Source organism: Glutamicibacter sp. MOO4, from assembly GCF_056934395.1.
Genome location: NZ_CM167800.1, coordinates 1,435,896 through 1,551,238 on the forward strand (window position 1 = coordinate 1,435,896; position 115,343 = coordinate 1,551,238).

Below are 115,343 nucleotides of genomic sequence, written 5' to 3' on the forward strand. Positions count from 1 at the left end.
CCTTGGCACCTTCCTGAACCTGAACCAGACCACGGTAAGCCGAGCGTCCACCGTTACGAGCAACCGACTTGGCAACAATGGCCGAGGAGGTGTTCGGAGCGATGTGAACCATCTTGGAACCGGTGTCCTGGTGCTGGCCTTCGCCTGCGAAAGCGATGGACAGGGTCTCGCCCTTGGCGTGCTCGCCAACAAGGTAGACCGCAGGGTACTTCATGGTGACCTTGGAACCGATGTTGCCATCGACCCACTCCATGGTTGCGCCTTCTTCACAGATAGCGCGCTTGGTCACCAGGTTGTACACGTTGTTCGACCAGTTCTGGATCGTCGTGTAGCGAACGCGAGCGTTCTTCTTCACGATGATTTCCACAACTGCCGAGTGCAGCGAATCAGACTGGTAGATCGGGGCGGTGCAACCCTCGATGTAGTGAACGTAAGATCCTTCATCAGCGATGATCAAGGTGCGCTCGAACTGACCCATGTTCTCCGTGTTAATACGGAAGTAGGCCTGCAGTGGGATTTCTACGTGTACGCCCTTAGGAACGTAAACGAAAGAGCCACCGGACCATACTGCGGTGTTCAACGAAGCGAACTTGTTATCGCCTGCTGGGATTACCGAGCCGAAGTACTCCTGGAAGATCTCTGGGTGTTCCTTCAGACCGGTATCGGTATCAAGGAAGATGACGCCCTGAGCTTCAAGGTCCTCACGCAGCTGGTGGTAAACAACCTCAGACTCGTACTGAGCGGCAACACCGGAAACTAGGCGCTGCTTTTCAGCCTCAGGAATACCCAACTTGTCGTAGGTGTTCTTGATGTCTTCAGGAAGCTCATCCCAAGTGGTTGCTTGCTTCTCGGTGGAACGCACGAAGTACTTGATGTTGTCGAAGTCAATGCCCGAGAGGTCTGGACCCCAGGTTGGCATTGGCTTGCGGTCGAAGTACTTCAGCGCCTTCTGGCGGCGGTCCAGCATCCATTCTGGCTCGGACTTGAGGGCGGAAATGTTCGCCACAACGTCCTTGTCAACGCCGCGGCGAGCGTTAGCACCCGCGTCGTTCTTATCTGACCAGCCATATTCGTAATTGCCGATTCCTTGGAGTTCGGGGTTCTTCTCCAGAATTTCGGAAATTACACCTGGGTCTGCTGACTCCTGTGCAATCTGATCCGTCATCGCGGCCTCTCCTGCTTCGTGAACTGAATTCGAGTTCTCTTCTCGGCGCGCATTGGCGCCTTTTCACGCCCCACAGGGATGTGGGTCGTGCACACGTGTCCGCCGCCAGCCAAGGTCGACAATCGTCGAACGTCGACTCCAAGCAATCTGGCGAACATTTCAGTTTCCATGTCGCAAAACACCGGAAACTCTCGTGCCAAGTCTTGTATTGGGCAGTGGCCCTGACACAGCTGAACGCTATGCATCAAAGCGGTTGCCACTTTTGTATCAACTTTTCGGCTGTACCCCACAAACCCGTCCGCGCTAAGCAAATTGCTTAGAACTTCGGCTCGTGCTTCCAGTCCTTCAACACCGATCAACGCTTTCGCGTATCGGGTCTCCATTTGTGCGAAACGATTACGCGCGAAGGTGCGAATCGCATCGTCTCCTGCCGCATCGCCGAGCATCTTTAGTGCGTCGGTAGCGATTTCCAAGTAGTCGTTGCCGAGCTTCGTCTGGCCGCGGTGCGAAAGCACGTAGCGACGTGACGGGCGTCCGGCGCCCGACTTCTGGTTTGCTACCAGTTTCACTTCAACAAGTCCCGACTTCGAGAGAGCGTCAAGGTGACGGCGTACTGCTGCCGGAGTGAAGCCAAGCTTGTTGCCCAGCTCCGCTGCACTCACAGGTCCGTCCTCTAGTACTGCGTAGAGAACACGATCGCGCGTGCGTTCTTCGGTATCCCCAACTGCACCAACTGTTTCGGCAGTGGAGCCACTAGCTGAGTCTAAATTTGATGAATACACAACACAATCATGCGTAAATTTTTGCTCTAGGTCTAGTAAGGAAGGGCTTACTAAGTGAGAGCTTGCCCACCTCGTCATCCGATACCTCTTAAGTAAGAACTTCTCTTTCCATTCTCTCGCCCCTAGTCGGTGACCGCGAGTCTTGGTGACACAGTCCTCAAAATTCCAACTTCGACATGTCGTAGAATGTTTTGGTGTCTTCCCAAACCCCCCGTCTGATCATCAATGAACTGGCCAAAGATTTAGGGCCAGTCCCAGCCTTGGACAACCGCATGCTGCGCGTCCTAGAGTCAGTGACCCTGAAGGCTTACCCCGGCCAGATCACCACGCTGCTCGGGGCAAATGGCGCCGGCAAATCCACCACCCTGGCCTGCGCCCAAGGCTTACTGCAACCCAACGGTGGCACGGTCGAGCTACTGGGTCAGGATCCCTTCGGCGACAACCCCGACCTTCGATCGCGGGTGGGCGTTATGCTTCAAGACGGCGGACTTCCCCCCTCGATGCGGCCAGTGCCGTTGCTGCGACACGTCGCATCCTTGTATAAGAACCCCATCGACATTGATGCGTTGATCACACGACTAGATCTCGAGTCTTTTGGGACCAGAACTATTCGCCGACTCTCCGGCGGCCAAAAGCAGCGTGTAGCCATGGCTATTGCGCTAGCTGGCGATCCAGAAGTTCTTTTCCTTGATGAGCCCAGCGCCGGGTTGGACCCACAGTCGCGTCAAGTCGTTTTTGATTTGATCTCTGAGCTGCGTGATGCCGGCAAGGCAATTATTCTCACCACTCACCTCATGGATGACGCCCAGCGCCTAAGCGACTACGTCTACATCATCGATAAGGGCTGCACCGTCGCCCAAGGCACCGTTGCCGAACTGATCGAGCGAGCTGCCGAAGATCAAGACACCCGGCCAATTGCCTTTGCGGCACCGGCTGGCCTAGTCCTTCCAGAACCGCCTGCTGGTTTACACCTTTCAGAAACCTCTCTCGGCGAATACCGCTTGGACGGTGTCAGCTCCCCCGAACACCTGAACTGGTTAACCACCTGGTGGGTCCAAGAAGGTATTCTGCCCACGCAGCTCAACCTTCAATCACGCAGCCTCGAAGATGTGTTCCTCGAATTCGCACAAAAGGAGGAACGCGCATGAGCCAGCCAGTAGCAACGTCAAACGCCACATCGCCGCTCAAACGTATTCTCGCTCAGGGTAAGTACGAGTCCATTCAGATGCTCAGCAATGGTGAGCAGCTCATCCTTGCCGTGGTTATGCCGCTGATTGCATTGGTCGTTCTGAACGTCACCGATCTGATCGAGGGTGTAGCGGAACGAAATATCGACGCCGCAGTCCCCGGCGTGTTGGCACTGTGCGTTATTTCAACAGCCTTCACTGGTCAGGGCATCGGTACCGGCTTTGATCGCCGTTACGGTGTGTTGACGATGTTCTCCACTACTCCCCTGGGTAAGGCTGGTCTGATTTTCGGCAAGGTTATTGCCGTGCTGACCGTCTTGGTTATTCAGGTTGTGCTGATCACCGCTGTGGGCCTGTTCATGGGCTGGCATCCAAACCTTGCGGGTATCGCCCCAGGAATCCTGTTCTTGCTCCTAGGCGCGGCCGCATTCACCTCTCTGGGTCTGCTGATTGCCGGAACCGTTAGGCCAGAAGCAACCTTGGCGATCACCAACCTCGCTTGGATCCTGCTAGCTGGCGCTGGTGGCGTCTTGTATCCACTGAGCATGGCGCCGGCGTGGATTCAGCCCACCTTGAACGCCTTGCCCTCTGCGGCCTTGGGCGATGCAATGCGCGACGCATTAATTTCAGGACACTTCAGCATTGCTGGACTGATTTTCCTTCTCTTGTGGTCCGCAGCTGCATCCTTCGCCGCCATCAAGCTGTTCAAGTGGAACTAAGCTACCGAATTAGTCTCTAAGGGAGATTCCCATGTCTTCAGACCTATCCGCACAAAGCTGGGCCAGCAGGTTGCCAACAAAAATCACGCCTTTGGTGCACGGCCTAGCTATCGCTTCTCTGGTTTCGCAAGTTGGCATCATCGTCACCGGTGGGGCTGTCCGCCTGACCAAGTCTGGTTTAGGTTGTTCACGTTGGCCGAATTGTGTTCCAGGATCCATGACGCCCGTTCCTGAAATGGGAATTCACGGCATCATCGAGTTCGGAAACCGCACGCTGACTTTCGTTTTGCTGTTCATTGCCATCGCGTTCCTGATTTCGGTTTGGTCGATGCGTCGCAGCCACTCAACCATTTTTAAGTTGGGCCTGATTCTGCTTCTGGGTATCCCTGCTCAGGGCGTCATTGGTGGCATTACGGTGCTGACCGGGCTGAATCCATGGATAGTTTCCTTGCACTTCCTGCTTTCCGGAACGTTGGTCATGCTGGCCACGCTCCTGGTGAACCGCACTCGTACCGAGCTCAAGAAGCAAGTAAGTCCCCCGGCTACCAAGAGCCTTCGACAGGTTTCGACTGCTGCCTGGATCTTCTCAATCGTTTCAGTCATTCTTGGCACCATCGTCACCGGCACCGGGCCGCACGCAGGTGACGCAACTGCGCCAAGGCACATGTTTGATCCATCGTTGGTGACGCGGATGCACACTGCCCCGGTCTACCTGCTGGTTATCGCGACAATCGCCCTGATCATCATGACTCGCAAGTCGGATGTGAACCGGCGCCTGCGCACTTCCGTCTGGTGGCTGGTGGTAGTCATCCTTATCCAAGCCGCTATCGGATATACCCAACACTTCACCGGGCTACCAATCGGTTTGGTTCTCCTGCATATGCTTGGGGCCAGCCTGTTGCTGGTATCCAGTACAGATACCTGGGATCGAACTTCGCTTCTTCCGAAGTATCAGCGAGTCGACAACTAGTCTCGGCGTAACGCTCGGGTGGCCATGCAACTAAAATGCATGGCCACCCGAACTGTTTAAAATGTGTTGACAACCGCCAGGGGCCTAACTTGCCAGCTTACGTTTCTCAAACCACAGCAGGCCATATAAGCCAAAGTAGAAGTACGCAATACCCGCTAGCCATAACGCTGCCATCAACATCCCTTGATCAAGGATGGAACCGATGGACACCCCTGCTCCAATGACGCAAGTTGCCCAGAGCGCCAGCCTGAATTTGAGAACGAACCCTACGCCGCAAAGGAGTCCGAGCGCTGCATAGACGTAGGCGCCTGCTCCCTGAACGCCACCGGTGGCCAGCCCAGCTAAGGAAAGCAACACCGGGATCAACAACACGACGCCACCGATAGCTTGAACGGTGCGCGACCGCTTGGATCTACCAACATGGCTGAGTTTTAGATTATTTGCACCGGCGAGCATCCAGGCGGTGACCATCGAAGGCACGAAAAACATTCCCAGCCCGGTCCCGCAGATAATCACGACAACCGTCATGACAATGGCGGCCGCAATGCTGTATTTTCGCGCAGTAGTCGGCTTCATGACGGCTGACGCTGCAACCATCAAGGCAAGTGCCAAGAAAATTAGAAGCTGTATTGCCGCAAAGACATCGGAGTAGTCGTAATTGATGCTCAGTCCTTGAAGCTCTACAGGGCCAAAAGCCATGTTCACAATGGTTGAATCCGAGGATCGCGAAATAATCGCGGAAAACAGACCCGTCACCAACGCGACGATGCCCAGTACCCGGCGGATGCGACGCAGTCGAGGCGAGTTTCCGTCACGCAGCACGTCTTCTAGGTACGGTGCCGCTACTGCTTGCGGAGTTCCGAGGGCGGCAATGATCTCGCTTTCGCTACGCCCCCTTTCGCGACCTTCATCGATGTGCTCCGCGATATCTTCAACGAGCTCTCGTCGAGCCTCTATCGGCACATTTCGTAATTGATGATCCAACGACCGCAGATAGGCCTCCACGCTTTGGTTCTCAGCTGCCTTCGCCATCTTGCCCTCCAAGCAATTGTTCAACCTGTTCCGTAATGTCGGCCCACACGGCGCGGAACTCCTTGAGCATGATCTGCCCGTGGCCGGTGATTGAGTAGTATTTTCGCTTTCGGCCTGCCCCGCCTTCTTCCCAACGAGTCTCGACCAACCCTGCAGTTTTCATTCGGGCAAGTAGCGGATACAGGCTGCCTTCCCCTGCCGTCAAATGACGTTTCGTCAGTTCCTCAGCAAGTTCTAGCCCATACTTGTCGTCGTTAGCCAGTGATCCTAGGACGCAATATTCGAGAACACCCTTGCGTATATTGGTTGCTATCTTTTCGCGCTGTTCGAGCATGGATTGAGCATACCTTGCATAACAAGACTTGCATAGCAAGATCAACTTGCATGATGCAGACCGACATTAGGTGGACTATAGAGCGGGCACTAACTACGTCCTGGCACCGGGCATGCAAAAGCCCCTCCGCCAATCCAAAGATTGTTTGCGAAGGGGCTAGCGGATCATGAACTCCAAAACGGCTTTTAGCCGAACAGTGGACTTCCGACAAACGGATCAAAAGCCAATGCTAGGAAGACAATCGTCAAGTAGGTGATCGAGATATGGAAGACCTTCATAGCCTTGCGGTTGACTACTGCTGGTTTGTGATCGCCCTGAGCTTCGCGATACAGAACGTGCGACTCTATGACGAACCAGATGCCAGCACCACCGGCAATGGCCGTGTAGAGAATGCCAGCGTGGCCCAAAGGAACTAGCAGCATTGAGCATACGACGGTTGCCCATGCGTAGAGAACAACTTGAACGGATACCCGGCGTGCGTTGGCAATTGCGCCAAGCATAGGAACCGAGGCTGCGTTGTAGTCATCCGCGTACTTCATGGACAGTGGCCAGTAGTGAGGCGGAGTCCAAAGGAAGATGACCAAGAAGAGAATGACAGCTGGCCACTCAATCTTTTCGGTAACGGCCGCCCAAGCAATCAGAACTGGCATACAGCCGGCGATGCCACCCCAAACAATGTTCTGAGCAGTGCGTCGCTTCAGAATCATCGTGTAGAAGACAACGTAGAGAAGAATCGCAGCGAGACCCAAGGCAGTGGTCAGCGGGTTGGTGCCGAACCAGAGAACAACAAGCGACGCAATGGCCAAGACCCACGAGAAGATCAACGCTTCTTTTGGCGTCAGGTCTCCAGTTACCAGAGGGCGTCCCTTGGTACGCTTCATCAACTTGTCCATATCGCGATCGATATAGCAGTTGAATGCACCCGAAGCACCGGCTGCCATTGCGCCACCAACGAGGGTGGAGATCATGAGCCAGAGCGGAGGGAATCCTCGCTGGGCGAAGATCATGGTCGGAAGGGTGCTTACCAGCAGCAACTCGATAACGCGAGGCTTGGTCAGCGAGAAATAGGCGCTGGCCTTACGCTTCACAAAATCTGAGGTGCTCTCACCAGGCTGACGCGACGCGCGCGGCACTGATGCTCCGGCGACACTTTGAGTCTTCAATTAAACGCACTCAGTTCTTCACGGGTACAAGATAGACAAAATCATTCTACGCCCGATAGAAATTCTTTGAAACTCCTTAGCAGGCTCTTCCACGGCAAATCTTGGTGATCTCGGTCAACCTGCTCCACAAAAGTTTGATCCGGCTTACCGCGCTTGCTCAATGGCTCGCTTGGTCACCTCACCTCTTAGCGAACAGCGTCACGAAGTCTCAATATCTGGACAAGGCCTCCTGGAGCTCGGTTCGCGCGCCGACTGGGACCGCCGCAAAATGTTAGTTTTTTGAAACTTTCAGGGTCTTTGACTTCATTGAGTCTACTCATGATCCATTCAACAGATAATAAGTCCTGTATTAAGCAAATGCACAAGCACCTACCCTTGTTCATTTCATTTGCGGTGATACCCGGCCGAATGTTTCGTTCAGCTCTGCCCCACCTCGCTTCGTGCCCCTGTGACAAACGAAACATCGCTCCAATCCAAAGGGATCCGGGCATTTGTTTTTATCTGTGGTGAATCAAGCGTTACGTTGCGGAAATAAAGTTGCGCGTCATCTTGCTATAACCAACACGCGAAGCTTTATTTTCGCGATAGAGTTGAGCGAGATTGCGCCGTCGCAACCTAGATCTTCCTGAGCTAAGAAATGTCAGGAACTTGTGGGAGGCGACGGCGTATTGCGTGTCAGCGGGAGATAGCTCCCGTCCGAGCCTGAATGGAAGGAACGCCGCTGTGGCGACTGAAGCCTTAGTAGAAGAGTTTTCACTAACTGAGTTGGATCGTAAGGCCATCGACACCACCCGTGTCCTGGCAGCCGACGCTGTTGAAAAAGTTGGCAATGGCCATCCCGGTACCGCAATGAGCTTGGCACCGGCCGCCTACCTGATTTTCCAGAAGCACTTGCGCCACGACCCTAAGGATCCTAACTGGATCGGCCGCGACCGCTTCGTGCTCTCCCCTGGTCACACTTCTTTGACCTTGTACCTGCAGCTTTTCCTCTCCGGCTATGGCCTAGAGATGGAAGACATCGAAGCACTGCGCACCTGGGGCGCAAAGACCCCGGGTCACCCAGAAGTTGGCCACACCGCCGGCGTCGAGATCACCACCGGCCCATTGGGTCAGGGACTGGCCTCCGCCGTTGGTTTCGCCTACTCGCAGCGCCGCATGCGTGGCCTGCTGGACCCAGCTGCTGAAGCTGGAACCAGCCCGTTTGACCACACCGTGTACGTCATCGCTTCCGATGGTGACCTGCAGGAGGGTGTTACCTCCGAGGCTTCATCGCTGGCTGGTCATCAGGAACTTGGCAACCTCGTCGTAATTTACGATGACAACAAGATTTCCATCGAGAACGACACCGACATCGCCTTCACCGAAGACGTACTGGGTCGCTACGACGCTTACGGCTGGCACACCCAGCGCGTTGACTGGACCGTCACCGGCGCATACGTCGAAGACCTCAAGGCACTGGATGAGGCCATCCGCGCTGCCAAGGCTGAGACTTCCCGTCCATCGATCATTGCCCTGCGCACAGTGATCGGCTGGCCAGCACCAACCAAGCAGAACACCGGCGGCATCCACGGTTCCAAGCTGGGAACCGACGAAGTTGCAGGCCTGAAGGAAGTTCTGGGCTTCGACCCAGCAAAGAACTTCCACATCGACCAGGAAGTACTGGATCACGCACGCGAAGTTGTCACCCGTGGCGCCGACCTGCACGAGTCCTGGAACGAAACCTTCAACTCGTGGAAGAGCGCTAACCCAGAAGAGGCTGCTCTGCTTGAGCGCCTGCAGGCTGGCAAGCTTCCAGAAGGCTGGATCGAAAAGCTTCCCGTCTTCGAGCCAGGTTCCACCATGGCCACCCGTTCGGCTTCGGGCAAGGTCATCAACGCGATCGCTGATGAGTTGCCAGAACTGTGGGGCGGCTCCGCTGACCTCGCCGGTTCCAACAACACCACCATCGATACCGCGAAGTCCTTCGCTCCCGAGCGTCGCTCCACCGCTTCGTGGGATGCAAGCCCATACGGTCGTGTACTGCACTTCGGCATCCGCGAGCACGCAGCTGCCTCGATCGTGAACGGTATTGTGCTTTCGAGCCCAACCCGCGCGTTCTCTGGCACCTTCCTGATCTTCTCGGATTACCAGCGCCCAGCGATCCGCTTGGCTGCCCTGATGGGTGTGCCTTCGATCTTCGTATGGACCCACGACTCCATCGGTCTGGGCGAAGACGGCCCAACCCACCAGCCAGTGGAGCAGCTTGCTTCGCTACGCGTGATCCCTAACTTCGACGTCGTTCGCCCAGCGGACGCCAACGAAGTTGCTTACGCATGGCGTGGCATGTTGGAGCTGACCGATACCCCTTCGGGCATCGTGCTCTCCCGTCAGAACCTGCCAATCTACGACCGTGCAGCCACCGGCTTCCGCGGCGCAGAGGGCACCTTGAAGGGTGGCTACATCCTGGCTGAAGCCGTTCGTGACGGCGCAGAGGTCACCCCAGATGTCATCTTGCTGGCTACCGGTTCCGAGGTGGAACTGGCAGTTGAGGCTCGTGAAGAGCTGGCCGCCAAGAACATCGCAGCTCGCGTAGTTTCGCTGCCTTCCTTCGAATGGTTCGCCAAGCAGGATGCGGCTTACCGCGAAGAGGTGCTCCCGGCAGCAATCACCGCCCGCGTATCGGTTGAAGCCGGTGTAGCACAGGGCTGGCGCGAGCTGGTCGGCGCTAACGGCGAGATCATCTCCCTGGACCACTTCGGCGCCTCCGCCGATTACAAGAAGCTGTACTCAGAGTTCGGTATCACCACCGCGGCCGTAGTTGCCGCAGCCGAAACCTCCGTTCAGAACGCCGCAAAGTAAGGATTCGAAGTACATTATGAGCAACCCAAATACCCAGGCCCTCTCCGACGCCGGCGTTTCCATCTGGCTTGATGACCTTTCCCGTGAACGACTGACCAGCGGCTCCTTGGCCAAGCTGATCGAAGAGAAGAACGTTGTTGGCGTAACCACCAACCCAGCAATCTTCGCCGCTTCACTGTCCAAGGCTGAAGTGTACGGCGAAGCTATCGCCGAACAGCGTGAAAAGTCCGTAGAGGACGCCATCACCGAGATCACCAGCGACGACGTTGCTGCAGCCTGCGATCTGTTCAAGGGTGTTTACGAGTCCTCCAAGGGCTTCGACGGTCGTGTGTCCATCGAGGTTGACCCTCGCTTGGCTCACGAAACCGCACCAACCATCGCTCAGGCCAAGGCACTGTACGAGCGCGTAAACCGCGAAAACGTACTGATCAAGATCCCAGCAACCCTTGAGGGCTTGGAAGCAATCACCGAGACCATTGCCGAAGGCATCTCCGTGAACGTCACCTTGATCTTCTCGCTTGAGCGCTACCGCGAAGTGATCAACGCGTACCTGATCGGTCTGGAGAAGGCGCACGCCAAGGGCTTGGACCTGTCCAAGATCCACTCGGTCGCTTCCTTCTTCGTCTCCCGCGTTGACAGCGAAATCGACAATCGTCTTGCCGCTATTGGCACCGATGCTGCTACCGCTCTGCGCGGCCAGGCCGGCGTTGCTAACGCTCGCCTTGCCTACCAGGTCTTCGAAGAGACCTTTGCTTCGGCACGCTTCGAGGTGCTGGCTGCCGCTGGCGCCAACGTTCAGCGTCCGCTGTGGGCTTCGACCGGTGTGAAGGATCCTGCCTACCCATCGACCCTGTACGTCACCGAGTTGGTCGCTGCCAACACCGTGAACACCATGCCAGAAAAGACCTTGGACGCTACCGCAGCTGAGGCTGAGGTTCGTGGCGACACCATCACCGGTAGCTACGATGCAGCCAACCACGTGTTGGACAAGCTGGCAGCTGTGGGCATCGATTACAACGAGGTTGTCAACCTGCTTGAGGTTGAAGGCGTTGAGAAGTTCGATGTTGCTTGGAACGAACTGCTCGAAGATATGTCGGTGGCTCTCAAGGGAGCTAAGTAAATGGAACTCGGACTAGTAACCACCGGAGCTGCTCTTGCCTCCGTTGATCAGCTACTTCCGAAGCTGATCGAAGAAAAGATCGCCAGCCGCATCACCGCTAAGGATTCCACCGTATGGGGTCCAGATGCTGAAGCTGAGTCTTCCATCCGTCTCGGTTGGGTGAACCCTTTTGATGCTGCGGCAAAGCTGATTCCAGAAATCTTGGCCCTGCGCGAAGAACTAGTCAAGGAAAACCTGACCCGCATCGTGCTTTGTGGCATGGGTGGATCCTCGCTGGCCCCCGAGGTCATCGCGGCCAACGATGAGATCGAACTGGTCATCTGCGATACCACCGATCCATCGATGGTCAGGGACATCGTTGGAACCGACTTGGAGCGCACCGTTGTGGTCGTTTCTTCCAAATCCGGCTCCACCGTTGAAACCGACTCGCAGCGTCGTGCCTTCACCGCAGCGTTCGCCGCCGCCGGTATTGATCCAGCAACCCGCCTGGTGCTTGTCACCGATCCGGGTTCGCCAATGGACAAGGCTGAAGGTGTGCGTGCAGTATTCAACGCCGACCCCAACGTGGGTGGACGTTACTCGGCACTGACCGCATTCGGACTGGTACCTTCTGGTCTGGCCGGCGCGGACATCGAGGCACTGGTTGAAGAAGCAGGGCTAATCAACGACATCCTGGCCGCCGACGACGAGGACAACATTGCGTTGCACCTAGGTGCTGCCATGGCTACCGCAGGTCGCGACAAGCTGCTGATCTCCTGTGTTGGCGACGCACTGCCAGGCTTTGGTGACTGGGCTGAACAGCTCATCGCTGAATCCACCGGCAAGCTGGGCAAAGGCATTTTGCCAGTGGCCGCGCACGTTGACGCTCCAGAGCTGAAAAACCTCGCAGCCGACGTACTGCCACTGTTTGTCTACGACGAACTCGCTGAAGAACTAGACGAAGACGCTACCGCTGTGCACTTCAGTGCACCACTGGGCACCGCCTTCATGATCTTCGAGTACGCCACCGCAATCGCCGGCTACCTGTTGGGTATCAACCCATTTGATCAGCCAGACGTTGAGGCCGCGAAGGTCGCAGCACGCTCCATGCTTGATGCTCCAGCACAGAGTGCTCCAGATGCTACCGATGGCTCCGTACAGCTGTACGGCAGCACCGCCAGCACCCTGGCTGAGGCACTGGATCAGCTCACCGCACAGCTGCCAGAAGACGGTTACTTCGCCATCCAGGCGTACCTGAACCGCACTTCGGATGTTGCGTTGGAAGAACTGCGCGATGTGTTCGCACAAAAGACCGGTCGCCCGGTCACCTTCGGCTGGGGTCCACGCTTCTTGCACTCCACCGGCCAGTACCACAAGGGTGGCCCGGCACAGGGTGTCTTCCTGCAGATCACCGCGGACCACAATGATGACCTGGAGATCCCAGATCGTCCATACTCCTTCGGTTCTTTGATCACTGCCCAGGCCATTGGCGACGGTGCAGTACTCTCGGATGCCGAACACAACCGCCCTGTGCTGCGCGTAAACCTCACGGATCGCGCAGCCGGCATCGCCGCCCTACTAGAGGCTGCGAAGTAAGGCACTAATGAACAACCCACTACGCGACGCTCGCGACCGGCGGCTTAACCGCATCGCCGGTCCGGGCGCGCTGGTGTTCTTCGGAATCACCGGCGACCTTGCCCGCAAAAAGCTGATGCCAGCGGTCTATGACCTGGCCAACCGCGGACTTTTGCCCCCAAACTTTGCCATCGTCGGCTTCGGCCGTCGCGACTGGAGCGCTGAAGAATTCACCGCTCAGGCTCGCGAATGGATCCTGGCCAGCTCACGAACCCCGTTTAATGAGACGGTCTTCGCCCAGTTGGCCTCCGGAATGCGCTTTATTTCCGGTGCCTTTGACGACGATGACGCGTACCAGAAGCTCGCCGCAACCTTGGACGAGCTCGCTGAGACGCGTTCCACCGGACGCAACCACGCCTTCTACCTCTCGATCCCACCAAGCTGGTTCGAAATTGTTTGCCAGAAGCTCTCCGAGCACCACCTGGCCAACGACTCGAACCCAGGCTGGGAACGAGTAGTCATCGAGAAGCCGTTTGGCCACAACCTGCAAAGCGCCCGCGAACTGAACGAAATCGTGGAGTCCGTTTTCCCAGCAGATCAAGTCTTCCGCATCGACCACTACCTGGGCAAAGAGACCGTACAGAACCTGTTGGCTCTGCGCTTTGGTAACCAGATGTTCGAGCCACTGTGGAACAACAAGTACGTGGATCACGTGCAGATCACCATGGCCGAGGACATCGGCATTGGTGGACGTGCCAGCTACTACGACGGAGTGGGCGCTGCCCGCGACGTCATCCAGAACCACCTGCTTCAGCTGCTCGCGCTGACCGCCATGGAGGAGCCAATCTCCTTCAACGCCGATCACCTGCGCAGCGAGAAGGAGAAGGTGCTCACCGCAGTTGAACTGCCTGAGGATCTGGGAGCAGCCAGCGCACGCGGTCAGTACACCTCCGGTTGGCAGGGTGCTGAAGAAGTTGTTGGGTTCCTCGATGAGGAAGGCTTCAACCCGAAGTCCAAAACCGAAACCTACGCTGCGGTTCGCTTGAACATCAAGACCCGCCGCTGGGACGGAGTACCGTTCTACCTGCGTGCAGGCAAGCGCTTGGGCCGTCGCGTCACCGAGATCGCGGTCGTGTTCAAGAAGGCTCCTAACCTGCTCTTTGGTGATCACGATACCGACGAGTTCGGTCAGAACGCCTTTGTGATCCGTGTGCAGCCTGATGAAGGTGCAACCATCCGTTTGGCCTCCAAGGTGCCTGGCACCCAGATGGAGATTCGCGATGTCACCATGGACTTCGGCTACGGCAACGCGTTCACCGAGTCATCCCCAGAAGCTTACGAGCGACTGATATTGGATGTGCTCTTGGGTGAGCCACCGCTGTTCCCACGTCACGAAGAGGTCGAGCAGTCCTGGCGGATCCTGGATCCGTTTGAGGAATACTGGGCTTCGCAGCCAACCCAGCCTGATCCATACGCACCGGGTTCTTGGGGACCAGCCAGCAGCGATGAGCTGATGGCCAAAGATGGAAGGACATGGCGCCGCCCATGATGATTGATCTTCCCGACACCACCACCTCGAAGGTGGCCAAGAAGCTGATTTCCTCACGTCGAACCCACGGCGTTGTTGCGCTTTCTCGTGTGCTGACCCTTGTGGTCATTACCCGTGAAGGTTTCGCCGAGAACGCAATCGAGGCAGCCAACCTGGCAAGTCGCGAGCACCCTTGTCGCATCATCGTGGTGGTGCGCGGCAATACCAGTGCCAAGAACCGTCTTGACGTGCAGATCCGTGTTGGCGGCGATGCCGGCGCATCCGAGGTCATCGTCATGCGCACCTTCGGTCCAGATGTTGTGGCTGACGAAGCACTGATCTCGGCCCTGTTGTTGCCAGATGCACCGATCGTGGCTTGGTGGCCACATGGTGTGCCAAAGGATCCATACGCTACGGCCCTGGGCAAGCTTGCGCACCGTCGAATTACCGACTCTGCGGAAGAAGCCGATCCGGTGGCTTCGCTCTACAGTCGTACCGACAGCTACCATGCTGGCGATACCGACCTGGCGTGGACCCGTTTGACCTACTGGCGCGGACAGCTGGCCAGCATCATTGATCTGGTTGGCACCGAAGATCTGACCAGCATCACGGTTAAGGGCTCGGAGAACTCTCCGTCCACCGCTTTGCTGGCCGCCTGGTTGACCATGACCTTGGATGTTCCGGTCACCATTGCTGCGGATAATACGACCGGTGGACTCTCCAGCGTGCGTTTGTCCCGCGAGGCAGGAGATGTGGAACTCTCCCGTCCCTCCGGCGCAGTGGCTCACCTGTACCAGCCTGGATCTGCCCCACAGCGCATCTCCCTTCCACGTCGCTCAGTCGCTGACTGCTTGGCTGAAGAAATGCGCCGCCTGGACGCCGATGAGGTCTTCGGCGACGTCATCACCAAGGGTTTGAAGATGACTGAGCTCAGGAGCGTTGTTCCCAGTGATCGCTAGGCAAATCACCATCCATGATGATGTTTCTGCTACGGCGCAGGCCATCGCCGCACGGTTGATCACTTCGATCACCGATGCGGTGACGGCCCGCGGGGTCGCTCACATTGTTGTCACCGGTGGTACCTTGGGCATCGCCGCGTTGGCTGCAGTGGCACAGAACCCAGCAAAGGCTTCGGTCAACTGGTCTCAGGTGCACTTCTGGTGGGGAGATGAGCGTTTTGTTGCCGCTGATTCACCGGATCGCAACGTTTTGCAGGCGGAGGAACTCTTCGCAGCTCTAGATCAGCTGGGCTTGGATCGTGCCACGGTGCACGCTATGGGATCAACTGATGAGTTTGAGACTGCTGAAGAAGCAGCCGTGGCCTACACGGCGTTGCTCGCCGCCGAAGCCAGTGAAGGCGCAGCCTCCCCGGTCTTTGACGTATTGATGCTGGGTATGGGTCCCGACTCTCATGTCGCTTCCTTGTTCCCGAATCACACGCGTTCTGAGGAGTTGGGTGCCATTGCGGTGCACAACTCCCCCAAGCCGCCACCACATCGAGTGAGCCTGACCATGGGGACCATCAACACCGCCCGTGAAGTGTGGTTGATTGTTGCCGGTGCGGACAAGGCTCCGGCTTTGGCTGCAGCCTCCCATGAAATCAATGAAGTGGCAGTTCCGGCCAGCGCTGTGCATGGCACAGAAGCAACCCGCTGGATTGTGGATCGCGCCGCCTCAACCCTGCTCTAAATAGCACCGCAAGGTCGGCCCCTTGAACCTCTTGGTTCGCGGGGCCGGCCTTTGCGCTAACCACCAAACTCCTTGAAGGAAATACATGCCGCAACTGTTATCCTCACAAAAAGTCACCGTCATTGGCGCCGGCGTCATTGGGCTGTCCACCGCTCACGAACTGGCCTCCCATGGCTACCAAGTGACTGTGGTCAGCGATCAAGACACCTTGCAGACTGTCTCTTCGGTATCGGCGGCCATTTGGTTCCCTTACCACTCAGAGAACTCTCCGGCAGCCGACCTGCTACTCTCGCGCACATTGTCCCGCTTCCAAGCCTTGTCGCTGATTCCAGAGACCGGCGTTGATCTACGTTTTGGTATGGACATTGAACGCCGGGCCGATGCTGACCGTTCCTGGACAAATTTTGTAGCCGACTCGGCTCCAGCTGAGCCGGAAATATTGCCCGAAGGCGCTTTGGCTGCCATGGCAGGTACAGTTCCGGTGATCACCATGCCGACATATCTTTCTTGGCTGCGTGGCCAATGCACAAATCTTTCGGTACGGTTCATCGAGCGAACAGTTAAGTCGCTCTCTGAATTCACCGATGAAGCTGATGTGGTCGTTCTAGCAGCAGGTTTACGTGGCGGCGAGTTATTGGGTGATGACGACAGCGTTTACCCCATTCGCGGCCAAGTAGTGCGACTAGCCAATACCGTTGGACTCACCGAGTGGATCAGCGACGATGACCATCCAGACGGTGTTATCTACGTTATTCCACGCCGCGATGACATTATCGTCGGCGGTATCGATGTAGACCATGATTCTAATCCTGAAGTAGATCCACAGACATCCATCGATATTCTCAAACGAGCGACCACGTTAGTCTCTGCCCTCGCAGACTGCGAGGTATTGGAGCACAAGGTTGGCTTACGACCTGCCCGTGAAACAATCCGGCTCGAACGCCTGGATGTTCAAGGGGTTTCGGTGATTGCTGCCTACGGACATGGTGGCGGTGGCGTGACCATGTCATGGGGCACCGCGCAGCGCGTACATGAGTTGATGGGCTCCTAAGCGACGCAAGCGACCATCGAGTTGCAAGTGTAAAAATCGACGCAAATGGGAGTTTCAATGGCACCGTGTTGGCGTCCTCAAACCAACAGTTCACAGTGCCTCAGATCACTTTGGCTTGGGTCAGCCGAGGCTAAGTATTTCATCCGTGCTTCTGGTCGAGCGTCGATGCGCGACCTCGCTTCTTCCATTGCGATGGATATGCACTCTACCCTTGCTTGGCGCATCGACCCGCTGGGTCGCAGCGCCTCGGCTAGACCCGAACGCCTTGTGGCCATAATGTTCGCCTCCGCGATGCTCTTCGGCTGACTCCTCCTCTCAAAACCATGGGCCACTACATCGGGGCAGTTCACATCACTGATGGATGGGAATTTCACCGCAACCTCCGCGGTGTGCGTTGCAGGTTTAACAGTCGTGGATACGGCTACTGCCTACACCTTATTCGGCAAGATCGTGATCCTGATATTGATTCAGGTTGGCGGACTTGGATTAATGCTGGTCGACTCGGTGCTCAGCATGTTGGTGATGGGTCGAATAGGTTATCTCACCCGGCTCTCAACACAGCGAGAAAGTAGCGCGGTCAGCTGGTCAGATGTGCGCACCGCAGCAATCATGATTATCAAGTTGTCCCTGACAATTGAACTGGCGGTTGCTGTGCTACTCGCAGGGCGTTTTCCATGCCGTTTCTGCGTTTAATAAAGCCGGTTTCGCCCTGCACACCAATAACTTGATGGATTTTGTCGCTGACCCCTAGCTCTGCCTTCCCATCAGTGTGGCCATAATCCTCGGTGGCCTCGGCTTCCCAGTTTTAGTACAGCTCAAGCACCACTGGAGAAACGCGCTGAAGTGGGCCATGAATACCAGTTTAGTCGTGTTGATGACGGTGCTGTTATTGGTCGTTGGTACGGTATTCATCACCGTCATGGAGTGGAACAACCCAGAAACTCTTGGCCAACTCAATCCAGAATCACGGATTTTGGCCGGCTTCTTTCAGTCCGTTCAAACACGTACCGCAGGCTTCAATTCAATAGATATTGGTGCCATGCATTCCGCTACATGGCATGGCATGGATGTGTTGTTTGTTGGTGGCAGACCGGCCGGTACGGCTGATGCTAACAAAATCACTACTGCGGCAATCCTACTGTTCATCATCATCACCGAGCTTCGTGGCGAAACAGCCGTGAATGCCATGGGTAAGCGTCTGTCCCGCGCGGTACACCGCCAAGCAATCACCGTGGCCCTTTTGGGTGTAGCGACAGTCTTCGCAGGAACGATGGCCCTGAACTTGCTCACAGAATACTCACTTCATCGGTGCCTCCTCGAAGCAACTTCTGCATTTGGAACCGTGGGACTATCAACCGGTATCACCCCGGAACTATCGTCCCCCACAAAGATGGTGCTGGTTGTGCTCATGCATCTGGGCCGAGTGGGCGTACTCTCACTAGTCTCAGCCCTAGCCATGCGCGATCGTAAAGCTCTTTACGAACTACCTAAAGAAAGACCAGCCATCGGCTAAGCTATTGAACGTCCACAACACGAACAATCAACTGGCTAATGCCGATTCTGTAGCAGTTATTGGATTGGGTCGTTTCGGCGAATCCTTGGCCCTAGAACTGATGAAGTCGGGCACGCATGTGTTAGGCATTGATCAACCGGAGCATACCGTTCAGGCCCTAAACGGCGAACTGACTCAGGTAGTACGTGCAGATGATTCCAACCGAGAGACCCTGGAACAATTATCGATTCATGAATTTGATCGAGTTGTTGTTGCCGTCGGCAGCCACTGGCAATCATTAATTTTGTGTTGTTCCCTGCTGGTCAGCATGGGAATCCCGCAGATCTGGGCTAAAGCGCAAGATGACCGACATGGTCTAGTCCTTGAACAATTAGGTATCCACCACATCGTGTACCCAGAGAAGGACATGGGCAAGCTTGTTGCGCACCTTGTACGCGGATCGCTGATCGATTTCCTTGAAATCGATCCCGGCTACGCAATGGTCAAAATGGACGCACCTTCAATTCTGCAGGGTACTAAGCTCAGCGATGCCGGCGTGCGCAACAAGTACCGCGTCACCATCGCTGCAACGACAAACGCAGACGGTGAATGGAAAATACCGAGGGCGATACGGTATTACACACTGGTGATCAGCTCTTGGTACTCGGTTCAGTTGCCGATAACGAAGCCTTTGGGCAACTTGCCTAACCGTTGCTCCCGTAAGAACCTTGCCTAACCGTTGCTCCCGTAAGAACCCAGCTGCGGCCGAGGCGTTATTGGTGCCGTCGCCCAATTTTCATAGCTCCCAAAACTCAATGGGCGCCTTCAACTCATCATGGAAGGCGCCCATTGGCGGCTTTTGACCTTAGGTTTTAGCTAGCTTTCAGCACTCAGTTTCGGTACGAAGGCCACACCTGTAAGCACGGCAGGCTGACGTGACCATGAATACTGGTGATACGTAGACCCCTAGAATCCGCTCGGTACTACTTGTTCTTCCTCCGCAGCGAGCCAAACATGATTAGCCAAAGGACAAAACCCGAGAGACCAGCCAACCAATTTCGCGAAAACGCACCTATGGATTCGGGAAGGTTTACCAAAGCAAGCGACAGTATCAGAAGAAGAGCCAACACGATTAGAGAATGAGGCCTAGTCACGAATTCCACGGACCAATCAGTAATCCGGCAATGAAAAAGAATCCTCCAGTCGCGACTGCACAGTCGAAAGGTCTCTTGCCACACCATTCGTTGAGACTCTTATAGGTACGTGTATCTACTACTCTGTTCATTTTTCCGTCGTTACGGCGTAGTACCAGATACGCTCCTTTGCACGGATTCGTGCCTGATTTGAAGTTCACCCAGATATTTCTGGAATATACTTTTCCCGTCGCGGAACATGTTCTCTGCCAACCTGCAACCGCAGCGCATGCTGGGTTCGCGACAACTGGCCCCGAATCAACGGCAGCGGTCGAACTTTCCGCTAAGTCAACCGCAGTAGTTTCAGGAGTGAACGAACAAGGCGTCGTCGCAGCAGGTAACCCAACACTCTTAACAGATTCGACCGCTTGCACTGGTACCGCTACTAACGAGAACAAAACCGCATACGTCGCGATAATTGCCGTCAAGCGCACTGTTATTTTCTTCAAAAAATCTCCATCGACATTGCGAGTGTCGAATATTACACACCAGATGTTATCGCATCTATTAGTTTCCGACAAGGACATTTTTCAACCTAGCGAAAGAGCAATCGCCGCTAGGACTGCCGCTTGATACCTCCCTAGAGAGCCTTCGATGCCCTTTCAGAGTCAACAAACCACCACAATCTGGCGAAATTGCGGCAACGATAGATGCAACTTTCTAAATTGCGCGAGTTGCTTGGACGGATTTCGCCGCCGTGGCTGAGCCAAGCAGCCAGCAATGCAGGAGAAGGAAGAAGATTACCGACCACGAACCGGTAGGCGGACTTTTTGGACTTGGATGACCGGATACGCAAAGCTGCGCGGTTTATCTCTGGCGAGGTAGGCCAGCGCACGAGGCGCACCTCTTGTACCGCGATTGTCTTCAGCGAACTATTTGGCTGAACGTTCTCAGCGAACTTCCATTCCCCTAGTGCCAGTCCGAAAATGCTGGCGTGTATTTCGTCCGGAACGACGATGAAGAATATGACGTCCGACACGTTTTTTGACTCATTGAAGTAACCACCGCAGACAGATTGCGCGCCCTATAGTAATGTCACATTTCAGGCGCCACAATTCGAAACTCACGTTCCACTTAAGCCAACGGGAGCAGTACATGTCGCAACCAATTGATGCCCGAGATCTCCGCGATACCAATGCCGCAAATCCGGTGACGACACCCGCACAGTTCCGCCAAGAACTGTTACGTCACCTGCAGTACACAGTCGGTAAGAGTCCGCAACAAGCTTCACTCTTCGACTGGCGGATGGCCCTGTCCCACACGGTCCGTGACTACGCGGTGGATCCTTGGTTTGGTGCGACCCGCCGCACCTGGGACGAAGACCGCAAACGGGTCTACTACCTGTCGATGGAATTTCTGATCGGCCGACTGCTTGAAGACCAAGCAATCAACCTGGGACTACGCGATGTCATGGTTCAGACACTTGCGGAATTCGGTTTGAGCTTTGATGAAGTGGCCGCGGGCGAACCTGATGCGGCATTGGGCAATGGTGGGTTGGGTCGTTTGGCTGCCTGCTATCTGGAATCCATGGCCACCATGGGCTGTCCGGCGTACGGCTACGGCCTGCGCTACGAACATGGACTGTTCCGCCAGCACTTTGAAAACGGGCGGCAAATCGAAACCCCAGAAAACTGGCTGGCTACCGACAACCCGTGGGACTTCACACGCCCTGAAGCCGCCTACCCAGTGGGCTTTGGCGGCGAACTCTCCGAACACGACGGCGCCTCAATCTGGTCACCAAACTCCAAGGTGCTCGCCTCCGCCCACGACACACCAGTGGTTGGTTACGGCGGACAGTGGGCCAATACCCTGCGCCTCTGGGCGGCCATGCCAAGCGCCGACCTCTTTGACCTGAACCGCTTTAACGCCGGCGACTTTGCTGCTGCATCCGAGCCCGAGGCATTGGCGCGAAGCTTGAGCCGAGTGCTCTACCCGAACGACACCACCGAAGGCGGCAAGGAGCTACGGCTCTCCCAGGAATACTTCCTGACCTCCGCCTCCGTGCAGGACATCCTGCGCCGCCACCTCGCCACGCATCAGGATTTGCTCAAGCTCCCGGAGTTTGTTGCCATCCAGATGAACGACACCCACCCAGCGATAGCCGGCCCGGAACTGATCCGCCTGCTGGTGGACGAGCACGGCGTGAACTTCGATTCGGCAGTGAAGACTGCCACCGAAGTTTTGGGCTACACCAACCACACGTTGCTGCCCGAGGCCCTGGAGCGCTGGAGTGTGGGCTTGATGCGCAAGGTGCTTCCACGCCACTTGCAGATCATCGAAACGTTGGACACCCAGTTTGTTGAACTGCAGGGATCATCCCCGGACCCAGTGCGCCTGATCAGCCACGACCAGGTCAGCATGGGCGACCTGGCCTTCGCCACCAGCCACAAGGTGAACGGCGTTTCGGCGCTGCATACCGAACTGGTCAGCAAGGACCTGTTCCCGGTACACAACGCCCTGCACCCCGGGCGCATCGTGAACATCACCAACGGCATCACTCCGCGTCGCTGGCTTAAGCTAGCCAACCCATCATTGGCTGCGTTGATTACCGATACTATTGGCGCCGGTTGGGAAACCGACCTGGAACGACTTCGTGATCTGGAGCCTTACGTCGAGGATCCAGCCTTCCGCGCCGCCTTCGGCCGTAGCAAGCTTCAAGCCAAGGAACATTTCACCGGCTGGCTCGCCAAGGAACACGGCATCGAATTGCCTGCCGATGCCTTGTACGACGCCCAGGTGAAGCGACTGCACGAGTACAAGCGTCAGCTGCTGAACATCTTGTGGACCATTGCGCACTGGCAGCGGATCAAGCGCGACCCGCAGGCCAATTGGGTCCCGCGTGTCAAGATCTTCGGCGGCAAGGCAGCCCCGAGCTACCACATGGCCAAATTGATCATTCAGCTGATCAACGACGTTGCCGAGGTTATTAACAACGACCCTGAGACCTCGCACCTGTTACGCGTGGTGTACCCAGCAAACTACGGCGTCTCGATGGCTGAGAAACTGATCCCGGCCGCGGATCTGTCCGAACAGATTTCCACGGCCGGCATGGAAGCCTCTGGCACCGGCAACATGAAGTTTGCGCTTAACGGTGCGCTGACCATCGGTACCCTGGACGGGGCGAACGTTGAGATCCGTGAGCACGTGGGAGAAGAAAACTTCTTCCTCTTTGGGCTCACTACCGAACAGGTCGCCGAACGCCGGGCTCAACCCGATCACTCACGCACCGCTCTGGAAGCCAGCCAAACCCTGCGCGATGTGCTTCAGGCTATTGCCGAGGGCACCTTCAGCCCCGAGGATCACCATCGTTATGACGGGCTGCTCGACTCGATGTGGAACAGTGACTGGTTCTTGGTGGCCTCAGACTTTGAGGACTACGACCGGGCGCAGGGTGAGGTGGCCACTTGCTACGCCGATCCTGAACGCTGGCAGCGCATGGCGATCCTGAACATCGCCCGTATGGGGTATTTCAGCTCTGACCGCTCAATTCGCGAATATATGACGCAAATTTGGGACGTGGAATCCGCACTTTAGGCCGCGCCTCCACGACACGATGAGTAATACTGTCGTGACCTGCGTCATCTTGAATTGAGCGTGCTCTCAGTGTGTTTGGATGAGAGCAATTGAATCGACTAGGAGTCCCAGTGACTAACGAAGGCAAGAGTCTTTCGGTGCTCGACGTGCAACAGGTTCACCTGTTGGCGCAGGGTCGGCACCCGGACCCGTTTGCGATGCTCGGTCCCACCGAAGATGGCAAGCAGGTTCGGGTGCGCATTCCCGGGGCTGAGCAACTGTGGTTGTTTAACGCCACCGACGAAGTGCAGCTGAAGGCACACCCTAGCGATCCGGCGCTGTTCACCGGGCCAGCCTTGCCGTACTACCGTTTGCGCATCCATTGGCCCTCGGGCTACGTGGAGGAACGCGAGGACGCTTACCGCTTTGGCCCGGTGTTAGGCCAATTTGATGAACATCTAATTGGGCAAGGTGAGCACCATGGCCTGTGGAAGACGCTCGGCGCGCACCTGATCACCCACGAGCAAGTGCCCGGTGTGCACTTTGCCCTTTGGGCACCCAACGCAACCCGAGTCTCCGTGGTCGGAGACTTCAACTCCTGGAACGGCACCGTCCACCCGATGCGCTTGCGTGGAGCCACCGGCGTCTGGGAACTCTTCCTACCCGGGCATAATGAGGGCACGGTCTACAAGTACGAGCTACTTGGCCAGGACGGGCAAGTGCTGCCGTTAAAGGCCGATCCGGTCGGCTTCGGCTCCGAGCATCCGCCTGCCACCGGTTCAGTGGTTCGCACCCTTGGCGCCCATGATTGGAACGATGAACAATGGGTCGCCCGGCGCGAGTCGATCAACGCGGTTGATGCCCCGATCAGCATCTATGAGGTGCATTTAGGTTCGTGGCGTCGCGATGGCAACACCAATAAGTCACTAAGCTACTTGCAGCTGGCAACACAACTTGTGGACTATGTGGCGGACCTGGGCTTCACCCACATCGAGGTGCTGCCGGTAAGCGAACATCCCTTTGACGGGTCCTGGGGCTACCAGCCGGTCGGGTTATTCGCCCCCACCGTCCGTTACGGCACGCCGCAGGAGTTCGCGGCATTTGTTGATGCCGCCCACGCCCGCGGGCTCGGGGTCATTGCCGACTGGGTACCCGGGCACTTCCCCACCGACCAGCACGGACTGGGCCGATTTGATGGCACCGCACTGTACGAACACCTCGATCCGCGTGAAGGGTTCCATCCGGACTGGAACACGCTGATCTATAACTACGGCCGCCCAGAAGTGCGCAATTTCCTGGTGGCCAACGCGCTGTACTGGCTTGATGAGTACCACCTCGACGGGTTACGCGTAGACGCGGTCGCATCGATGATCAACCGCGACTACTCGCGTAAGGACGGCGAGTGGATTGCCAATAAGGACGGCGGCAACGAAAACTATGAGGCGCTCGAATTCCTGAAGCAGACCAATGTGGCCAGCTACGGACAACATCCAGGCATCACGATGATCGCTGAAGACTCCACCTCCTACCCCGGAGTCACCCGCCCGGTGGATGCCGGCGGCCTGGGCTTTGGTTACAAGTGGAATCTGGGCTGGATGAACGATTCGCTGGAGTACTTCGGCAAGGATCCGGTCTATCGCAAACATCATCACAACCAGCTGACCTTTGGCATCACCTACGCCTTCAGCGAGAACTTCCTGCTGCCCATCAGCCATGATGAGGTGGTGCACGGCAAGGGTTCGATGTACTCGCGGATGCCCGGAAACCACGCCGACAAACTTGGCAATCTCAAGGCCTTCTACGGCTACATGTGGGGCTACCCGGGCAAAAAGCTCTTGTTCATGGGCCAAGAGTTCGGGCAGCGCAGCGAATGGAACTTCCAGGGGCAACTCGAGTGGGATGCGCTTGACGATCCCGGTCATGCTGGGGTGCTCTCCCTAGTACGCGATTTGAATAAGCTCTACCGCGAGCAACCCGCCCTGCATCGGCGCGATACAAGTGCCGAAGGGTTCCAATGGCTGCTGGTCGACGACGTTGAACACCAGGTGTTCGCATGGCTGCGCCGCGGCGAGCCAGGCGACGCGCACGTAGTTGTCGTCGTGAACCTCACCCCGGTTGATCGCACCGGTTTCCGTATCGGATTCCCGGTGGCCGGACGCTGGGTTGAGGCCCTCAATACCGATTCCGAGAGCTACCACGGGGCCAACCGCGGCCACGGCGGGGCGATCGAAACCGAAGCCGTCCCCGCGGGCGGCGAAGCACAATCCGCACTACTCACACTCCCACCTTTATCGGCAATCTATTTTGTGGAGGAACGCTCATGAATTCAGCACCTGATACTCGTCACCTGACCGGTGCACCACCGCGCCTTTCCAGCCAGGCGATGGCCTTCGTTCTTGCCGGTGGCCGTGGAAGCCGGCTCGAAGAGCTCACCGACCGCCGGGCCAAACCGGCGGTCCACTTTGGTGGCAACTCGCGGATTATCGACTTCCCGCTGTCCAACGCCCTAAATTCTGGGGTACGTAAAATGGCGGTGGCCACCCAGTACAAGGCACACTCGCTGATCCGCCACATGCAGCGTGGCTGGGGCTTTTTCCGTTCCGAACGCAACGAGTACCTGGATATCCTGCCAGCCAGCCAGCGCGTGCAGGAAAACAAGTGGTACCTGGGCACCGCGGATGCGGTCACCCAGAATATCGATATTGTTGATGACTACGACGTCGAGTACGTGATCATCTTGGCCGGTGACCACGTATACAAGATGGACTACGAGGTCATGCTGCACCAGCATGTGAATACCAAAGCCGACGTGACAGTCGGCTGCCTAACGGTGCCACGCGAGGAGGCTACCGGCTTTGGCGTGATGCATGTTAATCGCAATGGGCGCATCGTGGACTTCCTCGAAAAGCCGGCTAATCCTCCGGGCATGCCGGAGAATCCAGATATGGCACTGGCTTCCATGGGCATCTACGTGTTCAACTGGAAATTCCTGCGCGAATTGTTGCTCAACGACGCCGAAGATCCAAGCTCAAGCCACGATTTTGGCCACGATTTGATTCCCTCTGTGGTGCGCAACGGCAGTGCGTACGCCCACAAGTTCACCGATTCTTGCGTCATGGGCGGACTGGAAACCGAGCCGTACTGGCGCGACGTCGGTACTATCGATTCCTTCTGGCAGGCGAATCTGGATCTCACCAAGGTCGTCCCTTCGCTGGATCTTTACGACAACACCTGGCCCATCTGGACCTACGCCGAGTTGACCCCGCCTGCAAAATTCATCCACGACGATGAAGCCCGACGTGGGCAAGCCATCGAGTCGCTCATCTCTGGAAATTGCATCCTTTCCGGGGCCGATGTTCACCGTTCGCTGTTGTTCACCGGAAACCGAGCGCACTCCTTCTCGAAAATGGATCAGGTAGTCTCCCTGCCAAACGTCGATGTGGGCCGCAACGCCGATCTGACCAAATGTGTGATCGACAGCCGGGTGCACATTCCTGAGGGTCTGGTCGTTGGCCAGGATCCGGTCGAGGATTCAAAATGGTTCCGTCGCACCGATTCCGGGGTTGTGCTGATCACCCAGCCGATGCTCGACCGCCGTGCCGCAGTGCTCGACGGGGCCTTGAAATTGAGCCCAGAGCTGCTGAAGGGAGAATAAGAACCGATGGCCCAACGACAACGCCGTGTGCTGTCTGTTGCTTCCGAATGTGCACCGCTGGTCAAAACCGGCGGTCTGGCCGATGTAGTTGGCGCCCTGCCCGCTGCCCTACTACCGCTGGGATGGCGCACCCGCATCTTGATGCCCGCTTATCCTGGCGTGCTGGAGCAGGTAGGGCGTACCCGACGAATTTGGCGAGAAGAGAACCTTTTTGGCGGCCCAGCCTCAGTCCGGACCGGTCGCTACGAAGGCCTAGACCTGCTGTTGCTGGATGCGCCGCATCTCTTTGACCGGCCCGGCGGCCCGTACGTGGTTGATGGGCACGACCATCACGATAACCATGTACGTTTTGCCGCACTGTCTTGGGTGGCTGCGCGGATTGCAATCGAGGGAACGAGTGATCGTTGGCGCCCCGATGTGGTGCACGCCCACGATTGGCAGGCCGGGCTGGTGCCTTCCTACCTGAAGTATGCCGGCTCCTCGATCCCAAGCCTGCTGACCATCCACAACATTGCCTTCCAAGGCGTTTTTGGTCCCGATCAACTCGATGCACTGCACCTTCCCACCTGGGACTTCCATTCGGAGGCCTTGGAGTACCACGGGCTGGTCAGCACGCTGAAGGCGGGACTGGTTCATGCCTCACAGGTGAGCACCGTGAGCCCGAGTTATGCTCAGGAGCTGACCCGCGCGGAGTTCGGCTTTGGGCTTGAGGGTGTAGTGTCCATGCGGAGCGAGCGCGGCGAGCTCAAGGGCATCCTCAATGGCATTGATACCGAAGTCTGGAACCCTGCCACGGATCCGATGGTTACCAACTACAGCGCGGTGGATTCAACGGCCAAGGCAGAAAACCGTCAAGCGCTGCTCGACGAGTTCTCTCTCGAAAATCCTTCTGGTCCGTTGGCTGTGGTGGTCACCAGACTCACCCATCAAAAGGGTGTAGACCTGTTGCTGGAGAAGCTACCGACCTTCATCGAATCCGGTGGTGCAGTCATCGTACTGGGTTCCGGCGACCCAGGCTACGAATATGCCCTGGGCGAGCTAGCGGCCCGCTATCCAGGCTCGGTGGGATTGCACATCGGTTATGACGAACGGCTGAGCCACCGGTTATATGCCGGAGCAGATTTAGTGTTGGTTCCTTCACGCTTTGAACCGTGCGGGCTGACCCAGCTAATCGGGCTGCGCTACGGCGCTATTCCGTTGGTGGCCGCGACCGGTGGTCTGTGTGACACCGTCGTGGATGCCACGCCAGAGAATCTGGCAAATGGGACTGCCACCGGTTTCACCTTCAGTGACATCGATGCCGGAGGCTTGGGCTTTGCCCTAGGCCGAGCAGTGGACTTGTATGCCGATACTCAAGCCTGGGAGCGCCTGCGCGATCAGGGGTTGAACACCCCGGTGGACTGGGGCACATCGGCGGCCGTCTATGCTCAGCTATTTACGGAACTCATCTCATGACCAGAACCCCGGCGGGCACGGCGTCCCCCGGCCGCTCCTGGCCGCTAGGTGTCACCGTGGATTCTTCCGGGATTAACGTTGCCGTCTACGCGCCTTTGGCCACCGCGCTTTACTTTTGTCTGTTCTCCGATAATGATCAGGAGCCCGAGCAGCGCCTTGCTCTCCCCTACCGTCAAGATGGCATTTGGCATGCCCATTTTGCCGGCCTAGGGGCGGGCGCGCGCTATGGGCTGCGCGCCGACGGTGAGTTCCGGCCGAACGAGGGCTTGCGCTTTAACGTCAACAAATTGCTCATCGACCCTTATGCTCGGTCGTTGGACCGTCCGGTGCGCTATCACGAACTGATGGAAGGCACCGAGCCGGCAGAAAACGAAGAGCTCGAACTTGTGCTGGATCAGCGCGACAGTGCCACGGTGGTACCTCACGGCATCATTACCGCGACGCCCACGGGACCGGAGCCTGCCAGCAACCGCCCAGGCCACGACCTGGCTGATCTGGTGATTTACGAGACTCATCTGAAAGGCATCTCGGCTGCGCATCCAAGCGTTCCCGAGCAGTTACGTGGAACCTATGCCGGCATGGGCCATCCAGCGGTGATTGAACACCTCGTTTCCTTGGGTGTTAATGCCGTGGAACTTCTGCCGGTGCAGACCTTCCTCGACGATGCACACATCGTTGAGAAAGAGCTGCGCAACTATTGGGGTTATCAGCCGGTGGCGTGGTTCGCTCCGGAACCGCGCTATGCCCAAAATAATGCGATCGCTGAGCTTCGCCAACTGGTTTATACCCTGCATGAAGCTGGCATCGAAGTCATTCTTGACGTGGTGTACAACCACAGCGGCGAAGGCGGAGATCAAGGTCCAACGCTGAATCTTCGTGGTCTGGATAATGCTGGCTACTTTCGGTTAGCCGAAGATCAGCGCCACTACATTAACGACGCCGGAACCGGCAATACGCTGGCGGTTGATACCCCGATAGTGCTGCGCATGGTGATGGACAGCCTGCGCTACTGGGCACAAACTTTCGGCGTTGACGGTTTCCGCTTCGACCTGGCCACCGCGGTAGCGAGAGGCCCCGAAGGCTTTAACCCGGAAGGCAGCTTCCTGCAGGCCATCGCCCAAGATCCGGTGCTCGCCGAGCTGAAGCTCATTGCCGAACCGTGGGATCTTGGTCCGGGCGGTTACCAGTTGGGCAACTTCCCTGCCCCCTTCGCTCAGTGGAACGATCGCTTCCGCGATGGGGTACGTCGGGCTTGGCGTGGCGAAGTGCTCGGTGAAGCCAACTTCGGTTCCTTACTATTGGGTTCCGCGGACCTCTTTGATGACTCCGGTCGCACTACCCTCGCGGGAGTGAACTTCATCAGCGCCCATGACGGGTTCACCTTGCGTGATACCGTCTCGTATGCGCAGAAGCATAACGAGGCCAATGGAGAGGAGAATCGGGATGGCCACGGTGAGAACTACTCCGATAACCATGGAGTAGAAGGACCGACCGACGACCCGGAGATCGTTGCGGCGCGCAGCTTGCGTGTGCGCGCGATGCTCGCCACCCTGCTTTTGGCACAGGGTGTGCCTATGCTTCTGGCGGGCGATGAACTGGGCAATAGCCAGTCGGGCAATAACAACGCCTACGCTCAGGACAATGAGTTGGGGTGGATCGACTGGTCTGAACCAGACTGGGAGCTGATCAGCTATGTACGTCAGCTCATTGATGTACGCCGGCGACTCCCGTTGCTGCGCCAGCGTGGCTTCTTGCACGGAAAGGTGCGCGCCGACGGGTTTAAGGACGTGCGTTGGTTATGCCCGGATGGATCTGCTCCCACCGCCGAGCACTGGAAAGATCCGGCCTTCCGTTCGTTGGCTCTCCAGCTTCGCGGTTGCGCCCAGGATCCACGCGGTGAAGAACTCACCGGTAGTGTGCTGATCATTTTCAACTTTGGCGACCACTGCGACTTTGCGCTTCCTGCGGAGGGCGAAGCTCAATGGAAGATCGAGTTGGACAGCGCCGAGCCTGAACACTCGGCGGACGCGGTGGACGCAGTGACAGAGAGTTACGCTGCCAAGGCTCATAGCGTTGTGGTGCTCAGTACCGGTCTTTAGCGCGCACGTTGTTAAACTCAATGGGCGCCTTCCACATGATGTGGAAGGCGCCCATTGGCAGCTGATGATCTAAGGTTTGCTTAGGCCTCGGCGCTGAACCTCAGGACTAGGGCTAGGCCGATAATCACGGCGCCCCAGACAAGACCAAGAATAATGGTGATGCGATTCAGGTTGCGCTCGGCAACGCCTGAAGAGCCCATAGAGCTGGTCATGCCGCCGCCGAACATGTCCGACATACCGCCACCACGACCCTTATGAAGCAGGATCAGGAGGGTTAGCAGGACACTTGTGATGCCCAGCAGTACCTGCAGGATGATCTTGATAATATCCAAGTCGACGGTTCCTTAGCTAGATTCAGTCGGTTACGAGGTGTTGCTCGAACCTGACAATATTAGCAAACTCTTCAGCGTCGAGGCTGGCTCCGCCAACCAACACGCCGTCAACGTCACGCTCGCGCATGATCGCTGCCGTGTTCGCAGCCTTAACACTACCGCCATAGAGCAGCTGAGTCTTCTCAGCGATTTCTTGGCCGTAACGCTGGGCAAGTGCACCGCGAATTGCTGCACACATTTCCTGAGCATCTGCAGGACCTGCAACTTCACCGGTACCGATGGCCCACACTGGCTCGTAAGCGATGACCAGGTTTTCTGCCTGTTCAGCGCTCACGCCTTCCAGCGATTCAGCCAACTGGTTCAAGGTGAACTCTACGTGCTCCGCAGCCTTACGAACTTCCAAGCCTTCTCCAACGCAAAGCATTGGGGTCAGCTCGTGACGGTAAGCAGCCGCCAACTTGGTAGCAATTACGTCGTTCGTTTCGTTGTGGTATTCACGACGCTCGGAGTGACCTACCAAAACGTAGGTGCAACCGAGCTTCTTCAGGAACTGGCCCGAAATTTCGCCGGTGTACGCACCCGAATCCTGTGCAGACAAATCCTGAGCGCCGTAAACGACGTCCAGCTTGTCGCCCAGAACCAAGGTCTGAACACCACGGATGTCCGTGAATGGCGGGAATACTGCAACTTGCGCACGATCGTAGTTGTGCTCGTGGTCCTTGAGGGTCCACGCAAGCTTCTGGACTAGGGTGATGCCCTGGACGTGGTCCATGTTCATCTTCCAGTTGCCAGCGATCAGCGGCTGGCGCACAAAGGCGCCGTTCTGCGAAATGGTCATTTCTTAACCTTCCAATGCGGCAACGCCCGGCAGGGTCTTGCCTTCGAGGTACTCCAAGGATGCTCCGCCACCGGTGGAGATATGACCGAAGTCGTCCTCCGAGAAGCCCAGGGCACGTACGGCTGCGGCTGAATCGCCACCGCCGACAACGCTGAACGCTTCCGAGTTGGCCAGTGCCTGAGCAACAGTGCGGGTACCTTCAGCGAATGCCGGGATCTCGAATACGCCCATTGGGCCATTCCAGAACACGGTATTTGCGCTGGTGATGTAGCTTGCAAACTGCTCTGCCGACTTAGGTCCGATATCCAGGCCCAATCCGTTGGAACCGAAGCTCGCTTCTTCGATCTTGTCAGCTGGCAAGATTTCGTGTGCGGCGTCGGCACCAAACTTCTCGGCGACTACAACGTCAACAGGAACGATGATCTCGCAACCGAGCTGCTCAGCGCGCTTGAGGTAATCTTCGCAGACGGAAATCTGGTCTTCTTCAAGCAACGAGCCGCCAATGGCGTAGCCCTGAGCCTTGAGGAAGGTGAAAGCCATGCCGCCACCGATCAGCAACTGATCGGCCTTACCCAGCAGGTTGTCAATAACTGCAAGCTTGTCCGAAACCTTAGAACCACCCAGAACCACCACATAGGGGCGCTTAGGAGATTCAGTCAAGGTCTTGAGAACCTTGACTTCGGTTGCAACGAGGTCACCCTGGTAGCTAGGGAGCAAGCTTGCGATGTCATAAACCGAAGCGTGCTTGCGGTGTACGGCGCCAAAAGCGTCGTTCACGTAAGCGCCGTTTTCGCCGGTCAGAGCAGCCAATTCCTTGGCGAACTCTTCGCGTTCTGCGTCAACCTTAGAGGTTTCGCGAGCATCGAAGCGAACATTTTCAAGAACCAGTACAGAACCTTCAGCAAGGTCTGCCGCGGCCTTGCGAGCGGATTCGCCCACAACATCCTCGGCAACCGTTACATCAAAGTCGGCAAGTTCGTTCAAGCGCTGTGCTGCAGGTGCGATCGAGTACTTCGCATCGAACTGCCCCTTAGGGCGGCCCAGGTGCGCCATAACAATGACCTTTGCACCTGCTTCAACTAGCTTGGTGATGACCGGCAAAGATGCGCGTACGCGGCCGTCATCGGTCACAGTTGCACCGTCGAGCGGCACATTCAGGTCACTGCGGACCAGAACGTGCCGTCCGCGGACACCGTTGTCAGCGATCAATTCGTCAATAGTGTGAGAAGACATATCTCTAGGTTATCGACTAGAGGCTTGATCCCACGAATCCGACAAGGTCAACAAGTCGTGAGGAGTAGCCCCACTCGTTGTCGTACCACGAAACAACCTTCACGCTGTTGCCCATAACGATGGTCAGACCGGAGTCGAAGATCGAGGAGTGTGGGTTGGTGACGATGTCAGTGGAAACCAGTGGATCAGTCGAGTACTCCAGAACGTCCTTCAAAGCACCTTCAGAAGCAGCCTTCTCGAATGCAGCATTGATTTCTTCAACGGTTGCGGTGCGAGCAAGGTTGACGGTGAGGTCAGTTGCCGAGCCGGTTGGAACTGGAACGCGCATTGCGTAACCGTGCAGCTTGCCCTTGAGCTCTGGCATTACTACGCCGATAGCCTTAGCAGCACCGGTCGAAGTAGGGATCAGGTTCAATGCAGCAGCACGTGCACGACGCGGGTCGCTGTGAGGTGCATCCTGCAGGCGCTGGTCAGCGGTGTATGCGTGGATGGTGGTCATCAGGCCATCAACAATGCCGAACTCATCGTTCAGAACCTTGGCCAGTGGGGCCAAGCAGTTGGTGGTGCATGATGCGTTCGAGATGATGTTGTGGTTTGCAGGATCGTACTTGTCCTGGTTAACACCCATCACGATGGTGATGTCTTCATCGGAGGCCGGAGCCGAGATGATAACCTTCTTTGCACCGGCGGTGATGTGCTTGCCGGCGTCTGCACCCTTGGTGAAGAAACCAGTCGACTCGATGACGACGTCGACGTTCAATTCACCCCATGGAAGGTTTGCTGGATCGCGCTCGGAAAGTACCTTGATGCGACGTTCTCCGACAACGATGGTGTCACCATCTACGGATACTGCCTCGCCCACTGGGCCGAGTACAGAGTCAAACTTCACCAGGTGAGCAAGCGAATCGATTGAACCAAGGTCGTTGACGGCGACAATTTCGATGTCTGCCTTGTGTGCCAATACTGCACGCAGGAAGTTGCGTCCGATACGGCCAAAACCATTGATACCAACACGAGTTGTCACGTGACTATCTCCTCTAAACGGGATGATTGTGCCACGACCGTCCGCAAACGGAAGTGGCCTTCTTTGAAGGACACTCCGTTGTGCCGTGCTTTGCGGATCCCAGTGGATCACCGGGATCCGCAACACACTTGAAACATACTACGCTATTTAAGCGCAGAATGTGAGCTAACTTACCAGATTACTTATTTACCTGGAACGATTAGCGAAGCTGCACCCTTACGAGCTGCTTCAAAACGTGCCTGAACGTCTGCCCAGTTCACGATGTTCCAGAAAGCCTTAACGTAGTCAGCCTTCACGTTGACGTAGTCCAGGTAGAAGGCATGCTCCCACATGTCCAGCATCAGCAGTGGGGTGGTTGCCACTGGAATGTTGCCCTGCTGATCGTAGAGCTGCTCGATAACCAGCTGGCCACCAAGTGCGTCGTACGCCAGTACAGCCCAGCCCGAGCCCTGCAGGCTCATTGCTGCTGCGGTGAAGTGAGCGCGGAAGTTATCGAAGGAGCCGAAGAACTCATCGATTGCTGCGGACAGCTCGCCCTCTGGCTTGTCGCCACCCTCTGGGGACAGGTTGTTCCAGAAGATCGAGTGGTTGGTGTGTCCACCCAAGTGGAATGCCAGGTCCTTGGACAACTTCGGGATGTTACCGAATTCGCCCTTTTCGCGGGCTTCAGCCAGCTGTTCCAGTGCCGAGTTAGCGCCAGCAACGTAAGTTGCGTGGTGCTTGGAGTGGTGCAGCTCCATGATGCGAGCCGAGATGTTTGGCTCGAGTGCAGCGTAGTCGTACTGCAGTTCTGGCAGTGAATATACAGCCATGATTCTCCTCAATTTTCTCTTTCGGATGAATCTCCGTAGGAGGGCTCCCACGGGGACATTTTTAATGTTCCAGTTCGTCTACTGGAACGCTGGACTCCGTGCCTGGTATTCCCAGATCACTGGCCTTCTTGTCAGCCATGGCCAACAAGCGACGAATTCGGCCAGCTATGGCGTCCTTAGTCATTGGGGGCTCAGCCATACGACCGAGCTCGTCGAGGGAAGCTTGTTTGTGCTCCAAGCGAAGCAGCCCAGCGTAGCGAAGGTGCTCAGGAACTTCCTCGCCAAGAATGCTCAGTGCGCGTTCTACGCGAGCGCCAGCAGCAACTGCTGCCTGGGCACTGCGACGCAGGTTGGCATCATCAAAGTTTGCCAGCCGGTTGGCCGTGGCACGAACTTCCTTACGCATGCGGCGTTCTTCCCACACCATCAACGCATCGTGGGCACCCATGCGGGTCAAAAGCTGCGCAATTGCGTCGCCGTCGCGGATCACCACACGGTCAACGCCGCGCACCTCGCGGGCCTTGACCGTCAGACCCAAACGTCGAGCCGCGCCAACAAGCGCCAAAGCTGCCTCTGGGCCGGGGCAAGTAATTTCCAATGCAGAACTGCGCCCGGGTTCGGTCAAGGAACCGTGCGATAAGAAGGCGCCGCGCCAGACTGCTTCAGCATCGGCCGTGGAACCGTTAACGATCACCGAAGGCAAACCTCGAACAGGTCGACCTCGCTGATCTAGTAGTCCAGTCTGCCGAGCGAGCACTTCTCCGTCTTTGGCGACGCGGACGATGTAACGACTACCCTTACGGATGCCGGAACCTGAGACCATAACGATCTCTGCCTCGTGGCCGTACAACTCGCCGATGGCCATCTTAAGCCGACGGGCAGTTGCAGCGAGATCCACCTCAGCTTCAATGACAATTCGCCCGGAGACAATATGAAGTCCCCCGCTGAAGCGCAGCATCGTCGAAACCTCGGCCTTACGTACCGAAGGTTTGCGAATCTCTACTCGCGACAGCTCGTCTTTGACGGAAGCCGTCAATGCCATGAATCAAACTCCCTTACTAGGATCTTCCTAAGATCCGATCGCGGTAAACACCTCGTGATAGGCCGCCGCTAGTCGCAACGGGTCGTGCACTGCACGACCGTCAGATACTCCTACTGTACTAAAAAAGACGCGTGCACCCAGTTTTTGCGCTGCCAGCTCAAATCTCTGACGATTTACAATCTTGGATTCATCAGCAATAATCGCATCGAATTTTACTTCTGGCGCATAGCGGCTGAGCACTTCAAGATGCGCTGCAGCATCCATCCCGTTGGTCTCATCGGTATCCATCGACAAGTTCATCGTCAGCAGCTTTTTTGCTGTAGTTGACGCGATTGCCTGACGCATATCGGGCAACAGTAAATGTGGCAGCACCGAGGTGTACCAAGATCCCGGACCTAGGATGACCCAGTCGGCCAGCTCAATGGATTCCAAAGCCTCGGAGCATGCCGGCGCATCGGCTGGTTCCAAACGAACATTGGTGACCAAACCACCGGCTCCGGCGCGTGCCAGTTTCGCTTGACCTTCAATTCTTCGACGAACCAACGAGTCATTCTCATCGGATTCGAGCACATCCCCATGGATGGACAACGGCATGGTACTCATCGGCAGAACCTGACCGCGTGCGCCAAGCAACGCTCCAGCCCAACGTAGTCCTGCCACTGGATTATCCAAAAGTTCCCACAGGGCCAAAATCAGTAGGTTTCCTACCGCATGACCGTTCAGTGGCTCTTCAAGGTTCGCGTCTGATGCAAAGCGGTGTTGCATGACATCGCGCCAGGTTCGGCCCCAATCGGTGTCGTCACATAACGCAGCCAAAGCCATCCGCAAGTCCCCCGGTGGCAACACGTCAAAGGAGCCACGTAGGCGCCCTGAACTTCCACCGTCATCGGCCACGGTTACAACGGCGGTGAGCTCGGTAGTCAGTCGGCGTAGTGCCGACAGTGAGGAGGACAGACCGTGCCCTCCGCCCAATGCGACAACTGAAGGGTTGCGCTGATCGTCGCCTCGGGTTAGTCCCTGAATCGAAATGGGACCGGTTGCAAAGGCCATGTTTTTACTCGCGTCCTAGATCGCGGTGGCTGATGCTCACGCGAACGTTAGGGAACTGTGCCAATCGTCGGCCAAGTTCAATGGTGGTGGCAACCGAGCGGTGCTTTCCTCCGGTGCAGCCTACCGCAATGGTGGCATAGTGCTTATTTTCGCGGCGGTAGCCCTCAAATACAGGCTCAAGAGCTTTGAGGTAGTTCTCAATGAAGTCGCTAGTGCCTTCTTGGTTCAAGACGTAGTCAGAAACTTCTTTGTCCTGTCCGGTCTGGGGGCGCAACTCTGGAACCCAGTGTGGGTTAGGGATGAAGCGCACGTCGGCCACGTAGTTGGCATCGGTTGGAAGACCGTATTTGAAGCCAAAGCTCATGACATTGATGCGTAGGATGATCGGACCGGACTCACTAAAGAGCTCGGTCACCGAACGCGCCAGATCGTGCACCGACATCGTTGAAGAATCCAAGACGATTTCCGCGGCTTCGCGCAGCTGATCGGTGATACCGCGTTCCTTGGTAATCCCGTCAACAATTCGACCGTCACCCTGTAGCGGATGCGGGCGGCGACCCTGTTCAAATCGTCGGATCAGAACTTCATCGCTGGCGTTGAGATAGACCAGTCGGAATTTCACTCCGCTAGCTGTCAGGTTGGCTAGCGCGTCGCGAATCTCCGGGAACATTTCTTTGGAACGCACGTCCATGACTACGGCCATCTTGGGGATGGATCCCTGCGAACGGCTCATCATTTCAGTCAGCGGGCCAAGCATGGCCGGTGGCAGGTTCTCCACCACATACCAGCCCTGGTCTTCCAAGGCGTGGGCAACGGTGGTTCGACCGGCACCTGACATGCCAGTTACGATCACCAGTTCAGACTCAGGCGGTTTTACGGCTTCATACTCAGCGGTCATATTCCAAGGCTAGTCGACAATTTCGCCTGTCGTCATATTCACACCAGTAAGTGAAGCATCTTCGAGGGAGTCTTTGATGATTGTCGCAAGTTTCTCTCCCACCCCTGGGACTTCAACCAGTTCAGCAATACTTGCTGCACGGATCTTCTTCATGGAGCCAAAGTGCTTACGCAGCGCTGCTTGCTTAGCTTTGCCAAGACCTGGGACAGCGTCCAGATCAGAGGCAATCATGGACTTGGCACGCTTCTCACGGTGGAAGGTGATGGCGAATCGGTGCGCCTCATCGCGCAATCGTTGGACCAGGTACAGCGCATCAGAAGCGCGCGGAAGAATCACCGGGAACGGATCATCCGGTAGCCACAGTTCTTCCAAGCGCTTAGCTAGACCAACTACAGGTATATCGTCGATCCCCAGATCGTCCATGGCTTTTTGCGCGGCAGCAACCTGAGGCGGGCCACCATCCACGATCACCAATGACGGCGGGTAAGAGAACTTCTTTTTGGTGCTCTCCCCTATCTCATCCTCGGTCACCGCACCAGTTGCAAAGGAGGCAGGGTCAACCTTCTCTTTGAGGTAGCGGCTGAAGCGTCGGTAAATGACGTCGTACATGCTCGCGGTATCGTCGCGTGCGGCATCCCCAGTGATCGAGAACTTACGATATTCGCTCTTTTTCGGAAGCCCATCTTCAAAGACCACCATGGAGGCAACCACGTTGGTTCCCTGAGTATGCGACGCGTCGTAGCACTCAATACGCAGTAGTGCTTGTTGGGCACCCAGTGCTTCCTGGAGTTCCTGCATGGCCAAGGAACGGGTTGTGATGTCCCCTGCACGCTTGGACTTGTGAAGTCGAAGTGCCTGTTCCGCATTCTCTTTCACAGTCCCGGCCAACGCAGCCTTGTCGCCGCGTTGGGCAACGCGCAAAGAAACCTTGGAACCGCGTAGCTCTGAAAGCCACTGCGTCACGTCGTTAATGTCATCGGGTAGGGATGGCACAAGAATTTCACGAGGAATGCGGTCCGCGTGGTCAGCATAAATTTGGGTGAGCAATTGCTCAACAAATTCGGCGTCGGTTACGTCCGCGACCTTCTCAACAACCCAACCGCGCTGTGACCGGATTCGACCGTCTCGAACATGGAACACCTGAACGGATGCTTCCAATTCATCGCCGTGCACACCGAAAATATCGGCTTCAGTACGGTCGTCCAAAACCACTGCGTTTCGTTCAAAGACTCGCTTCAATGCGGCGATATCATCACGGTAGCGGGCGGCTTTTTCGTATTCCAATTCCGCTACAGCATCCTGCATTTTCACCGTTAGTGCCCTGGTGAACTTGGTTGCTTCGCCACCCATGAAGGTGCATAAATCATCGGCGAGCTGGCGGTGGTCTTCCTGGGAGATCCGGCCAACACAGGGTGCGGAACACTTGTCGATATATCCGAGCAGACACGGGCGCCCCGAGGCTTCTGCTCGTTTAAAGACACCAGGGGCGCAACTGCGCACAGGGAAGACACGTAGCAGGGTATCTAGAGTTTCGCGGATTGCTTTGGCGGGGTAAAAGGGGCCAAAGTATTTAACGCCCTTGCGCTTATCTCCACGCATGACCAACGCACGAGGGTATTTCTCGTTGAGCGTGATCGCAAGATAGGGATAAGACTTGTCGTCTCTGAAGACGATATTAAACCGCGGGTTGTATTCCTTGATCCAGACGTACTCCAGCTGCAGAGCTTCAAGCTCTGAACCAACAACGGTCCATTCCACGCTGCCTGCGGTGTAGACCATGGTCCGTGTTTTGGGCGTGAGCCGATCTGGATTGGCGAAGTAAGACGTCAGTCGATTGCGGAGAACTTTGGCTTTGCCAACATAAATCACCCGGCCGTGTTCGTCACGGAAACGATACACACCGGGGTTAGTTGGAATGTCCGAAGTTTTCGGACGGTAACTTGCTGGATCAGCCATGGGTCATTTCGCGTCTGGAGGTAACTGGTTGTATGAATCCACGCGTTCTTGACCGGACAGAGCGGCAATCGCATCCACGATCTGGTCAGTTGCCTGACGACGTTGCGGCAGCGGATGTTTGCGCCCCAGCTGGTCAAACTGCAGTGGTTCACCAAAACGAATCTGGAATTTTGCGGGCCTAAATCCTTTAGAACCTGCAGGCTGTAACTTTTCAGTACCAATCAGTCCGACAGGAACCACAGGAACACCAGTGGTTAGCGCAAGCCAACCCACACCGGTTCGACCGCGGTAGAGCTTACCGTCGCGCGAGCGGGTGCCCTCGGGATAGATTCCGATGCCCCCGCCTTCTTCGATGATCTCCACTAGTGAATCCAGGGCAGCCACCGAGGCAGCCTGCTCACCACGCTGTACTGGAATTGAGCCTACGGATTCGAAGAAAGTCTTCATCAACTTTCCTTTGACTCCGGGAGTTGTGAAATATTCTGCCTTCGCAAAAAATGCCACGTCGCGGGGCGTCAAGGCTTGGATAATGAGCGAGTCAAAGAAGGAGAGGTGGTTGGAGGCGACAATAAATCCGCCTTCCTTGGGGACGTTTTCAAGTCCGGTAACCTCGGCACGGCACACGCCATGGATGACGCCGCGAATCGAAGAACGGGTCATGGTGTAGATGCTCATTTATTTTGCACCTTCCTGCATGACGTTTGGTTCAAGTTCTAATGATTTAGCTGCCTGTTCCCCTAGCAGAGCTACGGCCAATTGCTGCGTGGTGTCTACTAGTAGGTCAGCATGGGAAAGTTCGTCCCCTTGAGCGAAGCCCCAAGCTACGCCGATGGATGAGACCGAATTTTCTCGTGCCGCATCCACATCGTAGTATCGATCGCCGATCACTACGCTGGACGACGCGTCCAACTCGGCGTCTTTCAATGCGGCAGCCACAATATGTGTCTTGCTTGAACCCATGGCGCCGTGTTCACCGTCGTTACCGTGGATTGCATCAAGGTGTTCGGTCAATCCCTTGCGGTCCAATAACAACCGGGCAATATTCACCGGTTTTGCCGTCGTGACCGCAACGTAGATATTCGCGCGACGCAGTGCCTGCAACAGCTCGATGATCCCGGGATACACCTTCGACTCATCCATGCCGACTTCTTCGTAGCGCGTACGGTAAGTGGCGATGATTTGATCGATGTTTGTGTCGGTGACGCCTTCAATGGTTCGAAGTCCCACTTGCAACGGTGGACCGACCAAAGCTTCAACTCGTGACTCCCCCGGATCGGCTAATCCGTGAGCCACAAGGGCATGGCGAATTCCCGAAGTAATGGCACCTGCGGGGTCCACGAGAGTCCCGTCAAGATCGAAGAGCGCACTTGTTACCGACATATTCACTTAGCTATCTTCCCACGAAGCGGGCGCGGGTCAGGAATCCATGACTGAAAGGGCATATTTCCCTGATCCGCGCCCCGGGTTCTACAGGATTTCCGCGAGGAACTTTCCGGTATGCGACTCGCTGACCTTGGCTACCTTTTCCGGGGTTCCGGTGGCCAAGATAGTTCCACCACCGGATCCGCCTTCAGGACCTAGATCAATCACCCAGTCGGCGGACTTGATGACGTCCAAGTTGTGCTCAATGGTCAAAACGGTGTTGCCCTTGTCGACCAGGCTTTGCAAGACCAGCAGCAGCTTTCGAATATCTTCGAAGTGCAGACCAGTGGTGGGCTCATCCAGAACGTAGATGGACCGACCGTTGGAACGCTTCTGCAATTCGGCGGCGAGCTTCACGCGCTGAGCCTCACCACCGGACAGAGTGGTGGCAGGCTGTCCAAGGCGGACGTAGCCCAAGCCCACATCAACCAGTGTGCGAAGGTGGCGCGCAATCGGGGTGAAGGCACTGAAGAATTCTGCACCCTCGGCGATTGGCATATTCAGAACGTCAGCGATGTTCTTGCCCTTGTAGAGCACCTGCAAGGTCTCGCGGTTGTAGCGTGCCCCATGGCACACTTCGCACGGAACGTAGACGTCAGGCAGGAAGTTCATCTCGATCTTGAGCGTTCCGTCGCCGGAGCAAGATTCGCAACGTCCGCCCTTCACGTTGAACGAGAAGCGACCTGGCTGGTAACCGCGTAGCTTCGCTTCATTGGTCTCCGCGAAAAGCTTACGGACATGATCAAAGACGCCGGTGTAGGTGGCAGGGTTTGACCGTGGGGTACGACCGATTGGCGACTGGTCAACATGCACGACCTTGTCCAAGTGTTCCAAACCCAACACTCGGGTGTGGCGACCTGGCACCTGCTTGGCACCGTTAAGTTTGTTGGCCAGCACCTTGTACAGGATGTCGTTCACCAGGGTCGATTTACCTGAACCAGATACACCGGTCACTGCCGTAAGCAGACCCAGCGGGAATTCAACCGATACGTCCTGCAGGTTGTTCTCGTTGGCGCCAACGACCTTGAGCTTGCGATCCTTATCAACCTTGCGTCGCTTGGTTGGGATGTCGATCTGCTTGCGACCGGACAGGTAGTCACCGGTCAAAGAGCGTGTATTGGCTTTGAGTCCTTCGACTGATCCGGAGTGGACAACTTCGCCACCGTTCTCTCCCGCACCTGGACCGATGTCAACAATCCAATCGGCCTCAGCGATGGTGTCTTCATCGTGCTCCACGACGATCAAAGTATTTCCCAATGAGCGCAGGCGCAGAAGGGTATCGATCAGGCGTCGGTTATCTCGCTGGTGCAAACCGATCGAAGGTTCATCGAGAACATACAGCACGCCCACCAGGCCTGAACCAATTTGGGTGGCAAGTCGAATACGCTGCGCTTCGCCGCCTGAAAGTGTTCCGGCGGCACGCTCTAGAGTCAGGTATTCCAGTCCAACGTCCAGCAAGAACTTCATGCGGGCGTCGATTTCCTTAACCACCTGAGCTGCAATCTTCGCTTCACGCGCTGAGAGGTCAATGTTAGATAGGAAGTTTGCTGCACTGCGCAGGTCCATGGCAGAAACCTCTGCAATGGAACGGCCGCCGACGAGCACCGAAAGGGAAGCTGGGTTCAGTCGCGCGCCACCACAGGTAGGGCATGGGATCTGACGCATGTACTGCTCGTAACGATCGCGAGCGTGATCCGACTCGGTCTCTTCATGCTTGCGGTGCACGTAGGAGATGACGCCTTCAAAACCAGTTGAGTACTTGCGTTCGCGGCCAAAACGGTTCTTGTACTGAACAACAACCTTGTGGTCTTTACCGCTGAGGATCGCTTCGCGAGCCGTGGCTGGCAGATCTTTCCACCGGGTGCTCATGCTGAAGCCAAGTTCTTGGCCGAGCCCCTCAATAAGACGGTTCCAGTACTCGGTGGTTGCCTTACCCAGTGACCACGGAGCGATAGCACCCTCAGCCAAGGTGACCTCCGGATCGGGAACGATCAGGTGTTCGTCAACTTCGAGCTTGGTACCGATACCGGAGCAGGCAGCACAAGCACCGAATGGGTTGTTGAAGGAGAAAGTGCGAGGCTCAATCTCATCAATGGCTAGCGGGTGCTCATTAGGGCACGCAAGATTTTCGGAGAACGAGCGGACACGTTTGGGATCATCGGCATCCAGGTCAACAAAGTCGGCCAATACTCGACCATCGGCGATGCCCAGAGCCGTCTCGATGGAATCCGTCAAACGCTGTCGGGCATCTTCCTTGATTGCTAGACGGTCAACCACTACCTCAATGGTGTGCTTAACCTGCTTGGCCAGCTTCGGAGGATCATTAAGTTGGATCGTTTCGCCGTCAACTCGGGCACGCGAGAAGCCCTTTGAGGAAAGCTCCGCAAAGAGGTCAACAAACTCACCCTTGCGTGAACGAACAACCGGAGCGAGGATCTGGAAACGAGTTTTTTCAGGTAGCTCCATCAACTGATCCACGATTTGCTGAGGAGTCTGCTTGGAGATCGGCTCATGACAAATCGGGCAATGTGGGTGACCAACACGGGCCCAGAGCAGGCGCATGTAGTCGTAGACCTCGGTAATCGTACCGACGGTTGAACGAGGGTTTTTGCTGGTCGACTTCTGATCGATCGACACCGCTGGAGAAAGTCCCTCAATGAAGTCCACGTCCGGCTTGTCTACCTGCCCGAGGAACATGCGGGCGTACGCAGAAAGTGACTCGACATAACGACGCTGACCTTCGGCAAAGATCGTGTCGAAAGCGAGCGAGGATTTGCCGGAACCGGAAAGCCCGGTGAAGACAATCATCGCGTCACGCGGTAGATCAATGTCTACGTTCTTAAGGTTGTGCTCACGCGCGCCCTTGACGATCAGGCGCGTAAGATCTGTTTTATTGCTGTCTGCAGTAGTAGCCACGAGCCCATACTAATCGAAAACTACTTCGAATAAGTGTACGAGTGGTTCTATCTCACAGAAATTTTTTCACAGCCTCACCAACGCATTCGGCGAGCGCCAATCTGCGCCTTACTGCCCGTCCGTAGCCGTCATTCGGTAAGCCATCATGCCTTCTAAGCCGTTGAGTACAACAACTTCTTTCTCGTCGTACCCTGCCCATCGAAATTCTTGTACCGTCGGTATGCCCTTATTCGCTTTCCATGTCCCGCGCTTACACACTATTTCGGCCTCATCGAAGCTGGTGTCCCCCGATGCTTTGTGTTCCGTTGGTACTTCAGTACCTAAGGTCGCGGAGTAAATAAAGTATGGCTCGCGATCCTCCGAACAAATTGCGTTTTCTCCCACAACATCCGCCAATGGGACAACGGTGCCATCGGCGTTACTAACCGCTTTGTCGCCACCCCTGAGTGGAAGTATCGAGGTATTATCGTCGACGCGCGGTATTCCAGCCGTTTCTACCCTGGCATCGTAGTCGTAAGGATCGCTAAGTTTGTATTGCTACTTTTTTGCCGCCGGTCTTCACATCCAATGCAACCGCGCTCCACGCAGCATCGTCTATTTCCACCGAGTAGTAGTCATCTTTTCTCGCCGTCAGTGTTTGATTGCCCCGTCGTAGTAGCAAATAACGATTGTGTCGTCATTGGCTTCGTTTATTTGGGGCGAGTCGAATCCGCACCGTGGCGAGATACCCGCTTGGGACCACAAGGTTTTTCCGGTCTTCGCATCAAGCGCAACAAGTTTCGACAGATCGGCAAGCCGGTATTCAGCTCTCTTTTTATCGGTTTCAAAGAAATCGCCCTGGCTGTGTGAGCCAGAGCCGAGCAGAATTTCTTTGTTTTTTCTACGCTTGTCCAGTTCCAGCCGCCGGATGTTGAATACCCTTTAGCGAAGACTTCTTCGTAGGGCCGTTCCCACAACGTCTTGGTTCCTTTGGAGAAATTGCGCATCTGTTTGTCGTTCTTGTCCCAGTAGGAGAAGATGCCTTCGCCCAGATGGCGCCCACCTTGCTGGTACCCGAATTCGAGCTTGTTCTCAGGTACCGTGAACCATTGCTTGCTGGACCAATCAAATTTCATGTGCTGATGGTCAAGATACTGCTCATTACGCACCTTTGAACCTTCAGTGCAGAAAGTCTTGCCGCAGACATTTGGCCGGTTTCCCCAAAGTTCAAAATTGTTGTTGATCTTCACTGGTTTACCAGTGGCAACATCGACGATCTAGAGTGTCCCCACGGCGTCCGTTCTTGTTCCGGTATAGGCCACGTAGTTCTTGCCATCATGTTCTACGGTTTCGATACTTGGACTGATGCCCCGCGCATCGGCTGCACCGAGTGCCTCGTCCTTCCACACTTGCTTACCGTTTTTCAGATTCCGCGCGATCACTTCCAGCTGCGGGCCAACACGTCGATAGGCAATGGCCACATCGTCAATTACGGTTGGATCCGATACGAGAACTTCTTCGGTTTTCCACGCAAAGCTCGCGGGAACGGGAACTTGTTCCTCGGCTTTCTCGGCTTGCTCGGCAGGCGCGGGACTGGATTCAGTCTTGTTGGCAGTACAACCGGCCAAGGCACCGTTGAGGATCAGTGCGCTGATGGTAATTGCGGTGATGCTTTTCGAAGTTACGTGGCGATGTGCAGTCGAATTCATGGTGTTTTCCTGCCCCGGGAACATTGATTTAGTTCCAGAGTCTAAACCCAGATTTCAAAGGCCCAAGAGGGTTATCCACAAACTTTTAGAACCGTTCCTTGATACGGAACATCACAGCGCTATGGCGCCCAGTGGCGCACTACTAGGTAGCTCGCGCTACATCAAGCTCGTCATTTCTCAGCGTGGCAAAGAGCTAAAAGCGGCACGCAGGTATTTCACGGCGGTCGCTTCATCCACTGACCATAGCTGCGCAATCCGAGCCAGGTCTGCTGCGGCATCGCTGACTTCCTGCTCACCGCGATCGTCGGCCGCCTGTACCACGGTGCCGTGACGACCACGGGTGACGACGGCCCCCTGCAGTTCTAGCTCCTTGTATACCTTGGCTACTGTATTAACCGCCAGATTCAGCGTCCCGGACAACGCCCGAACTGAAGGCAGCTTTGTACCTGGTGCAAGCTTTCCCTTAGCAATGGCGGAGAGTATTTGTTCCCGGACCTGCTGGTACGGCGCCACGGTGGAGTTGGGGTCAATCTTGATGAATGCTAGTTCGCTCATGCTGTGCTCCATTCGTTGGAACTGTATCTTCTGTTGTCCCGAGCCTATCTTTAATGGTCGCGTTGACCATATATTCCGTCGTAGTGTGAGTGGTATGAACGAACTATTGCTAGATGACGTGACCATCCGCTGGACCTCCGTTTCCGACATGGAAAACAATGTTTACCTCATTACTCACCGAGGGACCGGCGAGCAGCTGCTTGTTGATGCTGCCGACGACGTCCCTGCAATTGCAGAACTCATTCAGGCCTCGCAAGGTGATGCGCAAGATCCCCAAATTGTTGGTATTGCCACCACACACCAGCATTGGGACCACATTCGTGCGTTGGCCGACATCGTCGAAAAATACCCTGTTACTACCTATGCCGGCGCCGAGGACATGACCGGCATCGCTGAAGAATCTGGTGTTCAAATCACCAACGGGTTGAACCATGGTGATCAGTTAAAGCTCGGCGACGTAATTATTGAAGCCATCCACCTGCGCGGACACACGCCAGGTTCCATTGGCTATGCGCTAGTTGATTCCTCCGGACAGCCGGTCGTACTCAGCGGTGACAGCCTCTTCCCCGGCGGCGTTGGCAACACGTGGAAAGACCCACAGCGCTTCCTCTCACTGATTACCGACGTCTCCGAACGAATCTTCGATCGCTTCCCAGACGAAACCAAAGTATTGCCCGGGCATGGAGACACAACGACCCTAGGTGAACAACGCCCGCATCTTGATCAGTGGCGCGAACGCGGCTGGTAAACAGTGTCGCCGGATGCCCCAAGGTTTACTTGTGGGCATCTCGCACTGGCAGTTCGGTGATAGCTCACTGAATTTGGCGCACAGCCCGGATCCGTATAATCGCCACTCGTGAGTCTTTCCCCCACCGCGAAATATAAGATCCGACCGACTCGACCAGCAATGGTAGTTGTCGCACTGGTCCTCATCGCCGCGCTATCTTTCCCGCTACGTGATGTCCTGTACTCGGGCATCAGTGGCGTCGTCGTTTCCTCATCTTTGCTGTCGGCTATCGTGATTTTTTGCTCCGACGCCCTGCTCAAGCTGTTAGTGCTAGGCGCCGTTGCGCTCACCATCACTTGCTGGTTTCGGGATCGTCCACTTTTTTGTCTCTAGCCTCCGGTGGCATTGGCGCTGGAATTGGCTATGTGCTCAGTGAACTCATCAAAGCAATTTTCCGCGAGAAACGACCGTGCAATTCTCTTGATGTGCTCACCGCGATGGCTTGCCCGGCCTCGGGAGACTGGTCTTGGCCGTCCAATCATTCTGTAGTCGCGGCCGCTATCGCCACGGTGTGCACTCTGGTGGTCCCGAAGCTGGCCAAATATGCGATCCCACTAGCTATAGTTATCGGTCTGTCTAGGGTCGGCGTCGGGGCACACTACTTCCACGATGTAGTTTCGGGGCTGGCGTTAGGCACCTTGAGCGTGATCATCGCAGTGAAAGTTCTGCCTGATTTGCTGCAGAAACTAGTGCCTGCCCGCTACTGGGTCAGTTTGTGACCGATCACGAATATTCGACGGAATGGGAAGTTCGTTAGCTTCGTACCGTCCGGGGTCTGCACCGATGGGTAGTGAATGCTGACTACCGCTCGATAGTCATCCTCAAATTCTAGATAGTCCTCTGCGTCCAATACCGCTTTCACCGGCAATAGTGCCGTACCGCGAACCCAATCCACAATGGGGTCATCGCCGGGCAACAATTGCTGGAATGTTGTCTCCCAGACATTTGCTTGGAATCCTTGCTGCAGCAATAGCCGCTGATACTCCTCTGGTTCTCCCACAACGTGGCCGTCGCGTAGTACTCCCCCGAGCTTCTGAATCCACTTTGGACTTTCGGCCACTTCGCGCATCAGCGCATGAGAAGGTGAACGGAAGTTCCCTGGCATCTGGATCGCTACATAGGCTCCGGGTTTCATAGTGCCCAACCATGAGGACAGTAGCTCGCGGTGATTCGGAAGCCATTGCAACATCGCATTGGAGAACAACAGATCTAGGTTTTCGGCGGGTCGCCATGTGGTGGCATCAGCTAAGGCAAAATCTAGGTTCGGTTCATGTTCCGAAGACTTAGCCTTCGCGATCATTTCCGCAGAAGAGTCCAGACCGGTCACCTGAGCATCGGGCCATCGTTGCGCCAACAGCCGAGTCATATTCCCCGGTCCGCAGCCCAAATCGACAATATTTTTCGGCTCAATTTCGGTTAGCTGCCCGAGCAAGTCTTTATATGGACGTCCGCGGTAATCGGAGAATTCTGTGTACTTAGCTGGATCCCATTTCATGCCCTCAGCCTAATCCTTTGTTCTACGGGCTACTAGGCACCGAGACATGGCGTTGAACCGATAGGCTAGTAACATCATGTTGCTCACCGATTATTTGCCAGCAGACAGCAAAAACGTTTCCGACGACGAAATCTACGAGGCTTTCGGCCAATGGGTCACCACCCGTGGTATCAACCTCTACCCTGCCCAGGATGAAGCGTCGATGGCGCTGGCCGGCGGCAACAACGTCATCCTTGCCACCCCGACCGGCTCCGGCAAATCTTTGGTCGCCATCGCAGCGCATTTTTATGCCATGTCCCGCGATCAGATCAGCTTCTACACTGCGCCGATCAAGGCACTAGTCTCCGAGAAGTTTTTTGACCTCTGCAAAATCTTTGGTGCAGAAAACGTCGGTATGGTCACCGGAGATTCCTCCGTCAACGCCGACGCTCCGATCATTTGCTGCACGGCCGAGATCTTAGCCAACATTGCCTTGCGCGAAGGTTCCCGCGCAGATGTCGGATGCGTGATCATGGACGAATTCCACTTCTACGCTGACCCACAGCGCGGCTGGGCCTGGCAAGTTCCCCTGATCGAACTTCCACAGGCTCAGTTCCTGCTCATGAGCGCCACCTTGGGCGATGTGACCCGCTTTGAGAAAGAACTCGAGGAGCGCACCGGAACGCCGACCGTCACGGTCGCACACACCGAACGCCCGATCCCCTTGCACTTCTACTACTCGATGGAGCCTGTGCAGGAAGCCGTCGAGGAACTGATCAAGACCAAGCAGGTCCCGATCTACATCGTGCACTTCTCCCAACTCGACGCCATTGATCGCGCCACCGGGTTGATGAGCGTTAATGTAGCCACGCGTGAGGAGAAGGAAAAGATCTCCGAGATGATCGGTGGCTTCCGCTTCGCCGCTGGTTTTGGCAAGACGCTGAACCGTTTGGTCCGCCACGGCATCGGCATCCACCACGCCGGCATGCTCCCTAAGTACCGTCGCCTGGTGGAACAGCTCGCGCAGGCAGGTCTACTCAAGGTCATTTGCGGTACCGACACCTTGGGCGTGGGCATCAACGTGCCTATCCGCACGGTGGTCATCACCGCGCTGTCCAAATTCGACGGCACCCGTACACGCATCGTTAATGCCCGCGAGTTCCATCAGATTGCTGGTCGAGCCGGACGTGCTGGTTTTGATACCGCTGGTACCGTACTGGTTCAGGCCCCTGAGCATGCCATCGAAAATCACAAGGCCATGGAAAAGGCGCTGAAGAAGCACGGCGAAGGTTCCTCGAAGCTCAAACAGATCCCTAAGAAGAAGCCACCACAGAACTTTGTCACCTGGGGCGAAAAGACCTACGACAAGATTGTTGCTGCTGCCCCAGAAACGCTGAAGTCCTCGTTCCAGGTTTCGCACTCGATGCTGCTGAACCTTTTGGAACGTGAAGACAACGCCTTCGAGGCCGCGGTCCGTTTGCTCAGCGAAAACCATGAGACACCTGCCGCCCAGCGAAAGTTGAAACTGCGTGCACTGGGCATCTTACGTGAGCTGATCGCCACCGAAGTTGTTGTCCGCCGAGACGAACCAGATCAGTACGGTAACTACTACGAGTTGACCGTGCACCTGCAGCAGAACTTTGCGCTGAACCAACCGCTCTCGCCTTTTGCACTCGCTGCCTTGGATCTGTTGGATCCAGATTCTGCCAGTTACGCCCTCGACGTCGTCTCGGTGATCGAAGCGACACTCGAAAAGCCGCGCCAGATACTTTCCGGGCAGGAGAAAAAGGCTCGGGGCGAAGCCATTGCCGCGATGAAGGCCGAAGGCATGGACTACAACGACCGCATGAACGCGCTGGATGAGATTACTTATCCGATGCCTTTGGCGGAAAAGCTTGAGGCCGCGTTTGAACAATATCGTTCGGGTGCTCCGTGGCTGGCCGACTTTGAGGTGCAGCCCAAGTCGATCGTTCGTGACATGTACGAACGTGCCATGGGCTTCTCCGATTTTGTCCAGTACTACCAGCTGGCGCGCTCCGAGGGTGTGTTGTTGCGCTACCTCACCGATGCGTATAAGGCCCTGCGCCAAACAGTTCCCCAAGATTCACTGCGCGAAGACCTTGAAGATCTGATCGAGTGGCTCGGAGAGATGATCCGCCAGATTGACTCCTCGTTGCTTGACGAATGGGAAGAGTTGTCGCGTGGCGAGCTGAGCGAGGAAACCGAAACTGCCCCACCTCCAGCTCCGGAAAAGCTGACCAGCAATAAGCGTGCCTTCCGCGTGATGGTCCGCAACGAAATGTTCCGCAGGGTTAAGCTCTTCGCCGACGAGCAAGACCAAGCCCTCGGTGAGCTTGATGGCCACAACGGGTTTGATTCCGACGCTTGGGCCGATGCCTTGGACGGATACTTTGACGAGCACGAGGACATCGACGACGGTCCCACCGGTCGCAGCAGCGCCTTGTTCATCGTCAACGAGTTGCCCAATCGTGTCTGGGAAGTTCGTCAGATCTTTGCGGACCCAGCCGAACATCATGACTGGGGTATTAGCGCCACGATCTCCTTGGATGATTCCGATGAGGTCGGAGCGCCGGTCGTGACCGTAACCTCCGTTGGCCGGCTGGACTAATCTCGGGTGAAAGCGATCGCTTACGCGTTGATGGTTCGTGATGACCAGGTCTTGCTGCAACTGCGGCAAGGCACTGGTTTCATGGACGGATATTGGAGCGCAGCCGCCGCTGGGCATGTAGAACCGGGTGAATCTGCGGCAGCTGCAGCAGTTCGAGAGGCTAGTGAGGAACTCGGAGTGCTCATTGAGCCTACGGATCTGCGTCTGTTGCCCGTTTCGTCGCGTCACCAGAACCATCACGGCTCGGCCAAGACTTACGAAGACCACTTTTTCGTCGCCCGAAATTGGTCGGGAACGCCTTTGATCCAGGAACCGCACAGGGCCGCAGAGCTGCGCTGGTTTGGGACAGGGAAGCTACCTTCAATGACAGTCCCCCACGAATTGCTGGCACTGGGTCGGCTCGTAGGCAGTGAGTAGCCAAGTTAGTGACGTTGTCGTAGGGTATGGCCATGAATGGATTCAGACTCCGTGTCACGGGAGCGTGCCTCGTGCTGCTAACCGTAGTTGGTCTACTCAGTGGCTGGTCGGCACTTTTCAGCCCTGACGCGTTGGTGTCTACCACGGTGCAGATTGGCTCGTTGATCCTAGGAACCGCGCTTGTTTACTGCGGCGAGAACCTTGCACCGCTGGGTGAAGCTAGCTAGGCAACGATGAGCGCAATTCCAACATAGGTCGTCAGAAGCGTGGCCAGTAACCATTCCGCGGTCGATCCGGTCTCCGCCAGCACGGGGACTGCAAGTCGCCCGTTGGACTTCCAGCAGCCGCCAATTACCGGGATCCTACGGAACCATCGTGGGGACCCGATCTTGATCGGCCAGATCAAATTGCATCCGCCGACCGTGAGCATATCCCCCACAACATGGACGATGACGCCCACTGCCACGGCCAATAGGAACCACTGATTCGCTTCAGGTGCGTTCACCCCAACAAAGGCACCCGTGGCCAGGGCGATGATCCAGCAGAGCATGGGCGGCATGAATTTAACCGACTTCACTGCGAATGATATAAGCAGAATCGCGAATAATGCTGCTCCAGGATAGATCGTGCCGAGGGCCGCGGTGGCCACGTCCCAACCGTTGGCCAGCCATGCCAAGAAGATGAAAAACGCCATTCCAATAATCGAGTGGGTACCGTTTCGGTGGCCGCCGGAGGCTTCGCCGATAACCCGAGCAAAAATGGATGAAAACGGCGGAAGTGAACGTGCGATCGTGGCGCCGTGATGATCAGCATCAGGTAACAACGCGGCTCCGGCACACACAATTGCTCCGGCGAGCGTCTCCCAACGGTCCATCTGGAATGTTCCCAGCCCGAGGTTTACAGTCCCAACGGTCACTGGAGTTGTAATTGCCAACCATGCGGCTGCGCCGCTCACCGCGTGGTGTCCACCCATCATGAGTTCAACCTTAGGACTGGTCACCGACGTTTTAGCTGTATGACAGCGGTAAGCTAGAACACATGAGTATTGTGCGCGAAGCAGTCATCAACGACTGCCCGATGATTCTGGAACTAATCAAAGAACTTGCTGTGTATGAGAAGGAACCGGATGCGGTGCGCAACACCGTGAAGGATCTGGAAGAGCACTTGTTCGGCCCTAACCCACAGGCTTTCGCCCATGTGGCTCAGGATGATCAGGGTTCGGTCGTTGGCATTGCCATCTGGTACTTGACCTACTCCACCTGGGAGGGCCGGCATGGGATCCACTTGGAAGATCTCTACGTTCGCTCCAGCCAGCGCGGGCTTGGCACCGGCACCGCGCTCTTACGTCAGCTCGCAGAAATTTGTGTTCAGCGAGGATACAAGCGTTTAGAGTGGGACGTCCTAGATTGGAATGAACCTGCGATCAAGTTTTACGACTCGATTGGCGCAGGTTCACAGAACGGTTGGACAACTCGACGGCTAGATGGCGCCGCACTTGAAGAACTCGGATCGCAAGGAGCATAAAAATGGCACATTACCGCGGCATGGACGTCACCGATCATCGCATCGATGTTCCGCTGGACTACTCGCGCCCAGAAGGTGAAAAGATCTCGGTTTTTGCCAGAGAAGTCAGCACCGACTCAACTAAGCCGTGGTTGCTGTTCTTACAGGGCGGCCCGGGTGGCAAGTCGCCACGGCCAGCTTCCCTTTCGGGTTGGCTCGCCGAAGCCACCAAGCACTTCCGAGTGCTCTTGCTCGATCAGCGTGGCACCGGGCTTTCCACGCCGGCCAACCGCAAGACCCTGGCACTGCGCGGAGACTCAGCAGCACAAGCACGGTACTTGGAGTATTTCCGCGCCGACTCCATTGTCAAAGATGCTGAAGCGCTTCGTGAGCATCTGGGCGTGGAAAAGTGGAGCACCTTTGGCCAGAGCTACGGCGGGTTCTGCACGCTGACCTATCTTTCGCTCTTCCCCGCGTCACTATCGCGTTGCCTTGTTACCGGCGGGCTAGCGTCGTTGGATCAGGATGCACGGACCGTGTACCGGGCAACCTATGCACGCATGGCCGAACGTAATCGTGAATTTTTCTCCTGGTATCCAGAAGACTTCGACAAGTTGCACCAGATTTACCAGCACGTGCGTGAAAACCATGACGAGTTTTTGCCCAACGGACAGCAAGTTACTGTGCCACTGGTGCAGATGTTGGGCATGTACCTGGGTGGAAATACCCGCGTGCACCTGCTTCACCATATCTTCGAAGAAGCCTTTAGCCCGACTCCTGGTGGCCTACGACTTTCCGATACGTTCCTTGACGCTTTATATGCGCAGTCATCGTTTGCGTCGAACCCGCTCTATGCGTTGATGCACGAGAGTATCTATGCCCAAGGCGAGGCGACGAACTTTGCCGCCGAAGACGTGCTCAGTGAATTTGAGGAGTTCACCGAGCACGCGAAAACTCCATTGTTGACCGGCGAGATGATCTTCCGTTGGCACTTTGCCCAAGATCCAGCACTGCGCCCGCTGGAAGATGTTGCGCGGATCTTGGCCGAACACGAGCATTTTGCGCCACTCTACGATCTGGATGTACTAGCCGAGAACACCGTCCCGGTGGCCGCTGCCGTGTACCACGACGACGTCTACGTCGACCGCGAGTTCTCCTTGCGTACGGCCTCGCAGGTTGCGGGTCTACAGACGTGGGTCACTGATGAGTACCACCACGATGGCATCGGCGATGACGGTCCAGCAATTTTCCGCCGCCTGTTGGCCATGACCAACGGTGAAGATCCTGAAGCGGCCGCAAAGGGCGATTGATTTCTAGAAACACACAGGCGCGCCGTTTCCAAACATGTTTGGAAACGGCGCGCCTCTTTGTTTAATACTGTGTGTTTAATGCATGTCTCGGGCCAGCACGATCACTAGGACGAGCGGCCAGAGAGCCTGATCTAGCTATCTAAACCTGCAGCAATCTGATTGTTCAGCTGCTGCAACAACGCTACAGAGCGGGCCAGAACTCGCTGGTCTTCTTCGCTAAAGCCTTCGATCCCACCCAAAAGAACGTTCATTGCGCGTTCACGATAGCCTTCGATTTCCCTGCGTCCAGCTTTGGTGAGGTTCACTAGGCTGGCCCTGCGATCCTTCGGATCATCTTGACGCTTGACCATACGATCCTTTTCAAGCCGTATGACCAGCCCGGTCATCGTTGGCTGGGCAACTCGTTGTTCAATGGCCAAGTCGCCCACTCGCTGAGCGCCCAATCGGTCCAAGGAAGAGAGCACCCGCCAAGCGGTCACAGAGCGGCCTTGGCCTGCGCTCTGACCCAGGAGGCGAGACATTGTTCCTGAAGCGTGCGCAACGTCAGCAGCTACAGATTTGGAATCAGTTGGTGCATCGCTCATGAAATTTACCTCCAAGATAAGTTCGCTAGCTTGCATCGAGCCAGAGAAAACCCGCCGATCAACCTTGGAAGGCGAACCGGCGGGCTCATTCTGCTTATTAGATGTCGTCGCGCAAAGCCCTGTCAGAGGACGACGTCATCAAGTCGCCTTCAGCAGCTTCGGCGGCATGTCGACCCCATGGAGTCCACAAGGACATTACGGTCGCAACGATAATCGCGCCTAGGATCACCAGCAAGGACAGACCGGTCGAGATATCCAACCATGGGTAATCCAGGTGCTTGCCACCGTTGATGAATGGCAGGTTGTTCTCGTGCAGAGCGTGGAAGACCAGCTTCACGCCGATGAACGCCAGGATGAAGCTCAGTGCGTGCTTCAGGAAGACCAAACGGTTCATCAATCCACCCAGCAGGAAGTACAGCTGGCGCAGACCCATCAGGGCGAAGATGTTCGCGGTGAACACGATAAACGCAGACTTTGTCAGACCGAAGATGGCAGGAATCGAGTCAAAGGCGAACAGCAAGTCGGTCATACCGATGGTCACGAAGACCAGCACCATCGGGGTGAACAGCTTCTTTCCGTCGATCACGGTGCGCAGTTTTGCGCCGTCGAACTCATTGGAAATCGGCATACGGCTGGTCAGCTTCTTAACTAGACCGCTCTCTTCGTCCTCATCTTCGTCCTTGAGCTGGTTCCATGCGGTCCACAGCAGGAAGGCACCGAAGATATAGAAGACCCACGACCACTGCTCAATAATGGCAGCACCGAGAACTATGAAGATTGCACGCAGGATCAGCGCGATAATAATGCCGAACATCAGCACTTCCTGCTGGTACTTACGAGGTACCGAGAAGCGCGCCATGATGATGATGAAGACGAACAAGTTGTCTACCGACAACGCATATTCGGTGATCCAGCCGGCGTAGAACTCCTGGCCGATCTGCGGTCCGGCTTGCCACCAGAGGATTCCGCCGAAGATCAAAGCTAAGGTGATGTAGATGCCGACAAAGATGCCAGCTTCCTTCATGGAGGGAATGTGAGGTCGCTTGGTGACGTACAGCAAGTCTGCGATTAGCACCGCACACAGCACGACCAGCGCGATGATCTCGAATTGAATGGTTAACCCATGAGTGCCCACAGACGAGCGACCTTTCGTTGGAGGGTATGGAAAATCGCCGCAAGTCTCTCCGCCGTCATCCAGGCAAACAAGTTAATTGAATGCTTGTCTATTGATCGGCTGCTGCGCCCGGCGAAGCATCATTGGTTCGCGTGTTGACGTTCACAGCATTGGGATACTCCCCTACGTCCAAAAAACCATTGTAGCGCACAGCATCTGCACAGACTTTTTGATCACACCAACCTGTCACAAACTGGTCGAGGATTAAGCGTGACCGGCGGCCTTCATCTGGCGCAGCTCCTTCTTCAATTCGGAGACCTCATCACGAATCCGCGCTGCCAGCTCAAACTGCAGCTCTGCGGCCGCAGCATGCATCTGTTCGGTCATATCGCCGATCTGAGTCAACAAATCTTCGGCCGGCGCAGCCGCCAACCCATCCTTACGCACACTCGCTGAGGCCTTGGACCGCTTAGCGTCCTTGGCCAACCGGTTATTGTTCAGTAGCTCCTGCGTGTCGGCGTCTTCACGAGCCAACTGATCGGTGATGTCGGCGATCTTCTTGCGCAGCGGCATCGGATCGATCCCGTGCTCCTTGTTATGCGCTTCCTGAATGGCCCGGCGACGATTGGTCTCGTCGATCGCTTTGTCCATGGCATCGGTAATCTTATCCGCGTACATGATCACCTGGCCGGAGACGTTACGTGCGGCGCGACCAATGGTCTGAATCAGCGAGGTCGCCGAACGCAAGAAGCCCTGCTTGTCAGCATCGAGGATTGCCACTAGGGAGACTTCAGGCAGGTCCAAACCCTCACGGAGCAGGTTAATTCCCACCAGCACGTCGAAGGCACCCATACGCAATTCACGCAACAGCTCCACACGACGAATGGTGTCCACATCCGAGTGCAGGTACTGCACTCGGACCTGGTGCTCGGTCAGGTAGTCGGTCAGGTCCTCGGACATGCGCTTGGTCAAGGTAGTGACCAAGACGCGCTCATCACGCTGAACGCGCAGACGGATTTCATCGAGTAGATCATCGATCTGTCCCTTGGTGGGCTTCACGATAATCTCCGGGTCGATCAGGCCGGTGGGGCGAATGATCTGTTCCACATAACCATCGGACTTGCCCAGCTCGTACTTACCCGGGGTCGCCGAAAGATAGACGGTCTGCCCGATGCGCTGCAAAAACTCATCCCACTTCAGCGGACGGTTATCCATCGCGCTGGGAAGGCGGAAACCGTGCTCAACCAGCGTGCGCTTACGTGACATATCGCCTTCATACATGGCGCCGATCTGCGGCACGGTCACGTGCGACTCGTCGATCACCAGCAAGAAGTCGTCTGGGAAATAGTCGATCAAACAGTGTGGAGCGCTGCCGGCTTCGCGGCCATCAATGTGCCGCGAGTAGTTTTCGATGCCGTTGCAGAAGCCCATCTGCTCCATCATTTCCAGGTCATAGGTGGTGCGCATGCGCAACCGCTGGGCTTCAACGAGCTTGTTCTGCGATTCCAGCTCTTTGAGCCGTCCGGCCAGCTCGTCTTCAATCCGCTTGATGGCTTTGCCCATGCGCTCGGCGCCAGCAACATAGTGGCTGGCCGGGAAGATGTACATCTCGGTTTCTTCACGAATCACTTCACCGGTGACCGGGTGCAGGGTGTAGATCGCTTCAACTTCGTCGCCGAAGAACTCGATGCGCACGGCCTGCTCTTCGTACATTGGAATAATCTCGACCGTATCGCCACGCACACGGAAGGTGCCACGGTGGAAGTCCATGTCGTTTCGGGTGTACTGCATGGCGACAAACTGGCGCAACATCGCATCGCGGTTCAGCTCTTCACCGGTTCGCACGGTGACCATTCCGGCCACGTACTCTTCTGGCGTGCCCAAGCCGTAGATGCACGAAACGGTGGCAACAACAATGGTGTCGCGCCGGGTCAGCAAGGAATTGGTGGCCGAGTGGCGTAAACGCTCAACTTCCTCGTTGACCGAGGAGTCCTTCTCGATAAAGGTATCGGTCTGCGGGACGTAGGCCTCGGGCTGGTAGTAGTCGTAGTAGGAAACGAAATACTCCACCGCGTTATTGGGCATCAGCTCGCGGAATTCGTTGGCCAGCTGAGCGGCCAGGGTCTTATTTTGCACCAGCACCAAGGTAGGGCGTTGTACCTGCTCCACCAGCCAGGCGGTGGTGGCAGATTTACCGGTACCCGTGGCGCCGAGCAGAACAATGTCCTTCTCGCCGTTGTTTAGCCGCTCGGTCAGCTGTTTGATGGCCTCCGGCTGGTCACCGGCTGGCTCATATTCGCTGATCACTTCGAAGGGAGCGACGACCCGCTTAATCGGCTGTGCAAGACTCATAGTTCCAGCATATCCACTTGCCCCCACCGTTTGAGCCTTGCCCTAGCCAGCTTTCAGCTTAAAGGGATAACTCACTACTTGCGCATACCGTAGCGGATGGCATTACGACGCACGGTGCGGCCGATGGCGTTGCTGAAAAAGCCACAGGTTAACACGGTCGCTGCAACAACGCCCAGCAGTGCTAGCCAGCCGGAAATGTAGACCACGGGCGAATATGGGCCTTGCTCCTGGCCGACAAACTCGGCACGACCGCCAAAGCCTAGCCACAGCACCAGAGCCACCGCGAAACTCGCGAGCATCGTCCATTTGGAAATCTTGAGCATTATTTCTCCTACTACCTACGTCAACTGCGCGAAGAGAACACTGACCTGTGCCTCAAGTTCTTCTAAACTGCCGGAATTGTCCAGCACAAAATCTGCGACCGCGGCACGCTGTTCGTCACTGGCCTGCGCAGCCATCCGTGCCTTTGCTTCCTCAACGCTCCACCCGCGGTCTTGGACCATGCGACGGATCCGCTCATCATGTGGGGCTTGGATAACGATCACCGCGTCAAACCGGTCAGCTTGCCCAGATTCAACCAACAGCGGGATGTCTTCTACCACCAGCGCGTCTTCAGGCGCCTTTGCACGAAGCGCGCCAGCGGCCTCGCGCACTAGAGGATGCACAATGTTGTTCAACGTCTGCCGTTGCTGTTCATCGGCGAAGACGATCGCACCCAACGCCTTGCGATCCAGAGCGCCATCGGGCAACAAAACCTCGGACCCAAATGCGTCTTTAATCGCAGCTAAGCCGGGTGTGCCAGAGGCAACCACATCGCGCGCCAAAGCGTCGGCATCGATCACCACCGCCCCGAGTTCGGCCAATTTAGCCGCTACGGCAGATTTTCCGGAGGCTACTCCCCCGGTCAGTCCAACATGCTTCATGCTCCCAGCCTATAAACTATTAGCGATGAACACCAACGAATCGGTCGCGACCAGCTACACCACGCTCAGCGGGGACAGCGTGCACGAGCTGGAAATCAAGCGCTCGCGCTTCATCACCTACCTGTACCGCGTTGATTCGGAGGCCGCCGCGCGCGAACACATCGCGACCTTGCGCAAAACCCATTTTGACGCCCGGCACCACTGCACCGCCTTCATCCTTGGCCCTGACCGGATGACCCAGCGTTCCAATGACGATGGCGAACCCTCGGGTACCGCGGGGGTTCCGATGCTCGACGCGCTAGCTAAGCGCGATACAGAACAGGGCGGTGGCCTCTCCGACGTGCTCGCCGTGGTCGTGCGCTATTTTGGTGGCATTAAACTTGGCGCTGGCGGCCTGGTCCGCGCCTATTCCGAAGCGGTTTCCAGCGCGTTGGATCACACCACGTTAATAGGCCGCCAACGCCTACGCATCTTCACCTTGCCCGCGGCTCACGCAACGGCCGCGCGCTACGAAAACGAGCTACGGGCCGCCGGTTACCAGATCGAGCCCACACAGTGGCAGTCAACGGCCGCGCTGATCCAGATCGGCATCCCCGATACTCCCGAAGCCGCCGAAGAATTGCACACCCACATCGCTACACTCACCTCCGGCGCTGGGCAACTGGCCGCCGCCAACACCCAATGGGTTGATCTGATTTGAATCCCGCTTCGTTTTCCGACGCCGAGCTTGAGGCCCTGCTGGCTGACCTGCAGCGCTGGCCCGATGTGCAGACACCGAACCTTTTTGCCGCCGACGCTGCCGATCGGCTGATTCTGGACACCTGCGCGACGTGGCACCGCGAGGCGGGCACCTCGTGGCCCGATTCCATCACGATCATCGGCGATCACTACGGTGCGTTGAGCCTGGGCGCACTGGCCTTGGGTAGCACGCAGGTACGCGTCCACTGCGATTCGCTCACCGCACGCCAAGCCATCGAAGCCAATGTGCAGCGTTTGCTGCCCGAGCTGGCCGCGCGACTGACCTTTTACCCGCTGGCTCAAGCAGCAACGTCGGCTACCCACATTTTGCTGGCACTACCCCGCGGTCTGGATGTTTTGGACGAGCAGGTTGCCGCCATCACCGCCGTGGCGTCTGCGCAGGCCCGACTCTTTGCCGGCGGGCGCATCAAACATATGAGCCGCTCGATGAACGAGGTACTCTCCTTGCGTTTCGCCCAACTCGACGTCTCGTTGGCACGCCAAAAATCACGTGTCCTCACCGCAGCCCTCCCCTTGGAATCCCAACCCGCCAGCAAATTCCCGGCCACCGCGACCCATGAGGTGAACGACACCAGCTTTAGCCTGCACGCCGGAGCTGGCACTTTTGGTGCGGCACGATTGGATCCGGGCACCCGGCTGCTGCTGGAGAACCTGCCGGACTTAACCGAACACCACAGGTTGGTGGATTTGGCCTGTGGCAACGGGTCCATCGGCGTCTTTGCTGCGCTCACCCACCGACACCTGACGGTTGATGCGTCCGATCATTCGGCCTCCGCGGTGGCATCCACCCTGGCCGCGGCCGAGGCTAATGGCCTGTCCGCCCGCCTCACCGCCGTGCAAGACGACGCGTTGTCCCGGCTTCCGGATCACTCGGCCAGCCTGATCACGTTGAACCCGCCATTCCACATCGGCAATACCGTCACCGCTGACATCGCGTTTAAACTGATCGACGATGCCGCCCGCGTGTTGGCCCCCGGCGGTCAGCTCTTGTGCGTCTTCAACTCCCACCTGCGCTACCGCAAGGAATTGCTCCGACGTGTCGGTCCCACCACCCAGCTAGCACGCGACAAAACCTTCACGGTCACCTCTTCCATCGCAGCGCACTAAAACTTTTCCACACTTCGCACGATGCGCTCTTGCCCGCGCATCGGCACAGAGCATTCTGTGCTCATGAGCCAAACCATCAGCCAGGCGCTAGCCGAGCTATCCGAAGCGTTGCAACAGACCTCGCGACTAACCGTCGACGAGGCGCTGGCACTGGCCGAGCTCATTCCCGTTTTGCATCAGGCGGTCGGCGCCCCGGCCGGTCCCACGCCGGAAACGACTGAACCCACCGCTGAACCTTCCGTGCTCACCGCTGAACCGGCCGAGTCCTTCCGCGAGGATCCGCGTTTTGCTCTGGCTTTGGCATCAATCGCCGAGTCCGCCGCCCATCACGCGCTACGCACCCAGATCTACGCCGCCCACCTTCTCGAAGCCACCAGCGCGCATACTCTCACTGTGGACGAGCTTAATGCCCAACAAGCGGGCCCCATTGATTTCACCCGGCCTGCCGAGCGCACCGGCCAGCGTGCCACCTTCACCAGCACGTCTGCCTTGCTGTCCTCTTGGTTACACATTGAGCATCACGAGGCACTGCGGCGCGTGGCCAGCGCCAACCATGTTTTTGCCCAGTTTGATTACCAGCATCAGCAGTATCCGGCGCAGTTTCCCTTGCTGACCCAGCGGTTCCACGATTCGGCCCTGCCGCCTGCCGAAGCGCTTTCGGTGGCACGCCGGCTGGGTGCACTGGAACCGGTACGTGAAGAGTTCGACGCCCCCTCCACCTCTACGGTGCGCGGTGCCGACGGTCAGCTGCTTGAAGCCATACTCGATCACGAATTAGAAGAAGCAGACCCGGCCACCCGGCGCAAAGGCATCAACACCGTTATTAAGGCCGCCAAGGAACAGCAATCTGAAGAACAGCCCGAGGCTCAAGAAGGAATTTTCCGGCGCGGTCTGCGTCATGGGTTGGTGCGTTACGAACTTGCCCTGCGCCCCACCCGAGCCGAACTTTTCGAGTCTGGCATCGCCCAAAGTGACAATCCGCGCTCCGACGCTGGCCAGGCTGCACGTGAGGCGTTCACCGATAACAACTCCGATCCGGCCGACGCAGCCAACCCAACCAACGCGTCCGACGCGACCACGGAGCATCCCGACTTTGTCACCGATGAAGAAGCAGCCGCGAGCGAGGCCACGGACACTGCTCCCATCACCCCTGCCGCTCGACGCCTGAATGGGTTGATGTCATTGCTCGAGCTCAACTCAAAACTCCTCCAGCGACTACTTGATGCAACTCTTCACGGAGCGCAAGTTGACGCCCAGGCCACCGCCGGCTCGCAAGAGCTGAAGGTGCCAGTCATCAAACCCCAGGTCGTCGTCACGATTTCCTTGGCGGAACTTGAAGGTCGAGCAGATACATTCGGTATTACCTCCCACGGATTTAAGCTCAGCGCCACCGATCTGCGGCAAACCCTAGCCAAAGCCCGAATCATTCCCATAGTTTTGGGTGGCAAAGGCGAAATCCTAGATATTGGTCGAGCCCAACGAAAGCATCCGAATTACATGCGCCTAGGGGTCGCAGTGCGTGATCGCGGCTGCCTCGTGCCTGGTTGCACGATGGATCCGGAACGCTGCAATATCCACCACGTCTGGTTCTGGTCCGAAGGTGGAGTCACGGCAGTGTATTGGAGCGCGATGCTCTGCGATACGCACCATCACGATGTTCACGCCGGGTTGATCAAGGTCATCCCCAATGATGGTGTGCCTCAGGTGATCCTGCCGGCCTTTATGGATCCAACCCAAACGCCGGTCCGCAACCAGTACCATTTTGCGGCCACCACCTAAGCCACTGGATCTGCACACCGGAGCGTAGAAATGTGCACAGCTAAATCGCCAAGCTCCCCTCGGGCCCAGGTCTTTGAACTTGAGACCCTCAAGTAATCCATCTGTCGTCTCTAGTGTGCGTCCGAACATTCGCATCTGCTCCGCCCTTGCCCCAACGACGCTTACTGTTCGCCAATTTGAGTACCGTCAGGGTCACTGCCGCTCGTGCAGGACTCGACGTGGGCACCAATACCCGCTTAAATGCACGAAGGCCCACCCCTTTCGGGTTGGGCCTTCGTAGCTCAGCTAAAGCTAATCACGATTCCTGCACGAGGCAGAAAGCGAAATTAGTTGCCGGTCAGCTTCTCGCGCAGTGCAGCAAGAGCTTCGTCAGAAGCCAAGGTGCCTGCATCGGTGGCTGGAGCCTCCGAGGAGTACGAAGCTGGAGCTGGCTCGGAGCTACCTGCAGCAGCAGGCTCTGCTTCTGCGTCAGCTACGATTGCGGCAGCAACCTGCTTCTTGTGTGCTTCCCAACGCTCCTGAGCAGCAGCGTACTGTGCTTCCCATGCAGCGCGCTGGGTGTCGAAGCCCTCGAGCCATTCGTTCGACTCTGGGTCGAAGCCCTCTGGGTACTTGTAGTTGCCGGCCTCGTCGTACTCTGCAGCCATGCCGTAGAGTGCTGGGTCAAACTCGGTACCCTCTGGGTCAACACCTTCGTTAGCCTGCTTGAGCGACAGCGAGATGCGGCGGCGTTCCAGGTCGATGTCGATGACCTTGACGAACAGCTCGTCGCCCACGGAGACAACCTGCTCGGCCAGTTCAACGTGGCGCACTGCAAGCTCGGAGATGTGGACAAGGCCTTCGATGCCGTCTTCGACGCGTACGAACGCACCGAATGGAACCAGCTTGGTAACCTTGCCCGGTACAACCTGACCCAGTGCGTGGGTGCGGGCGAAGGTCTGCCAAGGATCTTCCTGGGTAGCCTTCAACGACAGCGAAACGCGCTCGCGGTCTAGATCGACTTCGAGAACCTCTACGGTTACTTCCTGGCCAACCTCGACAACCTCGGATGGGTGGTCGATGTGCTTCCAAGACAGCTCGGAAACGTGTACCAAGCCGTCTACGCCGCCAAGGTCCACGAATGCACCGAAGTTGACGATGGAGGAAACAACGCCCGGACGAACCTGGCCCTTTTCCAGCTTGTTAAGGAAGGTCGAGCGAACCTCAGACTGGGTCTGCTCAAGCCATGCACGGCGGGAAAGAACAACGTTGTTGCGGTTCTTGTCCAGCTCGATGATCTTGGCTTCGATTTCCTGACCGATGTATGGAGCCAGGTCGCGCACACGGCGCATCTCGACGAGCGATGCTGGCAAGAAGCCACGCAGGCCGATGTCCAGGATGAGGCCACCCTTGACAACCTCGATAACGGTACCGGTAACGACGCCGTCCTCTTCCTTGATCTTTTCGATGTCGCCCCAAGCACGCTCGTACTGAGCACGCTTCTTGGACAGGATCAGGCGGCCTTCTTTGTCTTCCTTGGTCAGAACCAAGGCTTCAACGCTGTCACCAACGGCGACAACATCGCCTGGGTCAACGTCGTGCTTGATGGAAAGCTCGCGGGAAGGGATGACACCTTCGGTCTTGTAACCGATGTCGAGCAGAACTTCGTCGTGGTCAACCTTGACGACGGTGCCTTCGACGAGGTCACCATCGTTGAAGTACTTGATGGTGGCATCGACTGCGGCCAAGAAGTCCTCAGCAGATCCAATGTCGTTAATTGCGACAACTGGTGCGCTGTTGTTCTCGTTCGAGGTGATGGTCATGTAGTAGGGACTCCGATGTGGATAGATTTGGTCAGTCGAAACCCCGGAAGTCCCGGAATTTCGAACGGGTAAAACTTGATTGCGGCCATAACTAGTGCCATGGCACTACTTGACAAGTCTACGCGTATACCAGAGTGCGGGTCAAAGCGTAACCCACTAACATCCACGTCAGCATTTTGTGAACTTCGTCATAAACCTGTGTTCAGCAGCCACTTGATCAGAACGTGTGAGGGGTGAAGGGTGCGCGATCAACTTCAAAAAGTCGCAGGCTCGCGCTCACATCCGACTCCGACTTCGTCGATGCCCGACCCGCTGCCAGCAGCTGCGAGAGCTGCACCGTACCCAAGTACAACCCCGCCAGCTCTCGTTCGCCCAGAACCACTTGGGCTACACCGGTCAGTTCTTCCGCATCAATTGCCACACGCTTTACAGTTGCCGAACCATCGGCGACCTCAAAAAGGTACGTGCCGTCGATCAGCGACAAGCGATCTGTCACGCTGATGACCAGTTGGCCCGATCGCTGGTAACCGCGAGCTTCAAAGGCGGCGATGACATCCAGTACACGCAACCACAGGACGTCGTCGGTGGAGCGCACCTGGTAGTCCCGAACGTTGTGCAATACCAAACGCATCGGATCATCCAATGCTCCTTGCCCATGGACCTGCTGCACCAAATCATGATTGGCCACGTATTCCAGCAGCTTCAACCTCGCCACGTCGCTGAGGGCAACGAGTTTGTGTACGACCATCTTTGGTTGCGCATCATCCCAACCACCGAACTTATAGGTAATGGATCCGCCGAGTTCGCCAGCTTCATCGTAGTAGGCAGCATGGCGCATGTTCTTGGCCTTCGCCAGAGAATCCCACCCTTCCCAACGGCCCAGTGCATAGCCCACATCAAATTCCGTACCATCAACCGAACCGAAAGCCTGCGCCAAGGCGTTGCGCATCAATGCTTCAAGCTGCGTTGCGAACGGCTCGGGATCGACGTCGATCACAGTGCCGGGAAGCGCAACCAGCAATTTTAGACCGCCCTCACATTTGAGCGTGAAGCGAGTCTGATAGGTGGCCGGTTCAAATCCGTAGCGACCGTAGATGCTCGCCTCGGAAGCGGTCAGTACTGCCAGCGCGAACCCACCTCTGCGCGCATAATTCAGGTCCTCCGTGATTTGCCGAGTCAAAATACCCTGCCGACGATGGGTGGGCGAAACGGTCACCGCAGTAATTTTATGCACCGCCACCGGTCGCGCTCCCCCAGCGTTGAGCAACCCCGGGAAACTCGCATAGGTGTGCACCGGCTGGCTGGCATGTCGAGATTCGGCCGGCGCCTGTTGATCGAACACCATCGTAAAGCGCAGTTTTTGCGCTGCTGCCAGCCGAGCGTAGGTGGACTCGCCCGCTTCATCGGGCAGCTCTTCATAAAACCCGAGCGCGGTGGCCCGTTGAAAAATGCTCAGGGCGCGCTGTCCATCGTCGTCCAATTGCGCAGCGTCATAACTAACGCACTTGAGTTGGCTAGGGATTGCTTTTGCCACTGTTTTGCACCCTTCATCGTTGAAGCTCAACAGGCACGCCCCATGCTGCTCGGCGGTAGGTAGTGCGGTAGATAGTACTGTGATGCCGGGCGTGAAGTTCAGTGTACTTCGCGCCCGGCAGCATCAGGGTAGAGATTTGCGCCCGTTAGTGAGCCGCCTCGTGCCAGGTCCGGCCAATGCCCGGCTGAACATCCAGCGGCACCAACAGGTCAGCGGCCTGGCCCATTTCGTGGGTCACCAACTCCTGCACTGCTTCCAGTTCCCCTTCGGCGATCTCCAAAATGAGTTCGTCATGGACCTGGAGCAGCATGCGGGAGGTAAAGTTCCCGGATTCGAGCCCCGCAGAGATCTTGAGCATCGCCACCTTAACCAGATCGGCGGCCGATCCCTGAATAGGTGCATTCAGTGCCGCGCGTTCGGCAATATCGCGTAGACGCCGATCCGAGCTGTTCAGCTCTGGCAGGTAACGACGACGGCCAAAGATGGTTTCGGTGTAGCCGTCCTTGCGGGCTTGGTCCACGACCGAACGCAAGTAGGTGCGCACCGCTCCGAAACGATCGAAGTAGTCCTTCATCAATTTGCGCGCTTCGTCCACGCCGATCTTCAGCTGCTTGGACAGCCCGAAACTGCTCAAACCGTAGGCCAAGCCGTAGCTCATCGCCTTCACCTTGGAGCGCATTTCAGAGCTGACCTCTTCTGGCTCGACGTTGAACACGCGCGAACCGACAAACCGGTGCAGGTCTTCGCCGTTTTGATAAGCCTCGATCAACCCGGCATCCTCGGACAGGTGCGCCATAATGCGCATTTCGATCTGCGAGTAGTCCACGGTCAGCAGGGTTTGGTACCCGGTGCCCACCATGAACACGTCGCGAATGCGTCGGCCCTCTTCTGAACGGACCGGGATGTTCTGCAGGTTCGGGTTGAGACTAGAAAGTCGACCGGTGGCTGCCACGGTCTGCGCGTAGGTGGTGTGGATCCGTCCATCGTCGTGCGTAGCTTTCAGCAGACCGTCGACGGTCTGGCGTAGTTTGATGGCATCGCGGTAAGCCATCAGCGCCACCAGGAACGGGTGCCCGGTTTTGACCAGCAGGTCTTGAAGTGATTCAGCGTCCGTAGTGAAACCGGTCTTGATTTTTTTGGTACGCGGCAAATCCAGCTCTTCAAACAGCACTACCTGCAGCTGCTTCGGGCTAGAAAGGTTTACCTCGTGGCCGATCGCAGCAAATGCATCGTTGGTGGCTTGATCAACCTGCGTGGTGAAGTGCGCACGCAGTTCGTTCAGTCGATCCACGTCCACTGCCACGCCGGCGCGTTCCATCTCAAAGAGGACCGGGATCAGCGGCAGTTCCATCTCTGCAGCCAGCACATCGGCGTGCTTCTCGGCCAGCTTGGTGGCAAGGAACGCGGACAGGTCGTGGATTGCCTGAGCTTGGGCCAGGGTGGGTTCGGCCAAATCAGCGGTCAGCCCCAGATCCAATTCGCCTTTCTTCGCCTGATGCACCGGCACCGCATATTTCAGGTGGTACTGCACCACGTCCTCTAGGTCGTGGCTACGCCGATCTGGCTGAATCAGGTACGCACTAATCAACGTGTCGTCCTTGATGCCCGCGATCTTCAGCCCACGTTCGATCAGCAGGTGCATGGTGGCTTTAGCGTCGTGGAAAATTTTGGGCGCGTTGGCGTCAGCAAGGAATGCTGCCAGTTCGTTCTCGGTGCCTTCCTGAAGATCTGCAAGATCAAGCCAAACGGCCTGTGCCCCACGGAACAGTGCAAGGCCCACAGCTTCATCGCCAACCACGGCAGGTTGAACGGCGATCGGCGCGGACTTACCGGCATCGATAAAGTCGCGTAATGCTTGGGCGTTGTCGGTCACCACACGGGTGAAGGCAGCTATCTCGGGGGCAACTTCCTCCTCCTGCGCTGCAAAGAGGTCAAAGAGGCGTTTACGCAGGGTGTTAAACTCCAGCGCGTCAAACAGGTTCTCGATCTCTTCGCGGTTTGGTGCCTCAAGCTCCATCTGCTCCAAGGTCACCGGCAGCTCTAGGTCGTGCTTCAGTTGGTTGAGCCGGCGGTTGCGGGTCACGTTGTCCACGTGCTCACGCAACGACTCGCCCACTTTGCCCTTGATCGAGTCAATGTTTTCCAGCACACCGGCCAGGTCCCCGTAGAGGTTGATCCACTTTGCGGCGGTCTTCGGGCCGACGCCCGGTACTCCTGGCAGGTTATCGGCGGTTTCGCCGACCAGTGCAGCAAGATCCGAGTAACGCTGTGGTGGAACAAAGTATTTGGCTTCCACCGCGGCAGCGTCCATCGGCGGAATGTCGCTAATGCCCTTTTTCGGGTACAAAACCAGGGTCTTGTCGGTGATCAGCTGGAAGGCATCACGGTCACCGGAAACCACCAGCACGTTAAAGCCTGCGTCCTCGCCCATGGTGGCCAGCGTGGCCAGGATGTCGTCGGCCTCAAAGCTTTCCAGGGTGATGGACGGGATGTTCATCGCCTTCATCACCTCTTGGATGAGGTCGATCTGCCCGTAGAACTCTTCGGGCGTCTTGTTGCGCCCGCCCTTGTACTCGGTGTACTCCAGCGACCGGAAGGTTGGAGTATCCAGGTCGAATGCGACAGCGACGTGGGTGGGCTTCTGCTGACGGATCATCGTCAGCAGCATGGATACAAAGCCGTGCACCGCGTTGGTGTGCTGTCCCGTGCTCGTCGCAAAGTTCTCCGCTGGCAGCGCGTAAAACGCGCGGAACGCCATCGAATGTCCGTCAATAATCAGCAGTCTCTTGTCCGACGCGGGTGTCGGCTTGGTAGTTTCGCTCACACCTGAAAGCCTAGTTCCCATGAACGACAATTTCACTACTCAACCCACGCAAGATTCGGCACATCCGTTCGCGCAGCAGCTCACGCGCCACGGCCTACCTCACAGTGCGTGGTCTTTTTTGCGCTCCAATGGCGTAGGTGAACTAGTGGAAAAGCTAGAGATCGTCTTCGCCGAGTTCACCGTCGATCGGATCACGGCCACCATGCCGGTCGCCGGAAACACTCAGGTCTACGGGATTTTGCACGGCGGCGCGTCGGCAGCCCTGGCCGAAACCCTAGGTTCGATGGCTGCAGCGTTGCACGGCGCCGGGAAGACTCAACCCGTGGGGGTCGATCTGAACATCACACATCACAAGGCTGGCCGCTCCGGTTTGGTCACCGCAGTATGCACCCCGGTGCACCTAGGACGCAGAAGCACCAGCCACGAGATCGTGATCAGCAACGAGGACGGGCACGCATTGCCACCGCGCGCATCACCAACATGATGCTCCCGGTAGAAAACTAGCCCACCGCGTAGCGCGTCAGCGTGATGTCGTTGCCCAAGTCTTCAACGCTCATCGCTGAGAGTTGGGCGCGCACCGAACGCCCAAAAATGCTGGTGCCCTCGCCGAAGACCACCGGCACGGTCACTAACAACAGCTCGTCCAACACGTTCGCTTGAACAAATCCGCCTGCTAGATCCGCGCCGCCGGCAACCCACACGTCACCGGCCCCCGCGCTTCGCGCAATGTCTTGGCTCCAGAAACCGATTTCTCCGCGGATGAACGTCAGGTCGGTATCGGGCAGGGTCGGTAATTCGTGGTGGGTTAAAACCCAGACTGGGAGGTGCGCAAACATCCAGCTCATGTTCCCGTCGGCGACTTCCTTGGCGATACCCTCATAGGTTTTCCCGCCGATCACCACTGCACCAATGGTTTCAAAGAACTGATCAAAGTGCTTTTTCACGCCAGGCTGTTTGGCGAAGGTGGTGAACCAATGCGCATCGGCGCTACCGTCGGCAATAAAACCATCAACGGAGGCACCCACGTAGTACTTGAAGCTAGTCATGGCTCCAGTCTAGGGGTGCCTCCGTCGAAGGCAATATGCAGTTTTACTTCCCAGCCGATGTTGAGCGTGCTGAGCACTATCAGCGATAGTGAGCGTTTAGTGGCTTGAGGACATGCCCAAAATCGCTTCGCTAAGTTGCGGAACGATCAGCACCACGCCAAAGGCCACAATTAAGCCGGCCACGGTGAAGCAGGCATACGCGCCAGTCTTGCTAAGGCCCGTACTTTTTCCTTCGTCCCTAGCTACAGCCAGCAGGCGAACTCCGAAAGAGTAAGCGGTAACAATGAGCATCGCGGCAATCCACGTGACGATCGCAACGATCGCAAAGGCAACCCAGTCAATCATGAGTTATCAGCATCCTTCTGCGTGGCGACGAGCTTAGCTTGCGCGGCTTCAGCCTTGGCCTTGGCGCGGCGTTGCTTCTTGGTCAAAATGTTGACCGCAGCTCCGGAGTTATCGATGTCGGACATAGTCCCGTCAGAGCCGTGCGACTGCTTTCGGGAAGCGAACCAGATGGTCAGCATCGCGCCAACTCCAAGGATAGTGACGATAACCAGACCTGGGGTGCCAAAGTGTACGATCCAGGCTGCCAGACCGCCGACGATCGCGGCTGCCGGCAAGGTGAAGAGCCAGCCCAAGGCAATACGGCCGGCGGTGCCCCAACGGACCTCGCCGCCCTTGCGGCCCAAACCGGAACCGATAACCGACCCGGAAGCGACCTGAGTGGTCGACAGGGCAAAGCCCAAGTGCGAGGAAGCCAGGATGGCTGAAGCAGTGGAGACCTCTGCGGCGAAGCCCTGTGCAGGCTTCACGTCGGTCAGTCCCGAACCCATGGTCTGGATAATGCGCCAGCCACCGGTGTACGTTCCCAACGCGATCGCCAGAGCACAAGCGGTAACCACCCAAAGGTGTACGCCTGATCCTGAATCCTGCAAGCCGGAGGCCACCAGGGTCAGGGTGATGATGCCCATGGTCTTCTGCGCATCGTTGGTACCGTGCGACAGCGCGACCAACGAGGAGGAGAAAATCTGCCCATAGCGGAAGCCGCCACGTTTAGGCGAGGCACCGTTTTGGCGCTTGGTGATGGCGTAAGCCAGCTTCGTGCACAGGTACGCGGAGACACCGGCAATCACTGGGGCGCAGAGCGCAGGCAGCAAAACCTTGGAGAGCAGCACGCCGTAGTTCACCGAAGCCACGCCAGCACCGACAATAGCGGCACCAACCAGTCCGCCGAACAACGCGTGCGACGAGCTCGATGGCAGACCCAGCAGCCAAGTGAGCAGGTTCCAAATCACCGCACCCATCAGTCCAGCAAAAATCATTGCTGGCCCGATGGCTACACCTGTGGAGGGGTCTTCGTTAATGATGCCGCCAGAAATTGTCTTAGCTACCTCGGTGGAGAGGAAAGCACCGACAAGGTTCAAAATTGCGGCGAGGGCAACGGCCTTCTTAGGGGAAATTGCACCGGTTGCGATCGGGGTGGCCATCGCATTGGCCGTGTCATGAAATCCATTGGTGAAGTCAAAAAACAACGCCAAGGCAATGACTAGGACGACGATCAGCGTCAAATCCATTTAGTACCAGCCTGAGAGGTCGAACGGCAAGGGAAAGTGTACGGGCTTCGAACAAGCTAATCTGCGAAATATTTTTAGGCATGCAGGACTTGGTTCTTGGCGCAGTTTCAATCTTAGGCGTACTGAGCGGTTCGTCAATCTAGGAAGTCAACTAACGGGCGGCTAATTTTTTAATAACTTGCCGTGCTCAGTAAGCACTATTGCTCGTTGGATAGGCACAACAGCTAGCCGTCGCATGAAAATGTGCACCAAAACACACGGCGTTTTGGTGCACATCCACAGATTCTACCAACGAGCAGTTCGTACTTACTTGACCTGATCGACGACGGTTTCGGCAACCTGGCGCATGCTCAGGCGGCGATCCATCGAAGTCTTCTGGATCCAGCGGAATGCTTCTGGCTCGGTCAGACCCATCTTGGTGATCAGCAAGCTCTTAGCGCGATCTACCAGCTTGCGAGTCTCAAACTGCTCAGCGAGGTTGCTGACTTCCTCTTCCAAGGCGCGCAGCTCGTCATTACGAGAAATAGCGATCTCGATGGCCGGAGTCAGATCGGCAGGGGTAAATGGCTTAACCACATACGCCATGGCACCGGCTTCACGCGCGCGCTCCACCAATTCCTTTTGGCTGAACGCGGTGAGCAGTACTACCGGGGCGATGCGTTCCTTCACGATCGCCTCAGCGGCGGTGATGCCGTCCATGACTGGCATCTTCACGTCCATCAGAACCAGATCGGGCTTCAATTCACGAGCCTTCTCCAATGCGGTCTGTCCGTTATCTGCCTCAGCAACAACGTCATAACCCTCGGAGCGTAGGATCTCGACGATATCGAGGCGGATGAGGGTTTCGTCCTCGGCTACAACCACACGACGCGGGGTGGATTGCACCTCGGATGGAATTCGGGTGACTTCGGGTAGTTCGCTCATTGGCGCCTTCCTCCATGATCAAAAAATCCTGCCCGTGCGGTGGAGGGCAGTTAGATGGTTTCCGTCAGCGAAGCTACGTTGCCTCGGTTTCACATATAAGCCTACTTGCATGTACTGTAGTTCACGCGATGACGCGAGGTTCCCGATTAGGAAATCTGGAAAACCTCTAGTAAACTAGTCAAAGTGCCAGCCCAAGTGGCGGAATCGGTAGACGCGCCGCACTCAAAATGCGGTATCGAAAGATGTGTGGGTTCGAGTCCCACCTTGGGCACCAAAGATAGGCCGCTGGTCCGGAATAATATTCCGGACCAGCGGTTTTTTTCTGCCCAAAATTAGGGTAGGTGTGAGCGACTGCACAAAGTTGAATTTTGCACCGCCAACACAAAAAAGTTCCGCCCCTGCCCACCCGAAGGTGAACAGAAGCGGAACTTTTAAGGCATCAGCGTAAAAGCTAGATGCTAGAGGGACTCAGGAGTTGAAACATTCTCCGGTGCCCATGGTCCAACCTTTTCGCGGGCAGGCATTGGCTTGCCGTCGACCAGCTGTCCAGCGTCTGCCAGATCGCCGATCTTGTGTACGCGAATCGAGTTGGTCGAGCCGGCCTGTCCCGGAGGGGAACCGGCAGCAATGCAGACAACGTCGTTGACCTCGGCCAAACCTTCGCTAAGCAGCGCTTCGTCCACCTGAGCAGTCATCTTGTCCGTGTGGTCAGCGTAGGCAACCAAACGTGCCTGAACGCCCCACATCAGGGTCATGATGTTGTAGGTCTGCTGCAACGGGGTGAAAGCCAAAACCGGCTTCTTTGGGCGCAGTCGCGAAAGACGACGTGCCGAGTCACCGGACTGGGTGAACGCAACGATGTACTTTGCGTCAACCTGATCGGCGATCTCCACAGCAGCACGGGTAATAGCGCCACCGGTGGTCTTAGGCTGAGAACCCAAGCGTGGGATACGATCCAGACCATGCTCTTCGGTGGAAGAGATGATGCGCGACATGGTTTCCACGGTTTCGACCGGGTAAGCACCAACCGAGGTCTCCCCCGAAAGCATGACAGCGTCGGCACCGTCAAGCACGGCGTTAGCGCAGTCAGATGCTTCAGCGCGGGTAGGAGTTGGCGACTCAATCATCGACTCAAGCACCTGGGTAGCAACGATCACTGGCTTAGCCCAGCGACGAGCCAATTCAACGGCGCGCTTCTGCACCAGTGGAACTTCTTCCAGTGGCAGTTCTACACCCAAGTCTCCGCGGGCGACCATGATGGAGTCAAAAGCGTCGACGATTTCTTCAAGGGCAGCCACAGCCTGTGGCTTCTCGATCTTCGCGATCACTGGGACGCGACGACCTTCTTCGTCCATAATTTCATGCACGCGCGAAATGTCTTCGGCGTTGCGCACGAAGGACAGTGCAACCATGTCGATGCCGGCACGCAGTGCCCAGCGCAGGTCGTCCTCATCCTTTTCACTCAGTGCAGGAACGTTCACTGCAACGCCTGGCAGGTTGATGCCCTTGTTATTGGACACTTCGCCGCCGACGACTACCTCGGAATGCACGGAGGTTGCATCGACCGAGATGGCCTTGAGCTTTACCTTGCCATCGTTGATGAGCAGGAAGTCCCCTGCCTTCACGTCGTTTGGCAGACCTTTGAAGGTGGTCGAGCACAGGTTACGGGTGCCTTCCACGTCATCAATGGTGATGGTGAATTCTTCGCCCGCCTCCAGGATGTACTTCGCGTCACCCTTAAAGCGCCCCAAGCGGATCTTAGGACCCTGCAGGTCGGCAAAAACACCGACCGCGCGGCCGATCTCAGCCGCTGCGTTACGCACGTTCGCCAACGATTGTGCGTGCATGGAGTGATCTCCATGGCTCATGTTTAAGCGCGCGACGTCTACGCCCGCATTTAGTACCGCTACAGTGTTTTCGTAGCTTGCTAGGGCTGGACCCCAGGTTGCTACAATCTTTGCGCGTCTCATTCCGTCAGCCAAATGCCTTTCTTGTCCACACAGGCAAAATGCGGCCCATCCACAATCGGATGCGCCGCATTTAAGCCTACGTCACTCAAATGATGCTGATGGCCCTATCGGTTGGAGCTACCGGTGCTGGAAGAATTGTCGAGCCCATGAGGAATTTATCGACCGAGGCGGCGCAAGCGCGACCTTCAGCGATAGCCCACACGATCAGCGACTGTCCCCGACCGGCATCTCCGGCGACGAACACCGATTCGGTATTCGTCATGTAGTAGCCATCTCGGGCGACGTTGCCCCGGTTGTCGAATTCGATACTGACCTGTTCGTCCAGTCCGGAAGCTTCCGGACCGGTGAACCCGAGGGCAAGCAGAACCAAATCAGCTTTGATTACGCGTTCGGTTCCAGACTTCGGGAGGCGCTTGCCAGCAACAAATTCTGTCTCTGCAACTGTAACACCGATCACCTTATTCTGCTTAGTTCCCTCACCGGCGACAAAGTTCACAGTGGAAGCCAAATAGGTGCGCTCGCCACCTTCTTCGTGCGATGACTGCACTTCAAAGAGCACCGGCATGGTCGGCCAAGGGTGCAGTTCGCTACGCTCGGTGCCCGGCTGCTTGCCGATCGCCAAGGTCGTCACGCTGGCAGCGCCCTGACGCAGAGCGGTACCGATACAGTCCGAACCTGTGTCACCACCACCAAGGACAACAACATGCTTGCCCTTGGCGTCGATGGTGCGCACGCTGGAGGTACCAGCAACCACACGGTTGTTCTCGGTGAGGAACTCCATGGCGTGGTGCACGCCGTCGAGCTGGTTTCCTTCGATGGGCAGTTCACGCGGAACGGTCGCACCGGTGGCGACAATCACCGCGTCGTAGTCACGACGCAGCTGCTCCCAGGTGATGTCCTTACCGATTTCGATGCCGGTGCGGAAGATCGTACCTTCATCACGCATCTGATCCAGGCGCAGGTCGATCACCTGCTTTTCCAGCTTGAAGTCTGGGATACCAAAGCGCAGCAGACCGCCGATGGCTTCGTCGCGCTCGTACACGGCAACCGTGTGACCTGCGCGGGTCAGCTGCTGGGCAGCGGCCAGACCGGCTGGGCCCGAACCAACAATGGCGACACGGTGTTCGGTGTGGCGAGCTGGTGGCTGCGGTACAAAGTCGCCCTGGTCCATCAGGTGACCTGCAAGTTCAGCCTCAACCTGCTTGATTGTCACCGCTGGCTGGTTGATTCCCAGCACGCAGGATGACTCACAAGGGGCCGGGCACAGCTTACCGGTGAGTTCCGGGAAGTTGTTGGTGGAAAGCAGTCGAGCTGCCGCCTCATCCTTACGACCACGGTAGGTCAGATCGTTGAACTCTGGAATCAGGTTGCCCAGTGGGCAGCCCTGATGGCAGAACGGGATGCCGCAGTCCATGCAACGGGAAGCCTGCTGCTGCAGGGTCCCGTCTTTCTGGCGTTCAACAACCTCTTTGTAGTCCATCAATCGCACCGGTACCGGGCGCTTGGGTTGGGTGACACGCTCGGTCACCTTCAGGAATCCGCGTGGATCAGCCACGGGTCACCTCCAAAATCTTGTTCCATACCTGTGGCGAATCTGGGTTCTGCCCGTTGGCTTCCGCGTCACTACGCACCTGCTGTACCGCAGCAAAGTCGCGCGGGGTGATGCTGGTGATGCGGGTACGGGTGTCTTCCCAATTCAGCACCAGGCGCTGCGCCAGTGGCGAAGCAGTGTGTGCGATGTGCTCGGTGAGCAATTGGTGAATGCGCTGTGCTTCGGCATCGGAAATCGGGTTGATCAACAGATCCCCCTGGCTTGCGGCCAATGGGTTGATCTTGTCCGTATCAAAGTCCACAACCCATGCCACACCGCCGGAGAAGCCAGCACCAAAGTTACGTCCGGTGTCCCCCAAGATCAGCACTTCACCGCCGGTCATGTACTCACAACCGTGTTCGCCAATGCCTTCGGTGACGATGCTCGCCCCGGAGTTACGCACCGCGAAGCGTTCGCCGACCATACCGTTGATGAACATCGAACCACTGGTGGCGCCGTAACCAACCACGTTACCGGCGATCACCTGCTGCTCAGGAGCCGAAATGGTGCTCGTTGGTGGGTGGATGACGATCTTGCCGCCCGACAGGCCCTTGCCAACGTAGTCGTTCGCGTCGCCATCCAGGCTCAGCGTAATACCCGCTGGCAGGAAGGCGCCGAGTGACTGACCGGCTCGTCCTGCGAGGTTCACCGTGATGGTGTCCTCGTCCAAGATCTCCAGTGCGAAGGTCTTGGTGACATGGTGGCCAAGCAGGGTTCCCACCGAACGGTCGGTGTTTACGATGTCCGCATCGATGGTTACCGGAATGCGATCGGCTAGTGCCGGAGCGGCAGCAGCCAACAAACGCTGATCCAGGTGCTTATCCAAACCGTGGTCCTGGCTGATGCGGCGACGACGCGCAGCAACTTCTACCGCTGGTTCGTGGGTGATGGCATCCAGCGCCAACCCGGTCACCTTGCGGTGCGCACCAACCTGGGCAGCGTCAGTTTCGAGCAGTTCAACGCGACCGATCACTTCGTCCAGGGTGCGTGCACCCAAGGAAGCGAGCAGTTCGCGGACCTCTTGAGCGATGAACTCGAAGAAGTTCACCACAAATTCGGCCTTGCCACTGAAGCGTTCACGCAGCACAGGGTTCTGCGTGGCCACGCCCACAGGGCAGGTGTCCAAGTGGCAGACGCGCATCATGATGCAGCCCGAAACCACCAGCGGTGCGGTCGCAAAGCCGAACTCCTCGGCACCCAATAGGGCGCCGATCAGTACGTCGCGGCCGGTCTTCAGCTGGCCGTCAACCTGCACGGTGACGCGGTCACGCAAACCGTTGAGGATCAGCGTCTGCTGAGCTTCAGCCAGGCCGAGCTCCCACGGGGTGCCCGCGTGCTTCAGTGAGTTCATCGGTGAGGCACCGGTGCCGCCGTCGTGCCCGGAAATCAGCACTACGTCGGCCTTGGCCTTGGCTACACCGGCAGCCACGGTACCGATACCGGACTCGGAGACCAGCTTCACGTGCACACGCGCGCTCGGATTGGAGCACTTTGCATCGTGGATCAGCTGCGCCAAGTCCTCAATCGAGTAGATGTCGTGGTGCGGAGGCGGGGAAATCAGCCCAACACCCGGGGTGGAGTGACGAGTCTTAGCCACCCAAGGGTACAGCTTCTGGCTCATCAGCTGGCCACCCTCGCCTGGCTTGGCGCCCTGAGCCATCTTGATCTGGATGTCATCGGCGTTGGTCAGGTACAAGCTGGTGACGCCGAAGCGGCCCGAGGCGATCTGCTTGACCGCACTGCGACGCTCAGGATCAAGCAGACGCTCCGGATCCTCGCCGCCTTCACCGGTGTTGGACTTGCCGCCCAGCCGGTTCATGGCGATCGCCAGCGTCTCGTGTGCCTCGGCGGAGATCGAGCCGTAGCTCATCGCACCGGTGGCAAAACGCTTAACAATTTCGGAGACCGGCTCCACCTGATCGATGTCGATCGGGGTGATGCCTTCGGTCTTCAGCTTCATCAGACCGCGCAGGGTCTTGAGCTGTGCGGCCTGATCGTCCACAGCCTTGGTGTACTCCTTGAACACGTCGTAGCGACGGGTGCGGGTGGAGTGCTGCAGGCGGAAGACGGTCTGTGGGTCAAAGAGGTGTGGCGGGCCGGAGCGGCGCCACTGGTACTCGCCACCGGTTTCCAACTCATTGGCCTGCGAGCTGCCGTCGAGTTCTGGGTAGGCACGAGCGTGGCGTTCAGCAGCCTCGGCGGCCACCACATCCAGTTCGATGCCAGAAAGCTTGGTGGTGGTACCGGTGAAGTACTGGTCAACCACGCGCTGGGAGAGGCCGACCGCCTCGAAGGTCTGGGCGCCGCAGTAGCTGGAGACCGTGGAAATGCCCATTTTGGACATGATCTTTAGTACGCCCTTGCCCAGGGCCTTCATCAAGTTGGAGCTGGCGGTAGCGCCGTCAATGCCGGGCAGTTCGCCTTCTTCAGCCATCTGCTCGACCGATTCCAAAGCCAGGTATGGGTTGATCGCGGCGGCGCCGTAACCGATCAATACCGCAATATGGTGCACTTCGCGGGCGTCGCCGGATTCGATGATCAGCGACGCACGGGTGCGGTTGGAGCTCTTGAGCAGGTGGTGGTGGACGGCGCTGGTCAGCAACAGCGATGGGATCGGCGCCCAGGCAGCCGACGAATCACGGTCCGAGAGCACGATGTAGCGCACTCCACGGTTGACCGCAGCGGAGACCTTTTCGCAGATTTCCTGCAGGCGCGCGCGCAGTTCAGACTCGCCACCGGCCGGGCGGTACAGGCCACGGACCTTCAGCGACAGCTTGGAACCCTTGGCATCGCGCAAGTTTACGATCTTGGCCAACTGGTCGTTGGTCAATACCGGGTAGTCCAGTGCGATCTGCGACTGCGGCACCTTATCCAGGCTCAGCAGGTTGCCATCTGGGCCGATGGTGGTGTGCATGGAGGTGACCAACTCTTCGCGGATGGCATCCAGCGGTGGATTGGTGACCTGTGCGAAGGACTGGGTGAAGTAGTCAAAGAGCAGGCGCGCGCGATCGGCCAGTGCAGCAATGGGCGTATCAGTTCCCATGGCGGCCAGCGGCTCAGCGCCGGTGGTGGCCATCGGCGCCAAAAGCACGCGTAGCTCTTCGGTGGTGTAACCGAAGGTGAGCTGGCGCAGCAGCACCGAGGCCGAGTTGTGGCGTACGTGTTCCAGATCCGGGAAGTCCGCAAGGGTCTTCAGGTTTTGCGAAACCCATTCACGCCATGGCTTGGAGGCGGCAACCTCGGCCTTGATTTCGGAGTCTTCAACGATGCGGCCGGCATTCAAATCCACGGCGAACATCTTGCCCGGAGCCACACGGCCCTTGGACACAATGTGCTCTTCGGCAACGTCGATCACGCCGACCTCACTGGCAAGCACTACCAAATCATCGTCGGTAACCCACCAGCGAGCCGGGCGCAGACCGTTACGGTCCAGCACCGCTCCGGCCATCTGGCCGTCGGTGAAGCAAACGGCTGCCGGACCATCCCAAGGCTCGATGAGCATCGAGTGGTACTGGTAGAAGGCGCGCAGATCGGCGTCCATCTGGGTGTCGTTTTCCCACGGCTGCGGGATCATCATCATGATCGCTTCGGTGACGTTGCGTCCCGAAAGCATCAGCATTTCAGCGACCTCGTCGAAGGAAGCGGAGTCCGATGCACCTGGGGTGCAGATCGGGAACAGCTCTTCGGGGACCTCGCCGAGCAATTCGGATTCCAGTGTTGACTGGCGGGCGCGCATCCAGTTGCGGTTGCCCTTAACCGTGTTGATCTCGCCATTGTGCGCGATGGTGCGGAAGGGCTGAGCCAGCGGCCACGATGGGAAGGTGTTGGTCGAGAAGCGTGAGTGCACGATCGCGCAACGGCTGGCGAAGTCGGTGTTCGACAGATCCGGGTAAAACGGTTCAAGCTGCGCGGTAGAAACCATGCCCTTGTACACGATGGACTGCGCGGAGAACGAAGCGAAGTAGATGCCCATCTTGTTGTGCGCACGACGACGGATGCGCCAGGCGGCGGCGTCTAGTTCGCGGCTGCTCAGCGCTGGTGCACCGGTCGGACCGGCGACAAAGAACTGAGTGATGTATGGCATGACCTTGCGTGCTGAGGCGCCGAGCACGGAGGAGTCAACTGGCACTTCGCGCCAGCCGAGCACCGAAAGGTTTTCTTCAGCGGCCAGCGTTTCCAGCTCGGACTGAGCAAATTCGCGCTCTTTGGTCTCGGCAGGAAGGAAGCCCATACCTACGGCGTAGGCGCCGGCAGATGGGAGCGCGAAGTTGGTGGCGCTGCGCAAAAATGCGTCGGGCATATGTAGCAGGATGCCTGCACCGTCGCCGGTGCCTTCGTCGGCGCCGATAGCGCCACGGTGTTCCAAGCGGCGCAGTGCCGTGAGTGCGTGGGCGACGATCTCGTGGCTGGATTCGTTCTTCAGCGACGCGATCATTGCCAAACCGCAAGCGTCTTTTTCGGCGGCAGGATCGTATAGACCCTGTGCGCTAGGCATTGCAGAGAAGCGTGTATATGGCGAGAGGACGTTCTCGCCGGAGCCTGGCGAGGCGTTCAGTGGGACTCCGGTCATGCTCATGAGCGTGCCTTTCTGTGGTTCATGCAGGATGGGCGCGCCGAACCCTTTGCTCATGAGGATAATTCCTTAAAAGGGCGACCGGCCGCCTTGATGTTTCATCGAACTGGAACTCGTCGACAACGCGCAGCGGGGTATGCTGGCACATCGAGATTCCAGAGAGGAACATATCCCACCTCATTGTGGTGCTGCATCGCAGGTCCGCTCCAGGGGGTTGAGGGCCCACTACGATGCCAACATCACACGTTACGCAATTTTTGTTTCTCAAGTGCGACCGTTTGTGTTTCGAAAATGTTAAAAACTAGGGTGTACGCCACACTTTTCGGCCCGGTTGCAAAGCCGATCGGGAGCCGAAAACCCGTTGTTGTCTACCGTTTTTCGGGTATCGGCAATGTTTCGAACATGTTGCCGAGCCTTATCGCGGGCCCGGGCAAATTTGGCTCTAACTTTTTTGCTAGATTTCGCCATACTTCACGCTTCGCGCGTCATGAAACCATTGGTCGAAGTTCAGTGGCGCCAAACGGTATGGCAATGGCCGGCAAGAGTATGTGCTTGCCGGCCACTCAATGGCACCTATTGATGCCCGACGAACCAAATGCCCTAGGCAGTGCGACTACTGCGGGTCCTTGCCCAGGTGCTTCGGCTCTTGAGCTACTTCGGTTGTTGCTGCCGGTGGTTCTTCGCCGGCTACATCTTGGTCTTGCGCCACTTCTGCCTTCGGTTCGCGGCCTGGCAGGAAGAACGGGTTAACGTTTTGTCCACGCAGCTTGGCCAGCACAAGGCTGAGCGCGATGGCACCGGCGATCACCAAAGCGATCGCCAACCACTGATGAACACGAAGTCCCAAAGGCCCAATGTGAATAATTTCGGCCGGATCCAACCGCAGGGATTCGGTGAAGGTGCGTCCGATGCCGTACCAAATCATGTAGCAGCAGAACAATGCGCCACGACGCAGCTTAAACTTTCGATCCAGCGCGATGAGCACCAACGCGCCGGCCACGTTCCACAGCGACTCGTACAAAAAAGTCGGGTGGAACAGTGTGTCCGCGGGCAGTCCTGCAGGGAAGTTGTAGCTGTTCGGGTCGATCTGTAGTCCCCATGGAAGGGTGGTTGGTGAACCAAAAAGTTCTTGGTTAAACCAGTTGCCCCAGCGTCCGATTCCTTGGGCGATGAGCAGGCCCGGAGCTGCCGCGTCGGCAAAAGCGGAAAGGCGCACACCGGTTCGTCGACAGCCGATCCACGCACCGAGGGCGCCGAGTGATACCGCACCCATAATGCCTAGTCCGCCGAGCCAGAGCTGCGGGATTTCGGCCAAGTGCGCTTGTTGCTCGCCCAACCCGAAGTAGTACATCGGGTCGGTGATCAGCACGTGGTACAGCCGGCCGCCCACGATGCCGAAGGGGATCGCCCAGATGGCAATGTCCCAGAGCATATCGGAGTTGCCACCACGGGCCTGCATGCGCTTATTGGTCAGCCACAGGGCGACAAGAATGCCCAGCAAAATGCATAGCGCGTAGGCGTGAATGGTCAGCGGCCCGATGCTGAACTTAGAAAACTCCGCCGGTGGCGAGGGGATGGAAGCTGGCACCGCTAGTGCCAGCTGTGCAGCGAAGGACATTAGGCTCGACCACTTAACTGTGCAGCGAGTTCTCCTACCGCAGCTACTCCCCCGTCGCGCAGAGCGGCAACCAAGGCGGTACCGACAATCACGCCGTCCGCGTAGGCGCCGATCTGTTCAACGTGCTCGCGGCGCGAAACGCCCAAGCCAACACAGGCGTTTTCTGCGCCGGCCTTGTGCGCTGCCTCGACTACCGCTTGGGCGGCCGAAGAGACCGAGGAGCGAGCGCCGGTGACGCCCATCAGCGATACGCAGTAAACAAAGCCGCTGGACGCGTCAACGGTGCGCTGCACGCGGGCTTCGGTGGACGACGGTGCGATCAAGAAGACGCGCTCCAGATCGTACTTGGTGCTCGCTTCAATCCATTCAGTGGCCTCGTCGGGAACCAGATCCGGGGTAATGAGTCCCGCGCCGCCAGCTTCGGCAAAACGACGGGAAAATTCGTCCACGCCCAAACGCAATACCGGATTCCAGTAGGTCATGACCATCACTGCGACGTCGGTACGTTCGGTAATGCCACGCACGATGTCAAAAATCTGCGACACCTTAAAACCATTGGCCAAAGCATGCACGGTCGCTTCCTGAATGACCTGGCCATCCATCACCGGATCGGAGTAGGGAATGCCGATCTCGATAATATCCACGCCATTTTCGGCCAGTGCGACGGCAGCATCAATGCTGGTCTGCACATCGGGGAAGCCAGCTGGCAGGTAACCGATCAGGGCTGGTCGGCCCTCGGCACGGGCAGCGGCGATCTTCGCGGCACTCATCACGCGGGTCATTTACTTCTCCTCAGAGTTCTGCGAGCCGGAGTTCTGTGCGCCGGAGTTCTGCGAATTGGCAGCGTTGATTTCAGCTTCAGCGTCTTTTTCGTCGATCATGTTGAACCACGCTGCAGCGGTGCCCACGTCCTTATCGCCGCGACCAGAGAGGTTCGCGATGATGATGGTTTCTTCGGGGACCACACCTTCAGCCACCTTGCGCTGCGCCAGGCGGATGGTTCCGGCCAGTGCGTGGGCGGATTCGATCGCCGGCAAAATGCCTTCGGCGCGGCATAGCGCCTTAAACGCGTCCATCGCTTCGGTGTCGGTGACCGGCTCGTAGCTCACCCGTCCGATGTCAGAGAGATAGGCGTGTTCGGGGCCAACACCTGGGTAGTCCAGACCGGCCGAGATGGAGTGGGACTCAACGGTCTGCCCATCTTCGTCCTGCATCAAATACGACTTGGCGCCGTGCAGCACGCCGGGACGACCCAGGGTGATGGTGGCAGCGTGGCGATCGGTATCCACCCCGTCGCCGCCGGCTTCAAAACCGTAGATTTCGACGCTCGGGTCATCAAGGAACCCGTGGAAGATGCCGATCGCATTGGAGCCGCCACCGATACATGCGGTGACCGCGTCCGGCAGGCGCCCGGTCTGAGCCAGGATCTGCTCACGTGCCTCGTCGCCGATGACCTCGTGGAAGTAGCGAACCATCGCCGGGAAGGGCGCTCCACCAGCGGCCGTACCCAACAGGTAGTGGGTGTTCTCCACGTTAGCTACCCAGTCGCGCAATGCTTCATTGATCGCGTCTTTCAGCGTCTGGCTGCCCACGGTCACCGGGATAACGGTGGCACCCAGTAGGCGCATGCGGGCGACATTTAGTGCCTGACGACGGGTGTCCTCAGCGCCCATGTAGACCACACATTCGAGTCCCATCAGCGCTGCCGCGGTGGCCGAGGCGACACCGTGCTGACCCGCACCGGTTTCAGCGATGATGCGGGTCTTGCCCATGCGCTTGGCTAGCAGTGCCTGGCCGAGCACGTTGTTAATTTTGTGGCTACCGGTGTGGTTCAGGTCCTCACGCTTGAGGAAGATCCGCACGCCGCCGCAGTACTGCTCGGAGAAGCGCTTGGCTTCGGTGAGCAGGGAAGGTCGACCGGAGTAGTTCTTGTTGAGGTCTTTGACCTCCGCGATGAACTCAGGGTCCTTTTTGGCGGCTTCAAAAGTCTCGTTCAGTTCGTCCATGGCGGCCATCAAGGACTCGGGCATCCATCGGCCACCATAGGCTCCAAAATAAGGGCCACTGGCGTGCCTGAGCGACTGTGCATCGATTGACTGGCCTTGCGCGGAATTCTCCGGGGTGCTCATCGATTCCCTCTTTTCTTGAACGAAACTTGATTCGTGGTATGTCTCGTGCCCCGTCGGAAGATCCAACGGGGCACGAAAAAAGTTTGTGCTGGTTGCCCCCGCGGCTTTTAGCGTTGCGGTTTGGCCTGGGTCCCAGCGGTGATGAATTCGGCGACCGTGGCACGCGGTTCGGCGTGTTTCACCAGTGCCTCGCCCACCAGGATCGCGTCGGCTCCAGCGCTGGCGTACTGCGTGACCTGCTCGGTGGATTCAACCCCCGATTCGGCGACGATCACCGCGTCAGCGGGAATCAGCGGAGCCAATTGTGCAAAGTTTGCCGGATCAACGTCGAGCGTCTTCAAATTGCGCACGTTAACACCGATGATTTTGGCACCGAGTTTGATCGCACGCGCAATCTCTTCTTCGGTGTGCGTCTCCACCAGCGCGTTCATGCCCAACTGATGTGTCAGCTCAAGGAACGTGGCCAACTGTTGATCGTCCAGGGCGGCAACGATCAGCAAGATCAGGTCGGCCCCGTGGGCGCGAGCTTCATAAATCTGGTACTCGTCGACCGTGAAGTCCTTGCGCAGCACCGGGATCTGCACCGCGGCGCGGACCGCGTCCAAATCCTCTAGCGAACCGCCAAAGCGCCGGGCTTCGGTGAGTACCGAAATTACCGTTGCGCCGCCGGCTTCATATTCGACCGCGAGGACCGCAGGCTGGGCGATGTCCGCCAGCGCGCCCTTGGATGGAGACTTTCGCTTAACCTCGGAGATCACCCGCAGTGTGGTGTCTCGCGCGCCCGACGGGGCACCGCCCAAAGCCGCAAAGGCGTCGAGGGCAGGGGCAGCCTGTGCGGCAGCGGCCTTGATCGAGGCTAGGTCGTTGATTGCGCGACGGGCGCCCAGGTCTTCCCGGACGCCCGCGATGATGTCATCAAGAACGCTCAATTTAGTGTGCTGCTCCGCTACGGGCGCCACCCACACCAAAACCGGCTGCCTTCAAGATAGCGCCGACGATCAGGCCCAAAACTACGATGCCGCAGCCGACCCAAACAATTGGCCAAGCTAGGAGCGCAAAAGCAATGCCGCCAACGACAAAACCTAGGGTCATGATCAGCACGCAGCTCCACGCTGCAATGGAGTTACCGTGGCCAATCTCTTCGGCGTAGACCGGATCGATCTCGGTGTTCTGCGACATTCTCGCGCTCTCCTCATGTTTGTTACTGCGCCGCGGCCTTTGGATGCTGGCCGGCGGCGATGGTCTTCAAGAACTATTCTGCCATCAGTGCCCGGTCACATCCTATTTGCGCGGGCTTTCGTTTCAAATCGGTGGCGCGAATCACCACCGAAGATTACGAGCGTGGTTCAGATGTCGGGTCCTCACCGGCCGAAAGCTGTTCCCAGCTGGCGATGTTGCGGGAGGAATCATCGTCGGTGATGTCGGCCTTTTTAGCGACTTGGCGATCGTACTTGCTGGCTTTGGCAGGCCAACGAGCGGCGAAGACAAAAATCAGCACCGCTTGCAAGGCCATTACCGCACCAGCCAAGATCGCGACCGCTGGCCACGGAGTAAGTGCATAATCTCCGGCATTTTGGGCCAGGCCGGTGGCTTCAGAAACCGCTGTGGCGGCCACGGACTGTGGATCAGTCAAAGCACCGATACCGGCGGTAATCGCCACCACACCAGCCAACAGGCTCAGCGCGGCAATGATGTAACGCGAAATTTTGCCGGCAATCAGCAGCGCGAGCGAACCAGCCAAAACCACCACAGCAACGGCGGTCACCGACGCCGCAGCGTCAGCACCATCAATCACCACCTGCGGGATCTGCACCGAGGTTGCCTTCACGTCCACCGTGATCCAGGTGCGGGTCGCGGACCAAAAGCCCAGCAGCGCTCCCAGTACACCCAGTAGGGCCAGGTATCGGGCGCTCGTTAGTTTTTTCACTTGCTTTCACCTAGTTCGGTGTTGATGGTGTGTGCGGCGTTCATCGACTGCGCAGCCCAGACGGCGCGTAGTGGTGCGGCTGCCTTATTCACGGTTTCCAGCGCTTCGTCTTCGAACTTTGAGTCGTTCACGATGCCGCCTCCGGCTTGCACATAGGCTCGCCCGCCTTTAAGCAGTGCCGAACGAATGGCGATGGCCATATCCATATCCCCAGCAAAGTCGAGGTAGCCAACCACACCACCGTAAATTCCGCGGCGGTACGGCTCATACTCATCGAGTAGCTGCAGTGCGCGGGGCTTGGGCGCCCCGGAGAGTGTTCCGGCGGGGAAAGTTGCGGCCAGCACATCGTAGGCGTCGATGTCATCGCGTGTTTTGCCCACCACGTTGGAGACCAGGTGCATGATGTGGCTGAAGCGTTCAACTTCCATAAACTGGGTGACTTCCACGGTGCCAGCTTGGCAGACCCGGGACAGATCGTTGCGCGAAAGATCTACCAGCATCAGGTGCTCGGCGCGTTCTTTCTCGTCGTTGATCAGCGACTTCTCAAAGAGCTGGTCGTCTTCGTAGTTGGCCCCACGCGGACGAGATCCGGCAATCGGGTGTGTCACCACGTGAGAATCGTTGACGGTCACCAGTGCCTCGGGTGAGGAGCCGACAATTTCGAACGCTTCGCCATCTTCGTTCTCAAAATTGAACAGGTACATGTACGGACTCGGATTGGTCGCACGCAGCACGCGGTACACGTCCAACGCATCGGCCTGGGTCTCAAGCTCAAAACGGCGGGAGACCACAATTTGGAAGACTTCACCGTCGACGATCGCCGTCTTAGATTTAGCCAGCGCTTCTAGGTACTCGTTTTCGGCCCACGAATGCGTCACCGCATCCATCAGCTTTTCGCGAGGCACATCGGTCCCGGAAAGCACCGAGGCGGTGGCTTCTACCGGCTGCGCGAGCTGATCAAGCATGGCCTGCAGGCGAGCGACGGCACCATCGTAGGCCTCATCCACGTGCTCGTCGCTGCCATCGAAGTTGATGGCGTTGGCGATCAGCGTCACCGTGCCCTCAGCAGAATCAAGCGCGGCCATATCCGCCACGAGGTTCATGCTCAGCTCAGGGAGTTTAAGGTCATCCACGGGCGGCGCAGGCAGTTTCTCCCAGTGTCGAACGCAGTCCCAGCCGACAAATCCGACCATGCCACCGGTCAGCGGAGGCATCCCGGGTACTGGTTCGGTTTTGAGTGTGCGAACGGTGTCGCGCAGAACTTCAACGCCGATGCCACCGTTGGGTAGCCCTTCGGGAGCATGGCCCTGCCAGTACGCTTCTCCCCCACGTGTGCTCAGGGTCGCCGGCGAATTGACGCCGATAAACGAGTACCTGCTCCACACGCCGCCCGGAGCGGCGGATTCCATGAGGAAGGTGCCGGGGCGGCCCTGGGCCAGGGTCCGGTACAGCCCGATCGGGGTCAACGAGTCAGCGAGCACGGTGATCGTTACGGGAATGACGCGACGGTCCACAGCCATGGTGGCAAATTGTTCGCGCGATAAGGAAATTTTGCCGAGAGTTTTCATCTGTGTTCTTCTTCTACGTGTTCAGCCGGGAAGTTTATTCCGGACGGTTCCCGACCACGGCATCTAGGCCGCGATCGGTGAAGCAGGATTCGGTTCCGGTGTGGCAGGCAGCGCCAACTTGATCTACCTGCACCAATAAGGCGTCGCCGTCGCAATCCAGCGCGACAGATTTGACGAACTGGTAGTGCCCGGAGGTATCTCCCTTACGCCAATATTCCTGTCGCGAGCGCGAGTAGAAGGTCACGCGTCCGGTGCTCAAGGTGCGGCGAAGTGCCTCGTCGTCCATCCAACCAAGCATGAGCACCTTGCCGGTGTCATATTGCTGTGCGATGGCCGCAACCAGTCCGTTGCCGTCGCGCTTAAGTCGATCGGCGATTGCTGGATCCAGGCTTTGGGATTCGGGGCTCAGACTCGAGCCGTCGTTAGAAGTAGACATCCCTCTTAGCATACTGGTTTTGACTGTGTTCCAGCTCCCTATGACGTACTGCTCTTGGACACATCGCAGGACTTGGGCGACACTACTCGCGCATTGCACAATTCGATGCTCACTGCGTGCTAGTTTCGAAAGTGATGCACTTAGTTCAAGCTTCCAGACTTGCGTTGGCCGAGACCCTGCTTGCCGCGGGCCCTACCGCCGACACTCTTTGTGACGGGTGGGAAACCCGTCATCTTGCCGCGCACCTTGTGATTCGCGAGCGATCCGTCCTTGCCGCAGGGGTTGTGTTCAAACCGCTGTCGAAGAAGCTTGAGGCCAAGGTGGACGAGCTGGCAAATGCCGCGCAGTCCCCCGAACGCTATGCCTCGCTGATTCGCACCTTCCGCGCCGGTCCGGCAAAGTACTCCCCGTTTGTTATCGACAAGTTCGATCAAGCCGCTAACCTCTCCGAGTACTTCATCCACACCGAAGATGTTCGACGTGCTCGTGGCCAGTGGGCTCCTCGCGTGTTGGACAAGCAGTACACCGAGATGCTCTGGCAGTCCCTCACCCGCATGTCGCGTGTGCTCTTCCGAAAGGCACCGGTCGGCATCATCCTGACCCGTCCCGATGGACAGCGCCACGTGGCTAAGAAGGCACCTAACGCCGTGTCTATCACCGGTCCAGTCACCGAATTGATGCTCTACGGATTCGGCCGCATCGATCAGAGCCTCGTGCTCTTCGAAGGCGGAGAAACCGCGTTAGAAATCGTCAAGGGTTTCAAGCCGGGGTTCTAGTAACAGACCAGGGACTTTCCCTCTTCAGCCTCTGAGGCCACTCGTCTGCACTAATGACGCAACGAGATTCTATTTAGATGTCTCCAGCACTTTCATGACTAGGCAATCTTGGTTAGAACGGCCAAAACGAAGGTGCCTTTACCACCAGCACTAGATCCGTAAGAAATCAGTCACCGGCTCCAAAAAGCAGCTCATGAAAAGGCCAGGTTTTGAATCCTCGGCGCCTAGCGGGAGCGTTGATTCTCGTCATCAACGTATGCCATTCCAGCCTTCACGTGTATTAGTTTCCTCGCGGCAAATTGATAACGGCAAGAAAAATATTGAGGCAGAAGCGCCTGCAAGTTGCGCCATTGTCTGGCAGGCGACGACTAGACGGTTTATTTTCTTTCCGAGACTACGCCTACGTTCGGTCTGGCCGTTCGCTTGAGTTACTTTTTTGTTCCTTCGGACCCAATCCGGATGCCATTTGGCGCACCCATCAAGCGTGGGATCGTTTTTCTTCGCCACAGGACTCAAAGAATGAGATCCGATTTGCCCTCATCTTGATTGACACCTGCCATGACAAGCAAAGACGAAACCAACTTGCCAAATTTCAACCTAACCTCTCGCTGCTACGAAAAGACCGTCCGTTACAGTCAATCCGGCACCTGCAAGCCAACGAATTCAACGATTTTTCCACAATTTCCAGCAAACACCTCCCTAACAAGGGCATCGCAGACATAGGATAGCGCCAACCGAAGTCACGAAGGCCATAAGGAGGATTGCTGTGAGAACTCCGAAGTTAGTTGTCATGGTATCGATCATATTCGTACTCGCGGGATGCAGCTCGGGCGCCTCGTCCAGTCCAACGGAGGGCGGAGCCACAACAGAGCAGACCGCTTCTCCGACAAGATCATCTGAGCAATCAGCTGCACCTGATACGTCGTCCGACCCTCGTCGTTATGAACCAAGTTCCGCCGAAGGTCCTGCAAAAAATGTACCAATACCAAAGATGCCTGCAGCGGCCAAAGAAAAATCCACGGATGGAGCTTCTGCCTTCGCAGAATACTATTTTGAATTGATCAATTACAGCATAGAAACAAATGATTCCGAACCTCTAAAAAAGCACACGCTGCGGGAATGCTACGTCTGTGCGACCACAATCATTGATCCGACGGACCAGGCTAAAATCAGCGGAAAATGGCAGGTTGGAGGGCGACACCACGTAAAAATATTCGATAGTTACATGCCAGACAAGAAAACCGCAATCGTGTCGGTTAGATTTGAAATCGATTCCGCTACTTTCTACACAAAAGCAAACGACCCTGACTCCGAGAAAAAGAAGAGACCGTCCCAAGTCGCAGCGCTTGGAATGGAGTTCGATGATAGCTGGAGCGTCTACTTGATCGACCTTGACGACCCGAAGTCATGATTGCGACAGGGCTAATCCTCGGACTAGCGGTCTCTACTCTGTTACTTCCTGTCTATCCTGTTCAGGCGATAGCCCCGAGCGCTTCCATGGCAATTTGCCCCGAAAAAGATGAAGCAGAGCTCCACGAAAAGGAAGCTGGACATAATACCGGTGGATGCCCGGACAAGAGTCCCCGAGAAGAAACGAACGATCTACCGTCTACATATTACAAAGAGAACCCCAACCGTACGCCGACCAAGAACGGCCCGAAGAAAAAGCCAAAATTCAAGGTACGTGATATTTATGAATGCTTTACTGGGCATGACGACCACGCGGGATGCGATGTAAATCCAGATGTTCCCGCCTGCCCTGATGGTTCCAGACCTATCACGCGGCAGATCTATTCAACTAAAAACGTCTTTGTTCGACAATACCAATATTGCCCAGGGGACGAACCACCGAAAGATCTGCCTAAGGAGGGATTTGTCGAACAAATTCGTATCACCCTCGAAAAATTCAGGTCCTTCCCAATCAAGGGTTCCAACGTACAAAGCAGTCCGAACAAGTTCTCGCTGCGTAACGGTCATACGCATTTCTGGGCCAGTGAAGAGACACAAGAATTCAACTCCAATTTATCGGGATCAGACGTTCGGATCAAAGCAATCCCGATCCAATGGAACTGGAACTATGGCGATGCTGCCACTAGGAACCTGAATTTCCCTGGCGAGGCCATGCCGTCGCATACACTACGCGAAGAAACAAAAACTAGTCACTCGTACACTAAAACAGGCAAATTTGGGGTCAGAGTAACAACGCTCTACCGCGGCGAATTCAGTGTCGACGGAGGTCCTTGGGAAGCCATTCCGGGACAGGCAGCGGTGCCGAGCAACACGTTGCCCATGGATGTGTGGCGAACAAAGAAAGAACTCATCGCCAACGACTAGAATTTTAAACCAAAATGCCCAGTCCGAATGGACTGGGCATCTTGACGATCAAAAACTAGCGAACTGGATAACCCGCATCGCGGATCGCTTGCTTCACCTGAGCGATCATGTCTTTAGGACCAAAGTGGAAGATTGACGCGGCGAGAACTGCATCCGCGCCAGCTTCAATCGCTGGCGGGAAGTCCTCAGGGTTGCCGGCTCCGCCGGAAGCGATCAAAGGAACCGAGACAGCAGCTCGCACCGCTCGAATCATTTCCAGATCGAACCCGTCCTTGGTGCCATCGGCGTCGATTGAGTTGAGTAGGATCTCCCCCACGCCGCGTTCGGCCGCTTCCTTGGCCCATGCAACGGCACACGTTCCGGTACCGGTGCGGCCGCCGTGAGTTGTCACTTCAAATCCCGAAGCGATTTTCGGATCGTCGGTGCGACGGGCATCAACTGAAAGTACAAGCACCTGAGAACCGAAGCGCTCGGTGATCTCGTTGATGACCTCCGGACGAGTGACCGCAGCAGTGTTGATAGACGCCTTATCAGCGCCATTTCGCAGCAAACGGTCAACGTCTTCAGCAGCGCGAACACCACCACCGACAGTCAGCGGGATAAAGACCTCTTCTGCGGTACGGCGCACCACGTCGTAAGTGGTTTCGCGGGCCGAGCTGGACGCGGTGACATCCAGGAAGGTCAGCTCGTCAGCACCGGCATCGTTGTACCGGCGGGCTAGCTCAACAGGATCGCCGGCATCGCGCAAACCCTCAAAGTTCACACCTTTAACAACACGACCGGCATCAACATCGAGGCAAGGAATAACACGAATTGCAACGCTCATCGAAGGACGTTCCTTATCTACTAGATGCGGCAGGCGTGGATCTGGCTGACCAAGATGGCGCGAGCGCCCACGTCGTAGAGTTCATCCATGATGTTGTTGGTCTGCGACTTCTTGACCATCGCGCGAACGGCAACCCATTCAGAGTTGGCCAGATCCGAGACGGTTGGCGACTCCAGACCGGGGGTTAGGGCACACGCTTCCTCAGCCTGTTCGCGGCGCACGTCATAGTCAAGCATGACGTACTGGCGGGCTACAAGCACCCCGTTGAGGCGGCGGATGAGCACGTCAAGACCGGATGGCTTGTGGCCTACTCGGCCGATCAAGACGGCTTCAGACTTCAGCAGCGGATCGCCGAAAATTTCCATGCCCGCAGCCTTGATGGTGTTGCCAGTTTCGACAACATCGGCGATAGCATCGGCCACGCCAAGACGGACCGAGGACTCGATAGCGCCGTCAAGGCGAACGATGGATGCTTCGATGCCGGCCTTTTTGAGCAGGTTGCGCAGGAGGATGTCGTAGCTGGTGGCGATGCGCTTGCCGTTGAGCTGCTGTGCGTCGTTGAAGGAACCGATCGGAGCGGCAAAGCGGAAGGTGGACTTGCCAATGCCGAGAGACAGCTTCTCTTCGACGTCGTCGTCCACGTCAGCGTCTAGGTACAAGTCACGACCGGTGATACCAACATCGAGGATGCCACGACCAACATAAACTGCGATATCGCGGGGACGCAGGTAGAAGAATTCAACCTGGTTTTCCTCGTCGACTAGGACCAGTTCGCGAGTATCGCGGCGCTGGAGGTAGCCGGCTTCCTTGAACATAGTGGACGCAATTTCAGACAGGGCACCCTTATTGGGTAGGGCTACGCGGAGCATTGTTGACTCATTTCGTCAGTGTGGCGCTGCGGCGTTCAGCCATAAACAAGCGCCAAGGATTAGATTCGTTGGCCGTTGTTTCTGCCGTGCAAGGTGGATGACCGGGTCTAGTGCGACCCGGTCGAGCACCTGCTACGGCTATAGATGCTTGTAAACGTCGGCCAAGGTCATTCCCTTGGCGATCATGAGAACCTGAAGGTGGTAGAGCAGCTGGGAGATTTCCTCAGCAGCGGCCTCGTCAGTTTCGTACTCCGCAGCCATCCAAACTTCGGCGGCCTCCTCGACAACTTTTTTACCGATGCCGTGGACACCAGAGTCGAGTTCGGTGACGGTACGAGAGCCTTCCGGGCGTTCTTGTGCCTTGAGCGATAGTTCGCTGAAGAGCTCGTCAAAAGTTTTCACGCTACCAATCTTAGCCCCGTTCATGTCGGTAGCTACATTTGCGTGCCCCTTTGTGACGGGCCAGCCGATAGCTACCCCAGCGCCGCGACGGTCATGACCGCTGCCGAATACGCTTCGTATCCCTTGTCTTCGCTGGAGTTTTCCAAGCCTGCACGCTCCAGTGCCTGCTCTTCGTTATCGGAGGTGAGAACGCCGAACCCAATAGGAGTTTTGGTGTCAACACTCACATTAGTTAAGCCGTTGGTCGCGGATAAACAGACGTAGTCAAAGTGCGGGGTGCCACCGCGGATGACCACACCGAGGGCGATGATCGCGTCGTACTCGCTGGCTAGACTCGCTGCGGCAACCGGCAACTCAAAGGTGCCAGGAACACGAATCAGCGTGGTGCTTTGTTCGAGTCCCGCGTCTTTGGCAGCACGCTGCGCGCCGCTAATAAGTCCGTCCATGATGACTTCGTGCCAGCTTGCGGCGAGGATCGCAACCTTAAGACTGGAGAACTTCTTGCTCGATGCCAGATCTTTTAGCTGATCGGTAACGTTGGTTGGTGCTCCGTGCTTACTCATGAACTTCGTCCTTTGCAAGTAGTGAAATTAGGCGCCGTGGTAGGCGTTGTCTTCGGTTTCAGTCAGTACATCCGGCAGATCCAAGCGGTGCCCAAACCTGCTCTGCTTAGTGTGCAGGTAGGCGGAATTCTGCTCACGTGGCGTGATGCGCAGGGCGACTAGCTCGTCCACGGTGATGCCGGCGTTGGTGAGCTTTTCTTGTTTGTCCGGGTTGTTACTCAGCAGCCGAATAGTGTCGATCCCCATGGAGCGCAGGATGGCGGCCACGGCAAAATATTCACGAGCGTCGGCCGGGAAGCCAAGGTGCAGGTTGGCATCCAGGGTGTCCATGCCGGCTTCTTGCAGGGCGTAGGCGCGCAGTTTGTTGGCCAAGCCGATGCCACGACCTTCGTGTCCGCGGATGTAGATGATGTGCCCACCTTCGGCGGCGATCTGTGCCATCGAAGCGTGTAGCTGTTCGCCACAATCACAACGGTAGGAGCCAAAGATGTCGCCGGTCAGGCATTCGGAATGGATCCGCACTAGGTTACTCGGCGCAGAACCGTTAGGTCCCCTGTGGCTGAGCACCATATGTTCGTAGCCTTCAGCGGTGGCAGCTCGTGCGGTGAAATCACCAAATGCGGTGGGCAGCTTGATCGGATCGGTCAGTTCAATTTCATCGTTAACTCGGCGCCAGCGTGCCAGATCGTCGATGGAAATGATGGGCAGGTGATGCTCGGCGGCAAAAGTGCGCAAATCATCTAGGCGCATCATTTCGCCGTCGTCGTTGGTGATTTCACCGATGACGCCCACCGGTTCCAGCCCGGCAGCTTGGCACAAATCCACGGCAGCTTCGGTGTGACCACGGCGATTAAGTACCCCGCCGGTGGCAGCGCGCAGCGGGAAAATGTGCCCGGGGAGCGAAAGCTGAGCTGGCGTGGTGTGCGGGTCGGCGAGCAAACGGGTGGTCAGCGCACGATCAGCGGCCGAAATTCCGGTGGTGATGCCTTGGGCGGCATCGGCGGTGACGGTAAACGCGGTGCCTTTAGCATCCTGGTTGATGCCCACCATGGGACCCAGACCCAGCGCGTCGGCGCGCTCGGCGGGCATCGGAACACAGATAACCCCGGAGGTGTAGCGGATGGTGAAAGCCATCAGTTCGCGGGTGGCGTGCTGGGCGGCAAAAATGATGTCGCCTTCATTCTCGCGATCCTCATCGTCCACGACCACCACCGCTGATCCGGCGGCCAGCGCCGCGAGCGCAGTCGGGATGGAATCAAGGGTAGAGCCGGTCATTACTGCTGGCCCCCGAACTGGTTCAGGCGCGCGACGTACTTGGCCAGCACGTCAACCTCGATGTTTATTTTGTCGCCGACTTGGCGTGAGCCCATGGTGGTCTCGGCCAGGGTGATCGGGATGATCCCCACTTCGACCCAATGTTCACCTGCACTGCTGGCCGGTGACACCCCGGTGAGCGTCAGCGAAATACCATCAAGGGCGATGGAGCCTTTTTCGGCGGTGAGCGGTGCATAGGCGTCGTCGATCGAAATGCGGAAGGTGGTCCACTGTCCGTGGTCCTCACGGGCCAACACCTGGCCAACGGTATCAACGTGGCCCTGAACAACGTGGCCATCCAAGCGCGCACCGGCTGGAGTGCAGCGCTCAAGGTTGACCTGATCCCCGGTGGCCAGATCACCGGTGGAGGTGCGGCGCAGGGTTTCACCCATCACGTCCACACGCAGCTTTTCGCCATCAAGTTCGGTTGCGGTCAGGCAGACACCGTTAACTGCCAAGGACCCTCCGAGCCCTAGGTCTTCGGTGTGCCCTGGTGCGCGCAGGGTGAGTACGGCCAGGTCTTGCTCGGGGAAGGATTCGATTCCTTCAATGGTGCCTTGGCCGGTGACAATTCCGGTAAACATTATTTCTCCTGAAAAATTTGGTGGGGCGATCGCTAGGACCGGGGCAATGGCTCAAGATGAAGCATGATGTCATCTCCCAGCCGGGTCAGCGACTCGTTGCTGGCAACATCTAGTCGGTAGCTATGGGCCTGGCTCAAGGTCGTGGTGGGCAGGTTCACCGAATTACTCCCGGCGCCAATTAACAACGGCGCCTGGTAGCAGTACAGTTCGTCGGCCAGATCAGCGGCGATAAAGGCCGAAGCCACCGTCGCCCCGCCTTCGATCAACAGGTGCCCGATGCCCAGCTCATTGGCGCGGGAGATGATTTCATGTACGTCGTGCGTGGCGATCTGCTCCCACTGCGGGGTTTCAGCCAGCGCCAAACCCGCAGGCAACTCGCGGCGGCCCATGACCAATCGGTACGGCTGCTTTGCATGCAGCTGACCATCGCGGGTTCGGGCGCTGAGCCGTGGGTTATCCAGCACCGCAGTATTTGTCCCGACCAGGATCGCGTCAACTCGGGCGCGCAGGGCGTGGGCGTGATTGCGCGAAGCGTCCGAGGTGATCCACTGGCTGGTGCCATCGGGCGCATTAATTCGTCCATCCAAGGACTGCGCGAGCTTAACCGTAATAAACGGTCGCTGCGCTTCCTTGGCCATAAACCAGCGATGGTTGAGGTTTCGCGCTGCGCTATCGTCGCTGAACTGGGTGGCGGTAATGCCACGGCTACGCAGGTAGTCCGCTCCCCCGCTGGCCGCGGTATTGTCGCTGACCGCGTAATAGACCTGGCCGATGCCCGCCTTTGCGATCGCTTCCGCGCAGGGACCGGTGCGACCGGTGTGGTTGCACGGCTCAAGGGTGACGATCATCGCCAGTTCGGCAGCGATTGCACGGTCGATCTTGCCTAGTCGACGCAGTGCATCAACTTCGGCGTGCGGGTGGCCGGCACCTAGGTGGTAGCCGGTGGCGATGATATTGCCTCCGGCGTCAAGAATGCAGGCACCGACCAAGGGATTGGCGCCTCGATGTCCTCGCCCCGCGGTTTCTAGCGCGGTACGTAGCGCCGCTTCAAGCTGTTGCGGTTTCACCATGTCTTGGTGCCCCTAGCGTTGCGTGCTGATCGTCGGATCAGGCATGTCGGTGGCGATCTGGGGTTTTTCGTCGCGTTTGGACTTGGCCCAAACGAAGAATCCGATCAGCGTAAAAGCACCGTAGAACAGGTACATAAAGGCGCTGGCGTAGTAGCCGGCGGAGAACAGTAATGGCACACCTACGGCGTCCACAGCCACCCAAATCAGCCAGAATTCGACCCAACCCTTGGCCATGCCGTAGGTGGCGAGCATCGAACCAACAAAGGTCCAGGCATCGGCCCACACTGGTTCGTAGGATCCGAGGACCCGGAACAGTGGAGTGAGCGCGACGGTGCCCAGCAGCAAAATTGCTACCAGCGCCACGCGGGATTTATTGGATGCCCATTGTGGGGTGACGGCGTTACCGGTGCCATTTTTGGCCTGTTTCCAGCGGTACCAGCCGAATATCGACACAGCGATGAACATGATTTGGCGGCCGGCTTGTCCCCAGAGGTTGGCCGTGTAGCCGGTATCAAAGAGGCTGCCCAAAAAGACCGTGAGCAGTAGCAGGTTGCCGATAATGCCGATCGGCCAGGCCCAGACTTTACGGCGCATGCCGCCAACGGCGCTGGCCAGACCAAAGATATTGCCAACAACTTCGCGCACCAAAAGTGCCGAGGAGCCGATCGCAATTTGTGAGTTAAAAGCTTCTATGAGCCACCGCAGGAAATCCATCATTTCACCCTTCTCGAAGCGGCGGCTCCGGGGGTGTGCATTTGATGGGCCTGTGGCTCTGCTTTAGACAGATGCCCCTTGACGGGTCATCAGCAGTACCAATAGGCAAATCAAATTCGTGCTTCTCCCATCCAGACTTTAACTGTCGGTACCGGAATTTCACCAGTTCAACCGCTTCCTTGGCTTGTGGCCTTGGACGCGGGTCGCGGACTATCACCGCCGGTTCGGACTTACACCGACCCCGGAGCACGTATTCGTGTTTACTACAAGTTATTGTGGCACATTTGCGCCGGCTCAGTGTCCACCGAGTGCAAGGTTGCGTAATACGTCGATCTCGGCCGATGGCTCAGGCGCTGAGTAGACCGCGGATCCGGCGACAAATACGTCGGCTCCAGCTTCAGCTGCGCGCAAAATCGTATCGCGCGAAATGCCGCCATCCACCTGAAGTGCGATGGGCCTTCCGGTGCCTTCGATCGCCGCACGAGTGCGCTTAATCTTAGGTAGTACCAAGTCAAGGAACTTTTGGCCGCCAAAGCCGGGCTCGACGGTCATCAGTAGAACCATGTCCAATTCCCCGAGCATGTCCAGGTAGGGCTCGATCGGCGTCGCTGGGCGCAACGCCATCGAGGCCTTGGAACCAGCGGCATGCAGCTCACGGGCCAACCGGATCGGAGCGGCGGAAGCTTCAGCGTGGAATGTGACAGAATCCACCCCGAGCTGCGCATATTCTGGCGCCCAACGATCGGCATTTTCAATCATCAGGTGCACATCGATGGGCAGCTTGGCTACCGAGTGCAGGGCCTGGACTACCGGCAAGCCGAGCGTGAGGTTAGGGACAAAGTGGTTGTCCATCACGTCCACGTGCACCCCGTCGGCGGTGTGGATCCGCTCTAATTCGCTGGCGAGGTTGGCAAAATCGGCGGACAGGATCGAAGGATTTATCCGTGGGTGACCCATAGGTGCTCCTTGTGACTCGGGTGAACTAGGACTTTTTGGTGATGATGGCCATGAACATGGCGTCGGTGCCGTGAATATGTGGCCACAACTGCACCGTGGTTCCATCCCCCAGGGCATGGGACGCGTCGGCATCCTGAGGGTACATCACCTTGGACACGGCCGATCCGGTATCTAGCAGGGCAGCATTCTCGTGGCGCTTGAGGAAGTCCTCAACCACCAAGCGGGTTTCAGCCTGATGTGGCGAGCAGGTAACAAAACCGACGACGCCACCAACGCGCACCGCGTTAAACGCCGCGTCCAGCAGTTCGCCCTGCAGCGCGGTCAGCTCAGGAATATCGCGAGGTGCCTTGCGCCAGCGAGATTCGGGACGACGACGCAGTGCACCGAGGCCTGAGCAGGGGGCATCAACCATGATTCGGTCGTAGTCCCCGGTGTAATCCGCCCCGCCGAAGGTGCGTCCGTCTTCTTCGGTCAGCATCCAGTAATCGTGCGGTACGGCATCCAACGAGTTGGCGACCAACCGTGCACGGTGAGTGGTTGGCTCGTTGGCGGTCAGTCGAGCATCACGCTGGACGGCAAGAGCGCCTAGCAGTGCGGCCTTACCGCCGGGGCCGGCGCACAAGTCCAACCAGTAGCGATCCTCGCCAGCTTCGGGCAATTCGATCCCGGCCAAGGCGCGGGCCATGACCTGGCTGCCCGCATCCTGAACGCGGACCGTGCCCTCTTTAACGCCGGGAACTCGTGCCACATCACCGTGCTTGTAGGTGGCAGAATCGGCGAGCAGGGTGCCCGGTTCAGCGCCAGCTTCAAGAGCAGCTTCAAGATCGCCAAGACCTGGCAAGGCCACCAGATTCACCAACGGTGCCAGGTTATCGGCCTGCAGCAACGCTTCGAGCTCGCCAGCATCTCGGCCGTGAGCGATCAACGCACCACGCAAGGCGCGGACGATCCAGTCCGGATGTGAGTGCTCGATGGAAAGTCGCTGCGAATCCGAGCTTGCATCCTTGGTCAGCTGCTGGATCCATGCGTCGGCTTCTTGGGCTGAGACACGGCGTAGCACCGCGTTGATTAGCCCGGATGGACCGGCACCAATCTGTGCACGGGCCAAGGAAACGGTCTCATCAAGGGCGGCATGTTTTGGCACGCGCATCGCCAAAAGCTGGTGTGCACCGACTCGAAGCGCATCTAGGATGGCCGGATCGAGCTCACTGAGCGGGCGGTCCACCAAGGTAGCCAAGATCGCGTCGTAGAAGCCCTGGCCACGTAATGCGCCGTAGGCCAGTTCGGTGGCAAAACCTGCGTCGCGGCGGTCCAGCTGATACTCACGAATCAGCTTTGGCAGCACCAAGTTGGCGTAAGCATCGGCGCCGGAAACTTCGCGCAAGACCTTGAAGGCTACCAGTCGAGCAGGGTTGGCCTGACGTTTGCGCTGGCCTGGAGCCGACGCTGAGAACTGACGCGGCCCGGAACCGCCACGGTTTCGGGTGCGTCCCTGCTCATTGCGACGTGCTTCGTTGTCGCGGTATCCCCCGCGTTGTTCTTGCCCGCTCATGCGAAGCTCACTTTCGTTCCCTGGGTGAGCACGCCACGTGCCCAGTCGGAGGCGTTCATCATTTTTTTGCCCGGAGGCTGAATTTGGGTGGGCTCAAGAGCCCAAGTTGCGGTGCCGATATACACCTTTGGCTGTTTGCCCGCCTCGATGCGTACTTCGCCGGGCGCCAAATCGGTCAGGTCGCGATGCTCGCGCAGTGGGCCGAACTTATAGCGTTTGTCTTCAACCTGAACCCAGGCTCCTGGGAACGGCGTGGTTCCGTGCGCGCGGCGACGGATTTCGGTGGCTGGACGAGTGAAGTCCAGCTGCGCGTCAACGTCGGTAATCTTCGGCGCATAGGTGTGCGAGCCGGACTGCGCGACAGCCAGCGCCTGCCCGGAATCCAAGGCCTGCAGGGTCTGAACCAGCAAGGTGGAGCCGGACTGGCTGAGCCGCTCGAGCATGATGCCGGCAGTGTCTAATTCGTGGATCTGCTCGGTTACTTGGCCAAAGACCGGACCGGTATCCAGCCCGGTTTCAAGCTGGAAGGTCACTGCGCCGGTGATGTCATCGCCGTGGATGATCGAGTGTTGTACCGGGGCCGCGCCACGCCATGCAGGCAGCAACGAGAAGTGAAGGTTGATCCACCCGTGCGTTGGTACGTTGAGGGCAGCCTCTGGGACCAGGCCACCATAAGCAACAATGGCTGCAGCATCGATGTTTAGCTCGCGTAGTGTGGCGGTGGTTTCCTCGGTAATTTTTGCTGCCTTGATGATCGGTATTTCAAGTTCAGCAGCACGCGCTGCCACCGCAGAAGGGGTCAGCACACGCTTACGCCCCAAAGGTGCGTCTGGGCGGGTTAATACCGCGGCGATCTCAAAACCTGCTTCGTGCAGGTAATTAAGCGAAGTAACCGCCACTTGCGGCGTACCGGCAAAAAGGATTCGCATGCTCTAGTTCCCCAACCCTGCGCCGAAGCTGGACCCCAAGGCACCAGCGCGTTTTTGCACGGTAGCGTTGGCGGTTTGTGAGTAGTTGGCTGCGCGCAGGGTGCGGTAGGCCGCCTTCTTTTCCTCTGGTGCTAGACGGTCCAAGAAAAGGATCCCGTCTAGGTGGTCCGTTTCGTGTTGGAAGCAACGGGCTAGCATGTCGGCGCCTTCAAGCTGCACCGGATTGCCGAACTTATCAAAACCACTAGCTTTTACGTACCGACGACGAGGCACCGGTGCGGCAACACCTGGGATGGACAGGCAACCTTCAACTTGATCGTCCTGAAAATCATCGCTTAGTTCCAGCACTGGGTTGACGATGTGGCCACGTTCTTCGCCAATTTGGTAGGTGAATACTCGCAGAGAAACGCCCACTTGTGGCGCGGCGAGGCCAGCACCATGGACGTCTTCCATCGTCTGATCCATGTCTTCGACGAGCTTCTGGAGCTCCGGGCCAAAGTCGGTCACCTCCTGCGCTTGCGTGCGTAGAACGGGGTCTCCGATGATCCGAATTCCCAAAATCGCCATTATCCGCTGGTACCTTCCCTGCCGTTGACATTGGTATTAGCTTTCGTTTTCACGAATGCTAACCGTTCCAGTCTACGCGGTCACGACCGGGCATTATTGAGTTGGCGGCGTGATTTCGGCCAGCGTAGCGCGAGACTGGGAAATCTTGTACGACGCTTCCCAATTCCGCTTCAACGCGTAGAACTTCGCCCAATAGTCAGGAAGCGCCGGTGCAGGCGCCATAAATGTCCTGGTGCCGGCGTCTCCCAATGCCACGGCGAGTAGCATTGCGTCGGTGCCGTACTCCCACGGCTTCCACTGCCCTTGCTCGGCGTCCACGATTTGTTCTTCAGCCTTGCAGGCCGCGGCTAGTTGCATGATGGCCTTGTCATCGGGACGCTTGACGATCCCGTCACGATCCGAGGTTTTAGTTTTGTAATCCACAATGCACACCCGACCGCCGATCTTTGCGACCAGGTCGATAGTTCCCGCGTAGCCAACACTTTCGTTCCAAATGGTGATCTCTGCAGCGAGCGGCTCAACGTTGTAATCAGCCCACCACTTTTCAAAGTGCTGCAAGTACCCAAGCTCATTGTTCTGCTCCAGCGCAGCCTTGGCCGCGTCCACATCGTGCTCCATACCCAAGGCTCGAAGTGCAAAGGCTTCCGCGTAGTTATGTACTCGATCCCCGCGAGCGGCGGCTTGGTCACGATAGCTCTCGGAAGCGCTGGCGGCAGCGCGGATTAACGAGCGCATTTGTCGCTGGTCCCCCAAGGCCTGCCCCAAACGCTGATCCTCAGAAAGGGCTTTCGCCGCCATGTACCCAGCCCATCCAGTTAGGTCCATGGCATCTGTGCCGATGACTGTGGTGATGGATGGGACAATCCCCGGTCCGCCGACTTGGCGACTGTACATGCGACCGGAGTCCGTCTGAATAGCTAATTTTGGAGAGGTCATGCACACGATCATGGCACGCAGCTACCCCGCTTCGCTCCTAGTCGTGACGGAAATATGAATTTCCCCCGTAGATCCGCGGTCTTTAAGCCCTGTGAACCAGATCTCAGCGTTTCGATTTGGATGGATGCGAATTCTCGTATAGAGTTTTTACTCGTTGGAAAGAACGGAAACGTTCAGAAAACAACACATTTTGCGGACATAGCTCAGCTGGTAGAGCGCAACCTTGCCAAGGTTGAGGTCGCGAGTTCGAACCTCGTTGTCCGCTCGCAAAAAGATTCACCGACTAGGTAAAACTAGTCACTCTGGTTTCGACCAGTATGGTGGGGTGGCCGAGAGGCGAGGCAGCGGCCTGCAAAGCCGTTTACGCGGGTTCGAATCCCGTCCCCACCTCGCAATGAAGATTGCAGATCTTTTTTGCGCGATTGGCGCAGCGGTAGCGCGCTTCCCTGACACGGAAGAGGTCACTGGTTCGATCCCAGTATCGCGCACGGAATTATGGTTCACCAGACCATGAATCCAGTTATAAATAAATATATGCGGTCATAGCTCAGCTGGTAGAGCGCAACCTTGCCAAGGTTGAGGTCGCGAGTTCGAACCTCGTTGACCGCTCAGTGAATTCATTATTTTTTGAATTTTGTCGAGATTCATTCGTGAATCTTCGGCGCGATTGGCGCAGCGGTAGCGCGCTTCCCTGACACGGAAGAGGTCACTGGTTCGATCCCAGTATCGCGCACTGAACATCGTTGTGATGTTCATGCGGTCATAGCTCAGCTGGTAGAGCGCAACCTTGCCAAGGTTGAGGTCGCGAGTTCGAACCTCGTTGACCGCTCCATAACTTCATATAAATCCTGCGGTCATAGCTCAGCTGGTAGAGCGCAACCTTGCCAAGGTTGAGGTCGCGAGTTCGAACCTCGTTGACCGCTCCAATAAAAAATGGGAATCACTCCAAGTGGTTCCCATTTTTGCTTTAAGTTTTGTGACTCGACACGCCCGAGTTTCGCTTAGCTCTTCCATGTTTAGGTTTTTCGATTTAGGGTGGAGAACAATTGTGGAGCTAAAGGGTTCCCACAAACGAATGGAGGTGCAGCATGGCAGGATTTGATGATCTGCGTGGCAAGGCAGAGGAATTCGCGCAGGAGAACCCAGATCAGGTCTCGCAGGGTATCGATCAGGTCGGCGATTTCATCGACGACAAGACCGGTGGCAAGTTCGCTGACCAGGTAGACGGCATCCAGGGTGGTGCTAACGACTACGTCAACGGACTCGGCGGAGGCGCTGAGGGTGGCGAAGGCGAGAACAACGAAGGCTAATTGCTTCGTTTACTCCCCTCGGCCTTGCCCGAGCATCCAGAAAAGGTACCGACTAAGGTCGGTACCTTTTCTGTTTATCTTCACAAACGGAAGTGATTATCCCCAAGCCGGCTGTACCTGTAAAAATGAGTTATGGTTCCACGCACGTCCTCTGAAGATCACCTCAGTCAATCAATCATTGCCGGGTTGATAACAACCATGGTGGGTTTTGTCGCTTCCTTCGCAGTGGTACTCGCAGGATTGTTTCAGGTAGGGGCCACACCATCTCAAGCAGCCTCCGGATTGCTGGCGTTGTCGGTCTGCGTGGGGCTGTGCACGATCGCCCTGTCATGGCGCCACCGGATGCCGATCAGCATTGCCTGGTCCACACCGGGAGCGGCGATGCTTGCCTCACTGGCACCAGGCGCATTCAGTTTTGAACAGGCCATCGGCGCGTTCATCGTCAGCGGTGTACTGATTATTCTCACCGGTCTGCTCCCCGGGCTGCACAAGTTGCTGACCAAAATCCCGGTTCCGCTGGCTCAAGGCATGCTGGCCGGAGTCTTAGTTCCGCTGTGCATCAAACCGTTCACGGCGTTGGGAACTATTACCGTACCTGCGCTGGGAATCCTTTTGGTGTTCCTGATCGGGCTGCGTTTGCTACCAAAATTTGCGGTGGCGTTGAGTATGCTCGCAGCGGTGTGCTTCGGAATCTTCCACATTTGGCGCAACGGGTCGTGGGATCAACTTCAGGTGCTGCCGCAACTGCACTTTGTAACTCCCGAATTCACCTGGCAAGCGATCGCGAGCATTAGTGTGCCGCTGCTTATCGTGACCATGGCCTCGCAGAACATCCCGGGCGTCGCGGTGCTCAATTCCTTCGGATACCAGCTTCCATGGCGGCCCTCAATGCTGTTCACCGGTGTCGGCTCGGCACTCGGTGCATTCTTCGGCGGTCATGCCATCAACCTAGCGGCCATCACTGCGGCATTGGCAGCAGGAGAACAAGCCGGGGCCAATCCGAAGTTACGCTGGCGAGCGGCCTTCAGCTCAGGTGGTTTTTACCTCATCTTCGGTGCACTGAGCGCGTTGATCGTCTCGCTGGCCAATACCTCCCCTGAAGGACTGTTCCAAGCCGCCGCAGGGCTGGCACTACTCGCCACGCTCACCAGCGCTCTGCTCGGATCAATGAGCGATCCCACGTGGCGACTAAGCGCCCTGGTGACCGTGTTGGTCGCAGCCGGGAACTTGACCTTATTCGGAATCGGCGGTGCCTTCTGGGCACTGGTGGCCGGGCTGTTAACGCACTTCATCGCCGAGCGCAGTGCTCGGCGATGAAGAAAAGTTACGTGGCTCTAGGCGCTAGCTGACCTCTTCGCCGGCCTGACCTTCACGGGCTAGGGCAGTCAAACGTGACACCGCGCGGTAGTACTTCTTCTGGTAACCGCCAGACATCATCTCTGCGGTGAACAGTTCGCTAAACGGCTTGCCCGAAGCAACGATAGGAACATCCTTGTCGTACAGGCGGTCGGCAAGAACAACGAAGCGCAGGGCGATGGCCTGATCGGTAATGGTACCTACGTTGTGCAGAACCAGAACATCGGTTTCGGCCAGCAGCTGGCGGTAACGCGAAGGGTGAACCTGCGAGAGGTGGGCGACCAGATCGTCGAAATTATCAACGGCCAAGGTTTTCTCCGCATAGCGTTGCGTTGCGAAAGCCTCGATCTGATCATCGTCCAGTGGTACTGGCGCATCAGGCAAACCACGGTGGCGGAAGTCTTCGCCGTCAACGCGATGAACGTCGAACTGCTCGGAGAGGGTCTTGATTTCGCGCTGGAAATCCACCGCGGCAAATCGGCCGTCGCCCAAGGCGCCAGGAAGCGTATTGGAGGTCGCGGCCAGCTTCACGCCAGCGTCAGAGAGTTCGCGCATCAGGCGAGACATCAACACGGTGTCCCCCGGATCGTCCAATTCAAACTCGTCAATGCACACCAGCGAGTACTGGCTGAGTACTTCAACGGTCTGGCGGAAGGACAAAGCGCCAACGAGGTTGGTGTACTCCACGAAGGTTCCGAAGGCCTTGCGACCTGGGGCGGCGTGCCACAGCGAAGCAAGCAGGTGGGTCTTGCCCACGCCGAAACCACCATCAAGGTAGATACCGTTTTTGGTTTCCTTCTTCTTCCCGAACAATTTGGAGAAGAATGATCCCGAACCGTTTTTGCCGACGGTTTCCGCAAAAGCCTTGAGCTTATTAACTGCCTCGGCTTGCGAGGGCTGGGTCGGGTCTGGACGGTAGGTATCGAAGGACACTTCACCAAAGCGGTAGGACGGGTGGAAGCCGGCCAACAAGTCTTCGATTGAAACGTTGGGCTTGGTCTCGCTCAGGTGGGTGATCGTCGCCATTGGCTGTGAGAGTCCTTCAGTTGATTACTCAATAATTCGCAGCCTGCCATGGCAAGCCCAACGGTCAGTTTACCTTGAATGCTCGTGATGATTGCCTAAAATGTCGAAGCCCACACTGTGATCATCCGCGTTCGGGACTAGGGTAGAAGTAAAGCCCAAAGCCTGCTGTACCCAGCGGGCTAAATCATTAGAACTACAAGGATCGTGATTGTTAGTGTCGCTGCCTGTTGAGTCCAACCCGAAGTACGCCGCGTACGCCCACCCAGAGCGGTTGGTATCCACCGCGTGGGTCGCCGAGAATCTGGGATCGCAGAACCTCGTTGTGCTCGAATCCGATGAGGACATCTTGCTCTACTCCACCGGGCACGTGCCTGGCGCGTTGAAGATCGATTGGCACACCGAGCTGAACGATGAGGTCACCCGCGACTACGTCGACGGTGAAGGGTTTGCGAAGTTGATGGCCGCCAAGGGCATCACCCGCGAGAGCACCGTGGTGATCTACGGGGACAAGTCCAACTGGTGGGCAGCCTACGCATTGTGGGTTTTCACCCTCTTTGGCCATGAAGATGTGCGTTTGATGGACGGCGGGCGTGATAAATGGATCGCCGAAGGTCGTGAACTGAGCACCGACAAGCCAGCGGTGACAGCCACCCAGTACCCAGTGATCGAACGCGAAGATGAGAAAATCCGCGCCTTCCTGCCTCAGGTACTTAATCACTTGGGCAACCCGCTGATCGACGTCCGTTCGGCCGAGGAATACACCGGCGAACGCACCCACATGCCTAATTACCCTGAGGAAGGCGCCCTGCGCGGTGGGCACATTCCTAGCGCAGCGTCGGTGCCTTGGGCCAAGGCCGCTGCCGAGGACGGCACTTTCCGTTCCCGTGAAGAGCTTGAAGCCATTTACCTTGAGGGCGCCGGGTTGCAGCCGGGCGACGATGTGGTGGCCTATTGCCGCATCGGTGAACGCTCCAGCCACACCTGGTTTGTGCTTAAGCACCTGCTCGGCTTCGAAAGTGTGCGTAACTACGACGGTTCCTGGACCGAGTGGGGCAATGCAGTTGGCGTGCCGATCGTGCGTGGCGAAGCTAAGGGCGAGGTTCCTGCCAAGCGTGGAGTTCGCGCATGAGCCAGCTGCCTTCCGAACTGCAAGAGATCGTCGAAGAGTTCACTGAGGTTCCTGAAGCGGACCGCCTAGAGTTGCTACTTGATTACTCGCGAGATTTGCCCGAGCTTCCGCCGCGCCTAGCGGAGCACCCGGAACTTTTTGAGCAGGTCGTCGAATGCCAGTCACCACTGTTTTTGGTGGTTGAAGTGGCTGCCGGAGGCAACCGAGAGGTTAACCTGTTCTTCTCCGCTCCCCCAGAGGCACCAACCACCCGTGGTTTTGCTTCGGTGCTTGCTACTGGCCTCGATGGTGCAGATGCAGCATCGATCCTGGCCGTCCCCGATGATATGCCACAGCAGTTGGGTCTGACTCGCGCGCTTTCGCCATTGCGCATGCGCGGCATGACCGCGATGCTGGGCCGTATCAAGCGTCAGATCACCGAGCAGCTGGAAGCCTAGGCAGCGCTATCCCTGCGCAACGCAGTAATTTTTGAACCGAAGGAAAACTGAGAAGTGGGCAAGAAGAAGCAGTCCGCGTCCACCCCGGCAACCGCCGCGTTGGATGCTGCTGGCATTAGCTATGTTGCGCATAGTTATACACACAGCGATTCAGCCGAAAGTTACGGTGGTGAAGCGGCAGCACAACTGGGTGTGAACGGTGAACGGGTTTTTAAGACCCTGATGGTTTCCACCGGTTCCAACGCTAGCGAGGATCTAGCAGTGGCCGTGGTTCCGGTCGCGGCCATGTTGGACCTCAAAGCGGTGGGACTAGCCCTAGGAAAAAAGAAAGCCCAAATGGCTGACAAGGCTGCGGCCCAACGCCGAAGCGGTTACGTCTTAGGCGGGATTTCTCCCTTCGGACAACGCCAACTTTCGGCCACGGTGATCGATAGCAGTGCACAGCAATTTGAGACGGTGTTCATCTCCGGCGGTCGACGTGGTTTCAGCCTAGAGATCGCTCCCCATGATGCTGCCAAGGCCACTTCTGCAATCTGGGCACCGATAGCCACCGGCTGATTTTCGAGGTATACAAAGGACCCAGCCTGCACTTCGTTTATTGAACGAAGCGCAGACCGGGTCCTTTGTTTTGCCTGGAGTTGTTTTGCCTAGAGTGTGGCGCGGGCGGCGATGCGCTTGGTCAGGAAGTTGGTGACTGCTTGCTCAAAACCCTGGGGATCAACATTGGGCTCGCGGGTATGTCCGGCCTTGGTGAAGGTGCGCAGCGTGACTAAATCGGGACGAAGAGCCGCTAGTTTCAGGCTTGGTCCGTTCGGAACAAATTCGTCATCACGGCTGTGCATGATCAACGTCGGGTGCTTCAACTCGCTAGCCCTATCGACCCAGTTCAGGCGTTTGAGGTTGACCGGCGCTGCCTGTCCGGTAACCCAGCGCCCAGCCTTGTTGGACAGCAGCCACTGGCCAAATCGACCGACCGATTGAGGTATGCGGTTGCTGCGGGCCTGGTGGGACAGGACGTCAACCCAGTTAATGACCGGCCCAACGAGCATCAACGAATCAATCTCGGACGCCAGTTCGCTTCGATCGGCGGTTTGCAGGCTGATGGCTCCACCCATGGACCAACCGAGCAGGATGATCTGTTGAGCGCCGTGCTCCTTGGCAAAACGCACCGCCGATTGCACATCGTGCCATTCAGTATCGCCCAATCCGTAGCGGCCATCAGCAGCACTCGGAGCGAGGCCGTCATTGCGGTAGCTCATGAGCAAGGTGGTTACGCCCATGGCAGTCAGAGCTGGCAATGCCCTGATCGATTCATTGCGTCTAGCGCCTCGGCCATGCACGCCGATAACCCACACGTTTTTATTCTCGGTGCCTTCAACTAGCCATGCAGGCCCGTCGCCACCTTCCAACGGCACCACGACGTCTTCGGCGACATAGCCGAGATCTGCAGGGTGCTCGTACACAGCTCCGGAGAGATAGCCGCGTCGCACCCCTTCGAGGCTGCCGCGGTAGACGCGTTCAATTTTGCGCGCGACGATTTTCGGTTTGCCCGGAACCTCTTCGGGCGCTGAAAGCCGAATGGAGCACGCATCAAATTCGGTCAGGAAAATGCAGGGGCCTGGCTGGTTGGTTTCTGCATCCTTGGCAAAATGAACCCAGAGTTTTCCCTCATGATCGGTGACAACTTCACGGATCATACTGTTGCCGGTACGCCGTTCCTCGGGTGTAACCACCCGTCGAGCGAAATAACCGGCGAGCGCCGAAACGCTGGCGGCAACTAGTGAACCGGCGCCCACACCCAATGAGATGCCGAGCAGGGTCGCTGGGATGGTTTTGCGTGGTTCCAAGGTATCTACGATATTCCGAGCCATACTTTTATCTTTCCATGATGTGCCGTGGGAATCATCTGTTGGTGCTGTACGTTTCTATGAGTATGAGCAATGAACCTGTTAACCATGATGACCAAATAGCCGACGACGCAACGGAACGAACAGAAGTGCAGTGGCAAGAGATTCTCTCGCCGGACGAATTCCGGGTGCTGCGCCAGGCCGGCACGGAGCGGCCCTTCACGGGCGAATATTGGGACACCACCACCGAGGGAGTATACGCTTGCCGAGCTTGCGGCGCTGAGCTGTTCGCTAGTGCCACGAAGTTTGATGCCTCATGTGGTTGGCCTTCGTTCTACGCCCCACTGGCCGAAGACCGCGTTCGGTACATCACCGATGAATCGATGGGTATGAAGCGCGTTGAAGTTCGTTGCGCCAAGTGCGATTCGCATATGGGCCACGTCTTTGAAGGTGAGGGGTTTAATACTCCTACCGATCTGCGCTTTTGCATGAACTCATTGAGCTTGACGTTGCGTAACGCTTAGGGGTTATTCTTCTGATCGTAGCGCGGTCCGCGTCACAGTAAGAATAAGACTTACTTATTCACCAATCACTCAGCACCAACTTTTCTATTGTTTGGGCGTAGCGTTCATGTCAAGCACATGAGCGCTACCCAAACATGAAAAGAAGAAGGTGTATTGAAATGACTCAGATTTCTGCCAAGCCAATGCCGGCCAGCGATGCGCAGGTTCTGCAGATTGCAAACAGCGAAGCATGGCTGACCCTAAAATCAGCCGCCACAGAATTCCAAGGTTTGCAGGCGAAAGATGGGTCTCTATCCGACGAGGCAGTGCTTCCTCGCGCCACCGAACTGGTCGATTCGATCATCGCCTCGGTTCATGCGCTCAAGGTCCACTTCGAGCATGACAACGAATACCTTGAACAGCTGGTCGCTGACCTCGAAAAGTGGAGAGAGAGCGGTTTTGATGTTCCGGACTTCTTGGACTCGCTGGTGCAGTTCCAACCGCAAACCCAGCGGATCGACGGTCTGATCCACCTAGTACTCTTCCCGATGTACACGCAGAACGGTTCCACCAACCGCCACTTGGAAGCGGTACTCGTTCAGGTCATGTGGCCCGAGTTCATCGCAGAGCTCGAAAGCACCAGCTACACCAACGCACTCTTTGTTCCCCTACGTTTTGTTGACTTCACCGAGGGTTACAACACCAATTCCGCTGTGCTCTTCCCGGAATCCGTAGCCATTCGCGAAACACCGTCATTTACTTGGGGCGCAATTTTCCAAGACCGTGAGGCCGCACGCTTCCGCAAGGTTCTGCAAGAAGCTGCAACCATCACCAATTTGCAGTTGCCGGATGATGCAGCTGAGCTACTGTCGGACCAGCATCTGACTGAAGAAACCTTCATCATGTGGGATCTAATCCACGATCGCACTCACATGCGTGGCGATCTTCCTTTTGATCCCTTCATGATCAAGCAGCGCATGCCGTTCTTCCTGTACTCCCTTGAAGAGTTGCGTTGTGATCTCACCGCATTCCGTGAGTCCATGAAGATTAACAACGATCCCAACACCGATCCCAAGACTGCCAAGATGGCTAAGCTGGTTCAATACGCAGTGATCTTTGACCGGATCTTCCGCTTTGCCATCACCGGATCGCGCGTTCGTAACTACGACGGTTTGGGTGGCCAGCTGCTCTTCGCGTGGATGCACCAGCACCACGTTCTACACTGGACCGATACCAAACTACGTATCGACTGGGACCAGGTTCCAGAAGTCGTCGCTGCGCTCGGAGATGCAATTGACGAACTGTACTGGAAGTCCATCGACCGCCCGAAGCTGGCCCATTGGCTAGCGGCGTACGAACTGGTTGCGAACACCGTGACTCCAAACCCTGCCTCACAGTGGGCCAAGGGACCACAGGCCCTGCCACTGACTGCTCCCCTTCGTGAAATCACGGACCAAGTAATGGATGATGAGTTCCCTTTGTCCATGTTCTACGAGGCGCTAAATAAGAAGATGGCCAGCGTCATCGAGTCGACCAAGGGCATGACCGGTGCATCGGAAATCTAGGACTCCTGCCTTAGGCTAGGAATTGTGAGCAAAGAAAGACTCTTCTTGAATCAAACACCACGTTTAGTGCTCATCGCTGGCGCCACGTCGGCTTCCGGGATCGCCTGCGCTCGCGCGCTCACGGAAGCCGGAGCGCAGGTGCTGGCGGTGGGTAGCAATCAGACTCGCCTCGATGTACGGCTGGCCTTCGCCAAAGCCCGCTACGAATGCGACCTCACTGATTTTGCGGCCGTCGAAGCATTGGCTCGACGCATCCATGAGGACCACGGTCCTATTGATTCGCTCATCCATTTAGTTGGGGGCTGGCGGGGCGGCAAGTCCATCGTCGGTCAGAGTGATGAAGACTGGGACTTCCTGCAACGCATGGTGCTGACAACACTGCGTAATACCACCCGCGCGTTTGTCCAGGATCTGCTGGACTCACCATCCGGGCGATTGGCGATCGTCAGTGCGCAGGCAGTCACTAACCCAACGCCGTCGAACGCCAACTATGGTGCAGTCAAGGCCGCCGCCGAACACTGGGTCAACGCGATCGCACGCCTGTTTAGCAAAAACGCGCCCAATGCTGCCGCGGTCAGTTGGGTGGTGAAGGCGCTGAGCGAAAAGTCGGCCGAAGATGCCCCGGCGGGACACACACCGGTGAGCTACCTGGCCCAAAGCGCCATAGATCTATTAGCCGATGATGCGGTGGCACACAACGGCACGCGCATGGTGCTGCCAAGCTCCTGATTACTGCCTGAATAAATACAGAACGCTGTTCTGAAGCTTCGCGGCCACCCGCACTTCATTCCTTTACTACAGTCCAAGGATCCATACATTATGACTTCACTTCACGACGCCAACATACGCGGCTTCGCATCCGATAACTACTCGGGAGTTCACCCTCGCATCCTTGAGGCGATCACCCGCGCCAACGGCGGACACCAAATCTCCTACGGCGAAGACCAATACACCGAGCAGCTAGGTAAGACGGCGCGCGAAATCTTTGGCGACGACGCAACAATCTTCCCCGTCTTTAACGGCACCGGAGCCAATGTCACAGCGCTTCAGTCGTTGTTGCCACGCTGGGGTGCAGTGATTTGCGCCAACACCGCGCATATCAACGTGGATGAGAACGGTGCCCCGGAACGAGTCGGCGGCTTTAAGCTGTTGCAGGTTCAAACGCCAGATGGCAAGCTCACCCCTGAACTGATTGATCAGGAAGCGTGGGGCTACGGCGACGAACACCGCGCACAGCCACTAGCCGTGTCCATCACCCAGGCCACAGAACTTGGCACCTTGTACACCCCGCAGGAAATTAAGGCCATCACCGATCACGCGCACAGGCTGGGAATGAAGGTGCACCTGGACGGTTCACGATTGTCCAATGCCGCGGCCGCGCTTGACGTCCCTTTGCGCGCACTGACCACCGATGCAGGGGTCGACATCGTGTCCCTCGGCGGAACCAAAAATGGCATCCTGCTCGGCGAAGGCATCCTGACCTTGCGCAAGGAGCTCGCCGAGGACATGAAATACCTGCGCAAGATGAACATGCAGCTGGGCAGCAAGATGCGTTTCATCTCTGCCCAGCTGATCGAGCTCTACGGAACCGGTTTGTGGAAGGAACTGGCCGGCCACGCAAATGCGATGGCTGCCAAGTTGGCTCAAGCGGTTGAACAGATCGACGGCGTGGAACTGGTTTACCCAACACAAGCCAACGGGGTCTTTGCCAAGCTTCCCACCGCTGTCAGCGATGAACTGCGCAAGCACTTCCGCTTCTACGATTGGGACCGCGCAGCTGGCGAAGTGCGTTGGATGTGCTCCTTCGACACCACCGAAGAAGACGTGGCAGCGTTCATCACCAAACTTCGTGAGCTCATGGGTTCCCACGTCCCTGCTTAGGCTGAGCGCGGATCGGCGTGCCGTACCCAACCCAAGGTACGGCACGTTTAGACTCAAATTGTGACCAACGATCGCCCTGCCTCAGCCATCCCGAGCGCCTTCGCCAAGGCCCTGGAAGAGCTGTCGCACGCCAAGGTACGCAAAGAACTGAAGTTCACCGAAATCCCGGCCCCCGGTCGGCTTGCACCGTTTGCCCTGGCGCTCAGCGGCGACGTGGTCGATACGGTTTCGCCCGATCACGGTCCCCACGGACAAGAGATCGGCCGCACCCCGTTCCTGCAGTCGCAGGAGCAACTAGCTACCGGACGATTCATCCTCTTATTTGATCCGGCCGGCCAAGAGTTATGGGATGGCCAGTTCCGCATCGTCACCTATGTGCGTGCACGCTTAGATCACGACATGGGGCAGGACGCGATGCTCGCGTCGGTCGCCTGGTCGTGGCTGGAAGATTCCCTGCGTGAGCGTGAAGCGTTCCACCATTTGGCCGGAGGGACTGCCACCCGGGTCATTTCAGAATCTTTTGGCAACCTGCGCGGGGAACAAGACCACATTGACATCGAACTGCGCGCTTCATGGTCGCCGGATTCAGAGGACCTCGGACCGCATTTGAGTGCGTGGGCCGACCTGGTATGCACCTTTGCCGGGCTACCACCGTTGCCCGAAGGTGTTGAGCAACTGCCACACCGTCGACTTAGTTAAGTCTCACAAGCACATTAGAGGCGGACGGTTAGATCTAGAATAGAAGTATCATGCCGAATTCTGACGCCACCGCTTCCGCATCCTCCCCCGCAGACTCACAGTCGCCTGAACCTCAGCTGATTCCGCTCACGCATCCGCGAGACGGTATTCCTGAGGTCATCAACACCCCTGCCGCCTTGCGGCGTGCCGTGCGTGAACTCAGTGCTGGCACCGGGGATTTGGCAGTGGACACGGAGCGAGCCAGTGGATTCCGCTATGGTCAACGAGCCTTCCTGCTTCAAATCCGTCGCGAGGGCGCTGGCACGTGGTTGATCGATCCCGAAGAGCTTGATGACCTGAGCGTCCTGCGTGACTTTGTGAACCAGCAGCCGTGGATCCTGCATGCTGCCACGCAGGACCTTCCTTGCCTTCACGAACTGGGCATGTCCCCGACCTCGTTGTTTGACACCGAACTGGCTGGCCGATTGGCAGGTTTCCCACGAGTTTCACTTGGCACTATGGTGGCCGAATTACTTGGCCTGCAATTGGCCAAAGAACACTCAGCCGTTGACTGGTCCACCCGCCCATTGCCTGAAGCATGGCTAAACTACGCGGCCTTGGATGTAGAAGTTCTTGAGCAGCTACGTCAGGAAATCAGC

General features: G+C 57.2%; 105 protein-coding genes, 8 tRNA genes and 1 riboswitch (2 of these 114 cut by a window edge). Of the genes, 52 read left to right on the forward strand and 61 right to left on the reverse strand.

Going from position 1 to position 115,343, the window contains the following annotated elements:
• A protein-coding gene (sufB, locus tag AC1Z3F_RS06675; protein ID WP_131088403.1) for a Fe-S cluster assembly protein SufB crosses the window boundary here: on the reverse strand, positions 1-1,165 show its 5' portion. It extends 296 nt beyond the left edge of the window; the window shows 1,165 of its 1,461 coding nt (coding positions 1-1,165); the start codon lies at positions 1,163-1,165; its stop codon lies off the left edge, out of view.
• The gene (locus tag AC1Z3F_RS06680; protein WP_131088404.1) at positions 1,162-1,947 is read right to left on the reverse strand and encodes a helix-turn-helix transcriptional regulator; all 786 of its coding nucleotides are present in this window, start codon (positions 1,945-1,947) and stop codon (positions 1,162-1,164) included. The genes sufB and AC1Z3F_RS06680 overlap by 4 nt, the downstream gene beginning before the upstream one ends.
• A 191-nt stretch (positions 1,948-2,138) precedes the next feature.
• On the opposite strand from AC1Z3F_RS06680, the gene AC1Z3F_RS06685 reads away from it, so the two are divergent.
• From AC1Z3F_RS06685 to AC1Z3F_RS06695, 3 genes are read left to right on the forward strand one after another with little or no spacing between them, the layout of a single operon-like run.
• Positions 2,139-3,095, forward strand: a complete 957-nt coding sequence (locus AC1Z3F_RS06685) for an ABC transporter ATP-binding protein (RefSeq protein ID WP_483566837.1) — start codon at positions 2,139-2,141, stop codon at positions 3,093-3,095.
• The gene (locus tag AC1Z3F_RS06690) at positions 3,092-3,853 is read left to right on the forward strand and encodes an ABC transporter permease (RefSeq protein ID WP_262197567.1); all 762 of its coding nucleotides are present in this window, start codon (positions 3,092-3,094) and stop codon (positions 3,851-3,853) included. Before AC1Z3F_RS06685 ends, AC1Z3F_RS06690 begins: the two co-directional genes overlap by 4 nt.
• Positions 3,854-3,884: 31 nt before the next feature.
• Entirely contained in the window at positions 3,885-4,823 is a 939-nt protein-coding gene (locus AC1Z3F_RS06695; RefSeq protein WP_262197566.1) for a COX15/CtaA family protein, read from the forward strand.
• A gap of 84 nt (positions 4,824-4,907) precedes the next feature.
• Here AC1Z3F_RS06695 and AC1Z3F_RS06700 read toward each other — a convergent pair whose 3' ends face one another.
• The 3 genes from AC1Z3F_RS06700 to AC1Z3F_RS06710 all read right to left on the reverse strand — a co-directional run bounded on the left by AC1Z3F_RS06700 (position 4,908) and on the right by AC1Z3F_RS06710 (position 7,322).
• On the reverse strand, positions 4,908-5,855 hold the full coding sequence (locus AC1Z3F_RS06700; RefSeq protein WP_483566838.1) for a DUF1700 domain-containing protein: 948 nt from the start codon (positions 5,853-5,855) through the stop codon (positions 4,908-4,910).
• Positions 5,839-6,189 carry a PadR family transcriptional regulator gene (locus tag AC1Z3F_RS06705; protein ID WP_131088409.1) on the reverse strand — a complete coding sequence of 117 codons (351 nt, stop codon included), beginning with the start codon at positions 6,187-6,189 and terminating at the stop codon, positions 5,839-5,841. Before AC1Z3F_RS06705 ends, AC1Z3F_RS06700 begins: the two co-directional genes overlap by 17 nt.
• 185 nt (positions 6,190-6,374) lie before the next feature.
• Positions 6,375-7,322 (reverse strand): heme o synthase, encoded by a 948-nt coding sequence (locus AC1Z3F_RS06710; protein WP_262197563.1) that lies wholly within the window; start codon positions 7,320-7,322, stop codon positions 6,375-6,377.
• Between the two features lie 753 nt (positions 7,323-8,075).
• Here AC1Z3F_RS06710 and tkt point away from each other — a divergent pair.
• The 11 genes from tkt to AC1Z3F_RS06765 all read left to right on the forward strand — a co-directional run bounded on the left by tkt (position 8,076) and on the right by AC1Z3F_RS06765 (position 20,390).
• On the forward strand, positions 8,076-10,190 hold the full coding sequence (tkt, locus tag AC1Z3F_RS06715) for a transketolase (protein ID WP_483566839.1): 2,115 nt from the start codon (positions 8,076-8,078) through the stop codon (positions 10,188-10,190).
• A 16-nt stretch (positions 10,191-10,206) separates the two neighbouring features.
• Entirely contained in the window at positions 10,207-11,310 is a 1,104-nt protein-coding gene (gene tal / locus AC1Z3F_RS06720; RefSeq protein ID WP_131088412.1) for a transaldolase, read from the forward strand.
• The gene (locus AC1Z3F_RS06725) at positions 11,311-12,885 is read left to right on the forward strand and encodes a glucose-6-phosphate isomerase (protein WP_483566840.1); all 1,575 of its coding nucleotides are present in this window, start codon (positions 11,311-11,313) and stop codon (positions 12,883-12,885) included.
• A 7-nt stretch (positions 12,886-12,892) separates the two neighbouring features.
• Positions 12,893-14,413: a glucose-6-phosphate dehydrogenase gene (gene zwf, locus AC1Z3F_RS06730; protein ID WP_131088414.1), complete on the forward strand. Its 1,521-nt coding sequence runs from the start codon at positions 12,893-12,895 to the stop codon at positions 14,411-14,413.
• A complete protein-coding gene (locus tag AC1Z3F_RS06735; protein ID WP_131089777.1) occupies positions 14,410-15,351 on the forward strand; it encodes a glucose-6-phosphate dehydrogenase assembly protein OpcA in 942 nt (313 codons plus the stop codon). The genes zwf and AC1Z3F_RS06735 overlap by 4 nt, the downstream gene beginning before the upstream one ends.
• Positions 15,341-16,081 (forward strand): 6-phosphogluconolactonase, encoded by a 741-nt coding sequence (gene pgl, locus AC1Z3F_RS06740; RefSeq protein ID WP_131088415.1) that lies wholly within the window; start codon positions 15,341-15,343, stop codon positions 16,079-16,081. Before AC1Z3F_RS06735 ends, pgl begins: the two co-directional genes overlap by 11 nt.
• 85 nt (positions 16,082-16,166) lie before the next feature.
• Positions 16,167-17,132 carry an FAD-dependent oxidoreductase gene (locus AC1Z3F_RS06745; RefSeq protein ID WP_131088416.1) on the forward strand — a complete coding sequence of 322 codons (966 nt, stop codon included), beginning with the start codon at positions 16,167-16,169 and terminating at the stop codon, positions 17,130-17,132.
• Between the two features lie 411 nt (positions 17,133-17,543).
• A complete protein-coding gene (locus tag AC1Z3F_RS06750) occupies positions 17,544-17,825 on the forward strand; it encodes a hypothetical protein (protein WP_262197560.1) in 282 nt (93 codons plus the stop codon).
• A 76-nt stretch (positions 17,826-17,901) separates the two neighbouring features.
• Entirely contained in the window at positions 17,902-18,645 is a 744-nt protein-coding gene (locus tag AC1Z3F_RS06755; RefSeq protein WP_315973672.1) for a potassium transporter TrkG, read from the forward strand.
• Positions 18,646-18,649: 4 nt separating this feature from the next.
• Positions 18,650-19,360, forward strand: coding sequence for a potassium channel family protein (locus tag AC1Z3F_RS06760; RefSeq protein WP_444613579.1), 711 nt, complete (start codon positions 18,650-18,652; stop codon positions 19,358-19,360).
• A 598-nt stretch (positions 19,361-19,958) separates the two neighbouring features.
• The gene (locus AC1Z3F_RS06765) at positions 19,959-20,390 is read left to right on the forward strand and encodes a hypothetical protein (protein WP_131088417.1); all 432 of its coding nucleotides are present in this window, start codon (positions 19,959-19,961) and stop codon (positions 20,388-20,390) included.
• A 7-nt stretch (positions 20,391-20,397) separates the two neighbouring features.
• Here AC1Z3F_RS06765 and AC1Z3F_RS06770 read toward each other — a convergent pair whose 3' ends face one another.
• Positions 20,398-20,796, reverse strand: a complete 399-nt coding sequence (locus AC1Z3F_RS06770; protein ID WP_262197557.1) for a hypothetical protein — start codon at positions 20,794-20,796, stop codon at positions 20,398-20,400.
• Positions 20,797-20,912: 116 nt separating this feature from the next.
• On the opposite strand from AC1Z3F_RS06770, the gene AC1Z3F_RS06775 reads away from it, so the two are divergent.
• From AC1Z3F_RS06775 to glgX, 5 genes are all read left to right on the forward strand, one after another.
• Entirely contained in the window at positions 20,913-23,351 is a 2,439-nt protein-coding gene (locus AC1Z3F_RS06775) for a glycogen/starch/alpha-glucan phosphorylase (RefSeq protein WP_262197555.1), read from the forward strand.
• 110 nt (positions 23,352-23,461) lie between these two features.
• Positions 23,462-25,654, forward strand: coding sequence for a 1,4-alpha-glucan branching protein GlgB (gene glgB, locus AC1Z3F_RS06780; protein WP_483566841.1), 2,193 nt, complete (start codon positions 23,462-23,464; stop codon positions 25,652-25,654).
• Entirely contained in the window at positions 25,651-26,985 is a 1,335-nt protein-coding gene (gene glgC / locus AC1Z3F_RS06785) for a glucose-1-phosphate adenylyltransferase (RefSeq protein WP_483566842.1), read from the forward strand. Before glgB ends, glgC begins: the two co-directional genes overlap by 4 nt.
• A 6-nt stretch (positions 26,986-26,991) precedes the next feature.
• On the forward strand, positions 26,992-28,440 hold the full coding sequence (gene glgA, locus AC1Z3F_RS06790) for a glycogen synthase GlgA (RefSeq protein ID WP_483566843.1): 1,449 nt from the start codon (positions 26,992-26,994) through the stop codon (positions 28,438-28,440).
• Entirely contained in the window at positions 28,437-30,539 is a 2,103-nt protein-coding gene (glgX, locus tag AC1Z3F_RS06795; protein ID WP_483566844.1) for a glycogen debranching protein GlgX, read from the forward strand. Before glgA ends, glgX begins: the two co-directional genes overlap by 4 nt.
• A gap of 80 nt (positions 30,540-30,619) precedes the next feature.
• On the opposite strand, the gene secG is transcribed toward glgX, so the two are convergent.
• From secG to AC1Z3F_RS06870, 15 genes are all read right to left on the reverse strand, one after another.
• Complete coding sequence (gene secG / locus AC1Z3F_RS06800; RefSeq protein ID WP_131088422.1) at positions 30,620-30,871, reverse strand: preprotein translocase subunit SecG; 252 nt, start codon at positions 30,869-30,871, stop codon at positions 30,620-30,622.
• A gap of 22 nt (positions 30,872-30,893) precedes the next feature.
• On the reverse strand, positions 30,894-31,709 hold the full coding sequence (tpiA, locus tag AC1Z3F_RS06805) for a triose-phosphate isomerase (RefSeq protein WP_131088423.1): 816 nt from the start codon (positions 31,707-31,709) through the stop codon (positions 30,894-30,896).
• A gap of 3 nt (positions 31,710-31,712) precedes the next feature.
• Entirely contained in the window at positions 31,713-32,942 is a 1,230-nt protein-coding gene (locus tag AC1Z3F_RS06810; protein ID WP_444613585.1) for a phosphoglycerate kinase, read from the reverse strand.
• Positions 32,943-32,958: 16 nt separating this feature from the next.
• Entirely contained in the window at positions 32,959-33,966 is a 1,008-nt protein-coding gene (gene gap / locus AC1Z3F_RS06815) for a type I glyceraldehyde-3-phosphate dehydrogenase (protein ID WP_131088425.1), read from the reverse strand.
• Between the two features lie 182 nt (positions 33,967-34,148).
• Positions 34,149-34,778: a superoxide dismutase gene (locus AC1Z3F_RS06820; protein ID WP_131088426.1), complete on the reverse strand. Its 630-nt coding sequence runs from the start codon at positions 34,776-34,778 to the stop codon at positions 34,149-34,151.
• Between the two features lie 61 nt (positions 34,779-34,839).
• Positions 34,840-35,820, reverse strand: coding sequence for a DNA-binding protein WhiA (gene whiA / locus AC1Z3F_RS06825; protein ID WP_131088427.1), 981 nt, complete (start codon positions 35,818-35,820; stop codon positions 34,840-34,842).
• A 27-nt stretch (positions 35,821-35,847) separates the two neighbouring features.
• The gene (locus AC1Z3F_RS06830) at positions 35,848-36,870 is read right to left on the reverse strand and encodes a gluconeogenesis factor YvcK family protein (protein ID WP_131088428.1); all 1,023 of its coding nucleotides are present in this window, start codon (positions 36,868-36,870) and stop codon (positions 35,848-35,850) included.
• A gap of 4 nt (positions 36,871-36,874) precedes the next feature.
• Positions 36,875-37,768 (reverse strand): RNase adapter RapZ, encoded by an 894-nt coding sequence (gene rapZ, locus AC1Z3F_RS06835; RefSeq protein ID WP_131088429.1) that lies wholly within the window; start codon positions 37,766-37,768, stop codon positions 36,875-36,877.
• Positions 37,769-37,777: 9 nt separating this feature from the next.
• Positions 37,778-39,724 carry an excinuclease ABC subunit UvrC gene (uvrC, locus tag AC1Z3F_RS06840; protein ID WP_131088430.1) on the reverse strand — a complete coding sequence of 649 codons (1,947 nt, stop codon included), beginning with the start codon at positions 39,722-39,724 and terminating at the stop codon, positions 37,778-37,780.
• Between the two features lie 3 nt (positions 39,725-39,727).
• A complete protein-coding gene (locus AC1Z3F_RS06845) occupies positions 39,728-40,399 on the reverse strand; it encodes a lysophospholipid acyltransferase family protein (RefSeq protein ID WP_131088431.1) in 672 nt (223 codons plus the stop codon).
• Positions 40,400-41,104: an HAD hydrolase-like protein gene (locus AC1Z3F_RS06850; RefSeq protein ID WP_483566845.1), complete on the reverse strand. Its 705-nt coding sequence runs from the start codon at positions 41,102-41,104 to the stop codon at positions 40,400-40,402.
• 87 nt (positions 41,105-41,191) lie between these two features.
• Positions 41,192-44,062 (reverse strand): excinuclease ABC subunit UvrA, encoded by a 2,871-nt coding sequence (uvrA, locus tag AC1Z3F_RS06855; RefSeq protein ID WP_483566846.1) that lies wholly within the window; start codon positions 44,060-44,062, stop codon positions 41,192-41,194.
• 689 nt (positions 44,063-44,751) lie between these two features.
• Positions 44,752-45,291, reverse strand: a complete 540-nt coding sequence (locus AC1Z3F_RS06860; protein ID WP_131088434.1) for a hypothetical protein — start codon at positions 45,289-45,291, stop codon at positions 44,752-44,754.
• A 27-nt stretch (positions 45,292-45,318) separates the two neighbouring features.
• Positions 45,319-45,750, reverse strand: a complete 432-nt coding sequence (locus AC1Z3F_RS06865; RefSeq protein ID WP_131088435.1) for a PQQ-binding-like beta-propeller repeat protein — start codon at positions 45,748-45,750, stop codon at positions 45,319-45,321.
• 177 nt (positions 45,751-45,927) lie between these two features.
• Positions 45,928-46,305, reverse strand: coding sequence for a GntR family transcriptional regulator (locus tag AC1Z3F_RS06870; protein WP_131088436.1), 378 nt, complete (start codon positions 46,303-46,305; stop codon positions 45,928-45,930).
• A gap of 94 nt (positions 46,306-46,399) precedes the next feature.
• Here AC1Z3F_RS06870 and AC1Z3F_RS06875 point away from each other — a divergent pair, with 94 nt between their 5' ends.
• Positions 46,400-47,053: an MBL fold metallo-hydrolase gene (locus AC1Z3F_RS06875; RefSeq protein ID WP_131088437.1), complete on the forward strand. Its 654-nt coding sequence runs from the start codon at positions 46,400-46,402 to the stop codon at positions 47,051-47,053.
• A gap of 362 nt (positions 47,054-47,415) precedes the next feature.
• Positions 47,416-47,811 (forward strand): phosphatase PAP2 family protein, encoded by a 396-nt coding sequence (locus AC1Z3F_RS06880; RefSeq protein WP_262197539.1) that lies wholly within the window; start codon positions 47,416-47,418, stop codon positions 47,809-47,811.
• On the opposite strand, the gene AC1Z3F_RS06885 is transcribed toward AC1Z3F_RS06880, so the two are convergent.
• Complete coding sequence (locus AC1Z3F_RS06885) at positions 47,793-48,587, reverse strand: methyltransferase domain-containing protein (protein ID WP_131088439.1); 795 nt, start codon at positions 48,585-48,587, stop codon at positions 47,793-47,795. The two genes, AC1Z3F_RS06880 and AC1Z3F_RS06885, sit on opposite strands and share 19 nt — an antisense overlap.
• A 76-nt stretch (positions 48,588-48,663) precedes the next feature.
• On the opposite strand from AC1Z3F_RS06885, the gene AC1Z3F_RS06890 reads away from it, so the two are divergent.
• From AC1Z3F_RS06890 to AC1Z3F_RS06900, 3 genes are all read left to right on the forward strand, one after another.
• Positions 48,664-51,195, forward strand: a complete 2,532-nt coding sequence (locus tag AC1Z3F_RS06890) for a DEAD/DEAH box helicase (RefSeq protein ID WP_444613594.1) — start codon at positions 48,664-48,666, stop codon at positions 51,193-51,195.
• A gap of 6 nt (positions 51,196-51,201) precedes the next feature.
• Positions 51,202-51,612, forward strand: a complete 411-nt coding sequence (locus AC1Z3F_RS06895) for an NUDIX domain-containing protein (RefSeq protein WP_483566847.1) — start codon at positions 51,202-51,204, stop codon at positions 51,610-51,612.
• 71 nt (positions 51,613-51,683) lie between these two features.
• Positions 51,684-51,839 (forward strand): hypothetical protein, encoded by a 156-nt coding sequence (locus AC1Z3F_RS06900; protein WP_483398365.1) that lies wholly within the window; start codon positions 51,684-51,686, stop codon positions 51,837-51,839.
• On the opposite strand, the gene AC1Z3F_RS06905 is transcribed toward AC1Z3F_RS06900, so the two are convergent.
• The gene (locus AC1Z3F_RS06905; RefSeq protein WP_444613597.1) at positions 51,836-52,588 is read right to left on the reverse strand and encodes a metal-dependent hydrolase; all 753 of its coding nucleotides are present in this window, start codon (positions 52,586-52,588) and stop codon (positions 51,836-51,838) included. The two genes, AC1Z3F_RS06900 and AC1Z3F_RS06905, sit on opposite strands and share 4 nt — an antisense overlap.
• A gap of 62 nt (positions 52,589-52,650) precedes the next feature.
• Between AC1Z3F_RS06905 and AC1Z3F_RS06910 the strand changes: the two genes are divergently transcribed.
• Positions 52,651-53,136: a GNAT family N-acetyltransferase gene (locus AC1Z3F_RS06910; protein WP_207306459.1), complete on the forward strand. Its 486-nt coding sequence runs from the start codon at positions 52,651-52,653 to the stop codon at positions 53,134-53,136.
• Positions 53,137-53,138: 2 nt separating this feature from the next.
• Positions 53,139-54,425, forward strand: coding sequence for an alpha/beta fold hydrolase (locus AC1Z3F_RS06915; RefSeq protein ID WP_483566848.1), 1,287 nt, complete (start codon positions 53,139-53,141; stop codon positions 54,423-54,425).
• A gap of 131 nt (positions 54,426-54,556) precedes the next feature.
• On the opposite strand, the gene AC1Z3F_RS06920 is transcribed toward AC1Z3F_RS06915, so the two are convergent.
• The 5 genes from AC1Z3F_RS06920 to coaE all read right to left on the reverse strand — a co-directional run bounded on the left by AC1Z3F_RS06920 (position 54,557) and on the right by coaE (position 59,398).
• Positions 54,557-55,009: a MarR family winged helix-turn-helix transcriptional regulator gene (locus AC1Z3F_RS06920; RefSeq protein ID WP_262197530.1), complete on the reverse strand. Its 453-nt coding sequence runs from the start codon at positions 55,007-55,009 to the stop codon at positions 54,557-54,559.
• A gap of 97 nt (positions 55,010-55,106) precedes the next feature.
• Complete coding sequence (locus tag AC1Z3F_RS06925) at positions 55,107-56,144, reverse strand: TerC/Alx family metal homeostasis membrane protein (RefSeq protein ID WP_262197529.1); 1,038 nt, start codon at positions 56,142-56,144, stop codon at positions 55,107-55,109.
• 243 nt (positions 56,145-56,387) lie between these two features.
• Positions 56,388-58,475: an excinuclease ABC subunit UvrB gene (gene uvrB / locus AC1Z3F_RS06930; RefSeq protein ID WP_131088445.1), complete on the reverse strand. Its 2,088-nt coding sequence runs from the start codon at positions 58,473-58,475 to the stop codon at positions 56,388-56,390.
• Positions 58,476-58,549: 74 nt separating this feature from the next.
• Positions 58,550-58,798: a hypothetical protein gene (locus AC1Z3F_RS06935; RefSeq protein ID WP_262197528.1), complete on the reverse strand. Its 249-nt coding sequence runs from the start codon at positions 58,796-58,798 to the stop codon at positions 58,550-58,552.
• Positions 58,799-58,813: 15 nt separating this feature from the next.
• Positions 58,814-59,398, reverse strand: a complete 585-nt coding sequence (coaE, locus tag AC1Z3F_RS06940) for a dephospho-CoA kinase (RefSeq protein ID WP_483566849.1) — start codon at positions 59,396-59,398, stop codon at positions 58,814-58,816.
• A 25-nt stretch (positions 59,399-59,423) separates the two neighbouring features.
• Between coaE and AC1Z3F_RS06945 the strand changes: the two genes are divergently transcribed.
• From AC1Z3F_RS06945 to AC1Z3F_RS06955, 3 genes are all read left to right on the forward strand, one after another.
• Positions 59,424-60,098 carry a YigZ family protein gene (locus tag AC1Z3F_RS06945; protein ID WP_262197525.1) on the forward strand — a complete coding sequence of 225 codons (675 nt, stop codon included), beginning with the start codon at positions 59,424-59,426 and terminating at the stop codon, positions 60,096-60,098.
• Entirely contained in the window at positions 60,095-61,264 is a 1,170-nt protein-coding gene (locus tag AC1Z3F_RS06950) for a class I SAM-dependent methyltransferase (RefSeq protein WP_483566850.1), read from the forward strand. The genes AC1Z3F_RS06945 and AC1Z3F_RS06950 overlap by 4 nt, the downstream gene beginning before the upstream one ends.
• 63 nt (positions 61,265-61,327) lie before the next feature.
• Positions 61,328-63,043 (forward strand): HNH endonuclease signature motif containing protein, encoded by a 1,716-nt coding sequence (locus AC1Z3F_RS06955; protein ID WP_262197521.1) that lies wholly within the window; start codon positions 61,328-61,330, stop codon positions 63,041-63,043.
• A gap of 326 nt (positions 63,044-63,369) precedes the next feature.
• Here the strand turns inward: AC1Z3F_RS06955 and rpsA are convergent, their stop codons facing one another.
• The 3 genes from rpsA to polA form a co-directional block, all read right to left on the reverse strand.
• Positions 63,370-64,845: a 30S ribosomal protein S1 gene (gene rpsA, locus AC1Z3F_RS06960; protein ID WP_131088449.1), complete on the reverse strand. Its 1,476-nt coding sequence runs from the start codon at positions 64,843-64,845 to the stop codon at positions 63,370-63,372.
• A 217-nt stretch (positions 64,846-65,062) separates the two neighbouring features.
• The gene (locus tag AC1Z3F_RS06965; protein WP_483566851.1) at positions 65,063-66,379 is read right to left on the reverse strand and encodes a GNAT family N-acetyltransferase; all 1,317 of its coding nucleotides are present in this window, start codon (positions 66,377-66,379) and stop codon (positions 65,063-65,065) included.
• A gap of 145 nt (positions 66,380-66,524) precedes the next feature.
• Positions 66,525-69,224: a DNA polymerase I gene (gene polA / locus AC1Z3F_RS06970; protein WP_483566852.1), complete on the reverse strand. Its 2,700-nt coding sequence runs from the start codon at positions 69,222-69,224 to the stop codon at positions 66,525-66,527.
• Positions 69,225-69,348: 124 nt separating this feature from the next.
• Between polA and AC1Z3F_RS06975 the strand changes: the two genes are divergently transcribed.
• Positions 69,349-69,687 carry a hotdog fold thioesterase gene (locus AC1Z3F_RS06975; RefSeq protein WP_483566853.1) on the forward strand — a complete coding sequence of 113 codons (339 nt, stop codon included), beginning with the start codon at positions 69,349-69,351 and terminating at the stop codon, positions 69,685-69,687.
• A gap of 16 nt (positions 69,688-69,703) precedes the next feature.
• Here AC1Z3F_RS06975 and AC1Z3F_RS06980 read toward each other — a convergent pair whose 3' ends face one another.
• From AC1Z3F_RS06980 to AC1Z3F_RS06995, 4 genes are all read right to left on the reverse strand, one after another.
• Positions 69,704-70,249: a dihydrofolate reductase family protein gene (locus AC1Z3F_RS06980; protein WP_131088453.1), complete on the reverse strand. Its 546-nt coding sequence runs from the start codon at positions 70,247-70,249 to the stop codon at positions 69,704-69,706.
• A 96-nt stretch (positions 70,250-70,345) separates the two neighbouring features.
• Positions 70,346-70,594, reverse strand: coding sequence for a hypothetical protein (locus tag AC1Z3F_RS06985; protein ID WP_131088454.1), 249 nt, complete (start codon positions 70,592-70,594; stop codon positions 70,346-70,348).
• Positions 70,591-71,823, reverse strand: coding sequence for an inorganic phosphate transporter (locus tag AC1Z3F_RS06990; protein ID WP_131088455.1), 1,233 nt, complete (start codon positions 71,821-71,823; stop codon positions 70,591-70,593). The genes AC1Z3F_RS06985 and AC1Z3F_RS06990 overlap by 4 nt, the downstream gene beginning before the upstream one ends.
• 306 nt (positions 71,824-72,129) lie before the next feature.
• Positions 72,130-72,747, reverse strand: a complete 618-nt coding sequence (locus AC1Z3F_RS06995) for an ANTAR domain-containing response regulator (RefSeq protein WP_131088456.1) — start codon at positions 72,745-72,747, stop codon at positions 72,130-72,132.
• Between the two features lie 189 nt (positions 72,748-72,936).
• Here AC1Z3F_RS06995 and AC1Z3F_RS07000 point away from each other — a divergent pair.
• Positions 72,937-73,021, forward strand: a tRNA-Leu gene (locus AC1Z3F_RS07000).
• Between the two features lie 184 nt (positions 73,022-73,205).
• Here the strand turns inward: AC1Z3F_RS07000 and pyk are convergent.
• The 11 genes from pyk to hisI form a co-directional block, all read right to left on the reverse strand.
• On the reverse strand, positions 73,206-74,717 hold the full coding sequence (gene pyk / locus AC1Z3F_RS07005) for a pyruvate kinase (protein WP_131088457.1): 1,512 nt from the start codon (positions 74,715-74,717) through the stop codon (positions 73,206-73,208).
• Between the two features lie 85 nt (positions 74,718-74,802).
• Positions 74,803-76,272, reverse strand: a complete 1,470-nt coding sequence (locus AC1Z3F_RS07010) for a glutamate synthase subunit beta (RefSeq protein WP_131088458.1) — start codon at positions 76,270-76,272, stop codon at positions 74,803-74,805.
• Positions 76,265-80,884 (reverse strand): glutamate synthase large subunit, encoded by a 4,620-nt coding sequence (gene gltB, locus AC1Z3F_RS07015; RefSeq protein ID WP_483566941.1) that lies wholly within the window; start codon positions 80,882-80,884, stop codon positions 76,265-76,267. The genes AC1Z3F_RS07010 and gltB overlap by 8 nt, the downstream gene beginning before the upstream one ends.
• Positions 80,885-81,494: 610 nt before the next feature.
• Positions 81,495-82,499, reverse strand: a complete 1,005-nt coding sequence (gene lgt, locus AC1Z3F_RS07020; RefSeq protein WP_131088459.1) for a prolipoprotein diacylglyceryl transferase — start codon at positions 82,497-82,499, stop codon at positions 81,495-81,497.
• Positions 82,499-83,281 (reverse strand): tryptophan synthase subunit alpha, encoded by a 783-nt coding sequence (gene trpA, locus AC1Z3F_RS07025; protein ID WP_483566854.1) that lies wholly within the window; start codon positions 83,279-83,281, stop codon positions 82,499-82,501. Before trpA ends, lgt begins: the two co-directional genes overlap by 1 nt.
• Entirely contained in the window at positions 83,282-84,628 is a 1,347-nt protein-coding gene (gene trpB, locus AC1Z3F_RS07030) for a tryptophan synthase subunit beta (RefSeq protein ID WP_483566855.1), read from the reverse strand. It abuts the gene before it with no gap.
• A 107-nt stretch (positions 84,629-84,735) separates the two neighbouring features.
• Complete coding sequence (gene trpC, locus AC1Z3F_RS07035) at positions 84,736-85,557, reverse strand: indole-3-glycerol phosphate synthase TrpC (protein WP_483566856.1); 822 nt, start codon at positions 85,555-85,557, stop codon at positions 84,736-84,738.
• Position 85,558: 1 nt separating this feature from the next.
• Positions 85,559-85,807 (reverse strand): HGxxPAAW family protein, encoded by a 249-nt coding sequence (locus AC1Z3F_RS07040; RefSeq protein WP_131088463.1) that lies wholly within the window; start codon positions 85,805-85,807, stop codon positions 85,559-85,561.
• A 154-nt stretch (positions 85,808-85,961) separates the two neighbouring features.
• Positions 85,962-86,555, reverse strand: coding sequence for a Trp biosynthesis-associated membrane protein (locus AC1Z3F_RS07045; RefSeq protein WP_262197510.1), 594 nt, complete (start codon positions 86,553-86,555; stop codon positions 85,962-85,964).
• Positions 86,552-88,123, reverse strand: coding sequence for an anthranilate synthase component I (locus tag AC1Z3F_RS07050; RefSeq protein WP_131088465.1), 1,572 nt, complete (start codon positions 88,121-88,123; stop codon positions 86,552-86,554). The genes AC1Z3F_RS07045 and AC1Z3F_RS07050 overlap by 4 nt, the downstream gene beginning before the upstream one ends.
• A 34-nt stretch (positions 88,124-88,157) precedes the next feature.
• A complete protein-coding gene (hisI, locus tag AC1Z3F_RS07055) occupies positions 88,158-88,559 on the reverse strand; it encodes a phosphoribosyl-AMP cyclohydrolase (RefSeq protein WP_131088466.1) in 402 nt (133 codons plus the stop codon).
• Positions 88,560-88,693: 134 nt separating this feature from the next.
• On the opposite strand from hisI, the gene AC1Z3F_RS07060 reads away from it, so the two are divergent.
• The 3 genes from AC1Z3F_RS07060 to AC1Z3F_RS07070 all read left to right on the forward strand — a co-directional run bounded on the left by AC1Z3F_RS07060 (position 88,694) and on the right by AC1Z3F_RS07070 (position 91,669).
• Complete coding sequence (locus tag AC1Z3F_RS07060; RefSeq protein WP_262199718.1) at positions 88,694-89,335, forward strand: TIGR03085 family metal-binding protein; 642 nt, start codon at positions 88,694-88,696, stop codon at positions 89,333-89,335.
• A 766-nt stretch (positions 89,336-90,101) separates the two neighbouring features.
• Positions 90,102-90,746, forward strand: coding sequence for a DUF6318 family protein (locus tag AC1Z3F_RS07065; protein WP_483566857.1), 645 nt, complete (start codon positions 90,102-90,104; stop codon positions 90,744-90,746).
• 86 nt (positions 90,747-90,832) lie between these two features.
• On the forward strand, positions 90,833-91,669 hold the full coding sequence (locus tag AC1Z3F_RS07070) for a hypothetical protein (protein ID WP_483566858.1): 837 nt from the start codon (positions 90,833-90,835) through the stop codon (positions 91,667-91,669).
• 55 nt (positions 91,670-91,724) lie between these two features.
• Here AC1Z3F_RS07070 and hisF read toward each other — a convergent pair whose 3' ends face one another.
• From hisF to AC1Z3F_RS07135, 13 genes are all read right to left on the reverse strand, one after another.
• On the reverse strand, positions 91,725-92,495 hold the full coding sequence (gene hisF, locus AC1Z3F_RS07075; RefSeq protein WP_483566859.1) for an imidazole glycerol phosphate synthase subunit HisF: 771 nt from the start codon (positions 92,493-92,495) through the stop codon (positions 91,725-91,727).
• Between the two features lie 20 nt (positions 92,496-92,515).
• Complete coding sequence (gene hisG / locus AC1Z3F_RS07080; protein WP_131088471.1) at positions 92,516-93,364, reverse strand: ATP phosphoribosyltransferase; 849 nt, start codon at positions 93,362-93,364, stop codon at positions 92,516-92,518.
• 138 nt (positions 93,365-93,502) lie between these two features.
• Positions 93,503-93,766 (reverse strand): phosphoribosyl-ATP diphosphatase, encoded by a 264-nt coding sequence (locus tag AC1Z3F_RS07085; protein ID WP_131088472.1) that lies wholly within the window; start codon positions 93,764-93,766, stop codon positions 93,503-93,505.
• Between the two features lie 71 nt (positions 93,767-93,837).
• Positions 93,838-94,329, reverse strand: a complete 492-nt coding sequence (gene ribH / locus AC1Z3F_RS07090) for a 6,7-dimethyl-8-ribityllumazine synthase (protein WP_483566860.1) — start codon at positions 94,327-94,329, stop codon at positions 93,838-93,840.
• 27 nt (positions 94,330-94,356) lie between these two features.
• Positions 94,357-95,604 carry a 3,4-dihydroxy-2-butanone-4-phosphate synthase gene (gene ribB, locus AC1Z3F_RS07095; protein WP_483566861.1) on the reverse strand — a complete coding sequence of 416 codons (1,248 nt, stop codon included), beginning with the start codon at positions 95,602-95,604 and terminating at the stop codon, positions 94,357-94,359.
• Entirely contained in the window at positions 95,604-96,227 is a 624-nt protein-coding gene (locus AC1Z3F_RS07100; RefSeq protein WP_131088475.1) for a riboflavin synthase, read from the reverse strand. The genes ribB and AC1Z3F_RS07100 overlap by 1 nt, the downstream gene beginning before the upstream one ends.
• 32 nt (positions 96,228-96,259) lie before the next feature.
• Complete coding sequence (gene ribD, locus AC1Z3F_RS07105; RefSeq protein ID WP_444613637.1) at positions 96,260-97,297, reverse strand: bifunctional diaminohydroxyphosphoribosylaminopyrimidine deaminase/5-amino-6-(5-phosphoribosylamino)uracil reductase RibD; 1,038 nt, start codon at positions 97,295-97,297, stop codon at positions 96,260-96,262.
• A gap of 12 nt (positions 97,298-97,309) precedes the next feature.
• The gene (pnuC, locus tag AC1Z3F_RS07110) at positions 97,310-98,011 is read right to left on the reverse strand and encodes a nicotinamide riboside transporter PnuC (protein ID WP_131089784.1); all 702 of its coding nucleotides are present in this window, start codon (positions 98,009-98,011) and stop codon (positions 97,310-97,312) included.
• A 115-nt stretch (positions 98,012-98,126) separates the two neighbouring features.
• Positions 98,127-98,264, reverse strand: a riboswitch (FMN riboswitch).
• Between the two features lie 41 nt (positions 98,265-98,305).
• Positions 98,306-98,968, reverse strand: a complete 663-nt coding sequence (gene rpe / locus AC1Z3F_RS07115) for a ribulose-phosphate 3-epimerase (protein WP_262197494.1) — start codon at positions 98,966-98,968, stop codon at positions 98,306-98,308.
• Positions 98,969-98,993: 25 nt separating this feature from the next.
• The gene (locus AC1Z3F_RS07120; protein ID WP_131088478.1) at positions 98,994-100,520 is read right to left on the reverse strand and encodes an RsmB/NOP family class I SAM-dependent RNA methyltransferase; all 1,527 of its coding nucleotides are present in this window, start codon (positions 100,518-100,520) and stop codon (positions 98,994-98,996) included.
• A complete protein-coding gene (gene fmt / locus AC1Z3F_RS07125) occupies positions 100,517-101,449 on the reverse strand; it encodes a methionyl-tRNA formyltransferase (protein WP_262197492.1) in 933 nt (310 codons plus the stop codon). The genes AC1Z3F_RS07120 and fmt overlap by 4 nt, the downstream gene beginning before the upstream one ends.
• Before the next feature lie 3 nt (positions 101,450-101,452).
• Complete coding sequence (gene def / locus AC1Z3F_RS07130; protein ID WP_131088480.1) at positions 101,453-102,016, reverse strand: peptide deformylase; 564 nt, start codon at positions 102,014-102,016, stop codon at positions 101,453-101,455.
• Between the two features lie 93 nt (positions 102,017-102,109).
• A complete protein-coding gene (locus AC1Z3F_RS07135; protein ID WP_242632450.1) occupies positions 102,110-102,952 on the reverse strand; it encodes a PD-(D/E)XK nuclease family protein in 843 nt (280 codons plus the stop codon).
• 192 nt (positions 102,953-103,144) lie between these two features.
• Here AC1Z3F_RS07135 and AC1Z3F_RS07140 point away from each other — a divergent pair.
• From AC1Z3F_RS07140 to AC1Z3F_RS07180, 9 genes are all read left to right on the forward strand, one after another.
• Positions 103,145-103,217 (forward strand) — tRNA-Gly (locus AC1Z3F_RS07140).
• A gap of 54 nt (positions 103,218-103,271) precedes the next feature.
• Positions 103,272-103,342: transfer RNA gene (locus AC1Z3F_RS07145), tRNA-Cys, on the forward strand.
• 26 nt (positions 103,343-103,368) lie between these two features.
• Positions 103,369-103,440, forward strand: a tRNA-Val gene (locus tag AC1Z3F_RS07150).
• A 48-nt stretch (positions 103,441-103,488) separates the two neighbouring features.
• Positions 103,489-103,561, forward strand: a tRNA-Gly gene (locus AC1Z3F_RS07155).
• 52 nt (positions 103,562-103,613) lie between these two features.
• Positions 103,614-103,685, forward strand: a tRNA-Val gene (locus tag AC1Z3F_RS07160).
• A gap of 23 nt (positions 103,686-103,708) precedes the next feature.
• Positions 103,709-103,784: transfer RNA gene (locus AC1Z3F_RS07165), tRNA-Gly, on the forward strand.
• A gap of 18 nt (positions 103,785-103,802) precedes the next feature.
• Positions 103,803-103,878, forward strand: a tRNA-Gly gene (locus tag AC1Z3F_RS07170).
• A 162-nt stretch (positions 103,879-104,040) separates the two neighbouring features.
• Positions 104,041-104,262 carry an antitoxin gene (locus AC1Z3F_RS07175; protein WP_131088481.1) on the forward strand — a complete coding sequence of 74 codons (222 nt, stop codon included), beginning with the start codon at positions 104,041-104,043 and terminating at the stop codon, positions 104,260-104,262.
• Positions 104,263-104,394: 132 nt separating this feature from the next.
• Positions 104,395-105,579, forward strand: coding sequence for a benzoate/H(+) symporter BenE family transporter (locus AC1Z3F_RS07180; RefSeq protein WP_483566862.1), 1,185 nt, complete (start codon positions 104,395-104,397; stop codon positions 105,577-105,579).
• Between the two features lie 24 nt (positions 105,580-105,603).
• Here the strand turns inward: AC1Z3F_RS07180 and zapE are convergent, their stop codons facing one another.
• The gene (zapE, locus tag AC1Z3F_RS07185) at positions 105,604-106,644 is read right to left on the reverse strand and encodes a cell division protein ZapE (protein ID WP_131088483.1); all 1,041 of its coding nucleotides are present in this window, start codon (positions 106,642-106,644) and stop codon (positions 105,604-105,606) included.
• 214 nt (positions 106,645-106,858) lie between these two features.
• On the opposite strand from zapE, the gene AC1Z3F_RS07190 reads away from it, so the two are divergent.
• Genes AC1Z3F_RS07190 through ybaK form a run of 3 tightly spaced genes read left to right on the forward strand, consistent with a single transcriptional unit; the run spans position 106,859 to position 108,768 of the window.
• Complete coding sequence (locus tag AC1Z3F_RS07190) at positions 106,859-107,773, forward strand: sulfurtransferase (protein WP_131088484.1); 915 nt, start codon at positions 106,859-106,861, stop codon at positions 107,771-107,773.
• Entirely contained in the window at positions 107,770-108,210 is a 441-nt protein-coding gene (locus tag AC1Z3F_RS07195; RefSeq protein ID WP_131088485.1) for a SufE family protein, read from the forward strand. The genes AC1Z3F_RS07190 and AC1Z3F_RS07195 overlap by 4 nt, the downstream gene beginning before the upstream one ends.
• Positions 108,211-108,264: 54 nt before the next feature.
• Positions 108,265-108,768, forward strand: a complete 504-nt coding sequence (ybaK, locus tag AC1Z3F_RS07200) for a Cys-tRNA(Pro) deacylase (protein WP_444613645.1) — start codon at positions 108,265-108,267, stop codon at positions 108,766-108,768.
• A gap of 89 nt (positions 108,769-108,857) precedes the next feature.
• Here the strand turns inward: ybaK and AC1Z3F_RS07205 are convergent, their stop codons facing one another.
• Positions 108,858-110,081 (reverse strand): alpha/beta hydrolase family protein, encoded by a 1,224-nt coding sequence (locus AC1Z3F_RS07205; RefSeq protein ID WP_262197488.1) that lies wholly within the window; start codon positions 110,079-110,081, stop codon positions 108,858-108,860.
• A 62-nt stretch (positions 110,082-110,143) separates the two neighbouring features.
• On the opposite strand from AC1Z3F_RS07205, the gene msrB reads away from it, so the two are divergent.
• The 6 genes from msrB to AC1Z3F_RS07235 all read left to right on the forward strand — a co-directional run.
• A complete protein-coding gene (gene msrB / locus AC1Z3F_RS07210; protein WP_131088488.1) occupies positions 110,144-110,581 on the forward strand; it encodes a peptide-methionine (R)-S-oxide reductase MsrB in 438 nt (145 codons plus the stop codon).
• A gap of 158 nt (positions 110,582-110,739) precedes the next feature.
• A complete protein-coding gene (locus AC1Z3F_RS07215; protein ID WP_262197486.1) occupies positions 110,740-112,125 on the forward strand; it encodes a DUF6421 family protein in 1,386 nt (461 codons plus the stop codon).
• Positions 112,126-112,170: 45 nt separating this feature from the next.
• Complete coding sequence (locus AC1Z3F_RS07220; RefSeq protein WP_262197485.1) at positions 112,171-112,854, forward strand: SDR family NAD(P)-dependent oxidoreductase; 684 nt, start codon at positions 112,171-112,173, stop codon at positions 112,852-112,854.
• 90 nt (positions 112,855-112,944) lie between these two features.
• Complete coding sequence (locus AC1Z3F_RS07225; RefSeq protein WP_262197483.1) at positions 112,945-114,006, forward strand: threonine aldolase family protein; 1,062 nt, start codon at positions 112,945-112,947, stop codon at positions 114,004-114,006.
• Between the two features lie 60 nt (positions 114,007-114,066).
• The gene (locus AC1Z3F_RS07230; protein ID WP_131088491.1) at positions 114,067-114,705 is read left to right on the forward strand and encodes a DUF3000 domain-containing protein; all 639 of its coding nucleotides are present in this window, start codon (positions 114,067-114,069) and stop codon (positions 114,703-114,705) included.
• A 50-nt stretch (positions 114,706-114,755) separates the two neighbouring features.
• Positions 114,756-115,343: the start of an HRDC domain-containing protein gene (locus tag AC1Z3F_RS07235; RefSeq protein ID WP_262197482.1), read on the forward strand. It continues 663 nt past the right edge of the window; only the first 588 of its 1,251 coding nucleotides appear in the window; its start codon is at positions 114,756-114,758; its stop codon lies beyond the right edge, outside the window.

Bases quoted from the DNA above. Each gene is read 5' to 3' on its own strand.
- pnuC (WP_131089784.1), bottom strand. From the start codon at position 98,011: ATGGATTTCCTGCGGTGGCTCATAGAAGCTTTTAACTCACAAATTGCG.
- uvrB (WP_131088445.1), bottom strand. From the start codon at position 58,475: ATGAGTCTTGCACAGCCGATTAAGCGGGTCGTCGCTCCCTTCGAAGTG.
- AC1Z3F_RS06875 (WP_131088437.1), top strand. From the start codon at position 46,400: ATGAACGAACTATTGCTAGATGACGTGACCATCCGCTGGACCTCCGTT.
- rpsA (WP_131088449.1), bottom strand. From the start codon at position 64,845: ATGACCATCACCTCGAACGAGAACAACAGCGCACCAGTTGTCGCAATT.
- AC1Z3F_RS06870 (WP_131088436.1), bottom strand. From the start codon at position 46,305: ATGAGCGAACTAGCATTCATCAAGATTGACCCCAACTCCACCGTGGCG.
- trpB (WP_483566855.1), bottom strand. From the start codon at position 84,628: ATGAGCACCCCGGAGAATTCCGCGCAAGGCCAGTCAATCGATGCACAG.
- AC1Z3F_RS07100 (WP_131088475.1), bottom strand. From the start codon at position 96,227: ATGTTTACCGGAATTGTCACCGGCCAAGGCACCATTGAAGGAATCGAA.
- glgA (WP_483566843.1), top strand. From the start codon at position 26,992: ATGGCCCAACGACAACGCCGTGTGCTGTCTGTTGCTTCCGAATGTGCA.
- hisI (WP_131088466.1), bottom strand. From the start codon at position 88,559: ATGTCTACTTCTAACGACGGCTCGAGTCTGAGCCCCGAATCCCAAAGC.
- AC1Z3F_RS06695 (WP_262197566.1), top strand. From the start codon at position 3,885: ATGTCTTCAGACCTATCCGCACAAAGCTGGGCCAGCAGGTTGCCAACA.
- tpiA (WP_131088423.1), bottom strand. From the start codon at position 31,709: ATGACCATTTCGCAGAACGGCGCCTTTGTGCGCCAGCCGCTGATCGCT.
- AC1Z3F_RS06995 (WP_131088456.1), bottom strand. From the start codon at position 72,747: ATGAGCGAACTACCCGAAGTCACCCGAATTCCATCCGAGGTGCAATCC.
- AC1Z3F_RS07225 (WP_262197483.1), top strand. From the start codon at position 112,945: ATGACTTCACTTCACGACGCCAACATACGCGGCTTCGCATCCGATAAC.
- AC1Z3F_RS06980 (WP_131088453.1), bottom strand. From the start codon at position 70,249: ATGACTAGCTTCAAGTACTACGTGGGTGCCTCCGTTGATGGTTTTATT.
- AC1Z3F_RS06890 (WP_444613594.1), top strand. From the start codon at position 48,664: ATGTTGCTCACCGATTATTTGCCAGCAGACAGCAAAAACGTTTCCGAC.
- AC1Z3F_RS06700 (WP_483566838.1), bottom strand. From the start codon at position 5,855: ATGGCGAAGGCAGCTGAGAACCAAAGCGTGGAGGCCTATCTGCGGTCG.
- AC1Z3F_RS06955 (WP_262197521.1), top strand. From the start codon at position 61,328: ATGAGCCAAACCATCAGCCAGGCGCTAGCCGAGCTATCCGAAGCGTTG.
- AC1Z3F_RS07060 (WP_262199718.1), top strand. From the start codon at position 88,694: ATGCACTTAGTTCAAGCTTCCAGACTTGCGTTGGCCGAGACCCTGCTT.
- lgt (WP_131088459.1), bottom strand. From the start codon at position 82,499: ATGTCCTTCGCTGCACAGCTGGCACTAGCGGTGCCAGCTTCCATCCCC.
- polA (WP_483566852.1), bottom strand. From the start codon at position 69,224: ATGGGAACTAGGCTTTCAGGTGTGAGCGAAACTACCAAGCCGACACCC.
- pyk (WP_131088457.1), bottom strand. From the start codon at position 74,717: ATGAGACGCGCAAAGATTGTAGCAACCTGGGGTCCAGCCCTAGCAAGC.
- rpe (WP_262197494.1), bottom strand. From the start codon at position 98,968: ATGGGTCACCCACGGATAAATCCTTCGATCCTGTCCGCCGATTTTGCC.
- AC1Z3F_RS06705 (WP_131088409.1), bottom strand. From the start codon at position 6,189: ATGCTCGAACAGCGCGAAAAGATAGCAACCAATATACGCAAGGGTGTT.
- AC1Z3F_RS06885 (WP_131088439.1), bottom strand. From the start codon at position 48,587: ATGAAATGGGATCCAGCTAAGTACACAGAATTCTCCGATTACCGCGGA.
- AC1Z3F_RS07050 (WP_131088465.1), bottom strand. From the start codon at position 88,123: ATGAAAACTCTCGGCAAAATTTCCTTATCGCGCGAACAATTTGCCACC.
- glgC (WP_483566842.1), top strand. From the start codon at position 25,651: ATGAATTCAGCACCTGATACTCGTCACCTGACCGGTGCACCACCGCGC.
- AC1Z3F_RS07070 (WP_483566858.1), top strand. From the start codon at position 90,833: ATGGCAATTTGCCCCGAAAAAGATGAAGCAGAGCTCCACGAAAAGGAA.
- coaE (WP_483566849.1), bottom strand. From the start codon at position 59,398: ATGAAGCATGTTGGACTGACCGGGGGAGTAGCCTCCGGAAAATCTGCC.
- AC1Z3F_RS06985 (WP_131088454.1), bottom strand. From the start codon at position 70,594: ATGATTGACTGGGTTGCCTTTGCGATCGTTGCGATCGTCACGTGGATT.
- AC1Z3F_RS06820 (WP_131088426.1), bottom strand. From the start codon at position 34,778: ATGGCTGTATATTCACTGCCAGAACTGCAGTACGACTACGCTGCACTC.
- AC1Z3F_RS06810 (WP_444613585.1), bottom strand. From the start codon at position 32,942: ATGTCTTCTCACACTATTGACGAATTGATCGCTGACAACGGTGTCCGC.
- msrB (WP_131088488.1), top strand. From the start codon at position 110,144: ATGAGCAATGAACCTGTTAACCATGATGACCAAATAGCCGACGACGCA.
- AC1Z3F_RS06735 (WP_131089777.1), top strand. From the start codon at position 14,410: ATGATGATTGATCTTCCCGACACCACCACCTCGAAGGTGGCCAAGAAG.
- tal (WP_131088412.1), top strand. From the start codon at position 10,207: ATGAGCAACCCAAATACCCAGGCCCTCTCCGACGCCGGCGTTTCCATC.
- AC1Z3F_RS07120 (WP_131088478.1), bottom strand. From the start codon at position 100,520: ATGAGCGGGCAAGAACAACGCGGGGGATACCGCGACAACGAAGCACGT.
- AC1Z3F_RS07175 (WP_131088481.1), top strand. From the start codon at position 104,041: ATGGCAGGATTTGATGATCTGCGTGGCAAGGCAGAGGAATTCGCGCAG.
- AC1Z3F_RS06725 (WP_483566840.1), top strand. From the start codon at position 11,311: ATGGAACTCGGACTAGTAACCACCGGAGCTGCTCTTGCCTCCGTTGAT.
- AC1Z3F_RS06915 (WP_483566848.1), top strand. From the start codon at position 53,139: ATGGCACATTACCGCGGCATGGACGTCACCGATCATCGCATCGATGTT.
- AC1Z3F_RS06865 (WP_131088435.1), bottom strand. From the start codon at position 45,750: ATGAATTCGACTGCACATCGCCACGTAACTTCGAAAAGCATCACCGCA.
- AC1Z3F_RS07205 (WP_262197488.1), bottom strand. From the start codon at position 110,081: ATGGCTCGGAATATCGTAGATACCTTGGAACCACGCAAAACCATCCCA.
- AC1Z3F_RS07195 (WP_131088485.1), top strand. From the start codon at position 107,770: ATGAGCCAGCTGCCTTCCGAACTGCAAGAGATCGTCGAAGAGTTCACT.
- AC1Z3F_RS06990 (WP_131088455.1), bottom strand. From the start codon at position 71,823: ATGGATTTGACGCTGATCGTCGTCCTAGTCATTGCCTTGGCGTTGTTT.
- AC1Z3F_RS07215 (WP_262197486.1), top strand. From the start codon at position 110,740: ATGACTCAGATTTCTGCCAAGCCAATGCCGGCCAGCGATGCGCAGGTT.
- AC1Z3F_RS06935 (WP_262197528.1), bottom strand. From the start codon at position 58,798: ATGCTCAAGATTTCCAAATGGACGATGCTCGCGAGTTTCGCGGTGGCT.
- gltB (WP_483566941.1), bottom strand. From the start codon at position 80,884: ATGAGCATGACCGGAGTCCCACTGAACGCCTCGCCAGGCTCCGGCGAG.
- AC1Z3F_RS06910 (WP_207306459.1), top strand. From the start codon at position 52,651: ATGAGTATTGTGCGCGAAGCAGTCATCAACGACTGCCCGATGATTCTG.
- rapZ (WP_131088429.1), bottom strand. From the start codon at position 37,768: ATGACCGCTGAGTATGAAGCCGTAAAACCGCCTGAGTCTGAACTGGTG.
- AC1Z3F_RS06745 (WP_131088416.1), top strand. From the start codon at position 16,167: ATGCCGCAACTGTTATCCTCACAAAAAGTCACCGTCATTGGCGCCGGC.
- def (WP_131088480.1), bottom strand. From the start codon at position 102,016: ATGGCGATTTTGGGAATTCGGATCATCGGAGACCCCGTTCTACGCACG.
- whiA (WP_131088427.1), bottom strand. From the start codon at position 35,820: ATGGCATTGACGGCTTCCGTCAAAGACGAGCTGTCGCGAGTAGAGATT.
- AC1Z3F_RS06850 (WP_483566845.1), bottom strand. From the start codon at position 41,104: ATGTCGGTAACAAGTGCGCTCTTCGATCTTGACGGGACTCTCGTGGAC.
- uvrC (WP_131088430.1), bottom strand. From the start codon at position 39,724: ATGGCTGATCCAGCAAGTTACCGTCCGAAAACTTCGGACATTCCAACT.
- ribB (WP_483566861.1), bottom strand. From the start codon at position 95,604: ATGACCGGCTCTACCCTTGATTCCATCCCGACTGCGCTCGCGGCGCTG.
- trpA (WP_483566854.1), bottom strand. From the start codon at position 83,281: ATGACCCGCGTGATGAGTGCCGCGAAGATCGCCGCTGCCCGTGCCGAG.
- ribD (WP_444613637.1), bottom strand. From the start codon at position 97,297: ATGGTGAAACCGCAACAGCTTGAAGCGGCGCTACGTACCGCGCTAGAA.
- zapE (WP_131088483.1), bottom strand. From the start codon at position 106,644: ATGGCGACGATCACCCACCTGAGCGAGACCAAGCCCAACGTTTCAATC.
- AC1Z3F_RS06845 (WP_131088431.1), bottom strand. From the start codon at position 40,399: ATGAGCATCTACACCATGACCCGTTCTTCGATTCGCGGCGTCATCCAT.
- glgX (WP_483566844.1), top strand. From the start codon at position 28,437: ATGACCAGAACCCCGGCGGGCACGGCGTCCCCCGGCCGCTCCTGGCCG.
- zwf (WP_131088414.1), top strand. From the start codon at position 12,893: ATGAACAACCCACTACGCGACGCTCGCGACCGGCGGCTTAACCGCATC.
- AC1Z3F_RS06775 (WP_262197555.1), top strand. From the start codon at position 20,913: ATGTCGCAACCAATTGATGCCCGAGATCTCCGCGATACCAATGCCGCA.
- fmt (WP_262197492.1), bottom strand. From the start codon at position 101,449: ATGCGAATCCTTTTTGCCGGTACGCCGCAAGTGGCGGTTACTTCGCTT.
- AC1Z3F_RS06830 (WP_131088428.1), bottom strand. From the start codon at position 36,870: ATGGCCTTTGCAACCGGTCCCATTTCGATTCAGGGACTAACCCGAGGC.
- AC1Z3F_RS07180 (WP_483566862.1), top strand. From the start codon at position 104,395: ATGGTTCCACGCACGTCCTCTGAAGATCACCTCAGTCAATCAATCATT.
- AC1Z3F_RS06920 (WP_262197530.1), bottom strand. From the start codon at position 55,009: ATGAGCGATGCACCAACTGATTCCAAATCTGTAGCTGCTGACGTTGCG.
- hisF (WP_483566859.1), bottom strand. From the start codon at position 92,495: ATGAGCGTTGCAATTCGTGTTATTCCTTGCCTCGATGTTGATGCCGGT.
- hisG (WP_131088471.1), bottom strand. From the start codon at position 93,364: ATGCTCCGCGTAGCCCTACCCAATAAGGGTGCCCTGTCTGAAATTGCG.
- AC1Z3F_RS06945 (WP_262197525.1), top strand. From the start codon at position 59,424: ATGAACACCAACGAATCGGTCGCGACCAGCTACACCACGCTCAGCGGG.
- AC1Z3F_RS07135 (WP_242632450.1), bottom strand. From the start codon at position 102,952: ATGACCTCTCCAAAATTAGCTATTCAGACGGACTCCGGTCGCATGTAC.
- AC1Z3F_RS06905 (WP_444613597.1), bottom strand. From the start codon at position 52,588: ATGATGGGTGGACACCACGCGGTGAGCGGCGCAGCCGCATGGTTGGCA.
- AC1Z3F_RS07040 (WP_131088463.1), bottom strand. From the start codon at position 85,807: ATGTCGCAGAACACCGAGATCGATCCGGTCTACGCCGAAGAGATTGGC.
- ribH (WP_483566860.1), bottom strand. From the start codon at position 94,329: ATGAGTAAGCACGGAGCACCAACCAACGTTACCGATCAGCTAAAAGAT.
- AC1Z3F_RS06690 (WP_262197567.1), top strand. From the start codon at position 3,092: ATGAGCCAGCCAGTAGCAACGTCAAACGCCACATCGCCGCTCAAACGT.